The organism is Prauserella sediminis, assembly GCF_014195435.1.
Lineage (GTDB): Bacteria > Actinomycetota > Actinomycetes > Mycobacteriales > Pseudonocardiaceae > Prauserella > Prauserella salsuginis.
This window is the reverse complement of sequence record NZ_JACIBS010000001.1, coordinates 2,151,462-2,264,568: the sequence shown is the minus strand read 5'-3', so window position 1 is coordinate 2,264,568 and position 113,107 is coordinate 2,151,462. Positions and strand designations below refer to the sequence as shown.

Sequence of the window (113,107 nt, the reverse complement as noted above, 5' to 3'; positions counted from 1 at the left end):
GCAGGCCTCGGGGGGCGAAGTGGAGAAGTCCGGCACCAGCGCGCTGGTGACCAAGGACGGCACAACCACCATCGCCGACACCGTGGTGCAGAAGATCGCCGCGCTGGCCACCCGCGAGGTCTCCGGGGTCCACGACGTCGGCGGCGGCGCCGCGCGGGCCTTCAACGCGATCCGCGAGCGCATCCCCGGCGCCTCGGCTTCGAGCGGCCAGGGCGTCACGGTCGAGGTCGGCGAGAAGCAGGCCGCGATCGACCTCCAGATCCTCGTCGAGTACGGCGTCTCGATCGCCGATCTCTCGCGCTCGGTGCGGCGCAATGTCATCACCGCGGTCGAGCAGATGACGGCGTTGGAGGTCGTGGAGGTCAACATCCACGTCGGAGACGTGCACCTGCCCGGCGACGACACCGACGACGACCAGGCCGACAGCAGCCGCGTGCAGTGACCGGCGACGAGCTCCGGGCCGATCGGATCGCCGCGGCGCAATCCGTTCCCCGCGTCCGCCGGATCACACGGTGGCTCCCGGATCGCTCCGCCGATCCGGGTTCACACCACCGCTCCGGATCGGACACCGTCACCGGATTCCACGGCATCAGCGGATCGCACGGTGGCCGGCTCGGCCGGCCACCCGTCCGTCCGGCTGCTGCGCGTGGCGGCCGGCCGGACGGGTGACCCCCGGTCGTCGTGGGCTGCCGTTACCGGGCGGCGGCGCGCGAGGTCGGCGACGATGTGCGGGAGGTGGCCGCGACGTCGCCGGGCCCGGCAACCGGACCGGTCGTCACCGACATTTGCACCGATTCTTACGGCTCGCCTGAAGGGACACTGTCATGAGTATGACCCAGATCGGGTTACTTACCGGGCTCGTGCTGGGCCTCGCCGGAGCCTTCGGCGGGTTCGGCGCCTTCGTGTTCGTTCTCGTGTTCGGAGGGCTGGGACTGCTGGTCGGCCGCTACCTCGACGGCAAGCTCGACCTGTCCCAGTTCTCCGGGCGCGACCGGAACTGAGGCACGCATGATCGCCACGAGCATCGAGGAACGCGGGCAGACCACGATCGCCACGCGCACCGTCGAACGCATAGCCACGGCGGCGCTGACCGAAGTGGACGACGTCGGCGGCAGCGCCCGGCGCGTGTTCAGTATCGCCGTGGGCGGTGCTGATGACGCCCAGGACGCGCAGGTCACCGCCCAGGTCCAGGGAGAAGAGACCACGCTCGGCGTCCGCCTCTCCGTCGTCTATCCGACGCCGGTCTCGGCGGCGACCGAGGCGGCCAGGCAGCACCTGGTCCGCCGGGTGAGCGAGTTGACCGGCCTTGCCGTGTCGCGCGTGGACATCACGGTCACCGCGCTGCACGCACCGACCCGCGAGCGCAGGAGGGTGTTGTGAAGCGCCGTCCCCGCAGGAGCCTGCCGGCCTTGTTGGTGGCACTCGTCGTGCTCGCCGCGGGAGCGCTGGTCGCGATCACCGCGGTGCAGTTGCTGCTCGGTGAACCACCGTGGATCAGCTACGACGCGGTGGCACGAACCCTGCACGGTCTCCGGTGGGCCGACACCGCGGTACTTCTCGTCGGCATCGGCACGGCCCTGGTGGGCCTGTTACTGCTGCTGTGCGCATTCGTGCCCGGCGCGCGGACGGTCCTGCCGTTGGCACCCGGCGACAGCGGCGTGGACTGCGGTGCCGCACAGCGCAGCTACCGCAACGTCCTGCACAGCGCGGCCGCCCGAGTCGACGGCGTCAGCGACGTGAAGGTGAAGGCACGCAGCCGGTCGGTGAAGGCCGTCGTGCGCACCGACCGCACGAACACCGCAGGCCTGACCGAGGCGGTGGAGCGGGCCCTGGCACAGCGGATCGACCAGCTCGCGCCCGAACGCAAGCCGACGGTGAAAAGCAAACTCAAGGCCGCTAGGAGCAAATAATGCCCAGCCTCAACCGTCCCGCGAGGCTCAACCGAAGCGTGCTCGCGCTGTTCGGGTTGGTGCTGATCGCGGCAGGCGGGTTCGCGGTCGCGACCCATTTCGGCTGGCTGACCCTGTTCGGTCCGGACACTCGCCTGGTCCCGGGCACCGCACGACCGCCGACGTGGGCGCTGTACGTCGCTGCGGCCGCCGGTGTCGTCGTCGCACTGCTCGCGCTGGCGTGGCTGCTCGCACAACTGGCCCGCAAGCCCGCGACCACGACGTGGCGGTTCGAGCGGGAACCGGCGGCGGGCACGACCGAGCTGGCCGCGAGCACCGCCGTCGAACCGCTGCTGGCCGAGCTCGAGGCATACGACGGGGTGGCGGCGGCGCGCGGCACTCTCGCCGGGCGACAGGGATCCCCGGTCCTCACGCTCGTCGTCACGGCGGAGGCGGACGCCGATCCGGCCGAGATCCGCCGGCGACTCGAGTCGGAAGGGCTTCCCCGGCTCCGCCAGGCCCTCGAACTCGACACCCTGCCCACGAGAGCCGAGTTCCGTTTCAGCACCTCGACGAGCAGCCGCATCCGCTGATCGGCGGCGAACCGGGCGTCACCCCGCCGACCACTGCTGTCGGAGCGATGACACACGCGGGCTCGGCGCTCCGAACGCGTCCACCGCTGCACCCGAGGCGGCACCCGTCAGACCGGACCGCGCCGCGCCTCGGTCACCTCGGACAGGGCGGCTTCGGCCTCGCTCACACGACGGTCGGCGGCCTCGAACGCCTTACGGGCCGCGATGGTGCGGCGGCGCGCTTCCGCCTCGGCGGCCTCCGCCTCCCGGAGTTCGGTCACGGCGGCCCCGAGCGTCGCCCGCGCCTCGGCGAGTTCGGCGTTGCGCTGGTTGCGCAGTTCCCGCTGCTCCCGGAGCCGCTGTTCTTTGAGCTCCTGTTCCTTGAGCTGCCGTTCCTTGAGCTCCTGTTCCTTGAGCTGCCGTTCCTTGAGCTCCTGTTCCTTGAGTTCCTGCTCCTTGAGTTCCTGGTCCCGCAGCTGCTGGTCGTGCTGCTCCTGCTGTCGCAACCGCTGTTCGGAGCGCCGGCTCTCGGGTGAGTCCCGCTCGGGCGGCTCCTGCGGTTGCATGCCGCGCGGCTGGAGTTCCCCACGGTTCCGCTCGCGGCGTTGCCGTTTCTTGTCGCGGTGCTCCCGGTTCTGTCTCCCGGTCTGCGCCCGCCGCGCGGCCTCGCCCTGCCTCGCGGTCGACCGTGAACCTTCGGAGTCGACACCGGCGTCACCGCCGCCCTGCCCACCGCCGCGCTGTCCACTGCTGCTCCGACCCGCCGACGGCTCCACCGCTGCCGATCCGAGTTCACGACCGTCCACATCGGGCCCGGTCCAGCCGGTTGCGAACACGTCTCCCGGCTGCAGCACCGACACGAGACAGCCGCGGGCGACGGCCTCGCCCGCGTCGGCGTCCGTCACGGCGGCGTCGAACGTGTCGTGCACCTCGCGTGACACTTCCCGGCCCGCCTCCTCGGCCTCCAGTTCGGACAGCTCGCCGACCAGTTCACGCCGACGCTGCGACAGTTCCCGGATGCGGTCGCCGTCGAGCTCGCCGTGCGCGGCGCGCAGCTCGTCGCCGAGTGCGCGAAGTTGCCAGACCCGGCCGGGATTGCTGCGCGCGAACCGGTTCACCCGCGCCGCCGCGACGGTGGGTTTGCGCAGCTTGCGGACCCGAGCCGCCAGTTCGCGATCGCCCACGGAACGCGCACGTGCGTCCCGAGCTCGCGTGAACTCGGCGCGGTCGAGTGCGTACAGCTCATCGGCGACGTCCCGCAGCGCGGCATCCGCCACGACGGACTCCACCCGGGCGGCGTCTCCCCGGGTGGTGTCCTCCCGTGTGGTGTCCTCCCGTACGGGGTGCTCGTTCCCACCCGCGTCGGTGCCGGTTCGCGCGCCGTCGTCCATGCCGTTCAGCGTGCCGCACCATCGCCCGCCCGCGAAGACCTCCGGACCGCCGCCTGCCGGAAGTCCGAGGTCGACATCCCGGTTCCGCAGCAACGACCCGCCCGGCACACGGATCGCACGACCCGCGTGCCGGTGCGCACGTCAGGTGGCAGGAATCGGCTCGTCCGCCTCGAGCAGGGTCTTGAGGTCGGCCACGAGTTCCGGCCAGCCCTGGGAGACCATCTGCCGCATGGTGCTGCCGTCGGGGAACCCGTCGTGGGTGACGGTGAGCCGCACCTTCTCACCGCGGCCGTCGGGGTCACCGCGGCTCTCGATCTCGAACGTCACGGTGGAACGCGATTCGGCGGCCAGCTCGGCGCGCACGTCCTCGCCGATCCCAACCGAGGCCGCCCACTCCGGGGTGGGCGTGTGCCACGTGTAGGACAGTGTGCGATACGGCTCGGCCTCGACGACCTGCTGCGCCGGATCCTCGGTGCGGCTGCCGCCTTCCTGCCACACCATGGGCGAACCGGGCCGCCAGTCGGTCTCGAACTCCACGCCCCAGTAGCGGCGCGTGAACGCCGGGTCGGTCAGCGCCTGCCACAACTTCTCCGGCGTGGTCCTGATGTACGTCGTGTACACGAAAGCGGGCTCGCCCATCGGTGTCTGCTCCAATGCGTGTTTGAGGTCGGCGAGCGCTTCGACCCGCCTGCGGTCGTAGGTGTGGATCCAGCGATCCGAGATCGCGAGGATCGGCTCGGCATTGAGGTAGTGCAGTTTTTCCCTGCCCCGGCGAACCGCGGTCACGAGATTCGCCTCCTCCAGCACGGCCAGGTGTTTGCTCACCGACTGGCGCGTCATCTCCAGCTCCGCGCACAGTTCGCGCAACGCCTGCCCGTTGCGGGCGTTGAGGCTGTCCAACAGCCTGCGCCGACCGGGGTCGGCCAGCGCCTTGAAGACCTCGTCCATCCGCTCCCTGTCCCCAATAGGCAACCGTGCGGCTGCTTTTTCACAATAGGCACCCGGACGGTTGCATGTCAATCTGCGTCACATCCGGCCCTGATCCGCCGCGGCAACGACGTACCGTCGGAGACGTGGCGATTGACGAGATCGAGTTCTACTGGCGCCCCGGCTGCCCGTTCTGCATGATGCTCGAGGCCCAGCTGGACGCGACCGAGCTGCCCGTCCGGAAGATCAACATCTGGGAGGAGCAGGGCGCGGCCGATCGCGTACGCGCGGCAGCCGACGGCAACGAAACGGTGCCGACCGTCTACGTCGGGCAGCATTCGCTGGTGAACCCGAGCATGGCCCAGCTCGAGAACCTCGTCCGCACCGAAGCCCCCGGACTCCTCGGCGAATAACCCCGCTTTCACGGCGACTCTTTCACTGCGGCCTGTGGAACTGCGGCCGGTGGAACGCGGCCTGTGGAACGCGGTTTGACCGCATCCAGTTCGGGTAGCCGGGCGAGTGATGGATGCAGGTTCACCGCCGGACGTCGCAGACCTTCTGCGCTCGGCCGGGTTGCGCGTCACCGGGCCACGCCGGCGCGTACTGCGCTGGCTCGAACACCACCCGCACTCGACCGCGGACGCCGTATGGGCAGGCGTGCGCGGACAGCCGGCGTCGGTGTCACGCCAAGCGATCTACGACGTCCTGCGCGCCTGTGAGGAAGCCGGCCTGGTTCGTTCCATACAGCCGGCCGGCCACGCGGCCCGTTACGAGCGCCGCGTGCACGACAACCATCACCACCTCGTCTGCCAGTCATGCGGGCGGACGGAAGACGTCGACTGCGCCGTCGGCGCGTCGCCGTGCCTCACCCCGAGCGATTACCGCGGATTCGACATTTCCCAGGCCGAGGTCATGTTCTGGGGCCTGTGTCCTGCGTGCCTGCAGCGACGACGGTCCGCATCGGCCCCGGCCGCACAGGCTCCCGCTCCCCACGGCGGCTGACCCCGGCGACGGGCTCCCAGCCCCGCGCGGGAGAAGGCCGCGGAGATTCCCGATACCGACACACCCAGCGTGCAGGCGACGCGACGAGGAGGAACCGAAAGACATGGCCGCACCCACCAACCGCCCCGCCACCACCACCGACGCAGGCATCCCCGTCGAAAGCGATGAACACTCGCTCACCGTCGGCCCGGGCGGGCCGATCCTGCTGCAGGACGCGTACCTCATCGAGCAGATGGCCCAGTTCAACCGCGAACGCATCCCGGAACGGCAGCCGCACGCCAAGGGCAGCGGCGCGTTCGGGCGTTTCGAGGTGACCGGCGACGTCAGCCAGTACACGAAGGCGGCGCTGTTCCAGCCTGGCGCGAAAACGGAGATGGTCGCGCGCTTCTCGACGGTCGCGGGCGAACGCGGCAGCCCCGACACATGGCGCGACCCGCGCGGTTTCGCGCTGAAGTTCTACACCTCGCAGGGCAACTACGACATGGTCGGCAACAACACGCCGGTCTTCTTCATCAAGGACCCGATGAAGTTCCAGCACTTCATCCGGTCGCAGAAGCGCCGCGCGGACAACAACCTGCGCGACCACGACATGCAGTGGGACTTCTGGACGCTCTCGCCGGAGTCGGCGCACCAGGTGACGTGGCTGATGGGTGATCGCGGCATTCCGCGTTCCTGGCGCCACATGAACGGCTACACGTCCCACACCTACATGTGGGTCAACGAGAAGGGCCAGCAGTTCTGGGTCAAGTACCACTTCAAGACCGACCAGGGCATCGAGTGCTTCACCCAGCACGAGGGCGACCAGATGGCCGCGGCCGACACGGATTACCACACGCGTGACCTGTTCGAGCACATCGCGGCCGGCGACTATCCGAGTTGGACACTGTACGTGCAGATCATGCCGTACGAGGACGCGAAGACGTACCGGTTCAACCCGTTCGACCTGACGAAGGTGTGGCCGCACGGTGACTACCCGCTGATCGAGGTCGGCCGGATGACGCTGGACCGCAACCCGACCGACAACCACGCGGAGATCGAGCAGGCCGCGTTCCAGCCGAACAACCTCGTGCCCGGCATCGGGCCCAGCCCGGACCGGATGCTGCTGGGCAGGCTCTTCTCGTACGCCGACGCCCACCGCGCCCGCATCGGCGTCAACTACCAGCAGCTGCCGGTGAACGCCCCGGTCGTGCCGTTGCAGTCGTACTCGAAGGACGGCGTGATGGCGTACCGGAAGGTGACCGATCCGGTCTACGCGCCGAACTCGAAGGGCGGTCCGGCAGCCGACAGTGAGACCCACAGCCCGCCGACCTGGCAGGCCGACGGCGACATCACGCGTGCCGCCTACGTCTCACACGCCGAGGACGACGACTGGACCCAGCCGGGCACGCTCGTGCGGGAGGTCATGGACGAGAGCGCCCGCGACCGGCTGGTCGACAACGTCGTCGGGCATCTGCTGAACGGCGTCACCGAACCCGTGCTGGAGCGGGCGTTCGAGTACTGGAAGAACATCGACCCGACGGTCGGCAAGCGCATCGAGGACGGCGTGCGGTCGAAGCAGGCCGAGAAGGACCCGAAGGCGCACGAGCAGGCCAACCCGGCTCGCAGCAGCATGCAGCAGAAGGCCTGAGCAGGCAGCGACGGTTCGCCGAGCGGCCCGGATCCCGCGTGGGATCCGGGCCGTTTTCGTCGCGCGGATCGTCTCGCGCCGACCGTTTCCCGCAGCGGTGCCTCAGATGGCGGACGGGTGCCGCGTCAGCGCCTTCACCTGGATGTCCATGTACGGGAACAACGGCAGGTTGGACAGGATGTCGTGCAGTTCGTCGCCGGACGGCACGTCGAAGATCGAGACGTTCGAGTACTGGCCGACGACGCGCCACAGGTGCCGCCACGTGCCGGCACGCTGCAGCTCCTGCGCCAGGGCCTTCTCGTCGGCCTTGAGAGCGGCGGCCCTCTCCGGGTCCATGTCAGGCGGCAGGTTCACCTGCATCTCCACGTGGAACAGCATCGGCTTCCCTCCTGCTCGGGCCGGCTGTGATCCGCCGGCGGGGTGGCTCCGCGCAACCGAACTTGACACGTCCGGCAGGCCACCGCACAGTACCGAGTAGTCGAATAGCGAACAACTCATACGCATTGCGTCCAACATTGGGTCCAACATTGCGTGCAGCGCGAGGAGATCGGCCGTGGTGAAACCGCCGGAGGACAAGGACTACGTGCAGTCCCTCGAACGCGGACTCGCGGTCATCCACGCGTTCACCGATCGCGGACCGCGCCTCACGCTGGCGCAGCTCGCCCAGGCCACCGGCTTGTCACGACCGACCGTCCGCCGTGTCGTACTGACCCTGGAACGCCTCGGCTACCTGCGCACCGACGACCGCGAGTTCTCACTCACCCCGCGCGTGCTGACGCTCGGGGAGGCCTACCTGTCGTCGTTGAAGCTGACCGAGGTCGCCCAGCCGCACATGGAGAACGTCACGAAAGTCACCGGGCACACGTGTTCGCTGGCCGTACTCGACGGCGACGACGCCGTGTTCGCCACGCGCGTGCCGGCTCGGCCGGTCATGCGGAACACGTTGACCACGGGAACGCGCTTACCCGCGTACGCCACGTCGATGGGCCGCGTACTCCTCGCCGGACTGCCCGACCACGAACTGGACGCGTTCCTCGCCCGCGCACCGTTCTCCCGGTTGACGGCGAGCACGAAGGTCACCGCCGAGGAGTTGACGGCGGCGCTCGCCGCGACCCGCTCCCGCGGCTGGGCACTCGTCGACCAGGAATTCGAGGAGGGCGTGCGGTCGTTCTCGGCGCCGGTGCGCGACTCCCACGCCTCGACGGTCGCATCGCTGAGCATGTCGGTGCGCGCCGACGAACTGAGCGTGGACGAGATCCGCCACGAACTGCTGCCCGTGGTCATGGAGGCCGCGGCCGAGATCAGCAAACAGCTCGGGGCTGACGCCCCGCACACCCCTCCGCACGCCTGACCTCGCGTGTCCTGCACTCAGCAACGCGTGTCCTGCAGTGTTGCTCCTTCCTGGGCCCGTGTTGCGTTTTCCAGCGGTCGTGTTGCGCCTTCCGGGGACGCGGGTTGCGACTCCGGAGGCGTGGCGGTCGCTCTGCCAACCCGCGGCCGATCAGGCGAGTCCGGCGGTGCGTAGCTGCAACTCCACGGTTCGCGCGAAGTAGACGTCGGCCGGGTCGAGGGTGTTCGCGAACTGGCCGGTGAACTCCAGCGCCACGGTGCCGAACAGCTGCGTCCACGCATCGACGGCCCGGAGGATGACCACCTCGGGCAGGCCGGACAGGTCGAGTGCCGTCGCGATGGTGCGCGCCTGGGTTCGCAACGTGTCGTCCGGTTCGGCTCCGTCGGCGCGGAGGTCGCCCGCGTGCCAGGCGTCGCGCGCGATGCGCAGGAACGCGCCGGGGACCCGGCCCGCGGGCGCGACGGTGTCGTGCGGCGCGCGATAGCCGGGCACGGGGGTCCCGTAGAGCAGGGCGTACTCGTACGGGTGAGCGCGAGCCCAGGTGCGGAGCGCGTCCGCGGCGGCGCGCCACCGGTCGGCGGGGGTGCCATCGGAAGCCGACGCCGTGTCGAGCGTGTCACCGAGCGCGTTGTAAGCGTCGACGATGAGTGCCGTCAGCAGATCGTCGCGACTGGGGAAATAGCGGTACAGCGCAGACGAGACCATGCCGAGCTCACGCGCGACCGCTCGCAGCGAGAGGCCGTTCGCGCCGTTGTCGGCTAGCTGCCTGCGGGCCTCGTCCTTGATCTCGGCTGTCAGTTCGGCGCGGGCGCGTTCCCGTGCGGTGCGATGGGCGGGCATGACGTGATTCTCCCACCTGTGTGATCACTGCACCATACCGAGATCAGTGCTCTTGATTTTTGGAACGAGAGCGAGGATGCTCAAAGAGAGAGCAGTGATCTCACTTTTGACAGGCGATCTCAAGGAGGGGTGATGACCGAGAACGTGCGGTACCTGGAGCCCACACGACCGGCCGTCGTGTTCAACGCCGTCGTGGCGCGCCTGACCCGGCTGGGCGTCAGCCTGTGGGGCAGCAGAGTGCTGTCGGTGCAAGGGCGGAAAACCGGCGAATGGCGGTCGGTGCCGGTGAACGTGCTGACCATCGATGGTGCGCAGCACCTGGTGGCGGCTCGCGGGCACACCCAATGGGTGCGGAACCTGCGCGCGGCAGGCGAGGGCACGCTTCGAGTCGGCAGGCGGGTCGAGTGGTTCGGGGCCGTCGAACTCTCCGACTCCGACAAGCCGCCGATTCTCCGCGCCTACCTCAAGCGGTGGGCGTGGGAGGTCGGCTCGTTCTTCGACGGGATCGATGCGAAGTCGTCGGATGACGACCTGCTCGCGGCCGCACCGGGCGTCCCCGTGTTCCGCCTCTCGCCCGGGCACGACGGCTGACTCATCGACAGGCGACTGCGCCCGTCGGTGACGTCGACCGACGTGGGCCGGGCAACGACACGCGAACACCGTCCAGGCCCCGCCCGCGTGCGCAGGCACGATCCGCGCAAGCGCAACACAGCAGCCCGGGCGAGCACAACACGAGCCCTGGGACCCGCAACACGAACCCCGGAACCCGAAACACGAGCCCCTGGAGGAACAACACACGGGAGGGGCGAGCACAGATGCAGGACACGCGTGGCTGAGTGCAGAACACGCGCCTCCGAGCACAGATGCAGGACACGCGTGGCTGAGTGCAGGACACGCGCACGCGCGCGGGGTGTCAGCCGACCAGCAGGACTTCCAGGGTGCGCGGGCCGTGGACACCTTCGACGCGGTCGAGCTCGATGTCGCTGGTCGCGGACGGCCCGCTGATGAACGTCAGCGGACCCGACGGATCCAGCCGTTCGATCGCCTCGGGCACACTCACCACGATCTGGTCCGCCCTCACGACACACAGGTGGTAGTCGGGTACGAGCGTCAGGACACGCCTGCCCTGGGCGGGACCGGCGTCGAGCACGATGGTGCCGGTCTCGGCGATAGCGAGGGCACATCCGCTCAGCACGCCGTCGACCTCCTCCATATCGGACACCCCGAGCGGAGGGTCGTCGGGTAGCCAGGCCACGCCGGGAACCCGCCATTCCCCCGGCACGTCAGGTGGCACGGCGATGCGGCCACGGCCGTCGAGACGTTCGGCGATCCGGTACGGCAGTTCCCGCACGGCCGCCCGGTACACCGTCGCCCGGTAATCGGAGATGCGTTCGGCGAGCAGCTCGACGGGGTCGTCGGCATGACGGGCCCGTTCGTAGTCGCGCGGCACCGGGGGCGGTGCCGGCCGGTCGACGGCGCGGATCCGGCCGAGGATCTCGTCGCGCGCACTACCCACGGTTGCGCCTCCACCACGAGCGGAACGATTCCTTCGGCACCACCGGAGCGTCGCGGGTGTCCGTCCACTTCGAACCGGGCCACGGCAACGACGACAGGGTTCCGCCGCGCGCCAGGAACCGTGTGAGCGAGCCCGCCTTCTGCGCAGCCTCGTACCGTTTGCGATCGCCGAACACCCATGCGGCCGCCGACATGGCCATGGCCTCGGGCGTCCGCTTTCCCTTCGCCTCCACCACTTCCGCTCGCAGGTGCGTCAACACCTCGGGGATGTTGATCCGCACGGGACACACCTCGTAGCAGGCTCCGCACAGCGATGACGCGTACGGCAGCGACGCGGTCTGTTCGTCGTGCAGATCGCCGGCCAGCTGCGGCGCGAGGATCGCCCCGATCGGCCCGGGATACACGGACCCGTACGCCTGGCCGCCGGTGCGCTCGTAGACCGGGCAGACGTTCAGGCACGCCGAGCACCGGATGCACCGCAGCGCCTGCCGCCCCACCTCGTCGGCCAGCGTCGATGTCCGTCCGTTGTCGAGCAGTACGAGGTGGAACTTCTGCGGACCGTCACCGGGTGTCACGCCCGACCAGATGGACGTGTACGGGTTCATCCGTTCCGCTGTGGACGATCGAGGGAGCAGTTGGAGGAAGACCTCGAGGTCCTGCCACCGTGGCAGGACCTTCTCGACGCCCATCACGGTGATCAGCGTTTCCGGAAGGGTCAGGCACATCCGGCCGTTGCCCTCGGACTCCACCACGACGATCGATCCCGTGTCGGCGACGCCGAAGTTGGCCCCGGAAATCGCCACCTTCGCCGACAGGAACTTGCGGCGCAGGTACTTACGGGCGGCCTCGGCGAGCACGCGAGGGTCGTCGGATGCCGGCGGTTCGGGCATCTGCGCGAAGATCTCCTTGATCTCCGCGCGGTTACGGTGGATCGCGGGGACGAGGATATGCGACGGCCTGTCGTCTCCCAATTGGACGATGACCTCGGCGAGATCGGTCTCGATCGCGTTCACGCCGCCGTCGGCGAGCGCCTCGTTGAGGCCGATCTCGGCGGTCGCCATGGACTTGACCTTGACGACCTCGTCGGTGTCCTCCTCCTGCACCAGGTCCAGCACGATGCGGTTCGCCTCGTCGGCATCGCGTGCCCAGTGCACGACACCGCCACGCTCGGTGACAGCGGCCTCGAGGCGTTCCAGCTGGGTGTCCAGGTCCGCCAGCACTTCGTCCTTAATGGACTCACCGGCCTTGCGGAGTTCCTCCCAGTCGTCGAGTTCGGCCACGACCGATTCGCGCTTTCCCCGGATCGTGGTGGTGGCCTTGCGGAGGTTGCCGCGCAGTTGCGTGTCGCCGAGGGCCCGGCGCGCCGCGTCGGGGAACGTCGGGCTGCCCAGCCACGTCACGGGGTTGCGACCCACGGCTCCTCCTCTGTGCTCGCCAGAATCTCGGCCAGGTGCACCGGGCGCACACCCGTACGCAGCCGGGACAGGCCGCCACCGATCTGCATCAGGCACGAGTTGTCGCCCGCGGTCACGACCTGCGCGCCGGTGTCCTGCACGCACCGCATCTTGTCCGCGAGCATGGCGGTGGAGGTCTCGGCGTTCTTCAGCGCGAACGTCCCGCCGAACCCGCAGCACTGCTCCGCCTGCGGCAGCGGAATAAGCTCCAGTCCGGAGACGGCACGCAGCAGGCTCAGAGGCTTGTCGCCGACACCCAGCATGCGCAACGAGTGGCACGTCGGGTGGTAGGTGACGCGGTGCGGGAAGTGCGCGCCCACGTCGACGACACCGAGCACGTCCACCAGGAACTCGCTCAGCTCGTACGTGCGCCGGGCGGCGGGCGATGTGCCGCACAGGTCCGGATGGATCTCCCGCACCATGCCCGCGCACGAGCCGGACGGCACCACGACGTGGTCGTAGCCGTCGAACACCTCGGCGTAGGCGCGCGCCATCGGACGCGCGTGCTCGGCGTATCCGGTGTTGAAGTGCATCTGCCCGCAGCAGGTCTGGTCCAGCGGGAAGTCGACGTCGCAGCCGAGCCGTTCGAGGAGTCGCACCATGGCCTTGGCGGTCTCGGGGAACGCCGTGTCGGTGAGGCACGTGGGAAACAGTGCGACGCGCGGTCCACTCGTGCGCCGACCGCCAGCGTCCTCAGTGGACGGCGGACCGCTCGCTCCGTCGCCGTTCTGCACACCCCGAGCCTACGACGTGCACGGCGCTTACGCGAGCGTTGCGGACCGCGTGGCTCCTGGGCTAACGTCGAGATCGTGACTGCCGGGTCGGCCATGCGTGGCCACGCACGAGAGAGGTTCCCGGTCATCGCGTGATCGCGCGGTGGCCCCGGAGCTGCTCACGAACGCGGGGCCCGCCACGACGCACTGCTTTTCGACGGTTCGAATCCTCAGGCCCTCTCCGAAAGCAGTGCGTACATGAACGATTTCAACAGACCGATCATCGACGAGTTCCGTGCCGCGGGCGGCCGTGTCGGCGGCATGTTCGCCGACGCCAGACTGTTGCTCCTCACCACCACCGGCGCGAAGAGCGGCCTGCGGCACACCACTCCGCTGGCCTATTTCCCCGACGGCGGGCGCGTACTCGTGATCGCCTCGGCAGCGGGCTCGGATCGGCATCCCGACTGGTTCCGCAACATCGAAGCGGACCCGCGCGTGACCGTCGAGGACGGCGCGTTCACCTACGACGCCCACGCCGAGGTACTCGACGGCGAGGAGCGCGACACCGTGTTCGCCCGTGTCGTCGCGGCCGAGCCCGGCTTCGGGGACTACCAGCGCAAGACCACGCGAACCCTGCCGGTGGTCGCGCTGACACCGGTCGCCGACGGCCCACCGGGCGGTGGTTCGCTCGCGGACATATTGGTGGGCATCCACGACGGATTCCGCCGCGAGCTCGAGCGGATCCGGAAGGAACTGGCCGATTCGGGCCCGACGCTGGGAGTGCAGCTGCGCATCAACTGCGTGACGCTGTGCCAGGGCCTGCACAATCACCACGTCGGCGAGGACATGGGCCTGTTCGCGGCCATCGGCGCCAGGCACCCGGAGCTGACAGACACCCTCACGCGGTTGCGCGGCGAACACGAAACGGTCGCCGACCTCACCGCCGCGATCCAGGCGGCCGTGCGTGACGAGTTGCGGGACACCGCACGTGCCGAGGTCGAACGGCTCGCCGGCGAACTCGAACGACACCTCGATCACGAGGAGGAGCAGCTCCTGCCCGTGCTCAGAGCGATGTGACGCGGGCCGGTGTCACCGCGGGTGGCACCGGGCGTCGCCGGACCTACGGTGAACCGGTCGCGGACCCGGCCGTGGCCACGAGCCGTTCGACGAGACCCGCCTTGAACCGCTCGCGCTCGACGACGTCGAAGCCGTGCCCCGTGAGCAGTTCGAACGGCCGGCGCAGGAAGTGTTCGCCGGCCTGCCGGACGGTGACGGCCTCGAGTAGTCGTTGCAGCACGCGGACAACACGCGAGGTGCCCGCGACGTGGTCGACGAGGATCAACCGCCCACCGGGCCGGAGCACGCGGGCCATTTCACCGAGCGCGGCGTCGTGGTCGGGGATCGCGCACAGCCCGAGCGTGCAGACCACCGTGTCGAACGAGTCGTCCGGCGACGGCAACTCCTCGGCGCCCGCCTGGCGGAGCGTCACGTCGCGGCCGAACTGTTCGGCCCGGCTGCGAGCGCGATCGAGCATGCGCGGGGAGATGTCGATGCCGGTGACGCGGACGTCGTCCGGGTACAGCGGCAGGTTGAGTCCCGTGCCCACGGCTACGTCGAGCACCTCGCCCCGCGCCCGCGACGCTGCCCACTCTCGGGAATCACCGAAGAGCTTGCGTTCCCATCTGGTCATCTGCCGGTCGTAGTCGTCGGCGTGGGAGTCCCAGTACCGCTGCCAACGCGTGCTGTGGGTCGTCACCCGGGTGAGTCTGCCGGACACACCCCGCGGCAGCGACCCACAGAACCCTCGGACACGACGCGGCCCCGGACACCCTCGAGGGGCTGTCCGGGGCCGCGGGTGGGTGTCACTTCGACGAGTCGTCGCTCCCGGTCTGGTAGACGTCCGGCACGCCGTCGGCGTCCTCGTCGCGGTTCTCGATCTCGTGCAGCCGCTTGTACACGCGGTTGCGGGCCCTGAGCACGATGGTGCCCAGCACGGCGGCGAGGATCGAACCGGAGAGGATCGCGATGCGGACGTGGTCGTCCTCCGGCGTGCCCACCCCGAAGGCGAGTTCGCCGATGAGCAGACTCACCGTGAAGCCGATACCGCCGAGCAGGGCGAGACCGACGGCGTCGACCCAATTGAGCCCTTCGGCCATGCGGCCGCGGGTGAGTTTCGTGGCGAGCCACGCGCCGCCGACGATGCCGATGGTCTTACCGAGCACGAGGCCGGTCATGACGCCGAGCGAGACCGGCTCCTGCCAGGCTTCGACCAGGCCGGACAGGCCGCCGATCGGAACGCCTGCCGCCATGAAGGCGAAGATCGGCACCGCCACACCGGCCGACAGCGGGCGGAAACGGTGCTCGAAGTGCTCGGCGAGGCCGGGGCCGGCGTCCGGGCCGCCGGCCCGCTCGCTGCGGATCACCGGCACGACCATGCCGAGCGCGACGCCCGCGATGGTCGCGTGGACACCGGAGGCGTGCACGAGCGCCCAGGTGACGATGGCCAGCGGCAGCAGCAGATACCACGAGCGCACCCGTTTCTGCACCAGGAAGGTGAAGATGCCCAGCGGGACGAGCGCCAGCAGCAGCGGGCCGATCGCCAGGTCGTCGGTGAAGAAGATCGCGATGATCAGGATCGCGATGAGGTCGTCGACGACGGCGAGCGTCAGCAGGAACATGCGCAGCGCGGCGGGCAGGAACGGCCCGGCGACCGCGAGGATCGCCACGGCGAACGCGATGTCGGTGGCCGTCGGGATGGCCCAGCCCTGCGTGGCGCCGCCGATGTTGAAGGCGACGTAGATCAGGGCCGGCGCGACGACACCGCCGATCGCGGCGACGACGGGAACGATCGCCTTACGGATGTCCCGCAGGTCGCCCGCGACGAACTCGCGTTTGAGCTCGAGCCCGACGACGAAGAAGAAGATGGCCAGCAGGCCGTCGGCGGCCCAGTGGGAGATCGTCAGGTCCAGGTGCAGCGATTCGGGGCCGATCTTGTACGACACCATGGACTGATACGCCTCTGACCAGGGCGAGTTCGCCCACAGCAGGGCAACCACGGCACCGATGATCAGCAGCGCGCCGCCGACGGTCTCCTTACGCAGGATGTCACCGATTCGGCGGGTCTCCGACCACGATCCGCGACCAAACGTGTCGTAGTCGTGGGAAGACGATTGCGACATTCACACTCCAGGGGAAGGCAGCGGTCAAGACCATTGCCGACCAGACTTCCCGGCGCACCTGGCCGCCAGGATAGTGGCCGCGCACAGGAACACTAGCCCCTTCGCGCCGTCTCGGCCGAGTACGAACGCAGCCGGGTTGACACGGTGACCAGGCGTTTTCGTGGACACTCCAGCATACTCCGGCGATCCAGTGACACACTGTGACATGTACCTCGAATGCCGCCACCTCGCGGAAACCCGACCCACCGCGACGCCGTCGTCACCCTGCGAACACCTCTCCCGCGGTCAGAGCTGAGACCGAACGAGCCGGCGCCGGGGAAGGGGACGGGGAGAGGCGGGGACAGCGAAGTGAGGGGGCGCCGGCCCTTGCTGGGGGTCCAAGGGCCGGCGCCGGCGCGACCCCCTGGGGGAGGGAGGGTGCGCATGGGGGAAGAGCGGCCTCGCGGCCCTCAATGACGCGCACTCGCCAAACTCACCCATCCGGGTGAGTGTTCGCCTCCAGTCCTCGTGTTGTTCCCGCCCGTCGCCCGACCAGCCTGACCGGCACGCTGGCCGCGCGACCGTGCTTTCGAGCCCGTGTTGCGGGTTCCAGGGGCCGTGTTGCGGGTTCCAGGGGCCGTGTTGCGGGTTCCAGGGGCCGTGTTGCGGGGCCCGTTGCCGCACCCGTCCCCGACCACCGCACCTCACCGACATGCCGACACACTGACGCGTATCCACGGCCGGCGTGACCGGTTCACGACTCGGCGACGAGTTCGACCTCGAAGCCCTCGCTGTTCTCGAGGAACGCGGCGTAGTGATCGGGACCGCCCGCGTACGGGTGCCGATCGGCGAACAACAGCCGCCAGCCGTGGGCGGCTCCTTCGGCGGCGAGCCGGTCCACGTCGCCGCGCCCGCCCGCCCAGAACGCGACGTGATTCATGCCCGCCCGCAGCCGATCGTGCGTTCCGGAACGGTCGGGCCCCGCCTCCAGCACGACGTACCCGGCCGTGTCGTGACGCCAACTCTGTCCGTCGCGCCAGTGGTCGGAGCACACGTATCCGAGTTCGCCGAGCAACCAACCCCACTCGCGTTCGGCCCCGGCGAGGTCATCGACCCACAGTTCCAGGTGGTGCAGGGCCCCCGTTCGGGTCATTCGCCGGTCTCCCCGTCGATGGCCTCGCGCAGCAGGTCGGCATGGCCGTTGTGGCGGGCGTACTCCTCGATCATGTGGAGCAGGATCCACCGCAGGTTCGGCGCGCGGCCGTCCGGCCAGGGCGTCTCGGCGAGCCGCTCGAACCCTCCGTCGGCGATCGCCTCAGCGGCCAGCCTGCGGGAGCTGTCCACAGTGTCCTTCCACAGTCCGAACAGCTCCTCCGGCGTGTCGCGGGCGGCGCTGCACCATTCCCAGTCCGGGTTCCGGCTCCAGTCCACCTCGTCCCACGGCGGCTCGGCGGGCAGTCCGTGCAGCCTGCGCGCGAACCAGTGGTTCTCGACGAAGGCCATGTGCTTGAGTAGTCCGCCGAGGGTCACCGCGGAGGCCGATGTCGTCCGCCGCAGCGCGTCCGCACCCAGCCGCGAACACTTCCATTCGAGCGTCTGCCGTTGGTAGTCGAGAAAGCCGAGGAGCTGATCCTCCTCGCCACCTTCGAGTGGTGGCTCGGTCCTGCCTTGCTCGTCCACGTCTACATCGGACATCGACATCGTCTCCTCACCCGTACTCGGCGGTGACCAGCGACCCTAGTCCGACATCGGCGTGTCCGATACGGTTCGACGCAGTTCACGACGCCGTGCCCACCGGAACCCGGGAGTGCCCGCAGTCATGCTCGAACCGACCGTGGAACCCACGGCCGAAGCCGCCCGAACCGCCGCGCAACAGTTCATCGACCTAGCGTTGTCGGTTCTCGACCCGGCCGTCCCGGTGCCCGCCACTCCACCGTGGACGATCGCCGACGTCTTCGGTCACGTCGCGATGGAGCCGCGGCGCTACCGCGACCTCGCCCGTGGGCAGGGCGCGTGGCCGTCGCGGGCTGCCGACCTGCCCGACTTCAACGAACAGCAGATCGCATCGCTGCCCACCGACGACCTCGGGACACTGGCCGGTCTGCTGCGGGCCGATCTCGACGACTTCCTCACCACGATCGACGAACTCGGCCCGGACGCGCGAATGATGTTCGACGGCGACCAGGAGATCCGCGTCGACCGTTCGCTCGGCACGCTGCTCGGCGAGTTCATCGTCCACGGCCACGACATCGCAACCGCGCTGGGCAGGTCGTGGCCGATCGACCCCGAGCACGTGCCGATGGTGCTGACCGGCATGCACCAGGTCATGCCCGGCTGGATCGACCGCGACGCCGCGGCGGGCCACACGGCGACCTACCACGTGCGGCTGCGCGGCGGCCCCATGCAGATCTACTCCTTCCGGGACGGCGCACTGACCATCGGCGAGAGCGGCCGTCCGCACATACGCATCTCCGCCGACCCGGCCACGTGGCTGCTGTTGGTGTACGGCCGAGGAAACCCGACGCGCGCCGCTCTCACCGGGAAGGTCGTGGCCTACGGCCGCAAGCCGTGGTTGGCCTCCGGCCTCGCGAAGCGGTTCCTGCCGCCGTGAGGGGCCGCCGTCGGCACCTCACCACCTCGCCCAGGCGTCGGGGCGGGTTCCGTCGACGTCGGTGACGCAGTACTCGCGTGCCAGGTCGCCGGCGGTGACCGAACGCTGATTCCAACGTGCGCGATCCGCATCGGCGGCCAGCGCGGCGATGCCGCGCCCGACGAACCGCGGGGTCTCGGACTCCGAGAAGTCCGCGGGCGCGACCGGTCCGTCGGCACGTTCCGGGTTCAGCGCGTCACGCCAGCTGTCCTCGGTGACGCCGAAGTGCTCCAGCATCATCTCCGAGCGCATCCAGCCCGGCGTGACCGCGACGGCGCTGCCCCCGTGCGGTGCGAGTTCGTGCCCCTGGGAGAAGGCCAGCCGGTTCACCGACGCCTTCGCCAGGTCGTAGAACACCGAGATCCGATACGTCGAGGCGTTGATCTCCGTGGTGCCGTCGGTGACCTCCACCAGCAGCCCACCGGGACGCTCGATGAGCAGTGGCAGCAGGAAATGCGACGTCACCAGGTGCGTTTCGACGGCGAGTCGCAGCATGCGCAGCCCGGCCTCGAGGTCGAGACGCCAGATCGGCGTGTCCCACTGCGGCGGGCCGCCCGTCAGTTCCTCGCCGCCCCAGATGTCGTTGACCAGCACGTCGAGGTGCCCGAATTCGCCGCGGACCCGGTCTGCGAGCGCGCGGACGCTGTCGTGTTCGAGGTGATCGACCTGGACGGGCACACCCGTGCCGCCCAGCGAGGTGACCAGCTCGGCGGTCTCCTCGATCGTCTCGGGACGGTCGTAGTCCGACGCCGTGTTACCGGCGCGCGAGCTGCGCCCGGTGCAGATCACGGTCGCCCCCGACTCGCCCAGCGCCGCGGCGATCCCACGGCCCGCACCGCGCGTCGCCCCGGCCACCAGGGCCACCTTGCCGCGCAGGCTCCCGCCCGGATCTCCGTCGCCGCCCAGATCTCTGTCTAGCTCTCCGTCACGGTCCACGTTCCCGTCACCGTCCGGCACGACAGCCCCCTTCCGCTCCACCACCGATGGTCGCCGGTGACGCTACTCGCGACGTCCGACAATTCCGGTGCCGCGAGAATGCCGGGCATGGACGAGGTGACGATCCGTACGGCACGCGACGACGAGCTGCCGTTGCTTGCAGACATGCGCTGGCGCTGGGTGATCGATCGCGGCGACGAACCGGACACGACGCGGGACGCGTTCGTCACGGCATTCGTCACGTGGGCGCGGGCGCACGTCGAGGCGCACCAGCCACTGATCATGCTGCGGGGCGGGACGGTCATCGGCATGGCGTGGCTGGCGCTGCAACCGCGGGTGCCGTCGCCGCGGTCGACCGACCGGGTGACGGGCGATCTGCAATGCGTCTACGTCGCGCCGGAGCACCGATCGGCGGGGCACGGGGACCGGCTCATCGAAGCGGCACTGGCCCGGGCACGCGAACTGGGCCTCGAATCGGTGACGGTGCATTCGAGCGAACGTGCCGTCACGGCGTACGAACGCCGAGGGTTCGCCGTGTCGCCGAGGCTGCTGCAGCTGAGACTCTGATCCGGCCGTAGCCGCCCGGTCCCGTGTCACCCGACCCGGGCGCGACGAGCACCCGCCACGGTGCATCCGCGGCTGCCACTCAACCCACGCCCCGTGCCGCGCGTCCCCCGCACATGACCAACGGCGTTGCGTGCGACAGGAACCTCGCCTGGGACGGCTGCGTGAACGTCCGCGACCTGGGCGGACTCGGCGACATGACACCGGGCGCCGTCATCCGGATGGACGAACCGACGACACTGACCGAGGCCGGGTGGGCGGCCGCATGGGAACACGGCGTTCGCACGATCGTGGATCTGCGGGACCCGTGCGAGCGGACGTCCGACCGGGCACACCGGCCCGACGGCATCGCAACGGTCCCAGTGCCGGTGGAACCGGTCGGCACGCCGTTCCACGACCGTTGGCAACGGATCGACGGCCTCGCCTCCCCACTGCACTACACCGCCATGCTCGACGAACACCCGCACGCGGTCGTCGCTGCGGTTCGTGCGGTCGCCACCGCGGCACCCGGCGGGGTGGCGATCCATTGCGCGGCCGGCAAGGACAGGACCGGGCTCGTGACACTGGTACTGCTGGCGTTCGCCGGTGCGACCGCCGACGAGATCTGTGCCGATTACCTGCTGAGTTACGGGCGACTGCAACCACGGTTCGACGCCGAGAATCCGGGCGAGGGCGTGCGAGATCAGCTCACCGCCGTCACCGGCCTCCTCGCCGACCACGGCACGACGATCGAGGAATCGATCGCGGCCACGGTCGCCCACCTGCGCATGCCCGACTTCCTGCTCGAGGGCGGCCTGCCGAAGTCGGGGCTCGCCGCGCTCCGCAGGCGCCTGACGGGCTGAGCTCAGCCGGTGGAACGCACCATCGTGAGTTGGTGCACCGGCTTGCCGCGGTAGCGAACACCGGGCACCGGTACGGCCTCGCCGTGCGGCGTGAACCCCATCCGCCGGAAGAACCGGACGGCACGGTCGTTCTCCACGACCGTCTGCAGGTAACACCCCGGCACGTCCTGCTCCTTCAGCTGGGAAAGGAAGTGCCGCATCAGGCCTTCCGCGGCACCGCTGCCGCGGGCGGTCTCCGCGACGTTGATGTGCAGGTGAGCGGGCCAGCGCTCGTCGTGCAGTTCGCCCGCCGTGCGGCGACCGCGGAGCTTGGCGACGGCCATGTCGCGCACGCTGCGGGCGAAGAAGCGCCGCGCAGCGGGGTTCCGCAGCAGGCGGTGCTGCCGGATCGCGGACGCCAACCTCGCGTCCTCACCCGGCATCAGGTCGGAGGAAGGGCAACCGACGAGATATCCGACGAGCCGGTCGTCGCGTTCGGCCAGCCACACCGATCCCGGCACGGCGTCCAGGTACGGGTCGAGGTAGACGGCCGCCTCCGACACCGGATCGCCCCACAGCGACTCCGTCGGCGATCCGCGGCCCGCGAATGCGAACAACTCGCGTACCGCGACCCGATCGCCGCTGCGATAGGTACGAACGGTCAGCATCGACATCACCTCGCCTGCGGATCGCTGCGCGAGCGGTCACCGTCCGCTCCCGATGTCGGCCGATTCTCCCTCACACGGCCGAAAACCGCGGCGGAGCGGTGGCGTCGGCTCCCACTGTCCAACCTTGACACACGTTCCGGCGCCGCCGCACCATCAGCCGGCGGTGGCCGACGACGGCGAAGGAGCTTCCCGATGATCGACGCACCTGCGATGCGAGACGTCCGCGGCGGGGACGCACCGAGGACGGTCGGCCACGGGAGCGATTCGCCCGTCGACCCGTTCACCGTCCGCTGACGCCATGGGGAGCTACGACCAGCGCCCGTGGCTGAAGCTGTACCCGGACGGGCAGCCCGGCGGAATCACGGTCGAGTTCGACAACGTCGTGGACATGTTCGCGGCCACGGTCGCGCGCGATCCGGACGGCGACGCGATCCGCTACTTCGACGGCCGGATCAGCGCCCGTGAGCTGGACGCACTGTCGGACGCGTTCGCCGCGGGCCTCGCCGACACCGGGTTCACGGCGGGCGAGCGCGTCGCGATCTACGCGCAGAACGTGCCGCAGTTCGTCATCGCCCAGCTGGGCACCTGGAAGGCCGGCGGCATCGCGGTGTCGGTCAACCCGATGAACCGCGAGCGCGAGCTGGAGCTGATCCTCACCGATTCCGGCGCCAGCGTGCTGGTGTGCCTGGAAGGGCTGTATCGCGACGTGGCGAGCGCGGTGCTGCCGCGCACCGAGGTGCGGACGGTCATCACGACGTCCGAGCTCGAACACCAGACACGCGGGGACGAGCGGGTGCTCGGCGGGATCGAGCGGATCACCTGCGACGGAACCATCGATATGTCGACAATGCTCGCGCGGTTCCGCGGTGCCGCGCCTCCCGCGGTGCGACTGCGCCCCGACGACGTCGCGCTGTTGACCTACACCTCGGGCACGACCGGCCCACCCAAGGGCGCCATGAACACCCACCGCAACGTGGTGTTCAACGCACAGACCTTCCGCGACTGGATCGGCATCGACCACGACGACGTCGTCCTCGGCGTCGCCCCGCTGTTCCACATCACGGGGCTGATCGGCCACGTCGCGCTGTCCCTGCTCACCGGGGCTCCCCTCGTGCTGCTGTACCGGTTCGACCCGGAGGTGACGATCGAAACGGTCCGGGACGAGCAGGTCACGTTCGCCGCCGGGTCGATCACGGTGTTCATCGCGATGATGAACGCACCGAACGCCGAGAAGGCCGCGCTGGCCAGCCTCACGAAGGTGTACTCCGGCGGCGCGCCGATCCCGCCGAGCACTGTCACGGCGTTCCGGGAGACGTTCGGGCACTACATCAACAACGTCTACGGCCTCACCGAGACCACGTCCCCTTCCCACGGCGTGCCGAGGGGAGCCGACGCACCCGTCGACCCGGCGTCGGGGGCGTTGTCCGTGGGCGTCCCGGTGTTCGACACCGTGGTACGCGTCGTCGACGAGGACGGGCGCGACCTGCCGCCCGGCGAGATCGGCGAACTGGTGACATCCGGACCACAGGTGGTGCCCGGCTACTGGAACAAACCCGACGAGACGGCGAAGGCACTGCCCGGCGGCGAACTGCACACCGGCGACGTCGGCTACATGGACGCCGAGGGCTGGTTCTACCTCGTCGACCGCAAGAAGGACCAGATCAACGCCGGCGGCTACAAGGTGTGGCCCCGCGAGGTCGAGGACGTGCTGTACGAACACGACGCCGTGCGCGAGGCCGCGGTCGTGGGCGTGCCGGACGCATACCGCGGCGAGACCGTGAAGGCGTTCGTCAGCCTTCGTCCCGGCCGGTCCGCCGACCCCGACGAACTCGTCGCGTTCTGCAAGCAGCGCATGGCGGCCTACAAGTACCCGCGGCAGGTGGAGATCCGCGACGACCTGCCCAAGACCGTCACCGGCAAGCTCCTGCGAAGGCAGTTGCGCGACTGACACAGGCGCCGTGTTGCGGATCCCGGGGGCCGTGTTGCGGATCCCGGGATCCGTGTTGCGGCGAAAACGGGGAGCGGGTACCGGCGCGGCGTTGTTACGTTGCGCCGGTGACGGAACAGACCACGGACGTGCGCGCCGCCATGCGGACCGCGTTGAGAGATGCCATGAAGGCGAAGGACAAGGGCGCGACATCGGCGTTGCGCTCGGCACTGGGTTCGATCGACAACGCCGAAGCCGTGGAGGTCGAGGCCACTGCCGATACGGCTTCGGAGAACGTGGCGGGAGCCGTGTCAGGGGTCGGCACGGCCGACGTCGCACGTCGGGAGCTGACGGCCGACGACGTGACCGGCATCGTGCGCTCGGCCGTCGACGAGCGCAGGGCCAACGCGGCCGATTACGACCAGCTCGGGCAACACGACGCGGCCGAGGCCGCGCGGTACGAGGCCACCGTCCTGGCCCGGTTCGTGGACGGCTGAATCGACGTCCGAGTCGGCGGGTGGGTCACAGCCGGTCGAACCGGACTATCGACACCCATCCGGGGCAGGGACAGGCGCCCGTGCCCGCAACGCGCGGGCGCAGAACCCCCGGTGCCGAGTGCAGAATACGCGTGGCTGAGCGCAGCACACGTGGTGCTGAGTGCAGGACGCGCGACGGCCCCGGAACCCGCACCACGCTCCCCCGAACCTGCAACACGGGCGCCGGAACCCGCAATACGATCCCGAACCTGCAACACGGGCCCGGAACCTGCAACACGGCGTCGGCGCGGCGGGCGCGGGACACGCGCGAGCACCGGGGCTAGCTACGCGGGCGCAGGCGGACGTTCGGCAGCTCGGGCGCGGGAATCGTCTGCTCCCACTCTGCGGGCATGCGGCCGAACCTGCCCGGCTGCCGCGATGTGCGCTCGTGTTCCCATTCGCGGCGGTACTCGGCGATCTCGTCGTGGGAGCGCCCGACGAAGTTCCACCACATGACGATCTGCTCGCCGAGCGGCTCGCCGCCGAGCAGTAGCAGGCGGGTGTCGGACTCGGCACGCAACGCCAGCGTGTCGGAACCTGCGGGCTGGTGGACGAGCACCCCCGCTGCGGCCGTGACCCCTGCCGTGACGACCGAGCCCCGGTCGACCAGCACACCGTGTTCGAACGCCGGGTCGATGTCCAGCCGCAACTCGCGTCCCGCCGGCAGCGTGATCTCGGCCCCGAGCAGCGGGGTGAACGTATGCACCGGCGACACCTGCCCGGCCAGTGAACCGAGGAAGACCAGCATCTGCGCACCGTCGACGTCGACCACGGGTGGTGCGTAGTGCTCGAACCCCGGCTCGGTGAACCGATGTTTCTCGGGCAGCGCGAGCCACAGCTGCGCGCCGTGCAGGACGTCGGTGCCGGGAGTGGAGAACTCGGAGTGGGCGATGCCCGCGCCCGCGGTCATGAGGTTGAGCTCGCCGGGGCGGACGTACGCGTGCGCGCCGGTCGTGTCGAGGTGTTCGATCTCGCCGCGGAACAGCCACGACACCGTCTGGAGCCCGGTGTGGGGATGGCCCGCGACGCGCATGCCGCCCGTCGCCGCCACCTCGTCGGGGCCGTAGTGGTCGACGAAGCACCACGCACCGATGAACGACTGCGCGCGTTGCGGCAGCGTGCGGCGTACCGACATGGCCCGCGGACCGCCGAGCGGCACGCTGCGCGGTTCGAGCACGCGCCCACGGTCGTTCGGCGCCGACGTGCACGTCAGCTCCTCGGGTGCCGCTTCGAGATTGCTCATGCCCGCCTCCACTGCTCGCCAGGTCGACGCGAGATCCACTGTTCACGATGCCGGACGCGCCGGCAGGGAGCATCGCGAGGGTCGCCTCCCGGCGGATGCAACCGATCACCGGCAGGCGGCGTCGAACCCGGCATGGCCGCCGACGAACCGACCTCGCCCGACGACCCGGACAGCCGGGCCCCGGACGGCCGGGCCCCGGACGCCCACGACGCGGACGCCCACGGCGCGGCTGTCCACGGCGCAGATGCGCAGGGGCCGGGCACGCCGGACATCGACGGGCGGGACCACACGCCGGATGCCGACACGGGAGATTCCGACGTCAGGGAGGACGCCGACGCGTCCGATGCGACAGCGCAAGACCGCCGCGCGGGGTCGTATCTGATCACGTTGCTGGTCACCGTGCAGCTCGCCCTCATGGTGCCCGCCGCTCTGTTCACGACCTGGGTTCTCGGTGGTTTCGACGCCGAGGAGATCCAGGTGTGGGCGCTGCTGGCCACCGGGTTCACGGCCCTGGGCTTGTTCGGGCTGTGGGGCGCGGGCCACGCGGAGTCGCACACGGCGCTGCACTGGTTCGCCGGGCTGGCCGCGTTGTTCGCCGTCGGCACCGCGGCGACGGCCGTCGTCGGGTTGCTGCCCACGGACGAATGGCAGGGGCCCGCGCCGCTGTACGCGCTGCTGGCCGCGCCGCTGTGGGCGGCCGTGGCGGCGGCGACGTGGTGGGAGATGCCGTTGCACGGGCCGCGCGCGACGGGGTGGGCCGCGGGCGGTCTGATCACCGGCAGCTGTGTCGTGATCGTGACGGCGATGGTCTTCGTGCTGGGCGGGTTCGGCCCGGCGCTGTCCGACCGGTACCTGCTGTGGCGGCATTCCGACGTCGAATCGGGGCCCGGCCGGATCGAGACGCCGCAGCCGTCCACCTTCGACGGCTCCGTCCGCTGGACCTTCGAGGTCGGATCGCTCGGGCTGGTGCGCGACGTCGTGCCCACCCGGCACGGCATCGCGGTGGCCTACGAGGATCGCGGCTTTCCGCGCGTCGCGCTCCTGTCGGCACGGGACGGAGAGCCGGTGTGGATGCGGTCGCTCGAGGAAGGCCGCCGCCCACGCATCATCGCCGCCGATGCGACCCACGTCGTGGTGCACTGGAACACGCACGGAACGGACGTGGACGGGACCGTGCTCGACACGCGGACGGGCGCATCGACGTCGGTGTGGAACTACGGCGGGGACGATCACCCGCTCCACGCCGAGGACGACGAGCCGTGGCCGACGGGTGACGACGACGTGCGAGCGCCGTACACGCTGGTGACGCGCGGCGACCGTCCGGACGGCCGGCTCGCCGCGGTGGACATCGACGGTGCCGAGCTGTGGGACCGCCGGGTCGACTGCATCAACGAGCACGTCGAAGCGGCGCACGACGCCGTCGCACTCCTCGGCTGCGACGGCGACACGCTGGCGTTCGACGCCCGGACCGGCAGCCGGCTGTGGGAAGCGTCGGAGGACGACGACACGCTCGAGTCGAACGTCGCCTCCACCGTGACCGGCCGGCTGTACATCACCGCGGGCAGCGAGACCGGCCGGATCACGGCGCGGCGGCTGTCCGACGGGGCCGACGCCTGGTCCACCGGTCCGCCACCGGAGGGAACGCCGTGTGCACAATCCGCGGAAAAAGACTGGGCCACGGAACGAACACTGCGGCTCACCGCCGGTGCGGACACGCTGTACGTGTCAGGCTGCGGTTCGGCGTCCGACTCCGACGTGCTGACGGCGATGCCGTTCGGCGGCTCGCCCGCCTGGCACCACCGGTACGAGCGGCGGACCGTCACCGACGTCCTGCCGCTGTCGGGCGAGCGTGCGCTGGTCGCGTCCGCGGACCGGGACGGCGGCTGCGCCGTGGACCTGGTGAGCGGGTCGGGCAGCACCCGCCTCGCCGATTCGGAGTCGGACTCACGCATCGACTGCAGCTACGGCGGCCGGCTGGTGCGCTCGGGCGGCGCCTACTACCTCTACGACGCCCGCGGCACCGTCACCGCCATCGGCTGACCGGTTCCCTCGTGGGCACCGGCCGGACGGAGCCCGGCACCGCGCCGGAACACCGCGGTTGACCGTAATGGAGCAGTGTTGTCACCGTGACGCGCGAAGTCGCTGCTTTTCGCACCGTTGCCGGACGGTGGTTCGATGACCGAACGGCGCCGGCGAATCCCGAGAGGTTGCGAAGGCCATGCGAACTTCCCGCGTTCCCGCCACGCTCGCGGCCCTGTTCGTCGCGGTGGCGATGTCGCTGCTCACAGCCGCGGCACCTGCCCAGGCACAGGAGGCCCGCCGGGTGGGCGAGGTCAGCGCGGTCACGGTGACCGCGGGACCCTCCCGCACGCCGGAGGCGGCCACCGGCCCGTCGACGCCGATCGGAGCACTCGTCGTGCTCTCCGGACTGGGGCTGCTGACGGGCCTGGCGGTCCGGTACGTCGCCCACAAGCGCGAAGGCTGACCGGTGTTCGCCGTCCGCGTCACGCGGGGGCGCAGCTGGCCGGGTCGGCCTGCACCACGGGTGCGTCCTCAGCGGCGCCGTGGAACTCGGTCTGTCCACGTGGGACGACCGTGTCGCGCGTGACCTCGTAGCTGGTGCGCACGCCGTCGAGTCCGCCGTCGGTCCGTTCGGCCCGCACGGTGGTGAAGGTCGCGCCGTCGTCGTCCGGTTCGTGGCACGCATACGAGGCCAGCGATGTCGCACCGCCGCCGTCGTGGAAGGTCAGTGGCGCGCCGTCGGTTCCGGTCACCCGCACCAGGCCCTGTTCCGGGATGTAGGTGAACGCGGCGAACGTCAATGTGTTGGCGCCGGTCGCGGTGGTGACGAGCAGGTCCGCCGTACCGTCCCTGCCGAGGTCGGCCACCCGCGGATCGAGATTCAACCGCCCCGCCGTGTTGCTGGGGAACGCGGATTCCACATAGGAATGATCGGCGAAGCGTGCCGACACCACACGGTCGTCATCGCGTTCGCGCACGGTGATCAGCTCCGGCCCACCGTCGCCGTTGATATCGGCCTGCACGGACGCCGAATCCGGCAGGTCCCCGCCCGCCTCGCCCGCCGCTGCAACCGGCGTCGCCAGCGCACCGCCCAGCAGTGCGGCCAACGTCAAACCGGCGGTTCTCGACCCGATCCTGACAGGTTTCATCGCAGCCCCCTCGCGATGTCGACCCGCGCCGTTCGCGCGGACTCCCTGTCAGGACGGGACGAACGTGGCCGAAGGTTGCACGCGCCCGCTCACAGTGGACGCACCGTGAGGATCTGCTGCGCGTGCCCCACGTGGCCGTGAGTGTCGTGGAGCGCGGTGCTCGTGATGCCGCGGCCGCCGGGACCGAACGTGACGGTGGTATCGAGACCGGTCCAACCGGGTTCGGGCGCCCGATGCAGGTGAACGGTCAGGTCGACGTTCGGGAACATCCACTCGGTCGGCGGCCTGCGCACGGCGATGCCGTTGGCCGCGTCGACGTGCGTGACGAACGCGGCGAACGGGCCGACGGGCTCGCCGGCGACGAGGTCGGCGTCGGACGAGATCCAGACTGTGCCGCGGCCGGGCTCCGGTGCCGCGACGGGACGGGCGTCCAGCGAGGCGATGTAGCCGCCGGACCACAGGTGCGACATCTGCCACGACTCCAGCTCACCCGGCGGGGTGAGGGGTGGATCCTCCCCGCCCGCGACGGACGCCGTGTCGCCCGGGGCCAGCAGCCACGCCCTGGCGCGTACCGCCGTGCGGCCACCGAGGTCCGCGACGGCTTCGACCAGCTCGATCGTCCGTCCTGGGCGGATCACCTCGACGCGGATGTCGCATTCGTCGAGGGCGAGTTTGCCGAGGATGTCGAAACTGATGCGGGAGATCGCCAGTGCGCTGCCCCGCTCGTCCCGGTCGCTTTCGATGGCGTGCGTGATGAGACCACCGAGGGGACTGAAGTGCTGTTCGTCGGGGTTCCACGCGCCGCTCGTGTGAGGCGTCGGCTTGAATCGCCGATCGTCGATGCGCTCGTAGTAGCTGCGCTCGTGGTCGGTGCTCACCAGGCGGGCTCCCTCTCTGCTCGTCCTCCCGGTGAGAGTAAGCGACCGGGGCGAGTCGAGGGCGCGTACGCGCACTTCGTCACTGTCTCGCGGCCCCTCCCGCGGCACGTGGCCGGCGTGGCGGCGTGGCCGGCATGGCGACGTGCCGTCTCAGGGGTAATTCAGGGAAGGACCGGGTCGTGCCCTGATGTCGGCCGTCGCGTGGCCGCATAGCGTCCACACCGTGAAGACTCGACTTGCCCAGCTGTCGTGGCCGCTGATCATCGCGCTCGGCGTGTTCGCGCTCATCAGACCGCTGTTCAGCATCACAGGGCTCATGGATGAACTCGGAAAACCGGTGACGCCGATCCTGATGACCGTGGGCATCTCGGTCGTGTGGCTGGCCGCCGTGCTCCTTGGGCGTGCTCGCGAACCGGTGCTGACGTTGGTGTGCGTCGGCCTCGTCTACGGTTCGGCGGCGATCGTGCTCAGCGCGATTCTCTCGCCGATGCTGCACGGCCAGCTCGAAGGCCCGCTGGCGACGCCGGGAGGCATCGGCGTCGTGATGACCCTGCTGGTCAACGCGGCATGGGGCGGAGCGGTCGGGTTGCTCGCGGCGGGTATCGGCGCCACCCGACACCGGGCGGGTTGACCGGCTGCGCGAGGCAGTGCCGGGGCGCTGATGCGGGAGCAACTGAGACCCGAAATGAGCACCCGACACGAAATTGGCCCCTGCGAGTGCTTTCGCAGGGGCCAATTTCGCTGGTCAATGTTGTGGCCAGGGCCGGGGTCGAACCGGCGACCTTCCGCTTTTCAGGCGGACGCTCGTACCAACTGAGCTACCTGGCCGTTGGCTGTACACACTAGCGCATGTGCACAACGGCCCGTGCGGCGGGGCCCGTTGCGCAGGGCGGTGTCAGGACTCCGACGTCGGGACCACCCGGCGATGCAGGTCTCCGGAATCGAGGCCGCCACGCGGTGACTCCCGGGGTCCCGACGTCACGACCGGCGCGCGATGACTCCCAGCGAGCCATGACTCACAACCGGGCGGTGACTCACCACGGGCGACACCTCCCGACGACATGAAAAAGCGGATCCGTCTCATGACGAACCCGCTTCCTCGATGCGACCCTGACGGGACTTGAACCCGCGACCTCCGCCGTGACAGGGCGGCGCGCTGACCAACTGCGCCACAGGGCCTTGCTGTGCTCCGGCCTTCAGGTTCCGATGTCGTTACCCGAGCCGGTATTCTGTTGTCGACTGCACTCGTCACGTGCAGCGTACTGCGTACTCCCAACGGGATTCGAACCCGCGTTGCCGCCTTGAAAGGGCGGAGTCCTAGGCCGCTGGACGATGGGAGCCCGGCCGGTTTCGGATAACCGACCCGACCACGCTCTCCAGGTCGTCTCCCCGGGAGCGATGACTACTTTACGGCACCCGGTGATCCGCCGAAACACCGGGGGTCACTTTCACCCTGACCTGCGAAAACCTCCGGATCGGCGCCGAACCTCCGCGACGCCCCTCGACGGGGGGCACACCCGATCCCCCGCGCGCCGACCTTCGGCACCGAGTTCGCGATCCCCGCACGCCGCCACGGCAGGCGTCCCCACGACTCGACCGTCCGATCCCGCCGGCTCGGTCACACCCGGCGACGCCCCGCACCCGGATCCGTCACAGCGACCTCTCCGCAACCACCACCGGGTTAACGGCGGCCGACCGGCACCTGCCGACCCGGTTACAGCCCGGACGCATCAGGTCGCAACCGTTTGCCCGGCGGCACTGCCTGCAATTAGCGTGGCGAAGTGTCGTCCAGGTGCACGACCAGGGGGTGTGCACCTGGACGCACATTTGCCGGACGTCGCACGGCATCGGCCGCGGACCACACGGGTGACGTCCGCCCGCGGCGGCGCATCCACCGCAACCACTCCACCGCGACCACGCGTGCGACGCGAACGACCTGTATCCCGACGGCACCGAGCGAGTCGCCCGGCCGGGCCTCACCGAACGGCGACGGCCGGCCCGAACGACGGCCTCCCCGAAATGACGGCGCAGCCCGAAACAACGGCGAGCCGCCGCGGATCGGCGCGGTCACAGCCGGATCGGCACCGCGGTCACCGCTGAACGGGAACGTTGCCGTCCTCGTCGGGTGTCAGGCCGAGCATGTCCAGCAACTGGGCGCAGTCCTCGGCGTCGACCGCACCCGAGGCGACGGCGATCCTGGCTCTGCGTACCTGGTCGTCGGAAACCCGCGGCGCCTCCGCCTGCCCCGAGCGTTGCCCTGGCAGTCCACCGACTCCGGAAACCTGCTCCCCTCCGTCCTGCCGAAGGAGAAACTGTCGCACTTCCACTGATCCGCTCATTGCTCCTCCAAGGGGCTGCGCCGGATCGCGGACGGATCCCCCGCGTACGGGTTGCCGCCGGATCGAGGGGTGGTCGAGCACCGACCTCGGCGCCGAGGCTAGCCACGCGGCGATCACAACCCCAGCCCCCCGCAGAGTGAACTCCTCGTCACGCGTGCGGACTCCGCACATCGGTGACGGCCGGCCGTGGAACGCATTCCGACGACAGTAGTTGCGCGATCTCCGTTCGGATGCGTCGTCCGCGCAAGATCTCGCGGGTGTAACGCCCGAACGCCGGAAGAATGTCAACCCATTCACCGTCGACTCTGCGGAAGACGGGCCGACGGAGCCCCGCCGAAGGTGGCCCGCAAGCTTTTTTCATCCACAAACCTCGCCACCCGCGGCCGGATCGTGTAACAATCGACGTGCTGACACACCCCCGGTCAGCGCCTGTGGAGATCCCCTCCGGCCCCCGCGTTCCTCCCCCTGGCGCGGGGGCCTCTCCATTTCCGCGATCACTTCGCCGAGCACATCCCGCCGGTGGTCACAGCGGTTTCGGCGGACTTCCGGCGGCTTGACTTCCCGCAGCCGATCGCCGTCTTGCGAAAACTCTTCAGCCCTGCAATCTGCAATCGTCGCGATGTCCGAAATCACGATCCGTACAAGAATCCACAACGCGCTCCGGTTGTGCCCACACAGATGGCCCACCGCCACGTTGAACGCAGAATCACGGACACCTACGGGCCGTTACACGACGTGTCGGAAGCCACGTCGTCCCACGTGGCTGAGACACAACCGTTATCGTGGCCGCCGTGCCTAAACCTTCATTCGGACGGCTGTCCGGCCGCGGCAAATCCGGCTCCAGACGCCGGGACGACGCGGACAACGCCACGCCGCGCACCGCCGCACCGGCAGGCCGCGACGACACCGACGACCACGGTGGGGAGGACCAGGAGCTCTCCAGCTACCTCAAGGCCCTCGCCCCGGACAACGACGTCGAGAGCACCGGCTCCGGCAGGAAGTTCGGCGACGCGCAGGTCTACCAGCTGCGCATGACCCACGCCGCAGGCGAGGAACTGACCGAGCTCGCCGAGGCCCGCGGCACATCCCCGCAGGCGCTCGCTTTGGAGTGGGTGCTCGAACGGCTTGCATGGGAGGCGGGCTCCGTGACGCCCACCGGCACCGACCCGGCCGCCCCGGGACAGGACGCCGCCGCATCCGGGGCGGACCAGCCTGCCGGTCACCAGGACGCCGGCCACCCCGACGCGGGCGGCCGTCACCACGCCGGTCACCAGGACGCGGGGTTTCAGAACGCGGGGTTTCAGGACGCCGGGTTGCCGGGCGACGGGTTCCCGGCGGCGCCGCAGGCGGAACAGGTGGCGCCCGCTCCCGAGGCGCACGCCGCGCGTCCCGGCGAGGACACCGATCCGCACGGCCGCGCCGTTCCCCCGCTCGGTGCGGGTCCGGACCCGCGGCATGCGGCTGGACCCGGCCACATCGAGCCGGAGGCCCGCACCGACGAGCACTTCTTCGATCGCACCGGCTGGGACGCGCCGCGGCGCTGACCGACCCGAAACGCAAGCCGGCCCGAAACGCAAGTGAGCCCCCGGCGACCTGGTCGCCGGGGGCTCACTTGTCAGTCAGTGAAAATCAGCAGGTGACGCACGCCCTCAGACGGCGCGAACCTTCTGAGCCTGCGGGCCCTTCTGGCCCTGGCCCACCTCGAACTCCACTCGCTGGTTCTCCTCGAGGGTGCGGAAGCCGCGTCCCTCGATCTCCGAGTAGTGGACGAACACGTCGCCCTCGCCGCCGTCCTGGGCAATGAAGCCGAAGCCCTTTTCGGCGTTGAACCACTTCACAGTGCCTTGCGCCACCGTTTACTCCTCGTTGCTGTTGAGCTGGGACCCAGCTTAGTGAGTCCCCGGCCGATCCGGACGGTTCCAACGAGGTTCTGCGAAAGAGCGCATGTCCGTCTCACGCCCCGCGTCAGAAGTTCCGCGAGTGTGAAGCCACGAACACGCAAAACAACGGCCACTTCGCAGCCTACCCTGCCGCCGCCGTTTCGACAGCCCCGTACGGGTGTTGGTCCAACCGGGCGGACCGGCCCCGAACGGGTTTCGATCCGGCCCACACCGGCCATGTCACCTGGGTAGCCGCATGGTCACCGCCGGAGTCGACCGGAATGTTCGGACCGGAGTGCCGAATGTGAGTGCCATCACATTCGGCGGATCAGTGGCGAGGACAGGACACGGCCACACATTTCGCGGACCTCAGAGGGGCGGATCCACGTGAAGGGCACTTACACGATCGGGGGCGATCGCAGACCCGGGCCGGTGATCGCATTGACACTGACCGCGATGCTGTGGCTGGCGGCTTGCACCGGTAGCACGCCACAGCAGCGAAACGCGGGTATGCAGGACAGCACCCCCGAACCCGCACCCGCGGCCGAGGTCGACCTGCGGCCCGGCGACGGTGAGGCCGACGTCGAGCCGCGTGACGACGTGTCCGTGACGGTCGAACACGGCACTCTCGATAACGTCACCCTCACCGCCGACGGGGGCGAGCAGGTCGACGGCGAGCTGGCGGAGAACGGCCGCTCGTGGACGGCCACCGAGCGGCTCGGTTACGGCAAGCGCTACCGCTGGACGGGCACCGCGACGAACGCGGAAGGCAAGGAATCCCCGGTCACCGGGTCGTTCGAGACCGTGAAGCCGACCGCGATCCACAGCGCCAGCCTCAACGTCGGTGACGGCGGCACCTATGGCGTGGCCATGCCGATCTCCATCACGTTCGACGAGCCCGTCGAGAACAAGGCTGCGGTCGAACGCGCACTGTCGGTCGAGACGTCAACGGCCACCGAGGGCTCGTGGGCATGGCTCGAACTCGACACCGCCGTGCACTGGCGGCCGAAGGAGTACTGGCAGCCCGGAACCGAGGTGTCGGTCAGCGGCGATCTGTACGGGCTCGAACTCAGTGACGGCGCCTACGCCGAAAGCGACGTGTCCTCGACGTTCACGATCGGCCGAAGGCAGCTCGTGCGCGCCAACACGCAGTCGCACCGGATGAAGGTGTTCGTCGACGGCAAGCAGACCGCCGACTACCCGGCCAGCTTCGGCCTCGACTCCGACCCCGGCCGCGTCACCCGCAGCGGAACACACGTCGTGATGACCAAGCACTCCGAGTACTACATGAACAACCCTGCCTACGACTACGAGGACTTCCGGGTCGAATGGGCCGTGCGGATCTCCAACAACGGCGAGTTCACCCACGCCGCTCCGTGGTCGGTGGGCAGCCAGGGATACGACAACGTCAGCCACGGGTGCATCAACCTCGCGCCCGCGGACGCCCTCGAGTACTACAACCTGGCGCAGACCGGCGACCCGTTCGAGGTGCGGGGCAGCAGCGTTCCCCTCGGCCCCCGGGACGGCGACTACCACGACTGGTCGTACTCATGGTCCGAATGGACGTCGATGTCCGCTCTCCAGGACTGACGGCCGCGGAGATCGTTCGCCCGGACCGAGTCACCACCCGAGCTTCGTCAACGCGGCCTGGGCCGTCTCGGCGGCGACCTCGCGGTAATGCTCACGGCCGCTGTCGACGTCGACCGTGCGCACGCGCAGCTGCACGTACGCCGGACCGACCGTGCAGCGGCGGTGTTCGCCACAGATCGGCGCCGCAGGCGAGGTCACGGCGCCGCGGCCGGATAGCTTGACCCGATGAGCTCACGTACCGAGAACTGGCCGCCCGCCGACGCCGAGCCCGTCAGCCCGCACGCCGACGCACCCGCCCCCGGCACGCAGCTCGCCGAGCACTACGCCGAGTGCTTCGGGTGCGGCCACGAGGTCGAATCGGGCCTGCACCTGAAGTCGGCCGTCGCCAACGACATGTCCGTCGTGTCGACGTTCACCGTGCAGAAGGATCACCAGGGCGCTCCCGGTCTTGCCCACGGCGGGCTGCTGGCGTGCGCGTTCGACGAGGCCCTCGGGTCGGCTGTCGGCAACCTGCTGCGCAGGCCGGCGGTGACCGCCCGCCTGGAGACCGACTTCGTCGCGCCCGTCCCCGTCGGATCGACGCTGCACATCGCCGCCAAGCTCGACGGCGGGTCCGGCCGGAAGACGTACGTCAGCGCCGAGGGCCGTCTCGACGCCGCCGACGGTCCGGTCGCGCTGCGCGCCCGCGCGCTGTTCGTGACGGTCGGCTTCGAGCACTTCACCACGCACGGCGACCCCGACGCGCTCGACAAGTTCCGCGAGTCCGAGGCCACCGAGACCACGGCCGCCGAGGACAGGGGCTGGGACGTCAACCCCTGACGTCCGCCGCGGTGGCGTGGTCGTGCGGCAGCCACGGCGATGCCCCCAAGGGCACCTTCGGGGCATTGATCACGGCCACGCGTCGGCGTGCCCTTGAGGGGCGCTGGTCGGGCCTGCGGGTGAGAGCGCCCCGAATCTTCCCTTGATCACGCGGCATGGCATGCCCGTATGCGCGGTCGGCGCACGACGGCACGGACTTGCCCACCGCCATGCCCCACGAGCCCACGGGCTCGTCCGCGCTCACGTCAAGGTGCGCGGCCGCAACGCATTCGCTTTGTCGACGAGTTCGATGCGCTCGGCGGCCGTCGACGCCAGCCGCGCCAACGACCGGTGGTGCGACTCGAGCCCGAGCCGGATGTCGCGGTCCTCCAGCGCACATCCCAGCACCCGCGTGCCCCCGGACGCGTTGTTCGCACCGACCCATTCCAGCGCGGCCGACAGAACCTCGATCCCGAGTCGCGTCCGCCGCTCGGCGTCAAGGTTCAGCCGCTCGAGGCGTGCGCTCGCGTCGACGAGATCGGCCTCCGTCACGGACTTGCCCGCGATCGGCGTGATCTTCACCTTGATCGCCGCCAACTGTGCGGGCACGTGGTGCGTCGACGTCGCGGGCACCGATTCGAGCACCTCGATCGCGCTGGCCCGCGCTCCCTGTGCCAGGTAGACCCGCGCCAGTCCGAACGCGGCACTCACGTACGACCGGTCGGTCCGCCACACCAGCTCGTACAGCCGCGACGCCGTGAAGTACTCGCCGGTCGCCTCCGCGCTGAAGGCCATCGCCAGCTTGGGCGCCGTCTCACCGGGCAGCTCGTCGTAGACCGTGTCGAACGCGACGTGCGCGACCCGCGCGCGCCCGCCTGCGAGCTCGATCAGGCCGCGGTACCAGTCGATCCGCCAGTCGTGCGGGAAGCCCGCCTTGATCGCCAGGTACTGCGCCGCCTGCAACTGACGATTGGCCTCGGCCAGCTCGCCCAGCTCGATCCGCGCGCGCACGACCCGCAGTCGCACCTCGATCGACTCCCGCGGCGCACCGGCCAGCGCCTCGATCGCCGCCCGTGGATCCGCACCGAGCGTCGCGGCGAGCACACCGGCGCCGACGTCGTCGGTGTCGACCTGCGGCACCGGCAGTCCGGACACGACCTCCACCGGATCGGGCAACGGCACATCCTGTCCGTTGCCCGGAACGACCATGTCGACACCGAACGTGTTCGTCTCCGGACCGAACACAGTGGACTGTCCGGGGCGCTGTTTTCCGGTTCCCAGCGCCATGATCTCGCGCAGTACACCGGTCAGCTGGTCGGCCATCTCCTCTGCGGAGACGAACCGGCGCGCGGGATCGGTGTGCGTCGCGCGGCGCAGGAAACGGTAGTAGGAGCCGAACAGCTGGAACAGTGGAACGTCGTCCTGGCTCGGCAGCGTCGTCTTGAACTTCGTGGTGTAGCCCGTGAATTCGAAGCTCAGCACCGCCAGCGTGCGGCCGACCGTGAACAGGTCGGAGGCCACGGACGCGCCGTCGCTCGCCAGCTCCGGCGCGCTGTAACCGCTCGTGAAGAACAGCGGACTGCTGTAGTCGTCCATCCGCCGCACTGCGCCCAGGTCGATGAGCTTGAGCTGGTCGCCGGTCTGGATCACGTTGTCCGGCTTGAGGTCGCAGTACAGCAGCCCCTGACTGTGCAGGTAGCCCAGCGCGGGCAGGATCTCCAGTCCGTAGGCGATGACCTGCCCGATCGGCAACGGCTCGGCGCGCCCGCTCTTGCGGTGGTGGTCGAGCGCGAGCTGGCGCAGCGACTGCCCGCCGACGTACTCCATCACGATGTAGTCGACAGCCCCGCCCGTGTCAGGGTCGGGATGCTGCACGAAGTTGTAGATCTTGACGATGTGCGGATGCTCGACCTCGGCGAGAAACCGCTTCTCGTTGACGGCGGCCGCCATCGCGGTCGCGTCACCGGTGTTGATCAGTCCTTTGAGGACGACCCAACGGCCGTCGACGTTGAGGTCACGTGCGAGATAGATCCAGCCGAGCCCACCGTAGGCGAGCGCGCCCAGCACCTCGTACTGACCGCCGACGAGATCGCTGGGCTGGAGCTTCGGCACGAACGAGAACGGTGTCCCGCACTTGTCGCAGGTGCCCTGCGGACTGCCCGCCTTGCCGTCCGCCCCCCGGCCGACCTTGGCGTTGCAGCTGCTGCAGAAGCGCTTCGACTCCGACACGACCGGGTCGGACAGGACCGCCTCGGCGGGGTCCCGGTAGGGCACCGGCGGCACCTCGACCATGCCGGCACCCAGCCTGCCGCGGGTCGACGTGCGGGAGGACGACCGCCGCGACGTGCGCGGGAACGCACCTCCGGTGCCTGCCCCCGAACCGGTCCACGGCCCACTTCCGGCTCCGCTGCCGGTCCCGCTCCCGGTGCCACTGCCCGGCCCGCTTCCGGGGCCGCTCCCCGGGCCGCTCCCGGGGCCGCTCGCCGGACCGCTCGCCGGACCGCTCGCAGGACCACTCGCCGGGCCGCTTCCCGGACCGCTCGTGTACCCACTGGGCGGTCCCATACCCTCGCTCGGATCGGCCGATTCGGACGGCGGCGCAGGCGGCATGACGAGTTCGGTGCCCGGAGCGTGGTCGAGCACGCTCGTCGACATCGGCTCGTTGGCCCCGGCCTGCGCCTGCGCGGCTTGCGGGCCCTGCTGCGCGGCCCCGGGTGCCTGCGGCTGCGGTGGTGCCTGCGGCTGCGGCTGCTGCGGCTGAGCGGCGTGCCGGGGCGTGCCGCCGTTCGGCTGCACCGGCGCGACGTACTGTGTGTGCTGCTCGTCGTCTCCGTCCGGCGCCGCGTGGCGAGGACGACGTGGCTCGTCGGTCACAGGTTGCCTCCTCGGTTCGCGGTCACCGGTACTGCGGCTGCGGTGGGGTCAGGTCGCCCAGCACCCGCTGCAGCCCCCAATGCCGGAACCGGTCGCGCCACATGTTCTTCCGGAAGTCCTCGAGCGTCGCATTCACGAAGCGGACCATGTCCTCGTTGCCCTTCGGGACACCGACGCCGTAGAGCTCCTCCGACAACTGCGGGCCGACGACGCGCGTCGCCGGATCCTCCTCCGTCATGCCCGCGAGGATCGTGTCGTCGGTGGACACTCCCGCGACCTGCCCCTGCTGCAACAGCACGAGGCAGTCCGTCCAGTTGTTGGTGACCACGGGCTCGGGCTTCGGTTTCGCTTCGGCGAGCCGGTTCACCGAGGTCGAACTGCCCGCGGCGCACACCTTTTTCCCGCCCAGCTGCGCGATGTTCTCGATCCCGGACTTCTCGGTGACCAGTACGCGCTGCGCCGCTTCGAAGTAGACGGACGAGAACGCGACCTTCTGCAACCGCTCGCACGTCACCGAGTACGTCCGCACGACCACGTCCACGTCGCCGCTGGCGAGCACGGTCTCGCGCTCCGAGGAGTTGATCGCCTTGAAGCGGATCGTGTTCGGGTCGTAACTGCCGAAGATGTCGTGGGCGATCTCCTTCACGACATCGATGTCGAACCCTTCGAGCTCGCCCGTGTGCGGGTTGCGGAAGCCCCACAGGTTGGTGGCCTGATCGACACCGGCGATGAGGTAGCCGCGCTTCTTGATGTTGTCCATTGTGGACCCGGGCGGCATCGAGTCGTCCGGCCGCAGGCTCTGCTGCGGGTTGCAGTTCGGCGCGTCCGAACCGCCCTGCTCGATCTTGCCCGACACATCGGTGCCACCCGGCATCGGCCGCTGCACCGATCCGACCGGGGCCGGATCCACGGGCGTTCCCGCCGACCCGCATCCGGCCACCAACGTCGCCACCAGTGCCCCGGCGAGCCATGTCCAGCGTTTCATCAGCGGTACTCCCGAAGACGTTCACGGATGCCGAGGATCGAACCCAGCATCGCCACCAGCGACAACACCGCGAATCCCGGCGAGAGCAACGTCAGCACGCGCGAACCGTTCGTCGTGTCGTCGAGGAACAACTGCCTGCTGTCGGCGATTCCCCTGGCCAGGTCGCCGTCGAGGCGCGTGAACGCGGCGGTCGCGCCCTCGTCGCCCTCGGTCTGGATGGCGAGCTCCACCGCGTCCTCGTAGCGGCCACCGTTGTCGAGGTTGCGCACCTGGCCGTGGACCTCTCGCCACGCCCCGGCGCTCCGGATCGCGGCGTCGACGTGGTCCGCGGCCGACAGCCCCTCGGTGCCGTCCCTGGCCTCACCGAGGAACCCGCCTTGCCCGTTGCCACCGGAGAGCCGCTGGATGGACGCCTGGTATTCCTCCTCGTACGCCGTGCCGTTGCCGCGGGCCAGCAGCGTCAACGTCTCGTCGGCGCGCGCCTGCAACGCCGCGATGCGCGCCCGCACCATGACGTCGGTCTGCTCGGAACCCGACGACTGGCCGCTGCTGACGAGGACGCTCTGGATCGTGACCGCCACGGCCGACCACAGCACCGCCAGCCCGACCGCGACCGTCGCCACGACCAGGCCGACGTTGAACACGCGGTTCGTCCGGCGTTTGAGGTGCACCTGCGTGACGATCAGCGCCGCCAGCAGCGCCAGTGCCAGCAGTCCCGTCAGCCACGGCACGGACGCCGCGTCGTCCTGCTCATCCGCGAGACGTTCGACCTCGATCTCGTAGAGATTCTTCGCTGCCGGCAGGATCTCCGACCGCATGAGCTGCGACGCCTCGGCGAGATACGCGGCGCCGACGGGGTTGCCCTGACGGCTGTTCGTCCGAGCCGTCTCGACCAGCCCGGTGTAGACCGGCAACTGCCGCGACAGCACGTCGACCTGCGCCACGGCCGCGGGGTTACCGGCCGAGGCGCTGGCCGCCTTCGCGAGCGCTGCGCCCGCGCGGGCGACGTCCAGGTCGTAGCGGTCCCGCAGCGCGATGCCCTCGGAGTCGGCGTTGAGCAGCGTGCCGGCCGCGGTGGCGTCGGCGTCCGAGAGGGAGCGGTAGACCTCCTGTGCGGCCGCCGTCAGCGGTTCGCGGTGGTCGACGAGACCGTCGATCGTCGCCTTGCGCTCGCCGAGTTCGGCGCCCGCCACCGTGCCGACCAGCAGCGCGAGCAGGGCGAGGCCGGCGCTGATGAGCGTCAGTCGTCCCGGTGTGGTCGCGGCCGAGCGCCGCAGCCCGCGAACGGCCGCACTCGGGAGTCGCACCAGCCACGCGAACCCGGAGCGTCCCCCGCGCGGCTCACCCGCGGGTTCCGGCCCGGACTCCGGTTGCTGCACTTCCGGGCCGTGACGCGTCACGGTGCTCGTCATCGTCCCTCCACCCAGTTCGCCTGCCGCGCACGACCGTAGCCGAGGCGCCCCTCACGCAGGTCACGGACCGGTACAACAGACGAAGATCGTGGAGATGTCGTATCACGAGCAGCGGCGGCAGCCGACCCTTCCCACCCGAAACGAGGAGCCGGCCGCGTCGGCCGTGACACCCCGTGACGGGTCGGACGGGTGGAACGACTACTGAGCCAGTCGGGTGAGCCGGGTCGCGCTCGGCCAGCGGACCTTGGTCGCCCAGCCGAGCTTCTCGAAGATCCAGATCAGCCGGGCCGATATGTCCAGCTGGCCGCGCAGCACCCCGTGCCGGGCACAGGTCGGATCGGCGTGGTGGAGGTTGTGCCAGGACTCGCCGAACGAGAAGATCGCGAGCGGCCAGAAGTTCGCAGCCTTGTCCCTGCTGCTGAACGGGCGTTCGCCGATCATGTGGCAGATCGAGTTGACCGACCACGTCACGTGGTGCAGCAGCCCGATGCGGACGAGCCCGGCCCAGAAGAAGGCAGTCACACCGCCCCACACCGACCAGGTGATGAGCCCGCCGAGCAGCGCGGGCAACAGGAAGCTCGCGAGCACCCACACCGGGAAGAGCCGGTCGACCGTGCGAATGTCCCGGTCGCCTGCGAGATCGGGCGCGAACCGTTCGACGTTCGTGACCTCGCGGTCGAACAGCCACCCCATGTGCGCGTGCCAGAAGCCCTTCGCCAGGGCGGCCGGCGACGTGCCGTACCGCCACGGGGAATGCGGATCACCCGCGCGGTCGGAGAACGCGTGGTGCCTGCGGTGGTCCGCCACCCACGTCGTGACCTGCCCTTGCGCCGACATGCTTCCCGCGATCGCCATCGCGATGCGCAGCGGCCTCGCGGCCTTGTAGGAGCCGTGGGTGAACAACCGGTGGTATCCCGCCGTCACGCCGAGCCCGCTGATGACGAAGAACGCCGCACCGATCGCGATGTCGATCCAGCTCAGGCCCCATCCCCAGGCGAAGGGCACGGCCGCGGCGATCGCCACCAGCGGCGCGATGACGAACACCTTCACGGTGACGTGTTCGGGCAGGGACGTGCGACCGGATGTGATCGGCTTCGGCCTGCGCGCACCGGCCGCTTCGTGGGTTTCCGCATCGGTGGAAACGGGGGACATCGACACCTCGTGTTGGTTGTTGCTGTATTGGCAGTGGTGGTCACCCGCGCGGACTCGGTCGCCTGCACGAGCGGAACCTGCGAACGCGCCGGAACCCGACCGAACGTCGGTCCGGTGGCCGGCTCCGCACACGGCTGTGCCCGGAGCCGCGGTTCGCGGCAGAAGATGTACGTAGGACTGGACGGATTCGATGAGCGAGCCGACCCCCACTCGGCTGCGATGACAGGCCCGCGCTCGCGGGCGATGCGCCGGGCTGGGGGCTCCGATCTATCGGGGGCGTGGCTGACGGGTGCCCGGCCGTCTGCCATCCGACGCTACCGGAGGAATCCGCCCGTGACCATGACGGCGAATCCGGATCACGGTGCCACGGCCGGGCGATGCGGCGCCGACGTCCCGGGAGGGCGGCGCCGACCCGGCCACGGGGCCGCCGCCCGCACCGGGGTCGTAGACTACGAGCGGTAGTAACCGTGGGAGGTCCGGTGATCACTGGCTATGCGATCGCGGTGTCCGCCTGCGCGGCGGGCGTCGCGATATGGGCGTTCGTCCTCGTGGTGCTGCACCGCGAACCCGAGAAGCCGCTGCTCATGGGTGTCGGCGCACTCGAAGCGCTGCTCGCTGTCCAGGTCGTGATCTCGGTCGTCATGCTGATCGGCGGCGGCGAACCGGGCAGCCTGCTCACGTTCCTGGCCTACCTGGTCGGTTCGCTGCTCGTGTTGCCGCTGGGCACCGTGTGGGCGCTCGCCGAGCGCACGCGTTCCAGCACCGCGATTCTCGGCGTCCTGTGCCTGACCGTCCCGGTCCTGCTGCTACGCATGGTCGAGGTGTGGGGCGGGGCCAGTGCCTGACCAGCCCGCGACCCCACAGCGCACGCCCGCCGACCGGCCGGCGACAGCCAGCGGGCCCGGCCGTGTCCTGATCGTCGTGTACGCGATCTTCGCCGTGGCCGCGACATCCCGCGCCGGTGTGCAGATCGCCACCCGATTCGACGAGGCCCCGGTGCCGTATTCCCTGTCGGCGTTCGCGGCGGTGGTCTACCTGCTCGCGACGTTCGCGCTCGCCCGCACCGGAACCATGTGGTGGCGCGTGGCCCTCGCCTCGTGCTCGGTCGAGATGACGGGCGTGCTGGTCGTCGGCACGCTGAGCGTGTTCGACAGCGCCGCCTTCCCGGACGCCACGGTGTGGTCGAACTTCGGCATGGGCTACCTGTTCATACCGCTGGTGCTACCAGTGATCGGCCTGCTCTGGTTACGTCGGACCCGCCCGGCCTGACACCGCGTCGCGAAGCCTGCCCGGCTCGCTCCGCGCTCCGGTACCGAGCGAGCCGCGGGCGGGCCGCTGTGGATCAGACCTCGGGGTCGCCGGTCTCGTCGTCCTTGCCGGACTTCCCGGTCGCCGACACCGCGGTGGCCATTCCCATGCCGAGCGCCACCCCGATACCCACGCCCACGCCGACGTTGTCGAACACGGTCAGGCCGAGTGCGATCCCTATCGCCATGCCGACCGGCAACCACGTCCCGACCGACTTGCCGTCGAACGCCTTGTCACTCATGCGGCGACAGCTCCGCTCCGGCGTGGGGACGCGGGTCGGCGCTCGGGCCTGTGGTCACGGGACATACCGGAACCCTAGCGACGCGACCGGTGGCTCACGCCCACATCGCGGCGATCGCGACGTTGAGCAGAGTCGCAGCGGTGAGGCCGTAGAAGACGTTCTTTCCGACGTCGGGGCGGCGCCACGTGATGTGAGCCAGCACGAGCACCACCACGGCGACGCCCAGCTTGACGCCGATCTTCATGTGGTTGGCCTCGCCGCCGACGAGGCCCGCCGACGCGATACCCGCGAGCGCCAGCCCCGTGACGACCTGGGCACTCGCGCCCCACAGCATGATCTTGCCACCCGGTTCGGGGGAGCCGACCCACCGCACGACGATGCCGCTGACGAGATAGGCCATGCCGAGCAGGTGCGTCACGACGAGAAGGTTGTAGACGATGTCCATGCACGGAATCTACTACATGTCGTAGTGAACCGGCCGCGGGTACGGGGGAACAGCGGTGAGCGAGTACGAAGATGCTGGAGTGCGGGCGCGAGGAGTACGAACGGAAGATTCGGGACTTCCCGCCCGCCGGCCCGACCACCGCCCCTCAAGGACACGCTCACGCGTGTTCAGGGGCGCCTTCGAGGCGCTCAACGCCCCGAAGGCGCCCTTGGGGCACTGAACGCGGCCTACAGCGGGACGGCGAACAGCGAAAGCGACGTCACGAGCGCCGCCACGGCGACCGCACACGCCAGCGGCCACGCCAGCGGCAGCCTGCCCTCGTCCGGATTGCGGAGCCTGCGAATGCGGGCCGACACCGGCGCGTCGGCCACGGCGAGCGCACCCGCGGGCGTACCTCCGCCGTTGCCGTTCGCTCGGAACCGCTCCAGCGCGCTCGCCAGGGGCTCGCGACCACGCGAACGCGCCGCACGGTCGTCGGCGCACATCTCGACGAGCAGCTCGATCGTCGAACACACCCTGCTCAGCAACCCGTTCCCTGGCAGCAGCCGGCGCAGCGCCTGGAACGGAGCGACAACAAGGTGATGGCGCTCGCGCGCGTGCGCACGCTCGTGCGCGAGCACCGCGTCGAGTTCGTCATCGGTGAGCAGCCGCCGCGCGCCCGCGCTGACGACGATGTGCGGGGTTCGGCCGGGCAGGCAGTACGCCACGACGACGGGGTGGTCGACGACGAGTGCGTCCCTGCCCTGCTCCTCGGATTCCTGCGTCGCGACGAGCTGCAGCAGCAGCCGGTGCCGCGCCCGCGCGCGAGCCGTGCTGCGCAGGCACAACAACTGGTTGACGATCAGCCAGCCGCCGACGGCGAGGCCGAGCCCGACCGCACCGAGATGCCAGAGGTCGAGCTCCTGGAACCGCCACGGCAGGTCGACGAGCGCGGGCAGCAGTCCCCGCCCGAACGGTTCGAGGCCGAACGAGAGCAGTGCACCGACGACCGAGACGATCAGTGCCAGCGAGCTGAGCTGCCACAGCACCAGCGCGGCCCGTGGGTGCGAGTGGGTCCAGCGTCCGCGCAGCAGCCAGAGCGACACGAGCACGGCCGCTGTGCCCGCTGCGACGTGATGCGCGGCGAGGCTCATGGCGATTCGCCCTGTTCCAGGGCCTTCCGCAGCGCGTCGGCCTCGTCGTTGGTCACCGACTGGGCGAAGCGCACCAGCGCGGAATCACGGTCGCCGGTCATCTCCAGCGCCTCCAGCATCAGTTCCGCGACGTACTCCTCGCGGCTCGCCGCGGGTGCGTACAGCCACGCCCTGCCCGATCGCTTCCTGCGCACGACGCCCTTCGCCGCCAGCCGGGTCAGCACGGTCATGACGGTGGTGTACGCCAGGCCGCGGTCGGCCAGTTCCTCGTGGACGGCACGCACAGTGGCGGGTTCGGCCCGCGCCCAGAGCACCTCCATCACCGCGCGCTCCAGTTCACCCAGCTTCGCCACGTCCACCCTTTCTCCGTGCGTCCACCGGAAATTCAACCACGACCGGCTCAGCTGCGGGGCGGGCTTGTGACCCGTTCGGCGCGGAGACGATCGGTGGGCAGACATGTCGATGCTGGTCACGGGTGGTTCATTCCACGGGAACGGCGAAGGTGACGGGGTCGAGCGGCTGGCCTGCCGGATATTGCTCGTTGAACAGCTCGACACCCTGTTCGGTGAGCCTCGCGGGCACGTCCGACCACATCCGCAGGCCCTCTCCGGTGACGGACTCGGCGGGTTCGAGCGTGGCGAGCGGCATGCGCATCGAGGTGTCGGGCCAGTGCTCGACGTCGACGACCGTGAGCACCGCCCCGGCGGAGGTGAACTCGACCCACGGGTCCTTCAACATCACGAACAGCAGCCCGGCATGGCCGACGAGCCGCACGTCGCCCCGGAACCGGAGTACGTCGTCCCCGGTCGACGCCGCTGCGGCGGAACCGGCGGGCTGCGGAGCCGGCGCGTCCGGCTGCGCTGCGGCAGACCCCACCGACGCACCGCCCGGGGACGCGGGATCACCGACCGCCGCCGCAGCGGGTTCGGCGGGTTCGAAGTGGAAGAAGCTGCCGTCGACGACGGAGCCGCCGTCCTTGGCGCCGCAGCCGCCGTCCCGGAGCCGGGACACGTAGGCCACGAAGCTGCGTTTCAGACCCCAGGTCAACCCCGCCTGCGGAACACCCACGCGACCTCCTCGTCACTCCGGTTCGCGAACCCGGGCCACGCCACCGACGTCACCCGAAGGTGACCGGGGCGGCGCGCTTCCCGGGACGTTCACGAATCGGGCGCGACGGTACGTGATCCCACCGCCGGGTGACCAGCATTCGCCAGCACCTTCCCGCGGTGTGGGCGGCCGGGGTGCGGCAGCGCGCGCTCGTCCGCCCTCCTGACGGCAGCGCCGGCCGGAGGGCACGGCGCCGACGGCGACCCACCGCCGGCGTTGTCCGCGCGGCTCTGGAAACCGCTCACGCGGTGCCGACGGCGTCCTGCAGTTCCGCACCTGCCCCGGTCGCCGTGCGCGCGCAGTGGGCGCAGCAGAAGAACCGGCCGTCGACCGACGCTCCGTGGCCGATCACCCGGCAGCCGCAGTGTTCGCACACGGGCGCGAGGCGGTGGATCGCGCACTCGAACGAGTCGAAGACGTGCACGCCGCCACCCTGGGTTCGGATCTCGAAGGCCAGCTCGTAGTCGTTGCCGCAAACCTCGCAGGCGGCCATGATCGCTCCTTCCGTCGCCGGTCCGTACGGGCACGCATAGGCGTTCCCGCATACGTCGCGCGAAAACCCTTCGCCGCCTCGTCCGGGCGCATCTACGCTCTGCCCGGTGAACGACCGGCGCGTGGGCGGCGAGCCCGAGACGCAGATCGAAACGCTGCTGCGGTACCTGCAGCAGGCACGCGAGACGCTGTTGTGGAAACTCGACGGACTCGGCGAGTACGACGTCCGCCGACCGCTCACCCCGACCGGAACGAACCTGCTCGGCCTGGTCAAACACGCCGCCGGCGTCGAATTCGGCTACTTCGGCGAACCGGTCGGCCGCAGCCCGCAGGGAGCGCCCGCGTGGCTCGACGGGCTGGATGACGACCCGCTCGTCGACATGTGGGCACGGTCCGACGAATCACGCGAGGACGTCGTCGCCCTGTACCGCGCGGCGTGGGCCAACACCGACGCCGTACTCACCGGGTCGGATCTCGGCACCCGGGGACACGTTCCCCACTGGCCCGAGGACCGCAATCCGGTGACGCTGCACGAGCTCGCCGTGCACGTCATCGCCGACACCCAGCGGCACGCCGGCCACGCCGACATCCTCCGGGAGCAGCTCGACGGCGCCGTCGGCTACACCGTGGCGACATCGAACCTGCCGCACACCGACGAGGCCGCCTGGCGCGGACACGTGGCGACGCTCGAAGCGGCAGCGGCGCAGTTCCGCCGGTGACGCGAGCCCACCTGCACGCGGCTGCTCCGCGCGCCGTGAAGGACATCCTCGACGAGTACATGGCGGCGCCGGCCAGCGGCAGCTACCTCGCACTCACCCACATCACGTACCCGCGCCCCGAGAACGACCCGCAGGGCCGCGCGGCCGAATCCGCGACCGCATCCGGTCCCCCGGCATGGACTCCTGCTACCGGCGCAACTACGACCACGTGCTGTCCTATTTCGACGGCCTGGCGATGGCTCCGCCGGGACTGGTCCGAACCGTCGAGTGACGGCCGTTCGGACCGCCGCAGCTGACCGAACTCGACGACGTCACGTTCGGCGGAGTGGCCCGCACGCCGTGACTGCCCGGTCGGCGGACACGGCACCGGGAACGGTGGCGGGCGGGCGGCTTTTCGACCATCCGCACCCGCCGCGCTCCGGCGGCACCCGTGGCTACTCGGCCGGTCCGTCGGCGCCCGTGCGGACGTGCACGAGGAAGTAGGCCGGGCGGTACTCGGGCAACAGCTGCCGGCCGGTGTGATCGACCATCTTCCAGCGCACCTTGCAGGTCGTCTGCTCCTTCGCCGCCGTCGCGGTCACCGGAACCTTCACCCGCTCACCGGGCGGCGTGTCCGCGATACGCACCCGCTGCGGGGCCTGGCAGTGGCCCGGACCCGTTTCGTTGTCCATCCGCTGCAGGTAGCGGCCCTTCCAATGGACCGTGCCCGCGTTCTCCAGTTCGAACGTCCGCGTGAACTTCTGCTGCGGTGCGACCACGGCACCGTCCGGGATGCCGAGGTCGCGGGCCAGTTTGCTGGCGTCGCCCTTGTGCACCGGCTCGGTGAGCGCATCGGACTCGGCCGCACTGCCGGCCTCGCCGCCCGTGGCATGCTGCCCGCCGGCCTGCTGCCCACCAGCCTCGGCCCGACCGTCGTCGCCGCCGAACGTCCACAGTCCGGCCGCGACCGCGGCCACCACGAGCACCACCAACGGCACCGCGAGCCAGCGACGGGAGCGTCCACGTCCCGCCGGTGACCCCGCATCCGCACCGTCGCTCGAAGCCACAGCTCCACCTCGCGAAGCCACAGCTCCGGAGGTCTCGCTCCGGCGTTGCCGGGGCACCGTGCCCACGTCTCGGGTCTCGTCCGCCTGCCCTGCTGTGTCCGCCTGCCCTGCTGTGTCCGCGTGGTCTGCTGTGTCCGCGTGGTCTGCTGTGTCCGCCTGGTCTGCGGCGACCGCATCGGTGCCTTCGGCGTCCGGGGCTGGGCGATCCGGGACCGCACCGAGCGCTGTGGCCCCGGAAGCTGCACCGTCGGGAACTGCGACCTCGGAAACCGCACCGTCCAGAGCTGCGACCTCCGAGGCCGGATCGTCGGACGTCGATGCCCCTGAGGTCGCGGCGCCCGAAATCGCGGCGTCGCTGTCCGCGGGGGCGCTGCCGGTGGGGGCACGGCCGGTGGGGGCGCCGCCCTCCGCGGCCTGACTGTCCACGGCGCGGGAAGGCGCATCCTCCGCCGCAAGGCCGTTGCCGGAACCGCCAGTCTCATCACTGAGGACCGCGCCACCGGGGCCGCGATCGTTGTCAGAACCGCCGGTACCGACTCCGTTGGCTGGTCCGGGAAGCTCACCCGACAGCACGGCCTTGGTACGCCGGTACCGCGCACACCACTCCGCCTCGTCGCCGCCGCAGGCACGCACGAACTCGCGGACCGTCTCCCACGGCTGCAACCGGCGTCCCGTCACGGTCAGGTGGAGCGTCGCGTGCGACACCGCGCCCGACAACTCGGCCATCTTCCGGAAGGACGGATTGCCCGCCTGCTGTCTGAGTCGTCTCAGCTCCGCCATGAACTCTTCGAGTGCAGGCGGCCGCTGCTCACCTTCGGCGTCGGACACGGCCTCGGTCCTCCTTCTCGAGCGTCTGCGACTGTGACGCCGGCTACGCCGCAGCGGTTGCCGATCCGTCAAAAATGCCCGCACGAACTTCACTCCGGCAACAGGAGGCGTCACAGAAGGTGGTGACGGTCCGGCCGTGACCCACCCGCTGTCATACAGCGCTGACCTGCATGTTCAACGTGCATCGACCGGGTGTCGGGACTGTCAACCGGTGTCATACGGCGTCAGAAGGATTGCCCAACACATTCCGGACACCTCGCCCATTCGCCACTGTTCCTGCCAGCAACACACCACGGCTGGAAGAGGAAGCGATGAAAGCGAAGCGCCCCGTGTCGATGGCGGTGACCGGGCTCGCCGCAGCGGCGGTACTGGTGGGCCTGCCGATGTGCGCGGCCGCCGGTAACTCCGCTCCCACAGGTGGGGCCGGAGCCGCGGTCGGAGCCGCGGAGCTGCCGAAGGTGAACATGGCGGCCGTCCTGAAGGCCGCGCAGATCGACCCGCAGCGCCCGGACCAGACCCTCACCGACGGAGCAGCCAAGCACGTCAGAAAGGTCGAACGGGAGCTAGCCGAGCGCGGCGTTCTCGAACAGAAGTACGTCGACGGCCACTACGGCACGGCCACCCTCGAGGCCTACTCCGCGTTCCAGCGTTCACTCGGCTACGACGGGCTCGCCGCCAACGGCATCCCCGGACACCGTTCCCTCACCGCGCTCGGTGACCGCGCCTTCGACGTGACGCACATCGTGCAGCCCGGCAAGCGCGTGACGTACGACGGCGCGACGTTCAACAAGCGCACCAAGGACATGCTGCTCGAATCGCAGCGGCTGACCGGCGTGACGTTCGCCGTCGAGCAGGGTTCGTACAACCCGGGCGGTGACCCGACGTCGGCGGGCACGCACGACGGCGGCGGTGCGGTCGACCTGTACGTCGACGGGATGAGCCCGAAGAAACGCACCGAGGTCGTACGCGCCATGCGCAAGGTCGGGTTCGCCGCCTGGTACCGCTCGCCCGAGCAGGGCGACTGGGGCCCGCACATCCACGCCGTCGCGCTGGCCGACCCCGATCTGTCCGAACCAGCCCGCGCGCAGACCGGTGACTACTACCTCGGCAAGAACGGCCTCGCCAACGACCTGCCCGACGACGGGCCGAAGGTCAAACCGATCCGCACCTGGGAGGGATACCAACGGACGCATTGATCACGCCTGACACCCCGGCGGCAGCCGCGCGGGGAGTGCGCATCGATTTCGATTTCTGACCACGGGAACCGTCGCCGGCCGCAGCGAGGTCTCAGACCCCAGGAGTTCCGCACCTGCTCGCGTGGCGGTCCCGTCGTCTCCGACTCACATCTCGGCAATCTTCGCCTTCGAGGAGAATCATGAAGTTCCGCAAGATCTCGGCGGCCATCGGCGCCGTCGCCGTCGCGGCGAGCGCGGCGCTGGTGTCGGTCGGTGCCGGCCAGGCGGCCGCGGCCCCCGCGTTCAAGATGCCGTTCAAGTGCGGCTACACCGCGACCGCGGCCACTTGGAAGGGCCACAGCCCCGAGAACTCCGTCGACTTCCAGGGCTCCGGCATCTGGAAGACACCGGTCGTCTCGTCCGCGCCCGGCACTGTCTCGCGCGTCGCCAACGAGGGCAACACCAGCTACGGCAAGTGGATCGAGATCGACCACGGCGGCGGCTGGAAGACCCGGTACGCGCACCTGTACTCGCAGGGCGTCAGCGTGGGCCAGAAGGTCAACGCAGGCACCCAGATCGGCCGCGTCGGCAACACGGGCGGTTCGTCCGGTCCACACCTGCACTTCGAGCAGCGCCTCAACGGCGTGGCCAAGCGCGTCGTCATGGACGGCAAGAACGTCCCCTACTTCACCAAGACGAACTTCACCAGCAAGAACTGCGGCGGTGGCGGCGGGGGCAACCCGTACTCGCCCGGCGAAGTGTGCGGCAGTGGCTTCAAGGTGATCAACGAGAAGGGCCTGAGCGGCAACGGTCGCGTCTACCTGATGTACAACTCCGGCTCCGGCAAGAACTGCGTCACGACGATCAAGAACACCAAGATCGGCAAGGCGAGTTCGGCGTCGACGTTCCTCGAGGTCCAGGGCAACAGCCGTAAGACCGACAAGGGCAACTTCAGCTACTACGCGGGCCCGGTGAAGGCGCAGGCCGCGGACAAGTGCGTCAAGTGGGGCGGCTCGGTCGGCGACAAGTCGTTCACCAGCAAGTTCGGCCACTGCGGCTCCTGATCCCCGGATTCGACGCAAAGGACATCTCATGCGCAAGATCGCAGCGACGGCGTTGCTGACGGCCGTGGCCGCAGCGGGACTCGCACCCGCCACGGCCACCGCGAGCGACCCGAGCACCGCGGGCCCGGCGGCGAAGGCCGGTTCGGTCAACATGGAGAAGGTCGTCAAGGCCGCCATGTGGGATCCGTACAAGCCGAACACGTCGATCGTCCCCGGTGCGGGCAAGTCGGTGACGAAGGTCGAGAAGGCGCTGGCCGCGAAGGGAATGCTGGCCGACAAGTACGTCGACGGGCACTTCGGCACGAGCACGGTCTCGGCGTACGCCAAGTACCAGCGTTCGCTCGGCTACTCCGGGCTGGCCGCGAGCGGCCTGCCGGGTAAGGGTTCGCTGACGAAGCTGGGACGCAGCGCCGGATTCGACGTCACGCGGAAGATCGGCGTGGGCGGCAAGGTCCGGCTCGGCTCGGGCGACGTACTGAACCGGCGCACGCTCGACATGTACGAAGAGGCGGAGAAGATCTCCGGCATCGACCTGACCGTCACGCAGGGCTCGTACACCGGGTCGAACCCGGGCTCGGCCGGCACGCACGACGGTGGCGGCGCGGTCGACATCTCGGTGCGCGGCATCAACGCCCACAAGGCCGTCAAGGCGCTGCGTCAGGTCGGGTTCGCCGCCTGGCACCGCACCGCCGACCAGGGCGATTGGGCGCCGCACATCCACGCGATCGCCATCAGTGACACCGATGTGTCACCGGCCGCGCAGAAGCAGGTCGGCGACTACTTCCGCGGCAAGAACGGCCTGGCCTCGGGCGCTCCGGACGACGGCCCGAAGGTCAAGAAGGTCACGTGGGAGGAATACCGGCGCAGTAACTGATCGCCCCCGCGGGCCGACAGATCCCGGTGAGAACCGTTCGGCACGCGGGATCGTTCCTCCGCCGCACGGGCGGGTGGCACGAGCCTCCGGAGCTCCCTCCCGCTCGCGCGGTGGTTCAACCACCGGTCCCACCCGGGCTACTGGGGGTATGCACAGACGACAGACCCGCTCCGCATCGGGCGCCCGTCCGTGCATACATGGCCCGGCCTGGAGGCCGGTTAAAGACCGCCCCGGTTCGTCATCCCCCGAAGGACGAACCGGGGCGGTCCTGTGTGCGGTGGCCGGGCGCCGGACGGGCGCAACACGGCCCCCGGGACACGCAACACGGCGTGGGTGATCAGCCGACGTAGTCCGCGAGGTGCCGCCCCGTCAAGGTCGAGCGTGAGGCGACGAGGTCGGCGGGCGTGCCCTCGTAGACGATGCGCCCACCGTCGTGGCCGGCGCCGGGGCCGAGGTCGATGATCCAGTCGGCGTGGGCCATCACGGCCTGGTGGTGCTCGATGACCACGACCGACTTGCCGGAGTCGACGAGCCGGTCCAGCAACGCGAGCAGCTGGTCGACGTCGGCGAGGTGCAGCCCGGTGGTCGGCTCGTCCAGCACATACACGCCCGCGGACTCGGTCATGCGCGTGGCGAGCTTGAGCCGTTGCCGTTCGCCGCCGGACAGCGTGGTCAGCGGCTGGCCGAGGGTCAGATAGCCGAGGCCGACATCGTCGAGCCGCTTCAGGATCTTGTGGGCCGCGGGGATCCGTGCTTCCGAAGGACCGGACTCGCCGCCGGCGAAGAACTCCTCGGCGTGCGCCACCGACATCGCGAGCACCTCGCTGATGTCCTTGCCGCCGAGCGTGTACTCCAGCACCTCCGCCTGGAATCGCTTGCCCTCGCACACCTCGCACGGCGTCGGCACTCCAGCCATGATCGCCAGGTCGAGGTAGATGACGCCCGCGCCGTTGCAGTTGGGGCACGCGCCGTCGGAGTTCGCGCTGAACAGCCCCGGTTTCACGCCGCCTGCCTTGGCGAACGCCTTGCGGATCGGATCGAGCGCGCCCGTGTACGTCGCCGGGTTCGATCGGCGCGAACCCTTGATCGCGGACTGGTCGACGATCGCGACGTCGTCGCGTCCTGCCAGGGATCCGTGGATCAGTGAGCTCTTGCCGGAGCCCGCGACGCCCGTGACCACGGTCAGCACGCCGAGCGGGATGTCGACGTCGACGCCGGTCAGGTTGTGCAGGTCGGCCCCGCGGATCTCCAGTGCCCCGTCGCCGGTCCGCACCGACGGTTTCAGCGCCGCCCTGTCGTCGAGGTGCTTGCCGGTGAGCGTGTCGCTGCCGCGCAGCCCCTCGAGGGTGCCTTCGAAGCACACCGTGCCGCCGTCGGTGCCCGCGCCGGGGCCGAGGTCGACGACGTGGTCGGCGATCGCGATCGTCTCCGGCTTGTGCTCGACGACCAGCACCGTGTTGCCCTTGTCACGCAGCCGCAGCAGCAGGTTGTTCATGCGCGCGATGTCGTGGGGGTGCAGGCCGATCGTGGGTTCGTCGAAGACGTAGGTGACGTCGGTCAGCGACGAGCCGAGGTGGCGGATGAGTTTGGTGCGCTGCGCTTCGCCACCGGACAGCGTGCCCGAGGGCCGGTCCAGCGACAGATAGCCGAGGCCGATCTCGACGAACGAGTCCAGTGTGGACTGCAACATCTCCAGTAGCGGCCGCACTTGGGGCACACTGATGCCGCGCACCCATTCGGCGAGGTCGCTGATCTGCATCGCGCACGCGTCGGCGATGTTCACGCCGTCGATCTTCGACGAGCGCGCCGTCTCGTTCAGTCGGGTGCCGTCGCATTCGGGACAGGCCGTGAAGGTGATGGCCTTGTCGACGAATGCGCGGATGTGCGGCTGCATCGCCTCGCGGTCCTTCGACAGCATCGACTTCTGCAGCTTCGGGATGATGCCCTCGTAGGTGAGGTTGATCCCGTCGACCTTGATCTTGGTGGGCTCCTTGTACAGCAGATCGTCCAATTCGGACTTGCTGAACTCGCGAAGCGGCTTGTCCGGGTCGAAGAATCCGCAGCCGATGTAGATGCGGCCGTACCACCCTTCGGCGCCCCACCCTGGAATCGTGAACGGTCCCTCACGCAGCGACTTGCTGTCGTCGTACATGGCGGACAGGTCGAAGTCGGTGACGCGCCCGGTGCCCTCGCACTCCGAGCACATGCCGCCGAGCACGCTGAAGCTGCGCCGCTCCTTCACCGTCTTGCCGCCACGTTCCATCGTGACCGCGCCCGCGCCGCTGATCGACGCCACGTTGAACGAGAACGCCTTCGGCGACCCGATGTGCGGCTCGCCCAGCTTGCTGAACAGGATCCGCAACATCGCGCCGGTGTCGGTCGCCGTGCCCACGGTCGACCGCGGGTCTGCGGCCATGCGCTCCTGGTCGACGATGATCGCCGTGGTCAGCCCGTCGAGCACGTCGACGTCGGGCCGCGCCAGTGTCGGCATGAAGCCCTGCACGAAGGTGCTGTAGGTCTCGTTGATGAGGCGCTGCGACTCCGCGGCGATCGTCGCGAACACGAGCGAGCTCTTGCCCGAACCGGACACGCCGGTGAAAACCGTCAGCCGCCGCTTCGGCAGTTCGATGCTGATGTCGGCGAGGTTGTTCTCCCGCGCTCCCTGCACGCGGATCAGATCGTGACTGTCGGCGGCCGGCACCGCCGGCGTGTCCGTGCTCATCGGTTCTCCCATGGCTTCGATTCGTCTCGGGCGATCGGACGCGGTCAGCGGCGCGTGAGCCGCACGACGGGGTACTGCCTGCTGTGCTTGCGCTGGTACTTCGCGATGCGGGGCTGTTCGGCGACGATGCGCTGCCACGCCCGCTCACGCTCGGCACCGTCGAGGGTCTGCGGGGTCACGCCGACGGGGTCCTGCCCGTGCCACTCGGCGGTCGCCCGGTCCGGGCGGGCCATCAGGTTGACGTACCAGTCAGGGTGCCGTTCACCGCCGCCCGAGGCGATGATCAGCCAGGCATCGGAGTCGTCGTCGGCGAACCAGGTCAGCGGGGTCTCCCGCGGCTCGCCACTGCGCTTGCCCACGGTGTGCAGGATCAACAGGTCCATCCCCATCGAGCGGCCGCCCTTGCGGCGAATGCGTTTCGCCGTGGAGGCGTTGGCGCGGTGCTGGATCCACCGCGACAGCGCGTTCGGGCCCGCGGTCTTCGTGGTCATCGCCTGTTCACCCCACCTGCTGGATGCGGATCATGTTGCCCGCCGGATCGCGCAGCGCGCAGTCGCGGATGCCGTACGGCTGGTCGATCGGCTCCTGGACGACCTCCACGTCGCCCTGCTGGACCTTGGCGAACGCGGCGTCGACGTCCGGTGTGGACAGGTTGATCATGGCGTAGGTGCCCTTGGCCATCATCTCCTCGATGAGGGTGCGCTCGGCGTCGGTGAGGTCCGGGGTCGCCTCGGGCGGGTACAGGACGATGGACGTCTCCGGCTGGCCCGGTGGGCCGACGGTGATCCAGTGCATGTCGCCGTACTCGACGTGGTTGCGAACCTCGAAGCCGAGGACGTCGCGGTAGAAGGCGAGTGACGTGTCCGGGTCGGCCAGCGGAAGCATGGCCTGGGCGATGGTGAGATCTGGGCTGGTCATGGCTTCACGTTAGGACCTGCGCGGCGTGGGCGCTTCTCGATTCCTGATCGGTCTCGTGACCTGTTTCGCCACACACGCGGGCATGCCGTCGGTCGCGCCCGCCTCCTCCGCGCGGTACCGGCTCGGCGACATGCCGACGAGCTCGCGGAACCGCGTACTGAACGTGCCGAGCGAGGAGCAGCCGACCTCGAAGCAGGCCTCCGTGACGCTCAGATCCCCGCGGCGCAGCAGGGTCATGGCGCGTTCGATCCGCCGGGTCATCAGGTACGAGTACGGCGATTCGCCGTAGGCCTCGCGGAACCGCCTGCTGAGGTGGCCGGCCGACATGTGCACACCGCGCGCAAGCGCCTCGACGTCGAGCGGCTGCGCGTACTCCCTGTCGATCCGGTCGCGCACCGTGCGCAACAGCGCGAGTTCGCGCAGGCGGGCCGCGTCAGTCGTGCTCACACCCGCAAGCCTGCCATGCCCCGGCGACATTCCGGGAACGCAGCGAATGCCCCCAAGGGCGCCTTCGGGGCATTCCACACAGCCACGCGCCAGCGTGCCGTTGAAAGGTGGTGGCCGGGCCGGCCGGCGGGAGGCTCGAATCTTCCCCGCGCGACTGTCTCCCTTGCGGCCAGTTGGGTGGCGGCACTACCAGCGGTCAGCGCCACGGGACATCGTCGAAGACGGCGGCCCAGTAGTACGGCAGCGCCTCGCCGAGCGTGATCCACGCCGGATCGCCGCGATCGCCACCCTCGCCGCGATCACCACCGTCGCCGTGGTCATCACCGTCGCCGCGATCACCACCGGGTTGCGGTACCGCGACGCGGACGTCGGGCCCGTGCCAGGCGAGCCGCTCCCGGCACACCCCGCAGGGACTGAGGACGACGAACCGGCCCGGCGCCTCCCTGGCCAGGCACACCGACGCGACGATCGTCCTGCCGAGCCGGAACGCCGCCGCGAACGGCTCGGTCTCGTGGCAGATCTCCACGCTGGGAGTGACGACGTCCGGAGCGGTGCCGGTGACGATCACGCCGTCGTCGAGGAGCATGGCGGCCGCCCCGCGTTCGACGTCGCCGGGAAAGCGGGCCTCGATCAGCTCACGGCAGGCCGACACCGTCGCGGCCAGGCCTTCCGGGGTTGCGATGGCCGGAGTCGGGCTCATCCGCCGGACCCTACGTCAGGGCATTCGGCGCCGGGCATCGTGACCGACGCGGGGCGTCGCGACGTCGGTGTCACCCACCTCCACACGGGACCCGACCCGGCGATACCACCGGCAACCTCGCTGACCTGCGGAAAGGCGAGCCCCGCCCGCGGTGCGGCCGAGCGGGCGAAAATTCCAGGAGAAAATTTCCCCGGGCTTGTCGATTTCCGTGAGCGCCCGCTCGACCTAGGTGGGAAGCTCCACCAAGGGAGCTTCACCGGCGAAGGAGCAAACAATGAAGTTCATGCTGATCATGCGGGCAACCGACGAGACCCTCGCGGCCTACGAGAACGTCGATTTCAACGAAGTGATCGAGGTGATGGGCCGCTTCAACGAGGAGATGGTCAACGCCGGGGTCATGGTCGGTGGCGAGGGCCTCGACCCCCAGGACCCGGGCGTGGTCGTCGACTACTCCGGCGAGACCCCGGTCGTCACCGACGGCCCGTACGGCGAGACCAAGGAGCTGTTCAACGGCTTCTGGATGCTCGAGGTCGCCTCCAAGGAAGAGGCCGTCGAATGGGCCAAGCGTGCCCCGCTGCAGGGACCCGGCAGCAAGATGGAGATCCGCCGCGTGACCGAGGTCGACGAGTTCCCGCAGGACAACGAGTGGATCCAGAAGGAGAAGGGCTGGCGGGAACAGCTCGGCACGGCGTGAGCGCAGCAGCCGAGACCGTCGCGGCCCGGCGCAGGGTCGAGGCGTTGTGGCGGATCGAGTCGGCGCGGATCGTCGGTGCGCTCGCGCGCTACACCGGCGATCTCGCGCTGGCCGAGGACGTGGCGCAGGAAGCCCTCGCCGAGGCACTGGTGAACTGGCCTCGCGAGGGCGTCCCGCGTGACCCGGTGGCATGGCTGCTGACGACGGGCAGGCGGCGGGCGATCGACGTGTTCCGCAGACGGTCGGCACTGGACGAACGCCTGCCGCAGCTGGACTCCGGATCCACCCCGGAACGGCCCGACGACACCGACGACGACGTCCTCACGTTGATGTTCACCGCGTGCCATCCCGTGCTCTCACGGGAGGCGCAGGTCGCGCTGACGCTGCGCGTCGTCGGCGGCCTGACGAGCGACGAGATCGCGCGGGCGTTCCTCGTCTCGACGGCCACCGTGCAGGCGCGCATCACCCGCGCGAAGAAGTCCCTCGGCGCGGCCGGCGCGGGGTTCGAAGCGCCGCGGGACGACGAACTCGGAGCACGGCTCGCGTCGGTGCTGAGCGTGGTCTACCTGATCTTCACCGAGGGATCGTCGGCGAGTTCGGGCAATGCGCTGATCCGGTTCGACCTGGCAGGCGAAGCACGGCGGCTGGCAAGGGTGCTGGCCCGGTTGATGCCGGGCGAGAACGAGACCCACGGACTGCTGGCGCTGCTGGAACTCACGTCGGCACGGTTCCCCGCGCGGACCGGCTCCGACGGCGAACCCGTACTGCTCGAGGACCAGGACCGGCGGTTGTGGGACCGCTCGGCGATCCGGAGGGGAAGGGCGGCGTTGCGGTCCGCCGAGCGGATCGGACGCGGGCTCGGCTATTACGGCCTGCAGGCGGCGATCGCCGAATGCCACGCGGTCGCCCGGACGGTGGCGGAAACCGACTGGGAACGGATCGTCGCGCTGTACGAGGGGTTGGGAACGCTGGCGCCCTCACCCGTCGTGGAACTGAACCGCGCGGTGGCGGTGTCGATGGCCAGCGGCCCCGGCGAGGCGCTGCCGCTGGTGGACGCCGTCACCGGTGATCTCCCGGATTCCCACCAGGTGGCGGGTGTGCGCGGTGAACTGTTGCGCCGCCTCGGCCGCACCGCCGAGGCACGCGCCGAGCTGGAACGCGCCGTGTCGCTGTGCGGCAACGACCGCGAACGCACCGTCCTGACCCGCAAGCTCGCCGCCCTCGACTGAACGATGCGCATGTCCTGCGCCCGCCCGTCGCCCGGCCACCACCCCTCATCGACACGCTGCAGCGCGGCTGCACCCTCGCGCGTGTCCTGCACTCAGCCACGCGTGTCCTGCACTCAGCCACCGCGTGTTCTGCACTCAGCCACCGCGTGTTCTGCACTCCGGCGCGCGTGTTGCGGTTTCCGGGACCGTGTTGTGTTTTCCCGTCGCCCGGTCGCCACCCTCGACCGCGCGATGCGGCGCGACGAGCCCTCGCGGGTTCCGCAGGAGTCAGAACGGCGCGTGTTCGACGCGTTCGTTGACGTCGCCGATGTGCTGCGAGCCCACGTACCTGCCCGGAAGGTAGCGCTGCAGTGCCTCGTGGGCCCGTAGCGCCGATTCGGACCGCCCGCCGACCCGCACCTGGTACACGTGACCGTCGCGGGCGAGGCGGTGGGCCTCCGCCAGCCCTGCGGGCGTCGCGTGCGGATCGAGGTGCAGTTCGAGTGCGGTCAGCACGGCACCTTCGCGGCGCCGGCCTCGCCGGGAGTACACGAGCTGGGCCGTACGCAGCTCGGCCGATCGCACGTCGGTCCAGTCCACGCGCAGCCGTTCCCCCTGCCCACCCGAGTACTCCACGCCCGTCGGAGTCAACGCCAGCCTCGCCGGTTTGAGTGCACGCCGCAGCCTGCGCATCGACGGCAAACCACCCAGGAACGTCAGCAGGCCGAGGAGTATCGGGATGAGCCGCAGCATCGTCGAGTCGTCGGTGGGCCACAGTCCGGCACCGACGAAGACACCGCCGAACACGACCGCCGCCAGTGTCCACGCCGTGGCGCGTCGGATCTCCTCACCGGGCGGTCTCGTGTCGATCAGCCAGCCGTCCTGCACCCGATCAGGGTAACGACGGTGACCGTGACATCGGCCGGGCCACATCGCGTGGCTCACCCGTCCGGCGGCCGGCAGTTCCGACGCGATACGGAAACGGGCACGTCGGCACCGTGTCGTCGGGGGCAGAGTGTCGTCGGGGGGGGCGGAGTGCCGGAGGCGCTCCTCCTTCACCCTGCCCTGCTGACGCGGTGAAACCGTCGCGATCAGCACCCGGACGGGAACGGTCCACACGGGACTGATCGCGACGGCCGGCCGATCCGGGGCTTCGCACCACAGCGACCGCCCGGTACCTCATCCGCAGAACACCGGCCGACCGGAGATTTGTCGATAAGCCGGTAGGCTGACAACCTCGGTACGTTTACCGCGGGCGCCGCCGGGGTAGGGCACCGGCCGCGCAAAGATCGGAAAGACTCTCGCCTGAGAATCGCGCGGACTCGGCCCCGTATTACAGCTTTGACCTGCGACTTTTTCCACATTTGTGAGCTGGCGTCGACCGAGCGGAACGTGGCACATTCGTGGGTGCGTTGGGCCACGTCCCCCAGCGCCGAGGGGCTCACCCGGCAACCGATAACTCGCGAGTGCGGCAGCGTTGTGCGCCGACGGATGGGCCTCCTCGCCAAATGGGACGGCGAGCGCGGTACAGAAAGGAGGTGTCAAAGGATGCGAGTGATCTACACCGCGATTCGTCGCTACGTCGCCGAGCTGAACCGGATGCAGGACGTCGGCCGTGGCCTCTCCACGTACAGGGGAGAGAGGGCCGGCCGCTGACCATCACCGGTAGTCCCAGTTGGTTGTTTCCGGTCCGGCGTTCACACGCCGCGGTCGAACACCGGACCGTCCTAGTCTTTTCGGGTTGAAAGATCGGCATGCCCACAGGGGCATGCCGATCTTCTCGTTTCGGAACTCTTCCCACCGCGTGTGCGGCACCGCGGACGCAAGCGACGACCCCGGCCCGCCCACGCGAGCCGAGGCCACGCGCGACGTCAGTGGACGGCCTCTCGTTTCGTACGCAGCTGGGTGGTGACGGCGAGCGTGGTCATCACGGCGATCACGGCGAGCCCGACGGCGATCGGCGGAACGGAATGTCCGAGGACCAGCCCGAGAATGCCGACCACGACGAGGACCGTCGCAGCCAGATACCGCTCCCGGGCCACCGCTCCGGTGCGCGAACGCAGGAACAGGATGTTGCCCGCCAGATAGATGAGCGGCCCGCCGACCGTGGTCAGCACCAGCGCCGGGTCGGTGTGTTCGTGCGTGATCCGCAGTTCGATGGACACCGCGACGACGATGGCACCCGCGACCATCAGCGCGTGGGCGTATGCGAAGGCCGACCGCAACGCGCTGGTGCTCGCGTCGCCCTGGCTGGCCTGCGTGTCGTGGCCCGCGAGCGCGAAGTACGCCCACCACATGACGAACAGCCCGATGAACCCGAACAGCGACGCCAGCACGGCACGCGTCGTGATCGGGTCCATGCCGTACAGCGTGTTGCCCATGATCAGGATCGACTCGCCGAGCGCGATGATGAACACGAGCCGATTGCGTTCGGCCAGATGCGCGGCGTCGGTCGGCCAGGTGTGCATGGGTGCCGAACCGAGGCCGGGGAAACGGAACTCGAACCGCGGCCCCGAGACGTCGATCAGCAGCGCGACGGCCCAGACGATCAGCCTCGGCACCGGGTCGAGGAACGCGCCCACGAGGAACAGCACCCCGGCAGACGCGCTCCACGCGAGCAGGTTCGTGTAGTTCTTCGCGAGGATGTGACCCCGCATCGCCACGGCCATGAATGTAGGCCTGATGACCTGCGCGGCGACATAACATCCCGCGAACAGCAGACCGTCCTCGGCGAACGCATGTGGGAGGGCCAGCGCCATGCCGAGCGCGGCGAGCATCAACACCCCGTTGAGCACACGCACGAGACCGCTGCGCGGGTCGAGCCAGTTCATCGCCCATGCGGAGTAGTTCCACGCCCACCACACGGCGCCGAACAGCACTGCGACCTCGGCGAATCCGAACCACGTGAGGTGGTCGAGCAGCGTGTGTGAGACCTGGATGATCGTGAACACGTACACCAGGTCGAAGAACAACTCGATCGGAGCGACCTCCGACCGTTCCCGCCCTTCCGGCCGCAACAGCTTCGGCGGTGTCGCCTGCGACGTCACGGGGAACCCTCCAGATGGCCGACTCTGATCACGGACGCTCGGATTGTAGGCGTCGTTACTCCACTAGGCCGTTCGGATGGTCCTCGCGTCCCTGAAGCTCGTGAGCCGAACGACCGGGTGGCAGCGACTCGCCTCGGAATGTGGTCGGACCCCGACTCGGTGCACAGGCACGTGTGGGAGCCGATGTGACATGCCGAGGTGGTTCGAGTGGAAGTGCTGTTCGGATTCTTCATAATGGCGTCGTTCGTGGTCGCGATCATGGCCCTGTTCCGGCGCAGCCCGGTCCGCCGGTGGTACGCCTCTCGACAGCATCCGGGCCGGGCCGTGGTCGTGACACTCGTGATGTGGCTGATCGCGGTCGTGGCCCTGGTACCGAAAGGACCAGCCGTGGACACGGCCACGACGGCCGACGCGCCGTCGACCTCGGCCACTCCCTCCCCGCGTCCGCCGGCCAGCACCCCGGGCACGACTCCGGCCGAGTCCCCACCCACGACCACACCGAGCGCCGACACGACCGCGCCCACGACGCGGCAAGCCTCCACTCCGGACGGCGTGCCACGCGATGCGCAACGGGTTCGAGTGGAACGCGTCGTCGACGGCGACACTCTCGAAGCCGCCGCCGTCTCGTCGGGCACGGTACTGTCCGGCACGGCTCAGGTCGACGTTCGCCTGCTGGAGATCGACGCCCCCGAGACGAAGCACCCTTCCGAACCCGAGCAGTGTTATGGGCGCGAAGCCACCGAGAAGCTGCTCGAGCTCGCGCCTCCGGACAGCACGGTCTGGGTACAGCGCGATGAGGAGCTCCGCGACCGGCACGGCCGGTACCTGCTGTACGTCTGGAACGACACCGGCGTCTTCGTCAACCGGGCGATGGTGACCGAGGGCTTCGCACAGCCGGACCTGTACAAACCCAACGACAAGCACTGGGAAACGATCAGCGCCGCAGGCGGCCAGGCACGATCGGTGGCAGCCGGATTGTGGTCGGCGTGCGAGTCGTTCGGCGCACCGGAGAGCACGCCGCCGGCGTCGACGTCAGTGCCGACTCAGGAGCCGGCACCGGAGCCGTGGACCGAGCCGCAACCGCCGCAGGAACCCGAGCAACCCGGTACCGGCCCCGCCTCGGAACCGGCACCTGAACCGGACGGCGTCGTCAGCTACCCGTACCCGCCCGACAAGGACTGCGGCGAGATCGAGGAGAGCAACTTCCAGGTCCAGGAGGGTGATCCGCACAGGTTCGACGACGACGGCGACGGCATCGGCTGCGAAGGCTGACGACCGCCGGCGGCGACCGGCCGAGCCGCCGTCACCCGGCAGCGCACGTCACCCGGCAGCGCACGTCACCCGGCAGCGCACGTCAACGGACTCGGCGAGTGAGCGCGACCGCCGCGGCACGAGTAAGGGCGATGGACGGGCACAGCCGTGCGCCGGCGCGGTGTCGGAGGTGCGGGTCCGAACGCAGGACACGCGGTGCCGAACGCAGAACACGCGGGTCTGGGTGCAGGACACGCGGTGCCGAGCGCAGAACACGCGGGTCAGGGGTGCAGGTGCCGCCTCGCCGTTCGGTGGGCTTCCACCACACCTGCGCCCGCGTCGAGGTCGGCGGGGGAGGGTGTGAGGGTCGTGCCGTCGTCGTGGGCGCGCCAGCTCGGCGGTTCGGCCCCGCCCCGCAGCGCCCACGCAGCCTGCCGCGCCGCGCCGACGGCGACGTGCTCCATCTCCGGCGGGACGACGACCCCCACACCGAACACCCCGGGCGCGATCGCCCGCACGGCTGCCGACCGCGACGCGCCACCCGTGAGCAGCACTCGCCGCACCGTCACGCCGTGTTCGCGTAGCGCGTCGAGGCCTGCGGCGAGTCCGCACAGCATCCCTTCGACGGCGGCGCGCGCCACGTTGGCCGGCGTCATATTGGCCCGCCGCAGGCCGACGAGCGAGCCCGTCGCGTCGGGCAGGTTGGGCGTCCGCTCCCCGTCCAGGTAGGGCAGCAGCGTCAGCCCGTCGGCGCCGGGCGAGGCCGACAGGGCCAGCTTGTCGAGGCCTTCGAGGTCGGTGCCGAGCATCGCCGCGGTGGAAGTGAGTACGCGCGCGGCGTTGAGCGTGCAGGCCAGCGGCAGGTACCGGCCGGTGGCGTCGGCGAACCCGGCGACCACGCCGGAACCGTCGGCGACCGGTTTCTCGGACACACCGAACACCGTTCCGCTCGTGCCGAGTGACACGGCCACGTCCCCGTCGGCGAGTTCGAGTGCAAGGCCCGCGGCCATGTTGTCGCCCGTACCCGCGGCGACGAGCACACCGTCGGCGGTGCGTCCGGCCGCCTCGGCCGGTCCCAGCACCGCCGGCAGCCCTACCTCCCTGCCGAACGCCTTGACCAGCAGGTCCTTGCGGTACGCGCCGTCGACCGCAGAGTAGTAACCGGTGCCGGAAGCGTCCCCGCGGTCGGTCGTCGGCTCGCCGCGCCGGTCGAGCAGCCGCCAGGTCAGCCAGTCGTGCGGCAGCAGCACCCGCGCGACGCGCTTCGCCGCGGCCGGCTCGTGCTCGGCCAGCCACCGCATCTTGGTCACCGTGAAGCTGGCCAGCGGCACGGAGCCGACGGCGTCCGCCCACGCTTGGCCACCGCCGAGTTCCGCCACGAGGTCGTCGGCGGCGCCCGCGGAGCGGACGTCGTTCCACAGCAGCGCGTCACGCACCACGTCGCCGTCGTCGTCGACGGTCACCATGCCGTGCTGCTGGCCCGCGACCGCGATCGCCGCGACGTCGTCGAGCAGACCGTCACCCGCGGTGCGCAGTGCCGACCACCATTCGGCGGGGTCGACCTCCGTGGCGTCCGGGTGCGCGGCCTGCCCGGTCCGCACCACCCGTCCACTCGCTGCCTCGCACACGACGACCTTGGTGGACTGTGTCGACGAATCCACCCCGGCTACAAGCTCGTTCACTGTGTCAGGCGCCCCTTTGCTCCTGCTCCCGGCGCGGCCCGCCGGACGGTCCGATCCGTGACCCGGCGGCCGTCACCGCCCGGAGCCGTTCATTCCGCGCCGATGCGCAGACCGGACTCCGGGTCGAAGACGTGTACCTCACCAGTGTCCCGCAACGCCACCCGCACCGCCTCACCGAGCCTCGGCGGGGTGCGGCCGTCCGCGCGGACGACGACCTTGTCGGCACGGCCGGCGAGGGTGCCGTGCACGTAGGCGTCGGCGCCGAGCTCCTCGACCAGCTCCACCCGGAGGTCGAAACCGTCCTCGGCCTCGCCGACGAGGGACAGCGATTCCGGCCGGATCCCGACCGTGACCTCGCCCGGCTCGACGCGCACCGGCAGCTGCACCTTCAACTCGCCGAGCTTCACCCCGTCGCCGTCGACCGGCAACGTCAACTGGTTCATGGCAGGCGAGCCGATGAACCCGGCGACGAACACGTTCCGCGGCGTGTCGTACAGCTCGCGAGGGGACGCGCACTGTTGCAGCACACCGTCGCGCAGCACCGCCACCCGGTCGCCCATCGTCATGGCCTCGACCTGGTCATGGGTCACGTAGATCGTCGTGGTGCCGAGCCGTCGCTGCAGGGCGGCGATGTTGGCGCGCGTCTCCACGCGGAGTTTGGCGTCCAGATTGGACAGCGGTTCGTCCATCAGGAACACGCTCGGCTCCCGGACGATGGCCCTGCCCATCGCCACCCGTTGCCGCTGGCCGCCGGAAAGGGCCTTCGGTTTGCGATCGAGATACTTCGTCAGGTCGAGCAACTCGGCGGCCTCCTCGACCTTCGCATTGACCTCCGACTTGGCCATACCGCGCAGTTTCAGCGAGAACGCCATGTTCTCCCGCACGCTCATGTGCGGGTACAGCGCATACGACTGGAACACCATCGCGATGTCGCGGTCCTTCGGCGGAAGGTGCGTGACGTCGCGGTCGCCGATCGAGATCGACCCCTCGTCGACGTCCTCCAGCCCGGCGGCCATGCGCAGCGCCGTCGACTTGCCGGAACCGGAAGGGCCGACGAGCACGAGGAACTCGCCGTCGCCGATGCACAGATCCAGACCGTCGACGGCCCGCACGGAGTGCGCACCCGGGTAGACGCGGGATGCACCGGCATATGCCACTTGCGCCATCGATGACTCCTTTACTTGACCGCGCCCATGGAGAGGCCGCGTACCAGGTGGTTCTGTGCGATCCAGCCGACGATCATCACCGGCAGCGAGGCGAGCAGCGCCGCGGCGGACAACTGCGCCCAGAACAGGCCCTCGCTGGTGATGAACCCGACCAGGAACACCGGCACCGTGCCGGCCTGAGCGGCCGTCAGGTTGACCGCGTAGAAGAACTCGGTCCACGAGAAGATCACGCAGATCAGCGCCGTCGCCGCGATTCCCGGCGCCACGACGGGAAGAATCACCCGGTACAGCACCGTGGGCAGCTTCGCGCCGTCCACCCTGGCCGCCTCGATCATCTCCGTCGGCACCTCGAGGAAGAACGAGCGCATCATCCACACCGCGAGCGGCAGGTTCATACCCGCGTACAGCACGATCAGCGCCCACACGTTGTCGAGCAGTCCGAGGTTCTGCGAGATGATGTACAGCGGGATGATCGCCGCGACGATCGGCAGCATCTTCGTCGACAGGAAGAAACCGAGCGCGTTCGACGTCTGTTTGACCGGCGCGAGCGACAGCGCGTACGCCGCGGGAACGCCGAGCAGCAGCACGAGCGCGGTGGACAGCACCGTCACGAACGCCGAGTTCGCCAGGTAGGGCAGGAATCCCCGGTCGAGGATCGTCGTGAACTGTTCGAGTGTCGGCGTGAACGCGAACGTCGGCGGATCGGTGGCGGCGTCGACCTCGTGTTTGAACGAGGTGACGACCATCCAGATCACGGGGAACACGAACAACAGCGCGACGAGCCAGGTGAACCCGGTCAACGCGCCCCGGCCGAGCCGGTTCGTTCTCGCAGTCATGTCACTTCACCCCACGCGAGACGTCGAAGGCCCGGAACATGAGCCGCAGCGCGAAGGTCGCCACGATCAGCGTCATCGCCACGACGACCACGCCCATGGCCGAGGACTGGCCGACGTCGAATCCCTCGAACGCCCGCTGGTAGATGTAGTACGGCAGGTTGGTGCTGGCCGTGCCGGGGCCGCCCTGGGTCATCAGGTAGATCGCGTCGAAGCTGTTGACGATGTAGATCGCGCCCAGCAGCACCGCGAGCTGCAGGTACCGCGACAGCTGGGGCAGCGTGATGGACACGAACGTCCGCCAGCGGCCCGCGCCGTCGACCTGCGCAGCCTCCAGCACCTCGCGCGACTGCGCCTGCAGGCCCGCCAGGATCAGCAGCATCATGAACGGCGTCCACTGCCACACGATCTGCGCCATCACCGCGGCCAGCGGATAGTCCGACAGCCATTCCACCTCGATGCCGAAGGCCCAGTTGAGCAGGCCGTAGCTCGGGTCGAACATCGTCGTCTTCCACAGCAGCGCACCGGCCGCGGGCAGGATGAGGAACGGCGTGATCAGCAGTGTCCGCACGATGCCGCGGCCGAGGAACTTGCGGTCCAGCAGCAGCGCCAGCCCCAGGCCGAGCAGCATCGCCACGAACACGCACACGACGGTCAGCGTCACCGTGTTGCCGAGTGCCTGCAGGAACACCGAGTCGGTGAACACGTCGACGTAGTTGTCGAACCCGACGAAGTGCTGCGATCCGGGGCGGACCATGTTCCACGACTGGAACGAGTAGAACACCGTGACCAGGAAGGGAACCTGCGTCACCGCGATCGTGAACAGCAGCGCGGGCAGCAGCGGAGCGCGGCGTTTCCACGCGGCGGACCGCTCGCGGGTCCTGGTTCGCGTGGCAGGCGGCTCCGACGACTGGGGCGCCTCGACGAGGGTGGTCATCGCTCACCTCCCGCCACGGTGTGTTTCGGTGTCATTCTCCGCTCTCCTGATACGACTTGCCGACCGTCACCGCGTACTCGTGTGCCTGCTGAAGGGCTTCCTCCGGGGTCTTCTGCCCTGCGATCGCGGCCGATAGCTGCTGCGACACCCGCGTGCCGAGGTCCTGGAACTCGGGGATGCTCAGGAACTGGATCCCCTCGTACGGCACGGGTTTCGTCATCGTGTGCTGCTGGTCGGCCACGCTGATGGCGTCCAACGTGGGCTGTGCGTAGGCTTCCGCGGCCTTCCGGTACTGCGGGATGTCGTACGTGGAGTTCCGGGATCCGGTGGGCACGCGGTTCCACCCGAACTCGTCGCCGACGGCCTGCACGAACTCCTTGCCGGTCATCCAGCGGAGGAACTCCCACGCCGTGTCCTTGTTCTCCGTGACCTTCGGAATGGCGAGCGACCACGTGTACAGCCAGCCACCCGCCTCGGTTTGCTGCCGCGGCGCGGGCGCGTATCCCGACTCGCCGACGACCTCGCTGCTCTGCGGGTCCTCGTTGGTGCCGGCCATGACGGTCGCGTCGTACCACATGGCGGCCTGGCCACGGCCGTATCGGTTGCCGCACTCCTGGAACCCCGCCGAGGAGGCGCCGACCTCGCCGTGGTTGCGCACCAGGTCGATGTAGAAGTTCCATGCCTCGCGGAACTCCGGCGAGTCGAGCTTCGCGTTCCAGTTCTCGTCGTACCAGCGGCCGCCGAAGGTGTTGACGACCGTGTTGAACGGCGCGAGGCTCTCGCCCCACCCGGGCTTGCCGCGCAGGCAGATGCCCGCGATGCCGTGCTCCGGGTCGTGCAGGCGCTTCGCGAAACCGCGGATCTGCTCCCATGTCGGGTTGGCGGGCATCTCCAGCCCCGCCTTCGCGAACAGATCCTCGCGATAGGCGACGAAGGACGATTCGCCGTAGAACGGGACGGCGTACATGTCGCCCTGATGCGAGAGTGCTTCCCGGATGCTCGGGATGAAGTCGCCGGCGTCGTAGCTCGGGTCGGCGTCGATGCGCGGCTGCAGGTTCTCCAGCCAGCCGTTCTCGGCCCACTGCGGCGTCTCGTAGTTGCTGATCATCACGGCGTCGAACTCGCCGCCCTCGTTGGCGACCGACGCGGTGATCTTCGCGCGTGCCTGGTTCTCCGGCAGCTGCACGAACTTCAGCTGCACACCGGGGTGCTCAGCCTCGAAGCGGTGCGAGAGCGCGACGGCGTCCTCCATCTGCGGGTTCGACACGATCGCGATGACCAACGTCTCGCCGCCTGCGCCGAGTGCGCCCGCGCCCGCGCACCCTGCTGCGGGCAGCACGGCGGTCAGCAGAATCCCCAACCGTGCGAGGAATCCGCGTCGCCGTGGCCTCGGCCTACGCATCGGCCGCCCCCGGCAGCACCTGTGTCTTCAGCCCCTGACCGCTGCGCATGAGCTGCAGCGCGTCGCCGAACTGCTCCAGCGGCAGGCTCTCGGTGAGTAGCGAGGACGTGTCGATCGCCCCGGTGGCCACGAGGTTCAGCGCCGCGCCGTAGCTGTGCAGCACCGCCATCGAGCCCACGATGGTGATCTCGTCGTTGTAGATGCGGAACGGCGACAGCGACACGCGCGCCTCCTCGGGTGCGACCCCGAACACGAGGAGACGGCCGCCGCGGCGCAGCGAGTCGAACGCGGCCTCGATCGCGGGGACGGCACCGGTGCAGTCCACCGCGGCGTCGAACTTCTCGTCGCCGAGTTCGGAGACGTCCGCGACCGCGACCTCGGCACCGAGTTCGCGCGGCCTGCCGAGCCGTTCGGTGTTGCGGTCGACCATCGTGACGGCCGCACCCGCTCGTTGCAGCAGCTGCTGCATGATCAGGCCCATCGTGCCAGCCCCCAGCACGAGGAACCGTTCACCTGCCTCGACGCCGATGCGCCGCACGCCGTGGACCGCACACGACACCGGTTCGACGAGCGCGCCCTCCTGGTACGTCATCCCCTCGGGCATGCGGTAGCACGTGGCGGCGGGCACGGCGACGTACTCGGCGAAGGCGCCGTCGACGGTGTCGCCGGTGGCGCCCCAGTTGGCGCACAGGTTGCCGTGGCCCGCGCGACACGGACCGCAGTGGCCGCAGAACAGCGACGGGTCGACGGCCACGCGGTCGCCGACGGAGAACCCGCCGGGCGCGTTGGCTCCGACCTCGACGATCCGGCCTGCGAATTCGTGACCGGGGACGATGGGGTACGGCGTCGGCGGGAAGTGCCCGTCGGCAATGTGCAGGTCGGTACCGCAGATGCCGCACGCGCCCACGGCCACGACGACGTCGTGGTCGGCCGGCTTGGGGTCTGGGACGTCGCCGACGCGTACCGAGCCCGGCGTATCGATGATCGCGGCCCGCATGAGGCGCCACCCTCCTGATGCTCACTCGGGCAGTGCCGGCCCGGTTCCTCCGGCCTCCACGACCTGTCCGATGTCACCTCGGTGGCATCCGCTGCGACGTCGGAGCGGCCGATCAGGGTCAACCCGAGCCGAGTTGGCGCTCACTTGAGCGCCGCTGCTCACTACCTGAACATTGACTGACAGCTGCATTGAATGCTTCGGCTCGATGTGAAGTCAACGTTTCCAGGCAAAGTTCGTGCTAAGTTGCTCATATGAGCAGGACGGGGCGCCGTGAGGGACCTGGACCGGCCGAATTGTTGCTCGCCACGTCGATCGGCAGGCGGTTCTACGTCCAGGGCGCATCGAAGCTGGAAATCGCCGAGGAGTTCGGCATCAGCCGGTTCAAGGTGGCGAGAATCCTGGACCAGGCACGCGACAGCGGGCTGATCAGGGTCGAGTTCGACGTGCCTGCGCCGCTCGAGCCGACGTTGTCCGACGAGGTGGCGGCCGCGTACGGGCTGCGGCGTGCCCTGGTGCTCGAACGAGCGCAGCGCACCGAGATCGAGTTGCGCAAGCACCTCGGTGCGATGGCCGCCGACCTGCTGACCGAGCTGATCACGGAGGACGACGTGCTGGGCGTCGTCTGGGCCCGGACCGTCAACGCGATGACCGACTCCCTGCGCGGACTCGCACGCTGTCCCGTGGTGCAGCTGTGCGGCGTCTCGTCACGGATCGACACCCGGGAGCACTCGGCGGACCGCTCCGTCGAAACGGTCCGCCGGATCGCGGCGGTGTCCGGCGGCGAGGCATTCCCCATCTTCGGCCCACTGGTGCTGCCCGATCACCGCACCGCGCAGACACTGCGGCAACAGCCCGGCATCGCCGAGGCGTTCGAGCGGTTCGCCAGGATCACCACGGCGGTCGTCAGCATCGGCGCGTGGCGGAGCGGGCAATCCACCGTCTACAGCGTGCTCGGGCAACAACAGCGCGAGGAGCTGGCCCGCAAGGGCGCCGTCGCCGAGGTCGCCGCACGGCTCTTCGACGCCGACGGCAACGAACTCGCCGGTCACCCCGGCCACCACGTGCTGGCGGTCGGCGTCCCCGAACTGAAACGCGTCCCCGAGGTCATCGCCCTCGGCGGCGGCGCAGGCAAGGCCGACGCCATCGCCGCGGTGCTGCGGTCGGGCATGGTCAACACCCTCGTCACCGACGCGGGCGCCGCACAGCGGCTCCTCGCGCAGGCATGAGGCCGCCGGCCCGGCCCCTCGCCCGGCCCCGACCAGGCCGCGGCGCGCCGGACGCGGGCCTCAGAAGTCGATCGCGTCGGCGACGTCGGCTTCGTGGAGGTGTTCGATGTCGTTGCGCGGGCCCGGGTCGGTGAACTTCGACGAGCCCGATTCGTACAGCACGTAGAGCCGGCCGCCGTGGTCGGTCACGCCTTCGGACATGCTCGGAGCGCGGTAGCACTTCGCGGACGGGTCGATGTCGGTGGCGCCCTCGTCGACGGTGTAGATGTTGCTGCGGTTCGTCCGGCCGTAGGAGGTGCTGTAGATGAACGTGCCATCGGCCACCGTCATGCCCTGCGTCTTCTTCGGCACCTCGTACTTGGTGCCCTGCGTCAGGGTGCCGTCCGCGGCGACCGAGTAGTCGTGCATGTAGCCGCGGCCGGTCTCGTTGAACTTGCCGGAGTACAGCGTGTCGCCGCCGGAGCCGAGGAACGACGCCGCGGGCACCTCCTGCGACGTGCCGGTCTGCGCCAGATTCGGAATGCCCGCCTCGGTCATCGCAGTCCGCAGCTCTCCCAGGTCGTACTTGCGGATGCGGTCGGACCCGTTCCCCGGAACGAACGCCCAGCCGCCCACCACCGCGATGCCGCCGACGTGCGCCTCGGCGATGTCGACCGACCCGATGTGGTCACCGCTACCGGCCTCGATGCCGTAGATACGCGAGTGCTCACCGCTCTTGTACGCCGTGACCAGCAGCAGGTCTCCACCACTGCCGTCCCAGTCCTCCCAGTAACCGAGCCCCTGTGGCGTGAAGCCCTCGTCGAGGTACGGCACCGCCGCCCCGCGGCTGTAGCGATCGTCGTAGATCTGCGACGCCGATTCGCCGGGATAGAACGGGTCGGTGCCCATGGCCGTCTCGCATTCGATCGCGGCGGCACCGAGGTCGGAGCGGACGACTTCCGCGGGCCCGCCGGCGTCGTTGGCGGGCACGGGTGGTGCGGCCAGCGCGGACGCCGGGGCCATCACCAGTCCGGTGACGAGTGCTGCCCCAGACAGCGCCGACAGTGTCCGGTTCCGCGAGGTGCTGTTCCGCGAGCTCGTCATCGTCCCTCCAAGCGGGATTCGGCCCCCTGCCGACGTTAACGCCTTCGCGGCGGTTCACCGACGGATTCGATACTTACGGAGGACCCGCACCCGACCCCGGCGACGCTGCGTACACGGGCGCCGCATGGTGGTCCGTGCCGTGACATCCGGCGGTAAATTGTGATAATCAATACCCGTGTCTGCGTCGGCGTCGACGGCGGAGGCGCGACAGGGAGGGATGGTGGTCGCAGTGCACGGTGACGAGACGGACCGTGGAGGTCGCGACGGCGCAGCACCGCCGCCGGTGGGGACCCGCGACATCGAGGACCTCCGCGGTGCCCGGCTGACCGCCGACGCCCGCGCCGAACTGCTCGGCACGCAGACCGAGTGCACCTTCGTGTTCACCGCCGACGACGGCGCACCCGCCGCCGTCGTACTCAGCTTCGCCTATGACGACGGGCGCTTCTGGTTCACGAGCGTCGACGGCCGCGCCCAGGTGCGGGGCGTCGACCGTGACCCACGCGCGTGTGTGGTCGTGTCGAACGCGGGCACGGATCTGCCGGGGCGGCGGATGCTGTCGGTGCGGGGCGAGGTCACTGTGCACCGCGATCCCGCCGCGGTCGCCGAGCTGCTGCCGACACTCGCCCGCCGACTCGCTCCCACGGGCACCGACCGGTTCCTGCAGTTGTTGTCCAGCCCGCAGCGGGTCGTCCTGGAACTGACGCCTGCCGACGTCGTCGCCAGCCACGATTCGCGCCACATGGCGGGCGACGGCCGCGGCGGCGCCGCACAGGGGTGATCTGCCCGGCCGGCATGGCGGCTTTGGCGCGGCGGCTTCGGTATGGCGGCTCGACGCGCTCGGCGCAACTGACTCGGCACAGCGGACTCAGCGCGGCGGTCCGCCTCCGTAATCCCCACCGCCGACGTCCTGCGATGGCCCCTCCTGCGGCCACCCGCGTCGCGGGGCCCGATGGAGGTGTCGGACCGGTCTTCGAGTGCAGCACGTGGAGCATGCCCGCGCCGCAGGCGCTCCTCGGTGTCGGCTCCGTGGCGCTGCCGTATGCGGCCGTGCGCCGATACTCCGGACCCGTCGCCGATCTCGTCGCGGACGCGCACTCGCGCACACCCCAGATCGCCGCACCGATGTTCCGCTTCAACAACCCTGACGCACTGCTGATGTCCCTGTTCGACGGCGCGCACTTCCTGGGTGCGCGACGTCGAGAAAGGACAGTCATGGTCGCTTCGGCTCGCCGGTTCCGCGATCAGGCTCCGGATTTCTCGACGGAGATGCTGCAGGCGTTCTTCGTGTCGCCCGCGTTCGCGCCGATGAATCTGGTCAGCGCTCCGGTGTCGCTGCCGAAACGGTTGCTGCAACTGCTCGGGCGCAGGTGTCCGTGACCGTGCCTCCGGGGCAACTTGTCCACAGCTCCGCCCGTTATCCACAACCTTGGGGACAACACGGCCCAGAAATCTGCAACAGGAGTGCAGAGCACGCGAGAGCGCCGCCGCGTGTCAGTGCGCCATTGGGGGGCGGTCGCGGGCGACGGGCGGGCACAGGACACGCATGGCTGAGCGCCGGAACGCGGACTTGAGTGCAGGACATGCGGTGCTGAGTGCAGGACACGCGGTGCTGAGTGCAGGACATGCGCATGGGAGAGCCCCGCGGACCGGCCGGTCCGCGGGGCTCTTCCTCGTCTTCAGGGCTGCCCCCACCCGTAGAGTTTCCCTGGTGGGACTGTGCCCGGTTCGGGCGGTGCCCGGTGGGGCTGTGCCCGGTTCGGGCGGTGCCCGGTTCGGCTCAGGCGACCGCGATCGTCACCTGGTGCAGGCCGGGGCCCGCGGCGTCGACAGTGGCCTCGCCGTTGCCGCTGCGGTGCAGCGCGCGCACCTTCCACTCGCCCGGCGCGGCGTAGAACCGGAAGTCGCCCTCGGGGGAGGCCTGCACCTCACCCGCGAACTCGCCGTCGGCGTTGAGCAGCCGCACGTACGCGCCGCCGAGCGCACCCTCGCCGCCGGTCACCTTGCCCGCGACAACGACCTGGTCGCCGGTGTCCTCACCGGTGACGACCGCCGTCTGCTCGGGAGCTCCGCATCCGTCCGTCATGTCACTTTCCTCCGTTCGAACCGGTCTCGACCGGCACACCGACCAGCGAGCCGTACTCGGTCCACGAACCGTCGTAGTTCTTGACGTCCTTCAGGCCCATCAGCTCGTGCAGCGCGAACCACGTGTGGCTGGAGCGCTCGCCGATGCGGCAGTAGGCGATCGTCGCCTTGGAGGTGTCCAGGCCCGCCTCCTCGTAGAGCTCCTTGAGCTCATCGGCGGTCTTGAAGGTGCCGTCCTCGTTTGCAGTCTGCGCCCACGGCACGTTCAGCGCCGACGGGATGTGCCCCGCACGCTGCGCCGACTCCTGCGGCAGGTGCGCCGGGGCGAGCAGCTTGCCGGAGAACTCGTCGGGCGAACGCACGTCGACGAGGTTCTTGGTGCTGATCGCGTCGACGACCTCGTCGCGGAAGGCGCGCAGCGACAGGTCCTGGTCGGACGCCTTGTAGTCCGTGGCGGGCCGGTCCGGAACCTCCTTGACCAGGTCGCGGCCGTCGAGCTCCCACTTCTTGCGGCCGCCGTCGAGCAGCTTGACCTTGTCGTGGCCGTAGAGCTTGAAGTACCAGTAGGCGTACGCGGCGAACCAGTTGTTGTTGCCGCCGTACAGGATCACGAGGTCGTCGTTGCTGATTCCCTTGGCCGACAGCAGCTTCTCGAAGCCCGCCTTGTCGACGAAGTCGCGGCGCACCTGGTCCTGCAGTTCGGTCTTCCAGTCGATCCGGACGGCGCCCGGGATGTGACCGCCTTCGTACGCGGTCGTGTCTTCATCGACCTCGGCGAACACGACACCCGGGGTGTTCAGGTTCTCCTCGGCCCACTGCGTAGTGACCAGGACGTCTTCACGGCTCATGGAGCGGAACTCACTTTCTGTTACTCGTGTTCGGATGCGAATGCGACTGTCGGTGTTGCTGATGTCGGTGTTGCTGCCCGCGGTGTGGCGGACCGGGCGGTGCGGCGGGCACCTGTCACGAGGCACTCCCCGCACGCGGCGAGAGGCGCTGCAGCAGCAGGTACATCTCGCAACCGAGGCAGAAGCCGAACGCAGCGTTGAGGAATGCCGCGAACAGGGCCAGCGCCGTGGCGACGATGCCGACCGCGGTCACGCCAAAGGCATACCCGATGGTTCCCACCAGCGCGAACGCGAACCCCACCGCCTGGGCGAACCGCAGCGGCGCCGCGTCCTCACGCTCGCCGGTCGGCTGCAGTCGCGGCGCGACCAGCAGCCGGTACAGCACCGAGTACGGCGCAGGCCTGAGCCCGACGAACGCGCCGATCGCGAAGACCACCGTCTGCGCAGCCAGCAGTGGCCACCAGTCGGTTGCGAGCACCACCACCAGCACGACCGTGGTGACGATCGCGGCGAACCGGGGACCACGCGGGTCGACCGCTGGCTGGGTGGACATGACACCTCCTGGACTGGCTGCCTCCTGCGGCGGAGTCAGCGACTCGAGCTGCGCGCGCACTGCCGACTCGGTGCGTGAGCCGACGTACACAGGCTGCTACGCACGCGGCAGAAGTCAACCGCGCGCCGCTGGGTGAGTTCGACACCCAGCGCGAGGAGGTGAGAATCCGGCCTGTCCACGGCGGCAAGCCTACTCAGGCTTCCCAGGAGCGGGAACCGTGTTCATTCTGTGGGACGGCCGCCTTCGGGGCGCTCCGCGATGGGCCGTCGGGCACCCGACAGTCGCGGTTCCAGTGCAGCGAGCAGTTCCTCCTGCTTCGGCACACCGGACACACGCAGTAATTCCACACCCGATCGGGCGTAGGCGATCGTGGTCGGCGTGCGCAGCACGCCCAGGTCGCGGGCGATGCCGGGCTTGTCGGTGACGTCGAGGTCGACGTGGCGCAGGCCGTCGGTGCGTTCCGCGACGTGCGTGAGCAGTGCCCGCGCCTGCCTGCACGGGGCGCAGAAGGTCGTCGAGAGCTGCACCAGCGTCACGTCCGCGGGCTCGCCGGTGAGCGCGTCCCGCACATCGGCGGGCAGCCCGGCCAGCGTGGCTCCGTCGGCCGACACTCCGTCCGGCGCGACTCCGTCCTGCGCGCGCCCGCCCGGGGCGGCGGACGTCACGGCCCCGCCGTCGCCGGAGGTGCGGATCCGCCCATTGCGGGAACGCACGACCAGGCCGACGACGACCGCGGCGACGATCGTCACGCCGGCGACGATCAATCCCGTCATCCGTTCCTCCCGTCGTACCCGCTACCGGCCGCAGCGCCGCCGGAGCGACCCGTCAGCGGGAAGCGTCCCCGCCGGTGAACCTGACATCCTTCGCCTCGCCGCGCACGGTGATGCCGTCCGGCGATGCCGCCACGGCGGTGGGCGTCACGGTGAACGGCAGGTCGCCGGTGTTGATGTCGGCCTCGAAGCTCGGCAGCAACTGCTGCTGCACCGCCTGGGGAACAACGGTCGTTTCCTGGTCATTCCCGAACTGCAACCGGTGCGGCGTGATCTTCACGTTGGAGCCGTCGAGCTCGATGATCGCGAACGCGAAGATCTCCTGCTCGACACCCGCGACCCGCACCTTGCCCGACAGGCGGATCCCCGCGGAGCTGTCGTCGTTGTCGTCACCGTTCTGCCCGTTCGCGGCGTCACCGTCGGAGCCTTCCCCTTCGCCGGACCCGTCGGCGGGAGCGTTGTCGGCGTCGCCACCGGTGTTCGCGCTGTCGTCGGGGTCGGTGGCCTGCTCACCGGAACCCTCGCCGTTGCGCACGTAGGACTCGCTGGACGCGGCGATCTGCAGGTCCTCGATGTTGTCCAGCGGGCTGACCCGGTTGATGTCGCTGGCCTTGAGCGTGACCTCGCCCTCGACCCGGTCGATCGTGACGTTGTCGACGTTGCCCTGCGTCAGGTCCGACAGCGGGGCGTCGACGTCGTACAGCTCGGCCTTGATGTCCACGTCGCGCAGCACGTCCTGGACCGGCACCGACTTCGCCTCGACGGTGATGTGGCCGTACTCGCCGGAGATCGCCTGCGTGAGGAACGGGAACCCGCCGATGCCCACCTCGGGATCGCTGTCGAGGCCCAGCTGCTGGCGAGCCTTCTGCGACACCGTGTGCTCGGCGAAGGCCGCACCGGCGAAATCGACACCGACCAGCACGGCCACCACCACGAGCACGACCGTCACGATCCTGCGCACGCGGCGCCCCGAACGTGGCGAGGACGGCTTCGATGGGGTGGACACGGTGTCACTCACAAGCGGCTCTCAATCGGCGTCTGGCTGGTTGTGTCGGACACTGGAAACGGCAGCGGCCGACACCTCCGGCATACACAATGTGATCGGGGCGGACAGCGAAATCGTAAGCACGACACTGTGTGATGACTGTTCCACGTGGTGATGACCGTCCCACGTGCTGCTCGTTCCACGATTTGTGATGCCCGTTTCACGATTGCAGACACCCGCGGGGCGTCGGCGCTATTGTCACTGACAACCAGCCCGAGCCCGACCCGAGGCGCTCAAAACACTGTGAGGCGGTGGCCATGAGCCTGGACCTGCTGGTATTGACTGCGGAATCCGACGCCACCTCGGTGCTGCCCGCCCTCGACCTGCTTCCGCACACCGTACGCGTGCGCGCACCCGAGGTCACCGCATTGCTGGACGCAGGCCACCGCGACGTGATCCTGCTGGACGCACGCTCGGACCTCGCATCGGCCAAGAGCCTGAGCCGCCTGCTCAAGGGCGCAGGCGACGAGGAGGCGACGACACCGGTCATCGCGGTCGTCGGCGAGGGCGGCCTCGTCGCCGTCAACTCGGAGTGGCGCACCGACGACATTCTGCTGCCGACCGCGGGTCCCGCCGAGGTCGACGCCCGCCTGCGCCTGGCCACGACGCGCGACGGTGGTGCCCCTCAGGTCGACGCCGAACTGCGCGTGGGCGACCTGGTGATCGACGAGGCCACCTACACCGCCCGGCTGCGCAAGCGCACCCTCGAACTCACCTACAAGGAGTTCGAGCTGCTCAAGTACCTCGCCCAGCACGCGGGCCGCGTGTTCACGCGTGCCCAGCTGCTGCAGGAGGTGTGGGGGTACGACTTCTTCGGCGGTACCCGCACCGTGGACGTCCACGTGCGGCGACTGCGCGCGAAGCTCGGCCCCGAGCACGAGCAGATGATCGGCACCGTGCGCAACGTCGGCTACAAGTTCGAGCGTCCCGCCAAGTCAACGGGTCCGGTAAAAGGGGGTAACCCCGGCGGGGGGCACTCCACAGGGCCCGTGGCAGGACCCGCCCCCGCCGAGTACTCCGGACGCTGACGGCCCCGGCTTCCACGATCCCGGCTTCCACGGCCCGGCGAGCGACGCGGCAGGCTCCGGCGACGCGCCGCGGTCCCACGGGCCGGACGATCGGGGCACGGGCAGCGCCCGCCCGGCTAGCCTGTCGGACATGCTGGAGCTGCACTGGGCCGAGAACCTGGACGACGAACGCACCGCCGCGGTGCGCACGCTGCTGACGGCGGCGCGCGGCGTCGACGGCAAACCCGAGGTCGACCCGGACGGTCCGCTGCCCGGCGAATTCTCCGGCGGCCGATATCTACTGGGCACCGTGGCCGGTGACCTCGTCGGCGTCGCCCACGTCGACGTGTCGGGCGACGCCTTCGGCAGACAGGTCGCCGAGCTCGTCGTACACCCCGAGCACCGCCGCCGCGGCCACGGCGCCGCACTGACCGAGGCGCTGCTGGCGGAGTACCCGCGGAACCTCCGGGTGTGGGCGCACGGCGACCAGCCCGGCGCCGCCAGGCTCGCCCAACACCACGGCCTGCTGCGCAGCCGCGAACTGCTGATCATGCACGTCGACACGGCGGGCGCCGACTGGCCCGAACCGACCCCTCCGGAGGGAGTCACCCTCCGCACGTTCCGGCCGGGCTCCGACGAGCAGGCCGTCATCGACGTCAACGCCCGCGCGTTCGACTGGCACCCGGAGCAGGGCGCGCTGACGGTCGACGACCTGGCCGCGACCGAGCGTGAGGACTGGTTCGACGCCGACGGGTTCTTCCTCGCCGAACGGGCGGGCACCGTGATCGGCTTCCACTGGACGAAGGTCCACCCGCCGAACCCGGCGAAGTTCGGCGGCAAGGCGGCCGGCGAGGTGTACGTCGTCGGCGTCGACCCGGACACGCAGGGCGGCGGTCTCGGCCGCGCACTGACCGTCGCGGGCCTGCACCACCTGGCCGAACGTGGTCTGAGCCAGGTGATCCTCTACGTCGAGGGCGACAACGCGCCCGCGGTGGCGGTCTACCGCAGGCTGGGGTTCACACCGTACGAAGTGGACGTTCAGTACGCGACTGCCGACCCGGGGTGAGGGTGCGCACGTGACGGCCTGCCCCGCGCCACCCGGTGGTAGCGTCGCGAGAGGCCAGCCGCACTCACGGGTGACGTGAGTCAGGGAATCCGGTGCGACTCCGGAGCTGACGCGCAGCGGTGAGGGTGACGGCCGGAACACACGCCACTGCAGCCTGGCACGCGCCTCAACGGCCCGTGCGGGCGGCGGGAAGGCGTTCCGGCCGGACGACCCCGAGTCCGAAGACCTGCTGGCCCCGGCTCCGGCGAGCCGGTAACCGGTCCGACTGCGGGCTCCGCGCATGGGCCCTCGACATCAAGGGAACGCTGTGCCGATCTTCCCGCGACGATCACGCCCCGCCCGCACCTCCGCGGCGCTGCTGCTGTCGACCTGCCTCACCGTGGGTCTCGCAGCCTGCGGCGGACCCGCGGGCGGGCGAGAGCAGGCCGCGCCCGGCTTCCCGCGCACGATCGACAACTGCGGACGCACCACCGAGGTGCACGAACCGCCGCAGCGCGTCGTATCCCTCAACCAGGCGAGCACCGAGATCCTGCTCTCCCTCGGCCTCGAGGACCGCATCGTCGGCACCTCGATGTGGACCGATCCGGTACTGCCCGAGTTGAAACAGGCCGCCGACGGCATTCCCCGGCTGGCCGACAACATGCCGTCGTTCGAATCGGTGCTCGACGCCGAGCCCGACTTCGTCAGCGGATCGTTCGCCGCGACGCTCGGCAAGGGCGGCGTCGCCACGCGCGACCAGTTCGAAGAGCTGGGAGTGCCGACGTACCTCTCGCCGACCGACTGCGCCGCGAAGGACAACAGCGGCTCCGGCGACGGCAGCCGGTCGAAACCGCTCACCATGGACGTGCTGTACGGCGAGATCCGCGACCTGGCGCGGATCTTCGACGTCGAGCAGCGCGGGCAGCAGCTGATCGACGGGCTGCAGCGACGGCTCGACGGCCTCGACGTCGACGCGTCCGGAACGTCGGTGCTGTACTGGTTCGCCAACTCCGACTCGCCGTACCTCGCCGGATGCTGCGGTGCACCGGGCATCATGACCCGTGCAGTCGGCGCCGACAACGCGTTCGACGACACCCACGCCGAGTGGCCGCAGTCGGGCTGGGAGAACGTCGCCGAACGCGACCCCGACGTCATCGTGCTCGGCGATCTGACCCGGCGCGAGCAGACCGCGGAATCGGCCGAGTCCAAAATCGACTTCCTCGAATCCCACCCGGTCACGCAGGACATGACCGCGGTCAAGCGGAAACGCTACGTGCGGCTCCCCGGCCAGGCGCTGAACCCGACGATCCGCACCGTCGACGGCGCCGCGAAACTCGCGACCAAGCTCCGTGAGTTCGGACTGGCACGGTGATCACCGTGACGACGGGTCGCGTGACCTCCGCTCCGGCGGCGAAAGCCCCGCCGACGGAGCGGTCGCGACTGCCGCTGCTGCTTCTCGGCGGCTGCCTCGTGCTGTTCGCCTCGATCGGAGTGGCCGTCACGATCGGACCGGCCGACATCGGCGTCAGCGACGTCTGGGCGACACTGCTGTCCCGCGTCGGACTCGCCGAGCCGACCCTGTCGGTGCTGCGCGACGGCATCATCTGGGACCTGCGCCTGCCGCGCACGTTGCTGGCCGCCGTGTGCGGCGCCGGCCTCGCGGTGTGCGGTGTCGTGATGCAGTCGCTGCTGCGCAACCCGCTCGCCGACCCGTTCGTGCTCGGGGTGTCGTCGGGCGCATCGACGGGTGCGGTGCTCGTCGTCGTGCTCGGCGTGAGCGGTGGCGTGCTGTCCATGTCCGGCGGGGCGTTCCTCGGCGCGGTGGCCTCGTTCGCGCTGGTGTTGACCCTCAGCCACACCCTCGGCGGCACGACGGACCGCGTCGTGCTCTCCGGCGTGGCGGTGATGCAGCTGCTGTCGGCACTGACGTCGTTCATCGTGCTGACCTCCGCCGACGCCGAGACCACCCGCGGCGTGCTGTTCTGGCTCCTCGGGTCGCTGGCGAACGCGGGCTGGTCCGAGGTGCTGACCTGCGCCGTGGTGCTCGCGGGAACGCTCCTGGTGTGCGGCGGGTACGCGCGGTCGCTGGACGCGTTCGCGTTCGGTGAGGACGCGGCGTCCACGCTGGGCGTCGCGGTCGGGCGCACCCGCGTGGTGCTGATGTCGGTGACGGCGTTGCTCACGGCCGTGCTCGTCAGCTCCGTCGGGGCGATCGGGTTCGTCGGCCTCGTGCTGCCCCATGCCGCGCGGCTGGTCACCGGCCCCGGGCACGCACGGCTGCTGCCGGTGAGCGCGCTGGCGGGGGCGGTGCTGCTGGTGTGGGTCGATACCGTCGCGAGGACCGTGCTGGAACCGCAGGAGGTGCCGGTCGGGGTCGTCACGGCGCTGATCGGCGTACCGGCGTTCGTGCTGATCCTCTACCGCTCGCGAGGTGCGCAATGACGGACCGGCGATACGCGGCGACGACTCGGGCCGCGACGGGTTCCCGGGGAGCGCGATGACGGATCACCCTGTCGACGTGGGCCTCGCCGCGGAGCGGGTGTCGCGGTCACTCGGCGGCGGGCTCGTGCTCGACGGCGTGAGCGTCGCCCCGGCCGACGGTTCGACGGTGGGCATCCTCGGGCCGAACGGGTCGGGCAAATCGACGTTGCTGCGGGTGCTGGCCGGAGTGCTGAAACCGTCGGCTGGTCTGGTCACTGTGGACGGTCGCGAGTTGACCGACGTGCCCAGAAGGACGCTGGCGCAACGGGTCGCCGTCGTCGAACAGCATTCCGACACGCAGATCCCGCTCACGGTGCGCGACGTCGTCGGACTCGGGCGGGTGCCACATCGGCGCGCGTGGCTCGCGGCGTCGTCCGACGACGATGCGGCCGTCCACGAGGCGCTGGAACAGACCGGCATGACGGCGAAGGCCGCGCAACGGTGGCAGACCCTCTCCGGCGGCGAACGCCAGCGGGTGCAGATCGCCCGCGCACTCGCCCAGCGCCCGCGGGAACTGCTCCTCGACGAGCCGACCAACCACCTCGACGTGCAGCACCAGTTCGAACTCCTCGACCTGCTCGCCTCGCTGCCCGTGACGTCCGTGATCGCCCTGCACGACCTGAACCTCGCCGCGATGTACTGCGACGAGATCGTCCTACTCGATCACGGCGTCGTCGTCGCGACGGGCAACCCCGCGGACGTGCTGACCGAGGAACTGATCCTGCAGGTCTACAACGTCAAGGCCGAGGTCACGAGCAGCCCCGAAGGCCACCCCCACGTACGTTTCCTCCGCACCTGACGCAGGCGGCACCCGCCGTGTTGCGTTCCCCAGGGCCCGTGTTGCGTTCGTGCGCGCATCTGCACGCCGGACTCCCTGTCAATCACCCTGCCTGCTCAACGCCTCCCACTTCGCGAACTCGGCAGTCCTCGCGCGGAACATGTCCATCGACATGTCGTAGGCCGCACCTCCGAGGATGATGCGCCGCGGCGGCTCGTCGAGGTCGACGATCTTCAGCAGCACCTCGGCCGCCCGCGCCGGATCGAAATCCTCGGCCTCGCCGAACATCGCGTCGAGGCGTTCACGCAGCGGCGCGTACGCCGGATTCGTGGCGGTCGTCGTCAGCCCGCGGCCGAACAGGTCGGTGTCGTATCCGCCGGGATGCACGGTCGTGACGGAGATCCCGAACGGTTCGACCTCCATGGCGAGCGCGCCGCTGATCGTCTCGAGCGCAGCCTTACCCGCGCCGTAGAGACCCGTCGACGCGAACCCGCCGCCGGCCCCCGGCATCGTCGCGATCTGCAGGATGTGACCGGAGCCCTGCTCCCGCAACAGTGGGACGACCGCTTGGCACACCCACAACGCCCCGAACAGGTTCGTGTCGAAATGCTCCCGCACCTGCTGCTCGGTGACCTCCTCGACCATTCCGAGCAGCGCGCCGCCCGCGTTGTTGACGACCACGTCGATGCCGTCGAACTCGTCGAAGGCTTTGCGCACACCGGTCAGGACCGCCGCCCGGTCGGACACGTCGAGTGAGAACGTCGCCAATGCACCGTCAGCTCGGGCGACGAGCTCGGCCAACGGAGTGACGTCGCGAGCCACGCCCACCACTCGATCTCCCGCCGCCAACGCCGCCTCCGCGAACGCCCGGCCGAGTCCGCGGGACGCACCGGTGATGAACCAATTTCGGGACATGCCTACCTCCGATGACGAGACAAGACGAGACGGTCCGTCTCGTTATGGCAACCAGAGTCCACCCTCCGGCCATTCGCTGTCAAGACGGACCGTCTCGTTTCGCCGTACGATGTCGCCATGGCACCGGAGTCGGGACCCCGTCGCAGTGAACGTTCTCGTCAGGCGATCCTCGCCGCGACCAGGGAACTCATCGCCGAAGTCGGGTACGGAAAGTTGTCGATCGAGGGGATCGCGGCGCGAGCGGGAGTCGGCAAGCAAACGATCTACCGCTGGTGGCCGTCGAAGGGGGCGGTGGTGTTCGACTCACTGCTCGCCCTGAGTCAGGACAGCGCCGGCGACATCGAACTGCCCGACACCGGCGACATCCGAACGGACCTCAAATCGCTCCTACGGGCGACGGTCGAGGAGTTCGCCGACGACGACTTCCAAGCGCCCATTCGCGCACTGCACACCGAGATCATGAACGATCCGCAGCTCGCGACGGCCTACCGGGAGCAGATGGACGCACCCGTTCGCGCGGCGAAACTGCGGCGACTGCGGAGCGCGCAGCAGGCAGGCCAGCTCGCCGGGGACGCCGACCTCGACCTGCTGCTCGACATGCTCTACGCACCGCTCACTCAACGTTGGCTGCTCCGGTCCGGTGGTCTCGACGCCACCTTCGCCGACGCGCTCGTCGACGCGACGCTCCGAGCTTTCGCCCCTGCCTAACAGCGCCCGGCACCGCAGCCCGGCCCCATGGACACAGCTGCGCGCAACTCGTCGATGAGGGGTGCGACCGGACGACGGTGGGCGCAACACACGAGCCCCGGGACCCGCGACACGACCCCTGGAAGATGCGACACGGTCCCTCGAACCCGCAACACGGCGTCCTGAGTACAGGACATGCACCGAGGCGCGGTCTCGCAGAAGTGCGTGCTCGACTGTTTACGGCGGGCGGCGGGAAGCCGGGCAGCCGGGGCGGCGGCTCAGCCGAAGCGACCCGAGATGTAGTCCTCGGTGGCCTTCTGCGACGGCGTCGAGAAGATCCTCGTCGTCTCGTCGATCTCCACGAGCTCACCGGGCTTGCCGACGCCCTGCAGGTTGAAGAACCCGGTGGTGTCGGACACGCGCGCGGCCTGCTGCATGTTGTGCGTGACGATGACGATCGTGTAGTTCGCCTTGAGCTCCAGCATCAGGTCCTCGATGGCCTGCGTGGAGATGGGGTCGAGCGCCGAGCACGGCTCGTCCATCAACAGCACCTCGGGCTGCACGGCGATGGCTCGCGCGATGCACAGCCGCTGCTGCTGCCCACCCGACAGCCCGGAACCCGGCTTGTGCAGGCGGTCCTTGACCTCTTCCCACAGGTTGGCCGACTTCAGCGACCGCTCCACGAGATCGTCCATGTCGGACTTCTTCAGCCGCTTGTTGTTCAGCTTGAGGCCCGCAGCCACGTTGTCGTAGATGGACATCGTGGGGAACGGATTCGCGCGCTGGAACACCATGCCGATCTGCCGACGCACGTTCACCGGGTCGACGTTGGGCCCGTACAGGTCGTCGTCGTCCATGACGACCGAGCCCTCGACGCGCGCGTTCGGCACGAGCTCGTGCATCCGGTTGAGCGTGCGCAGGAACGTCGACTTGCCGCAGCCCGACGGCCCGATCAGCGCCGTGACCGACCGCGGCTGGATCGTCATCGACACGCCCTGCACCGCGAGGAACTTGTCGTAGTAGATGTCGAGGTCCTTGACCTCGATGCGCTTAGCCACAGTTACTTCCTACTCTTTCCGGGCCGTCAGCGGGTCTTCGGGGCGAACAGCTTGGAGATGACTCGGGCGACGAGGTTCAGCAGCATCACGATGATCATCAGCACCAGCGCCGCACCCCACGCACGGTCGAACGACGCCTCCGCGAACAGACCGGGGCTCTGATACTCGTAGTACGAGAACACCGACAGGGTCGTCATACGTCCGTCGGTCGGATCGAAGTTGTCGCCGTCGGTGAGGCCCGCGGTCACCAGCAGTGGCGCGGTTTCACCGATCACGCGGGCGATCGCGAGCGTGACGCCCGTGGCGATACCAGCCAGTGCCGTCGGCAGCACGACCTTCAGGATCGTCCGCCACTTGGGCACCGCCAACGCGTACGAGGCCTCGCGCAGCTCGTTCGGTACGAGCTTGAGCATCTCCTCGGTGGAACGCACGACGGTCGGGATCATCAGCACGCTGAGCGCGACGGCACCCGCCAAGCCCATCCGCACGCCGGGTCCGAACATCATCACGAACAGCGCGTAGGCGAACAGACCGGCGACGATCGACGGGATACCGGTCATGACGTCGACGAAGAACGTGATGGCCTTGGCGAGCTTGCCGCGGCCGTACTCGACGAGGTAGATCGCGGTGAGCATGCCGATCGGCACCGAGATCAGCGTGGCGAGCCCCGTGATGATCAGCGTGCCCATCATCGCGTGGTAGATGCCGCCGCCTTCGCCGGTGACGCCGAGCATCGAGTTCGTGAAGAACTCGGCGTCGAACCGCGCCGCACCCCGCGACACCACGGTGACGATCACCGAGACGAGTGGCAGCAACGCCAGCAGGAACGCGCCGGAGACGAGCGCCGTGACGAACCGGTCGGTGGCCTTGCGCGGCCCTTCGACAGCGCGCGACCAGGTGTAGACGATCACCACGTAGGAGGCCGCGGCGAGCAGTGCGCACGGCACGACGGCCCAGCCGGCCAGCAGCCACAGCAGCAGGCCCGCCACCGCGGCCGCGACGAGCGTGCCCGGCGCGGCGCCACGCGGCAGCTGACCGGCCGTGAGCGACACCCCGCCGAGCGGCGTGTGCAGATCCGGGTCCCGTTCGGGAGTCGTGAGCGAGGTGGACATCAGTTGGCTCCGTCGAAGTCTTTGCGCCGGTTGATCACCGCGCGGGCGATCATGTTCACGACCAGCGTGATGGCGAACAGCACGAGACCGGACGCGATCAGCGTGTGCATCCCGACGCCGGTCGCCTCGGGGAACTGCAGCGCGATGTTCGCGGCGATGGTCGGCGGGTTCTCACTGCTGATCAGGTTGAACGTGATGCCACCCGCGGACGCCGACAGCACCATCGCGACGGCCATCGTCTCGCCGAGGGCACGGCCGAGGCCGAGCATCGAGGCGCCGATGATGCTGGAGCGGCCGAACGGCAGCGCGGCCATGCGGATCATCTCCCACCGGGTGGCGCCGATGGCGAGCGCCGCCTCCTGGTGCAGCTGCGGGGTCTGCGTGAACGCCTCGCGCACGACGGCGGTGATGATCGGCAGGACCATCACGGCGAGCACGATGATCGCCACCAGCATGGTGCGTCCCGTCGATGACGGCGGACCCGCGAAGAACGGAATCCAGCCGAGATGCTGGGACAGCCACGACGCCGGGTCGACCGTGACGGGCGCGAGCACGTTCATGCCCCAGAGGCCGAAGATGATGCTCGGCACCGCGGCGAGCAGGTCGATGATGTAGCCGAGGGCCTTCGCGATGCTGCGCGGTGCGTAATACGTGATGAACAGGGCGATCGCCACCGCGAGCGGAACGGCGATGACCAGCGCGAGCACCGCCGAGATCAGCGTGCCGAACAGCAGCGGCCAGATGTAGACGACGAGTCCCTGGCCACCGGGGATGTCCTCGGCGGGCGCCGTGAGCGCCGGCCAGGCCTCCGTCACCAGGAAGACCGCGACACCCGCGAGCGCCACGAGGATCAGCACACCGGACCCGGTCGAAACACCGGCGAAGATGCGATCGCCCGGGCGTCGCGGCACCCGGTTCTTCCGGGGCGGGGCCTCGGTACTGGAAGCCACGTTCTATTCCTTCCGTTCTTGCGTTCGGCCGCCGCGGTGGGCCACAAACCGGCTCACGAACAAGTCTCCTGACACGCGTGTGTCCGGGTGGTCACCTCATCGTCGAGGAGACCACCCGGACCGTGCGGGGACACCACTCGGGGTCGCCCGTTGTCGCGTTCGCGACTATTGCCGACGGGTGTCAGCTGCCGGAGTTCGCCGAGCCGATGGACTCGACGGCCGGCTGCACCTTCGAGCGCAGGTCGTCGGAGATCGGCGCGGAACCCGCCTGCTCCTCGGCTGCCTTCTGGCCCTCGGCGCTGATCATGTAGTTCAGGTAGTCCTTGACCATGGTGGCCTTGTCAGCATTGTCGTAGTTGCCGCAGGCCAGGACGTAGGAGACCAGCACGATCGGGTAAGTGCCCGACTCCTTGGTGTCGCGGGCCAGGTCGAAGGCAAAGCTGTTCTCGCCGCGGCCCTCGACCCGCTCGGAGACGTCGAGCACGGCGGCCGCGGCCTCCGGCGAGTACTTGACGAACTCGTCACCGACACCGACCTCGACGGTCGTCAGGTCGCCGGCCTGGCTGGCGTCGGCGTAACCGATGGTGCCGTTGCCGTTCTTGACGGCCTGGACGACACCGGAGGTGCCCTGCGCGGCCTCGCCACCCGACACCGGCCACTCGTCGCTGACCTCGTGCGGCCACTGCTCGGGCGCTGCTTCCTTGAGGTACTCGACGAAGTTCTCGGTGGTGCCGGAGCCGTCGGCACGGTTCACCGGGACGATCCTGGTGTCCGGCAGGTCGACACCCTCGTTGGAGGCCGCGATCTCCGGGTCGTTCCACTTGGTGATCTTCTGGTTGAAGATCTTGGCGATCGTTTCCGGCTTCAGCTTGATGCTGTCGACACCCTCGATGTTGGTGATCAGCGCGACCGGGGAGACGTAGGCGGGAACCTCGACGAAGCCACCCTCACCGCAACGCTCCTGCGCGGCCTTGACCTCCTTGTCGTCGAGGTAGGCGTCGGAGCCTGCGAAGTCCACACCGCCGTTGGTGAACTGCTCCCGACCACCGCTCGAGCCGACCGGGTCGTAGTTGATCATTCCGTCGTTGCTCTCCAGGAAGCCGGTACGCCACGCGCTCTGCGCCGCCTCCTGGGAACTGGCACCCGCACCGTTGATGGTGGGGCCGCTCGCCGCCCCTTCCTCGTTGGCGGAGCCGCAGGCGACCAGACCGAACGCGAGCGCGGCCGTCGTCGGCAGAACAAAGGCGCGGCCCAGGGTGGAACGCTTCACAGTTGACCTCTTCCGGGGTTCTGGTGCGGCAGAGCTCCTGCCGCCGCTCGGGGTTTGTGCCGCGTCGAACGCTATGGGCGGGACATGACACCGCTTCATGAAGCGAATGAACGAAAGGTGAACGAGGCGTGTTGTCCCGACGACGTCACAGCGACATCACCAAGGGGTGACTGACTGTTGTCGGCAATACATGCGCAGGTCATACGGCACGTGTCCAACGTGTAGCCCGAGCGGATTAGGGCCAGTCGATCAGACGTCGCTGGCACTGTGATTTGGCATACGCCCCGTGACGACGAACAGCATCCGGCGCGCCACGGAGACCGCGTGGTCGGCGTAACGCTCGTAGAACCGGCTCAGCAGCGTGAGATCCACAGCGGGGGACACACCGTGCTGCCAGTCCCGGTCCATGATCACGGTGAAGAGGTTGCGGTGAATCTCGTCCACCTCGTCGTCGTCGTCCTCTAGGCTCTTGGCGGCCTCCGCGTCGTCGCCCCGCACGACCCGCTCGAGCTTGCGGGCCAGGCGGACGTCCACGTCGCCGAGCCGCTCGAACGCGGGCCGCACGTCGGGCGGCAGCACCGGTTCCGGGTGCCTGCGCCTGGCGGCCTTCGCGACGTGCAGCGCCAGGTCACCCATCCGCTCAATGCTCTCCGCCGCGTGCAGCGACGCGACGACGATGCGCAGGTCCGTCGCGACCGGGGCCTGCAGCGCGAGCAGGCCGTAGGCCTTCTCCTCGGCCGCCGACCGGGCGTCGTCCACCTTCACGTCGTCGCTGATGACCTGCTCGGCGGTTTCGAGGTCCTGGTGCAGCAGCGATCGCGTCGCGAGCTCCATCGCTTCGGCCACCAGCTGGACCATGTCACCCAGTTGAGCACGGAGATTGTCGAGTTCGAGGTTGTAGGCGTCCCGCATACGGCTGACTCTACGGCCCGCGATGGCCTAACGCCGAATCCAGATCTGAACCGTCGGTGAACGTGGACCGACGGCTCGGTGAGAACTCCCGGGCGGCTCGATGCCGCCCGCGCACCGCCGCGCCGGCGGGTCAGGGGGCCGAGGCGCTGGCCGGTTGCTCCGCGGCCTGCTGCTCGTCGGGCTCGGGCTGGCCACCCGACGAACCGTCACCCGAGCGCGGCCCATCGGCCGACGCCTCGTCGCCCGGCAGCGGCGTGTTGTCGATGATGGCGTCGAACAGCGCCTGCGAGTCCCCTTCGAGCAGCACTTCGTTGCCGCGTTCGTTGGCCTCGCCGACAGTGGGCACGGTCAGGAACTCGACCTTGCCCGCGTCGAAGCCGCGCATCGACTGCGCCAGCGTCAGCATCTGATCGACGCCGATGCCCTCGCCGAACGTCGACCGCGTGAACGCGTCGATGAACCTGCTCAGCTTGCCGGTGTTGAACAGCACGTCGCTCGAGAGCGTGGTGTCGAGCAGCGACGAGAGGAACTTCTGCTGCCGCTCCATGCGGCCGTAGTCCGAGAACGTCGGATCGCTGTACACCTTCCGCGCGCGGACGTAGTTGAGCGCCTGGTCGCCCTTGAGCTTCACGTTCCCGGTCTCCGTGACGACCTTGCCGAGCGTCTCGTCGACGATCGGCTTGTCGATCTGCACGTTGACACCGCCGACGGCGTCGACCATGCCTTTGAAGCCGTGGAAGTCGATGCCGACGAAGTGGTTGATCTTCATCCCGGTGAGTTCCTGGACCACCTTCGTCACGCACTTCGGCCCGCCGACCGAGAACGCCGTGTTGATCTTGACCTGATCGGCGGCGGGCATCACCTCGCCGTACCGTCCGGAGTCCGAGTCCCACCGCTCGCATGCAGGCCGGGAGATCTCCAGGTCACGGGGGAATGACACGACGACAGCACGACTGCGGTCCTCCGGCACGTGCGCCACCATCAGCGTGTCCGACCGAGCTCCGCCGACGTCGGCGGCCGTGCCGACGTCCTCCTCGGCCTCCGCACCCTCACGGGTGTCCGAGCCGAGGACGATGAAGTTCTCGTCACCGATCTGACCGGGCATGATGTGCGCCGAGTTCTCGTCGAGCGCGGCGATCTGGTTGAACTTCGAGTCGAACCACGTCTTCGCGCCCCACGCCGCACCCGTGGCGAGGAAGACCAGCGCCGCGGCGACGATCGCCAGCGTTTTGCTCGCCAGCCGCGCACGGTCGTTCTTGCGCTTCTTCTTCTCCTGCAGCCGGGTGCGCGAGGGCGTGTCCTCGTCGCCGTGTCCGGCTTCGGCGTGTCCGGTGTCGGATTGCTCGGTGTCGGATTGCTCGGGGTCGGATTGCTCGGGGTCGGCCCCGTCCAGCTCGGCGCGGTCGGCACCCGCTCCGGCCTCGCCGCCTGACTCGCGGTCTCGGGACACCGCGGATCCGCGTCCGCCGATCTTCGAGGTGACGACCGCCTGGAGCTTCGTGCGCGTGTGCTCGATCCGCGCCGCGAGTCGTTCCTTGCGCGCGCGGCGCTCGCTCTCCTCGGCCTCGAGCTCGTCGTGCGCTGCGGAGAACCGGGCGAGCGTGTTGTCGATCTTGCGTTTGTACTGCGTCTGCTCGTCGACCGGCTCCATCTGGTCGGTCATCGAGAGCCGGTCTTCCTCGCCTTCCCTGCGGGGCGCGAGCGGCCTGCGCGGACGCGGCGGGGCGGGAGCGGCCCGGCCGGGCTCGTCGGCGGGTCCGGCGGGCTCCGGCTCGCCGGGCTCCGGATCACCGGGTGCGGGTCCGGTGAGCGGCGGTGCGGCGGGCGGCGGTGCGGCGGGCGGCGGGGTCGCCGGCTTGCGCGGACGCGGCGGATCCGGCCGATCACCTCTACGAAGCCCACGGCCTGGGCCGGGCCGAGGAACAGCTCCGACGCCGTCGGACGCCCCGGTGCTGTGCGCTGCGGCGGTGCCGTGCGCTGCGGCTGCGCTGTGCGGTGTGGCTGCGCTGTGAGACGTGGCGGAGCGGGAGGCCGTGGCAGCACGGGAGGCTGCGGGCTCACTGCGCTCGCCGTCGTCGCGCTTCCCACCTCCGATATCGGCGCTCAGACCGCCGTCGAGCACGGACGCGACGGCCCCGAACACGGTCGGCGGTTCGGGCTCCGGAGCCGGACGCCGCTGTGCCTGTGCCTGTGCCTCCGAACGAGGTGTCTCCGGACGGCGTGACGACTCGGGCCGCGGTGCCTCCGGACGCGGTGCCTCCGGACGGAGCGACTCGGGCCGTGGCGGCTCAGGGCGGGGATCGGGGCGGCGCACGCCCGCACCGCCGGCAGGCATGCCTTGAGGAGGGCCGGTGGGACGCGGTCCGCCATCGGGGTGCGGTTCGGTGTGGTGACGAGGCCGCGCGGGCGGCGGCCCCGGCCTGCGCTGCGGCCCATGGGCCGGCTCGTCGATCTCCCTGCGCCCGGGCGCAGGACCGGCCGCCTCCGGCGGCACGGGAGCTCCGGGCGTTCCAGGCGCTCCAGACACTCCGGGTGTTCCGGGCGCCCGGGGCCCATCGGGACCCCGGGCATCTCTAGGACTCCGGGACTCACCAAGACTCCGGGGCTCGCCGGAGCCGCCGGGCAAGGCCGAGACGCCAGGCTTGCCGGGAACACCCGGTGAGGCCGGGGCGGGCGGCGCGACGGCCGGCCGGCTCCGGTCCAGGGGCTGGTCCGGGGGCCGGTGCTGCGTGCCGGACCTGTCGGGTACGTCGTGCGGCGCCGGAGCGTCGGCGGGCACGGGAGCGGGCCGCCCCGGCGCGGCGGGCGGGTGAGCGGGCGGGACCGGCCGCGGGTTCGGGCCGGAGTGTTGGGGTGTGCGCTGCCCGGACGGGTTCGGGGGACGCTGACCTGCCGGAGGGGGACCGTCCGGGGCCACCGGGCCGGGAGCCGCGACTCCGTCCTCACGGGGAGCGCGCGGGTCACGGGGCCGTTCCAGCGGCGACTGCGGCTCGGCGGACTCGCCCCGCGGCCGCCGCGTCTCGGGTGCCGGACGGGGCGCGCGTGGTCGCGGTTCGTCCGGCTCCGGCGGACGAACCGGCTCCGGAGGAGGCATCGACGAACCGGGTGCGGACGGCCCGGGGGTGGAAGCCCCGGGCGGGGCAGGTGCGGGTGCCGACGGCCCGGGCGGAGCAGGCGACGACGGGGGCGACTGCGGGCGCCGTGGCGGCGAGTCGGCGAGTGAGGAGCGCCCCGGCGCGGGCCGCGGCCGTTCGGACGATTCCGGCGGACCGGGATGTGCCGCCTGGCCGGGCTGTTCCGGCGGCCTCGTGTCCCGCCGCGGCGGTGCGGGCGGAAGCGGGGCCTCGGCGGCCCGCTCGGGCCGGGAGTCCGGGCGCGGGTCGGGTGCACCGCGATCGTCGGGGGCGCCGCGGCCGACCGGCGCACCGTGACCGTCCTGCGCGCCGCGTCTGTCCGGCGCACCGCGCCTGTCCTGAGCACCGTGCCCACCCTGAACACCGTGCCCGTTGCGAGGCGGCGAGAACCGCTCACCCGGTTCGGCGGACGCGAAGGGTTCGAAGGGTTCGGCAGGCGACCCTGGACGCGAAGGTCCGCGCTGACCTCCAGGAGGAGCCGCCGACGCCGCGGGCGGCCCCGGCATACGGTCGTGTTCAGGACCCTCCGGGTCGTCCGTGGCGTGCGAGAGCCTGCCTGCCTGGGGGTTGTAACCGGTCTTGGCCAGCAGTTCGGACACGCTCGTGCCGCCGTCCCCTTCGAGGGAACGCCGGCGCCTGCGTTCGGAGTCGGCGCGGTTCCGTTCTGCGCGGCGGCGCCATTCGGCGATCTGGTCCGCGGCGGCCTGGGCGTGGCGCGAGGCAGGCGAGCCGTGCTCGTCGGACACGCGCCCACTCCTTCCCCAGAAACACCTGGTCACATGCCGCTTTCGCGACATGTCCGCGACCGTGGCGTGATCGGCTCTCCGGCAGTGTGCGCTATCGTACGGACGTCCCTCTTTCGTGACGACACCAAGGCCCGAACTTTTTACACAGAGTTGCGGTGCATGACGTCTCCGATCCCGCAACCGGGAAGTAGCTGGAGCGGCTTCACGAATGCGGTCGAGCGGAATGCGTACTGAGGGTACGTGTCACGCGGGACGCATCACCGCGGTCCAACGCCACCGAGTTGCGACCCTCTCGTTTCGCCTGGTAGAGCAGCTCGTCCGCAATGCGTAGGCGGGTCTCGGCGTCGCCGTCGGCGGGTGAGACGCCCGCACTGATCGTGACCGTCAGCTCCGGCCTGACCGTGCGCCACGGGAACTGTTCGACCCGCATCCGCGCGCGCTCGACGATCGCCGCGACGGTTGGCTGCGACGTCACGGGCACCACCAACACGAACTCCTCACCGCCGTAGCGCGCACAGAATCCACCGGGAGGCAGCGACCGCCGGAGGATCCGCGCCACCTGCCGAAGCACCCGATCGCCCACCTCGTGCCCGAACCGGTCGTTGACACCCTTGAACTCGTCGAGGTCGACCAGCGCCACGGCGACGGGTTCGAGCCACGGCAGGGTGCGGTCGAGATAGCGGCGGTTGTACACGCCGGTGAGCGCGTCGGTCAGGCTCTCGTGGCGCAACTGCTCGACCTCGCGGCGGTACTGCTCGGGGATACGCGCCGCGACGGGCAGGTTCCGGGCGTGGCCGAGCGCCGCACGCAGGTGCTCGTACGCGCTGCGCCAGTCGCCCTGCTCGGCGAAGGCGTCGGCGAGCGATTCGTGGGCGTCGACCAGCGCGGCGGCGTCGTGGACGGGTTCGGCGGGTGTCACCGCGTCACCTCCAACAGCGTCGAACCCCATACAGGGATGTCGACAGGAGAGAGGCGCCGCTTGAGCCACCGGGACTCGCCGAACGCGAAAATCGCTCGACAGGACGAGCGGCGTCACTCGCCGCCACGGACGGAACCCGCCGCCGACCACGGAACGGACGAAACGGGCGCGATCAGATGCGGAACGACCGGGTGAACGCGGCCAGCAGCTCCTTCGGCCCGGTGATCGCCACGCTGCCGTCGGCGACCGCGTCGTCCGGCGCGAGCTCACCGGCGAGCAGTGCGCGGAACGCAGGGCCGGTTTCGATGACCAGGTCGGCACCGTCGGCCTCGCCGGTCCCCGCGACGAGTTCACCGCCGTCGACGCGGGCGTGCACGACGACGTCACCGAGACGGATCTCGTAGGTCGCGTCGGCCTCCTCCGCCGCCGCCTCGGGCAGGAACGCCGTCCGCAGCGCGATGACCAGCGAGTCCGACGTGATGATCTCGTCGGGGCCGGGTTCGCCGAGCGCACGTGCGCCCCACCGGCCGAACGCGAGCACGGCGTCTTCGAGGTCGGCGCCGTACTCGGTGAGGGCGTACTCGACGGAACCGTCGGGGCGCGGCCGCAGCCGGCGCTCGACGATGCCGGCGGTCTCGAGTTCCTTCAGCCGCGCCGAGAGAACGTTCGTCGGGATGCGCGGCAGGCCGCGTTTCAGGTCCGTGTAGCGCTTCGGCGCGACGAGCAGATCGCGCACGATCAGCAGCGCCCACCGTTCCCCGACCAGCTCAACGGCGCGAACGAGCCCGCAGAACTGTCCGTACTGCCGCTTTCCCATCCTGCGGAGTCTACCGCCTCATGCACTGACTGAACTCCACTTGTTTTTCCGCAGCGATTCAGCTGTCCCACGCGGCTCAGCGCCCCCGAGGGCACCTTCGGGGCATCGAACACAGCCACGCGCCAGCGTGCCCGTGCGGGTTGGTGGTCAGGCTGACGGGAGGGAGCGAGCCCGGAATCTTCCTCTCACGAGCGGACCCGACATCCCTGCGACCCCGATGGGGCGACGGCCCCACCTCCTGGGTTGAGGACTCCGACACCCCGGCGCCTCGACACTCCGGCGCCTCGACACTCCGGCATCCCGGGAGGTCGGCATCCCGAGAGGTCGACATCCCGGCATACTGGCAGGTCTACGGACCGACTCCGGGAGCCGTACCTCGCGGTGCTGTCGGCGCGCTGTCAGTCCGGCGCACTGCCAGTCGGAGCAGCACCCTCAGTCGGAGCGCTGTCGTCAGCCGCCGGAATGCATCATGTCGGCGCCCTCGGGCACGCACGGGTCGTCGGGGTCGTCGAGCCAGCCGTGCGGCAACGTGACCTTGCCGGGCGACCCCTGCCGCCCGCGCGGGCCGAGTGCGTCGGCGGGGAACGGCGCGTCGTGGTCCAGCTTGCCGATCAGATCGTCGAGCTGCTCCAGCGACGACACCGTGGCGAACGAACGCCGCAGCTCCGATCCGACCGGGAACCCCATGAAGTACCAGGCCATGTGCTTGCGGATGTCGCGCATGGCCTTGTCGTGGCCGTCGTGCTCGATCAGCAGCTCGGTGTGCCTGCGCAGGACACGCGCAACCTCGCCGAGGTTCGGCGGCTCCGGCGCCGGCCTGCCCTGGAACGCCGCCTCCAGCTCGCCGAACAGCCACGGCCTGCCGAGACATCCCCTGCCGACAACGACGCCGTCGCAGCCGGTCTCGTCGACCATGCGCATGGCGTCGCCCGCGGTGAAGATGTCGCCGTTGCCGAGGACCGGGATGCTGGTCACGGCTTCCTTGAGCCGCGCGATGTGCGACCAGTCGGCCTTGCCCGAGTAGCGCTGCGCGGCGGTGCGCGCGTGCAGCGACACCGCGACGGCTCCCTCGGCCTCGGCGATGCGGCCCGCGTCGAGGTAGGTGTGGTGGTCGTCGTCGATGCCGACGCGGAACTTCACCGTCACCGGCACACCGGCGGGCTCGGCGGCCTCCACCGAGGCGCGCACGATGTTGCCGAACAGCTTCCGCTTGTACGGCAGCGCCGAACCGCCGCCCTTCCGCGTCACCTTGGCCACGGGGCAGCCGTAGTTCTGATCGATGTGGTCCGCGAGACCTTCGCCGACGATGATCTTGACGGCTTCGCGCATCGTCTCCGGGTCCACGCCGTAGAGCTGCATCGACCGCGGGTACTCGCGCTCGCCGAAGGTCATCATGTGCATCGTGCCGGGGTGACGCTCGACGACGGCGCGAGCGGTGATCATCTCGCACACGTACAGTCCCGCACCGTACTCCTGGCACAGTTTCCGGAACGCGACGTTGGTGATGCCCGCCATCGGAGCGAGCACGACGGGAGGGTCGACCCGGTACGGGCCGACCTGCAACGCAGGCGTCGTCAAGGTGGCGGTCATGCCTCCAGGTTAGCCGTCACCACCTGCCACCCCGGCCGGCCGGTCGACGCTCGGGTCGGCCATCGCTCCAGGTCGGCCGTCGCCGCCTGCGACGAGGGCAGCGGCGACCTCGGCCGATGTAGCCGACGCCACGCGTAACCGCCCGACCTGCAACGGGCGGGCACGGTCCGCAGCAGCGTCGAGCACGCGTGCCCGACCAACGAGGTACTCGACCACGTCGCGGGCAAATGGAGCGTCGGCGTGCTCGTCGCGGCGGCACAGGGACCGGTGCGGTTCACCGAACCTCGAACGTGACGGCCTGCTCGTGCGGACCGTCTATCCGACGGTGCCGCCGAAGGTCGAGTACACGCTCACCGATATGGCGCGCGAGCTGCACCACACACTCGCCGACCTGACGTCATGGGCACAGCGTCACGCCGGCGCGATCGCCGCCGCCCGCGCCACCTACGACGAGCGTGAGGAGACGCCGTGAGCGCCGACCGTGCCGCCGCCGTGTCCTGAGCGCAGCACTCGCGGTACTGAGCGCAGGACACGGCGTCACGAGTGCAGAACACGCGCGAGAGCGCAACACGGCGGGTGGGCGGGTGGTGCCGGCGCGAGCGTCAGAGGTCGACGTTGATGCAGGCCAGCCGCGCCCCCGCGTCGCCGGACTCGCCGGGTTCGGTCGACGTGTGGTGCTCATGGATCACCACGGATGCCGGCCTGCGGTCGCCGTACGACCAGTCCACATGCGACGACGCGAATCCCGTGCCGTGCGAATTGGTCGTGAAGTCGAGCCAGACCTCGTTGTCCGGGTTGGCGTACTCGGGGTCGGTCGACGGCTGGTTCGGGTCCTGCACGTACTGGAAGTGCGGGCCCGCGTCGTCGCCACTCGGGCCGCAGGGGTTGTCGTGAACGTGCGCGCCGTAGTGCCGGTCCGGCTGCAGCCCGGAGACTGCGAGTTTCGTGGTGGTGCCGACACCGCCGTTCGACAGCGAGAACACCGACGCGCGAGCACCCGACGGCACGCTGTCGAGGTCGTACGTCGCGGCCGTGGCACCGTCGACGTACGGGGCGAACGTGCCGTGCGCGAACGCCACCGCGGAGCGGGACTGCGCAGGCTCGGCGGCAGCCGGGGCAGCGGCAGCGGTGCCGGCACCCGCCAGAGCGACGGCCGATGCCAGGGCAAGGGTAACGGGGAGTCGTTTCATGGCTCGTCCTTAACCTCATCGCGCTATCGACCACAAGTCGATTGACACGGTCGGGCGATCTCACTGCGTGACACGGACACGTTTGTTATCGGCGTCCGGCCGTAATCTGGCACGCGTGACTACGGCGGACGTATCGACCTCAGGCACAGCCGGTCCGGCGGGCCGCCCCACGGACCGGACGTGGCTCGTGGCGGTGGCGGCGGCACTGTGGGGCACCGACGGGCTCCTCCGGCTACCGCTCGCGGCGGACCTGCCGTCCGGCACGGTCGTGTTCTGGGAGCACCTGATCATCGTCGCGGTGCTGTCGCCGTTCGTGCCGCGTGCGGTGCGAGCGCTGGCACGCTGCGGTCCGCGGGTGTGGCTGGCGGTACTGATCATCGGCGGCGGATCCTCCGCACTGGCCACGGCACTGTTCACCGCGGCGTTCCAGACGGGCGATGCGATCACGCCGCTGGTGCTGCAGAAGCTGCAACCGGTGTTCGCGGTGCTGGCCGCGTGGGCCGTGCTGGGCGAACGACTGCGCAGCGGCTACGCGCTGTTCGCGGTTCCCGCGATCGCGGGCGCGTGGCTGTTGGCTTTCGCCGACCCGCTGGACATCGAGTTCAGCGCGTTGCGTGCGGCGCTGCTCGCGCTCGGCGCAGCGGCGCTGTGGGCCGCGGGCACGGTGCTGGGACGGCTGGTGTCGACAAGCCTGCCGTCACGGGACGTCACGACCCTGCGGTTCACCGTGGGACTGCCGGTCGCCGCGATTATCGTCGCCGCACAGGGGAACCCGTACACGGTGGATTGGGACAACGCCGTGGGGCTCGGACTGCTCGCGCTGATTCCGGGCCTGTTCGCGCTGAGCCTGTACTACACGGGTCTGCGCGCGACACCGGCCGCGCGTGCGACGCTGGCCGAACTCGCCTATCCGGCGACGGCCGTCGTCATCGGCGTGTCCTTTTTGGACGAGACCATGACCGCGACGCAGTGGGCCGGCCTCGTCGTGGTGGTCGCCGCAGTGACGGCGCTGGGCTGGCACGAACGGGCCGCCAAGCGGCGCCCGGTGGTCGTCCCGCCCGAACCCGTATCGACAGGCGGCCGGGAGTAGGGGGCTCGGAGTGAACGGCCCGGGAGCGGACGCGCGCGGCGGCGGATCCGGCGCCGGGCACGACCCCGGTGTGGAACACGGCCCCGCTGCCCAGCAGAACCCGGGCGCGCAGGTGAAACCCGGCGCGCAGCACCACACCACCGCACAGCACGACACCACCGCACAACACCACACCACCGCACAGCCTCCCGCCGCCCAGCACGAGGTCACGGCGACGCAGCACCCCGGCGCGCAGCACGGCCCCGATGCCCAGCACAGGTCGGATCCGCAGCACAGGTCCGATGCGCAGCATGACGCCGGTGCGGAGCCGCACCACCAGCGGCTGACGCGGAACGTGAACGAGCTGCTCGGCGAGCTTCGGGTGGCTCAGGCCGGGGTGCAGATCCTGTTCGGCTTCCTGCTCGCGGTGGCGTTCACGGCGCAGTTCCGTGAGGCCAGTGGATTCGAGAAGATCCTGCACCTGGTCACGGTGCTGTTCGCGGCCGCGGCGACGGCCATGCTGACCGCGCCCGCGGCCTGGCACCGCATGCTGTTCCGCGCCGGACGCAGGCAGGCGATCCTGCGCGTCGGGAATCGCCTGGTCATCGCGGGGCTGGTGTGCCTGGCCATCGCGGTGACGCTCACCGTCGGGCTGATCGCCAAGGTGGTGTACGGGCCGGTATTGATGGGCGTGGCCCTCGTCGTGGTCGGCGGCCTGTTCTCGACCCTGTGGTTCTTCATCCCGACGAAGCTGTGACCGCGGCGAGCCGGTGCCCCCAGGGGCACTTTGGTGGCATTGAGTGCGACCAAAGTGCCCCTGGGGGCGCGAACGGCGCGCTCAGTCCTCGTCGGTGAGGTACGGGTGGAGGCCGGCGGTGTCGTTGTACCGCGGGTCGGGGCGGAACCAGGTGATGACGTCGGAGTCGAAGGCGTCGAGGTCGGAGACGTCGTAGAGCTCCTCGTGGGCACCGTCGGCGAACGCGTGGTCGTCGAAGTGGGCGAAGATCTCCGCGGCGCGCTCCTCCGGCATGGCGTCGGCGAGGTCGAGTTCCAGCTCGGCCCGCGACTTGACGACGTGCAGCGCGAGCGCCTCGGCCAGGCACAGCGGGGCCGTCCATTCCTCCTGGGTGAGGCGGTAGCCGAGGATCGCGGTCGTCACGAGCAGCTGCTTGGCGAACAGCGCGGTGTACTGGTCGGCGTACTGCTGGGGCAGTTCGTCCATCACCCAGAGCGCCTCGACGTCGACGGCGGTGCCGTCCTCGTCCTCGAGCAGCTGGATGTCGCCGAACAGTTCGTCGGTGACCATCTCGACGCCGTGCATCACCGCGCCCGCGACGTAGCGGGCCTCCTGCTCGGTGACGTCACCGCCGTCGGTGAAACCGAACGCGTCGAGGCCGAACGCGCGCAGGTACTCGGACGCGTCGAGGAGCCGCTGCCTGCGCTCGGCGAGTTCGAGCTGGTCGGCCGGGTCGATCTCGATGACGCCGTCGTCGCCGGTTTCGGCCGACGCGGCGAGCGCGCTTTCGAGCTGGTCATCCGTGGCCGTGACGGCACAGTGCTTGACCTGCCAGCCACGGAGCAGTTCGGTCTCTTCCAGGAGCTGCTCCAGCACGGCACGCGTGGCGTCCTCGGCGAACACGAGCGCGGGCGCGTCGAGCAGCCAGCTGACGTTCGCCCCGCCGAGGTGCGCGTGCACGGCGTGTTCGACGGGCGTGATCTCGACACCGTCCGGCCCTTCGATCCCGGCCAGGCGGGACAGCCGCGTGTCGAGCAGCGCCACCACGCCGACCTGCTGGAGCGGGTCCAGGTCAGGGCCGTCTTCCGGGGCGGTGAGCTCTGCCGACAGTTGGTACTCCACGGCGTGCAGTGTGGCACGACGAGTGGCGGCTCAAGCCATCAGCTCCAGTTTCGCGAGCTCACCCCTGCCGGAGACGCCGAGCTTCGGATACGCCTTGTACAGGTGGTAACCGACGGTGCGCGGGCTCAGGTACAGACGGTTGCCGATGTCGCGGTTGCTGAGGCCGTCGGCGGCCAGTTGGACGATGCGCAGTTCTTGCGGGGTGAGGCCGTCGGTGTCGACGGTGGTCTCACGGCCAGGGCGGCTGTCGCGGCCCTCACCCGCGGCGCGCAGTTCGGTGCGGGCACGGTCGGCCCAGGGCTGTGCATGGAGCCGTTCGAACGCTGTCAGCGCCGCTCGCAGGTGAGGACGGGCCTTGGCGGGGTTGCGGTCGCGGCGGAGCCATTCGCCGTGGGCCAGTTCGGTGCGAGCCTGTTGCCAGGCGTCCGCGTGATCGGCCAGACCGAGTGCGGTGGACAGCAGGCCGGGGTCGCCCAGCAGGCCTCGACTGCGGAGGGCAACGGCGCGCACCGAGGGCCTGTCCACGACGTTCGCCCAGGTCACGAAGTCGGCAAGCGCTTGCGAAGCGAAGTCGTCGTCGGACGGGCGATCGGTGCGGGACGCCGCTTCGACGAGGTCCGGCACGGCCGCCAGGCCGGCCAGTCCCGGCCGGTGCGCCGCGGCCAGCCGGTCGACCGCCGCCTCGGCCCGGCCCTCGCCGAGGTCCAGCAGCGCCAGCGCGCGCGCCGCGGAGGCCGGATCCGCGTCAGCGGCGTACGAGGCCGTGGCGTCCGCATCGCCCCGCACGGCGGCGACGAGCGCGGGCACTCCCGACAGCGTCGCGACGCCGCGCCGCTGGCCGATGCACGTAGCGACCTCGAGTCCTTCGCCCGCCGTCTTCGCCGCGGCGTCGAGTTCACCGAGCTGCAGCTCCGCCTGTGCGAGCACGCCCAGCGCAGCGGGCAGCACCCCGGTGGCGGCCTGCCTCCTGGCCTCGCGCACGGTGTCCGTCGCCCTGGCGTAGGCGCGGTCGGGGTCGCCGAGCAGCAGCGACCACCACGACCGCTGCACCTCCGAACGCAGCGTCAACGCGATGTCGGTGCAGGCCGTCAGCTCCGTGCAGTCCGCGGCGACGAGCTCGCGCAACGCCGCGACCGCTTCCGCGACGTCTGCGCTCGCGGCGGTCGCCAGCGCCCGCACCCGGGTGGCGCCGGGAAGCGCCAGCTCGTCGGCGACCGCCGCGGCTTCGACCCCGCGGGCCGGGTCGTCACCCCGCCACGCCGCACCGACCGCGAGGAAGAGCAGCTTGCCCGCCGGTTCCGGGGCCTCGCCCGCGATCCGCCGGGCGGTCGTGACGAGCAGGTGATGCGCCTCGGCGACGCGGCCGTCGTCCTCGGCGAGGGTCGCCCTGACGATCGCGGCCCAGGTCGCGTCCACCGGCTCCGGAAGCAGCGTCGCCGCTTGTTCCGCCAGGTCACGGGCGCGTTCGGGCTGCCCCGCGTCGGCGGCCGCGCGGGCGGCGGACGTCAGCCGTAGCCCCTCGTCCCTCGGCTGCGGGCTCAGGTGGGCGGCGCGTTCGTAGTCGTCGGCGACCGCGGCCATGCCGCCGCGGACGCGCGCACGGTCGATACCGGCCTCGAGGGCCGCAGCGACCGACTCGTCGGCCGTGGTGGTGGCGGCGGCGAGGTGACGGGCGCGCCGGTCGGCGTCGGCGTCCTCACCGAGCACCTCGGCCAGTGCCCGATGGGCTTCGAGCCGCCGGGCCAATGTGGCCGCCCGGTACACGGAGGTGCCCACGAGCGGATGCCGGAACCCGAAGCAGCCCTCGGTGAACATCACCAGCTCGGCGTCCTCGGCGACGCGAAGGTCTTCGATCGACGCCCCGAGACCGTTCGCCGCGGCGAGAATCGTGCCGATGTCACACGTGCCGTCCGCCGCCGCGACCAGCAGCACGGTTCGCGTGGCGGGCGGCAACTCCGCGATCATGTCGGCGAACGGATCACCCCGACTGTCTCGTTCGGACGACCCGAGTTCCAGCAATGCCAACGGGTTTCCTGCCGCCTCAGCGATGACCCGAGCCCGACGGTGACGAGGGAGTTCGGTCGTGGCAAGAATCCGGCGCGCCGACTCGTCGTCCACACCGGGCAGTCGAAGTTCGGGCAGGCCGGGCGTGGGCATCGCGGGCGCGTGCGGCTCGCGGACCGCCAACAGCACTCCTACCCGCTTGCCCGAGAGCCTGCGCGCGGCGAACGACAGGGCGTCGGCGGACGCCGCGTCGAGCCAGTGCGCGTCGTCGGCGAGCACCAGGACCGGCCTGTCCTGCGCCAACATCCCCAGTAGTTCCAGCACTGCCACGCCCGCGGCGAACCGGTCGACGGACCCGTCACCCGCGAGCACCCGGCGCAACGTTCCGGCGTGCGGTTCGGCGAGCCCGTCGACGTAGCCGGCCACCGGGTGCAGCAGCAGGTGCAGACCCGCGAACGGGATCGCCGACTCCGCCGCAACGCCGGCCCCGCGCAGCACGAACAGGCCGCACTGCGCGGAGCCGGTGGCCGGGTGGACCGGACCAGGTGTGCCCGCCTCGTCGGCCGCGACGCGAGTGTCGGCGGCGAACTCGAGCAACGTCGACTTCCCGATCCCCGCCTCGCCGCGCAGCACCAGCGTCTGACCCGCCCCGGCGCGCACCTCGTCGACGAGCGTGCCGATGCGGGCGAGTTCGTCGTCACGGCCGTGGATCCCTGCAGAACTCATGGTCACAAGCCTGCAACTTCGAGTATGGTCGAAGTCAACGGATTTCCGCGGAAGATCGTCATCCCACTGCTGGAACCGGTGGTTCGACCACGACCCGCACGCAGTGCTTCACCGTGGCCGCCGCCCGGCCCTCGCGGGCGGCGGCCACGGTGATCAGTTGCTGCCGTACGGGCGCACCGCGCGGGCCTCGTGCAACGCCCTGCCCCACCACGACAGCTGGTCGAGCATGCCCTTGGCCGCCTGGCTCGCGGACTCCGCGTCGTGCGGGATGCCGTCGTCGCCGAAGCGGTCCGGGTAGTTGTAGAAGCTGACGGTGTCGCGAACGGTGACGGCGTGCAGTTCCGCAAAGACGCCGCGCAGGTGCTCGACGGCGCGTAGGCCACCGCTCATGCCGCCGTAGGTGACGAAGCCGACGGGCTTGGCGAGCCACTCCGCGTGGAAGTAGTCGATGGCGGCCTTGAGCGGCGCTGGGTAGCTGTGGTTGTACTCGGGCGTGACGACGACGAACGCGTCGGCGGCGGCCAAGCGCTCGCCGAGCGCGTCGGTGTCGGCGGATCCGTCGAGCGAATCCGGCACGTCCAGTCCCGCCAGGTCGACGACGTCGACGTCGAACCCGTGATGCTTGCGCACCTCGTCGGCGAACCAGGCGGCCGGTACCGGCGCGAACCGGCCGGTGCGGGTACTGCCGATGATCACCGCGAGCCGCAGCGGCCCTCCGGTGCCCTGGGCGTCGCCGTGGGTCGTGGTCGTTGCGTTGGCGCTGGTCATGATGGTTCCTCTCGCGTCGATCGGTGCGTTGTCGATTGCCGTCGACGCTACGAACGCAGGCCCCGGTGCGGCATCAGTCGACCGACCGGTATGACGACTGTCAGCACGCGCCGTGTTGCGCCTTCCGGGCCGCGTGTTCTGCGTCCAGCACCCCGTGTCCCGCACCCAGCACCCCGTGTTCTGCGTCCAGCACCCCATGTTCTGCGTCCGGCACCGGACTCCCACGCCTGCGGTGCCGTGTCGCGGATTCCGGAGACCGTGTCGCGCGGCTGCCGTCGCGCCCCATCCGGTGCGGTTCCGTACGGTGCTCTGCCATGACGGTCCTACGTTCGGTGCTGTTGTTCGGGTTGGCCGCGCTCGCGGAGATCGGCGGGGCGTGGCTGGTGTGGCAGGGCGTGCGGGAACACCGTGGACTGCTGTGGATCGCGGCGGGCGTGATCGCACTGGGCGCGTACGGGTTCGTGGCGACGCTGCAACCGGACCCGCACTTCGGTCGGATCCTGGCCGCCTACGGCGGTGTCTTCGTGGCGGGTTCGCTGGCGTGGGGCATGATCGTCGACAAGTTCCAGCCCGACCGATGGGACTACATCGGCGCCGCGCTGTGTGTACTGGGCGTGGCCGTGATCATGTACGCCCCACGTCCGGCGTGAGGCCGGCGACGCGGCGGAGCGCGGCGAACCCGTCGTCGCTGCCCGGCCAGTGGCGACGCGCGACATCGATCCCGGCGCGACGTACGACGGACCGCAGCACGGCGGTGACGACGATCGCGTCGTCGGCGTAGCCCAGCACGGGAACGAAGTCCGGCACGAGGTCGATCGGCAAGGCGAGGTAGACCAGCAACAGCCACAGCCGCACGCGCACGCCGCGAGGCAGGTCGCGGTCGGCGGCGAGCCTGCGGACGAGCCGCAGCACGTCCGGCAACAGGCGCAGCGCCTCACGCAGCAACCCGCCGCGCGGCCGCACGATCACCAGCACCACGATCAGCGCCACCCAGGCGACCGCGAGGGCGGCGCCGACGCCGATCAGAGCTTCCCAGTACCAGGCCACGCACCCACCCTAGGCGCGCGCAGGACCGCTTCCAGGGCCGCCGGGCGCGGCCGCTAAGCTGGCCCTCGGCAGGGCCGTTAGCTCAATTGGCAGAGCAGTGGACTTTTAATCCTCGGGTTCCGGGTTCGAGCCCCGGGCGGCCCACCAAAATCCCAGTTCAGCTGGGTTGTCGGCTCGTCACGACGGCCATGGTGCCGTTGTACCGCCGCGGGTCGACGGCCCGCACGGCCTGCCTCCGGACGCCGACCCGCGGGATCCGTGCGGATGCCGGCCGAAGCCAAGAGCTCGTCGTCCCACGGGCGACGACCGGCGGTCCACCCGTGCCGTCGGCGGTCGCTCATGCCGCCAACAGGATCGGGACGAACATCGTCGCGGTGTAGAAACACATGAACTGCACGCCCGCGTTCATACCGAAGGCCCGGTTGCACAGACCGCCCAGCAACCCGACGGTCAGCGACGTGAACAGTCCCAGCGCTCCGCCTTCGTACCAGGACACGACGACGATCAACCCGGCGAACGCGGCGATGAGCGCTTCGTGGCTGACGCGCGTGATCACCCATGCGCTGGCCACACGCGCATACTTCATCGCGACGGGATAGACGACCACGGCCGCGACGAGCACCCCCAGCAACCCGAAGAGCAGGAACTGCCACGACGACAGCATCGAGTGCAGATTCTGTCCCGATTCCACCGAGTAGACCGGCGGGGCGTTGAACAACGCGGCGGCGGGGCCGGCGGCGACGGGACTCAACGGCAGGCCGAACGCCACCAGCGGAATGATCGTCTCAGCCAGATAGGTCGACTCCGTCGTGCCGTTCTTGACCGCCATCAGCGAGCTCAGCCGTTGGTAGGGATGTTTCAGCCGCGCACCCACCGCTTCACCCACGATGACGGTCGTCGCCACCGGACTGAACACGAATGTGGACGAGGTGACGACGGCCGAGCCCGCGGTGTAGCCGATCTGCTGTCGGGTGAGCACGCGAAACGGGTTGGGGAAGGGGCCCCTGCCGTCCGACAGGTCCGGCGCGAGATGAAACTCCCGGACACCGCTGCGCTCCATACCCGCACGCCCGGTGCGGGACGTCGCCCCCACCAGGTCCGCCAACAGTGGGCCGATCGCGATACCGAGGAAGAACGAGATGCTCAGCGAGTCCCCGAGGTGTTGCTCGGTGAATCCGTGCAACGCGGCGATGGCCAGGGTGAACGGAATGATTCCCACGATGCTGGCCCAGCGGCCCGGCGAGAAATAGCCCACGAAGATCGCGGCGGCCGCGAACAGCCACGGTGCGACAGCCTCCACGGTTTCGGACAAGGGCGCCAACGCGGTTGCGATTCCCACCGCGACCGGTACGGCGATGACAGCCGACAGCAGCGCGCCCGCGAGCGCCTTGCGTAACGCGACGTGCGGTGCGCCGAGCCGCCGCATTCCGTCCGCATCCTCCATGAGCGGCACCGCCATGGTGTCACCCGGAATTCCGAGCAGCGTGGTCGGAATCGCGTGTGTCATGTGCTTGGACACCGCCGCGGCGATGAAGAACGTGAACACCCCGACGGGCGGAACTCCGGCAAGCACGACGATCAACGTCAACGGCCCGAGCGTCGCGGTCTCGTCGGTACCCGAAACGAGGCCGATGGCGCCGAACACCACAGCGCCCGTCAGGCCCATCCCGAGAGCCCAGAGCAGATCCACGATCATTGTTGAACTCCCTTTCTCGCCGTGTCACCGGCAGGCGAGGTTCCGGGTTCGTACAGTCCGATCTCCCGCATTTCCTCGATGTACTCGTCGGGCAGCCCGGAGACGGCTTCGGGCGTGGAGAATTCGGGAGGAAGGCCGGAGCGGATGCCATCGGACCGGCTTTCGGCGAACACCCGTTTCGGGGTGAACAACTTCGCGCAGAGCGCGCCCGTAGCGACGCACGCGGCGAGCCCGACGAGGAGTGCGTATCCGTCGACGACCTGCTCGTTTCCCGCTCCGGACAGAACCTGCTGTGCCAGCAGAAATGCGGCCAGCGCGACCGGCACGGCCAGCAGCAAGGACCGGCCCAGCTCCTTCGGCGCCACCGCGTCGCCCCACAACACGAGATAGGGCCGAGAATCGTCGTCGTGTTCGGGGAACTGCTCGTTCGCCGGGTCGGGAACGGGTTCCCCGGAAACCGTACGTTCGTTGCCACTCATTGCTCACTCCCGCGTCGTACCTGGTGGGCGGTTCCGGTGTTGCGGCTCGTCGCATGCGGGGCGCGACGCCGATCTCCGACGGGAATCGGCGCCGACGACGCGGGCGTTCCTGCCGGGCACGACCCCGGCGCGGGTGGCGCCCGGCGGCCGGTTCGTCACGGCCGGCCTGCTCTGAGTTCGGCAAGCACCCGCTCGGCGTGGTCGGCACGGACGGCCCGGTCGGCGACGAGGCGCGACACGACCTGCGGAAGTTCGGTGGCGGTGGCTCCCGCGGACACCGCCACATTGCGCGCGTGCAACGACATGTGGCCGCGTTGGATGCCCTCCGTCGCCAGCGCGCGCAACGCCGCGAGGTTCTGCGCGAGTCCGACGGCTGTGATCACCTCGGCCAGCTGCTGGGCCGTGGCGACGCCGAGCAGCCGGACGGCCGACTGCGCCGCGGGATGCACCTTCGTGGCCCCGCCGACCAGCCCGACCGGCATCGGCAGCTCCAGCGTTCCTGTCAGGTTGCCGTCGGCGTCGGTTTCGAAGCGCGAGAGAGCGGTGTAGCGGCCGTCCGCACCGACGGCGTGTGAGTGCGCACCGGATTCGACGGCGCGAGTGTCGTTGCCGGTCGCGAGCACCACGGCCGTGATGCCGTTCAGGATTCCCTTGTTGTGCGTCGCCGCGCGGTACGGGTCGGCTTCGGCCAGCGCGCCGGCGTGCACGATGTCCCGCACGACGTCCGCACCGCCGAGGGTCGCGGCGTCGAACACGGCATTCGCACGCGCCAGTCGCGTATCGGCCTTGTTGGTCAGGATCCGCAGCAGCACCCGCCCGCGAGCGATCTCCCCGACCCGCGTCGCGACGGCCTCGGCCATCGAGTTGACGGCGTTCGCCCCCATCGCGTCGCGGACGTCGACCATCAGGTGCAGCACGACGTACCTGCCGGGCCTGGCCTCGACCACTCGCACCGACAGTTCCCTGGCCCCGCCGCCGAGTTCGACCAGTTGCGGATCCTGTTCGTCGGCCATCCGCAACAGCTCGGCACGCGCGTCGAGCAGGCGCAGCCGGGCACCCTCCGGATCTTCGACGTCTACGACCTGGATCTGCGCTTGCATGACGGGCCGGGAACTCGACGTGTGGAAGCCGCCGGCGACCCTGGCGATTCGGGCGGCATTGCTGGCGGCCGCGACCACGGAAGGCTCCTCGGTCGCCATGGGGACGAGGACGTCGTCACCGTTGATCGTGAAGTTGGTGGCGACACCGAGTGGTACGCCGAGCACGCCCACGACGTTCTCGATCATGTGGTCGGCCTGCTCGACGGTGAGCCCTTCGGAGGGATCCAGCGCGCTGAGTTCGTCCGGGGCGCGGCCGGTGTGCTCGGCGAGCTGCGCTCGCCGAGCGGCCGGCGGCACGTCCCGGAACCCGGACAACCTGCTGTACACGGACACGCGGACCTCCCACGCCGTACTGCGTCACCGGGCACCGGCGACGACGACAGTTCACACCCGGCAGGCAGGCGGCACGACGAGGGTCGGCCGCACTGCCGTTCCGGTTGACCAGGAACGTTAGGCCGTCACGGACCGCGTCCATACGGGCGAAGAACCCACATTCGGACCGGTGGCCACGTGTAGTTCACCCACAACCCCGGCCCGGCACGGCGTCACTGGAGAGCGCGACGCCCCACCCGGTGGCCGCGCGCGTCCAGTCCCGCAGCGGACACGATCACCGCGTGTCGGCAGGTCCGTCCATGGCGTGCCGGCGGATCAGCGAGCGCATGCGCGTCGCCAGCGAGATCCGGAACAACGGCTCGGGTTCCCGCCAGCCCTCTCCCAGCAGCGCCGTGATCCGTTCGAGTCGCTGGGTGACGGTGTTGATGTGCACATGCAGTGCCCGCGCCGTGCGGGTCGGACTGGCCTGTGACTCGGCGAACGCCGACAGGGTCGCGAACAGGTCGGTACCGCGCTCCTCGTCCCACCGCAGAACCGGCCCGATGACCGAGTCGATGAACCGGGACAGGTCACGCGGGCGCGAGCCGAACACCGCCAGATACGGCTCGTAGGCCTGCGCGTCCACGGCGCCGTCCGGCGCCTGCCAGCTCTGTAACAGCTGCGCACAGCGGCGCGCCGCCTCGAAGGATTCCCCCAGCGCGGCAGCCGCCGGTGCCGGCGGCCCCGCGACCGCCAGCACCGGGGTTTCCGCTGCCCGGCGGGCGGTTGCCCACACCTCGTGCGCGACGTCGTTCGGTTCCGGTCGCGGCGAAAGCACCGTGAGGACCCCGTCGCGCTCGCCCACCAGCGCCCCCGAACCGGCCCGCCGCAGGGCCACCGACACGGTTCGACGGGCCTCGGCCGGCACGGCCACGACGACGACCGACCGCAGCTCGTCGAGCCGCACGTCCCGAGCTCGCGCGCGGCGGACCAGGTCGGGCCGTTGCAGCACATCGCCCCGCAGAATGTCGGAGACGAGTTCTCCCCTGACCCGGTCCTCGGCTTCGGCCACCGCGTCCTGCTGCACGGCGACCAGGGCCGCGATCTGGGCCGTACGCTCGATGGTGCGCTGCTCCACGGCCCCGAGCTCCAGCTCACCGTGTCCGACGAGGACGGCTCCCAGAAAGACGTCGCCGGCCACCACGGCGACCACCACCTCGGGTTCCGGGGCACCGCCGTCGACGAACACGCACCGCCCCGACGGCCGGCTCTCGGCGATCGCCTCCCGCACCCGGCCGGACAGTCCGTCCGCCGCGGCGAGACCGCGAGCCCCGGCCCGCGCATCCGCGATCGGCTCCCAGTCCCGGTCGAGGATCGTCACGGGCCGGTTCAGGGCTCCGCTCAGTGTGTCCGCCACACCCTCGGCGCTCCCGCCTTTCAGCACCACCGCCGTCAGGTCCTCGTGCACCGCGCTCGCCCGCTCCATCGCCGTCACGTTGTCGGCCAGCACGGCTCGGGCACGGTCGGCCTCGTGGGCCGCCAACCGCGCCTGCTCCAGCAACGACGTCGTCTGCAGCACCACAGCGGCATGATTCGCGAACGCGCTCAGCAGCGCCACTTCGTCCGGCGTGAACGTGTGGCCACTGCGGTTCGCGGCGAACAGGACGCCGAGCACGCGGTCGCCCGCGATCAGCGGCACCCCCAGCAACGAGACCAGACCCTCGGCCGCCACGGCCGCGTCGATCCCGGGTTCGTGCGGGATGTCGTCGTTCTGCTGATACGTGGAAGTCCACTGTGGAAGTCGGGTGTGCACGACCTTGCTGGCCAGCCCCATGCCCGGTGGGACCCGCAACCGGCGAAACGACGAGTCGATCGCCCCCGACGTCGACCGGACCCGAAGTTCGTCCCTGCCCTCGTGGAACTCGGACAGGTAGGTCACGTCGGTACCCAGTAGGTCATGGGCCCGCTCGACCAGGCGGTCCAGCAAGGTGTCGGTGTCGCGCAGCTCGGCGAGTTCGTGAGCGCTCGAGAACAGGGCCGACAGCTCTTGTCCGCGGCGACGCCACCGCGCCATCGAGGCACGCACGTTGCGGATGCGTCCCTCCAGCGCAGCAGCGTCGTCGGCGGGCAGGGCCGTACCGACGGTCGTGGCGGGTTCCGACGTGTCGGATTCCGCCACGACCGCATCCAGCAGTTCCAGGACTTCGGACACGGAGAGCATCGAGTCCTGCCGATCGTTCCGCACGGCCATGAGCCGAGCATCCCCCAGGCTGCCCGCCGCGTCGACAGCCGCCCGCGGCGGCGCCTCGGACTGCCCGCCGACCGGCGCGGTCGTCGCGGCCGCCGCCGGCTGCGCCGGAGCGTGCACACGCAACCGCCGGACGTAGCTCGCCACCTTCCGGCGTACGCCGGAACGCGTAGCCGGCGAGGGCGCTGCGACGGACGCGCCGTCGGGTCACACCGCCCTAGCGTTCCCGGGGTCAGTTCCCTTCCGTCCGATACGGAGTCACGCCATGTCGGTTCACCGACTCG

Annotated in this window: 111 protein-coding genes, 4 tRNA genes, 2 pseudogenes and 1 riboswitch (2 of these 118 only partly in view); of the genes and pseudogenes, 46 read left to right on the top strand and 71 right to left on the bottom strand. The window is 70.0% G+C overall.

Annotated elements, in window-relative coordinates; genetic code table 11:
- From FB384_RS10385 to FB384_RS10365, 5 genes are all read left to right on the top strand, one after another.
- Window positions 1-442, top strand: partial view of an Asp23/Gls24 family envelope stress response protein gene (locus FB384_RS10385; protein ID WP_183782053.1) — the 3' portion only. The gene continues 53 nt to the left of window position 1, outside the view; the window shows 442 of its 495 coding nt (coding positions 54-495); its start codon lies beyond the left edge, outside the window; the stop codon is at window positions 440-442.
- Between the two features lie 382 nt (window positions 443-824).
- A complete protein-coding gene (locus FB384_RS10380; RefSeq protein WP_183782051.1) occupies window positions 825-1,001 on the top strand; it encodes a hypothetical protein in 177 nt (58 codons plus the stop codon).
- A 7-nt stretch (window positions 1,002-1,008) separates the two neighbouring features.
- The gene (locus FB384_RS10375) at window positions 1,009-1,380 is read left to right on the top strand and encodes an Asp23/Gls24 family envelope stress response protein (RefSeq protein WP_183782047.1); all 372 of its coding nucleotides are present in this window, start codon (window positions 1,009-1,011) and stop codon (window positions 1,378-1,380) included.
- Window positions 1,377-1,910 (top strand): DUF6286 domain-containing protein, encoded by a 534-nt coding sequence (locus FB384_RS10370; protein WP_183782044.1) that lies wholly within the window; start codon window positions 1,377-1,379, stop codon window positions 1,908-1,910. The genes FB384_RS10375 and FB384_RS10370 overlap by 4 nt, the downstream gene beginning before the upstream one ends.
- A complete protein-coding gene (locus tag FB384_RS10365) occupies window positions 1,910-2,482 on the top strand; it encodes an alkaline shock response membrane anchor protein AmaP (protein WP_183782041.1) in 573 nt (190 codons plus the stop codon). The genes FB384_RS10370 and FB384_RS10365 overlap by 1 nt, the downstream gene beginning before the upstream one ends.
- 107 nt (window positions 2,483-2,589) lie before the next feature.
- Here the strand turns inward: FB384_RS10365 and FB384_RS10360 are convergent, their stop codons facing one another.
- Together FB384_RS10360 and FB384_RS10355 are read right to left on the bottom strand one after the other, a co-directional pair.
- On the bottom strand, window positions 2,590-3,852 hold the full coding sequence (locus FB384_RS10360; protein ID WP_183782038.1) for a hypothetical protein: 1,263 nt from the start codon (window positions 3,850-3,852) through the stop codon (window positions 2,590-2,592).
- A gap of 141 nt (window positions 3,853-3,993) precedes the next feature.
- Window positions 3,994-4,800 carry an ArsR/SmtB family transcription factor gene (locus FB384_RS10355; protein WP_183782035.1) on the bottom strand — a complete coding sequence of 269 codons (807 nt, stop codon included), beginning with the start codon at window positions 4,798-4,800 and terminating at the stop codon, window positions 3,994-3,996.
- 125 nt (window positions 4,801-4,925) lie between these two features.
- Here FB384_RS10355 and FB384_RS10350 point away from each other — a divergent pair, with 125 nt between their 5' ends.
- The 3 genes from FB384_RS10350 to FB384_RS10340 all read left to right on the top strand — a co-directional run bounded on the left by FB384_RS10350 (window position 4,926) and on the right by FB384_RS10340 (window position 7,408).
- Complete coding sequence (locus FB384_RS10350) at window positions 4,926-5,192, top strand: glutaredoxin domain-containing protein (RefSeq protein WP_183782032.1); 267 nt, start codon at window positions 4,926-4,928, stop codon at window positions 5,190-5,192.
- 109 nt (window positions 5,193-5,301) lie between these two features.
- The gene (locus tag FB384_RS10345) at window positions 5,302-5,781 is read left to right on the top strand and encodes a Fur family transcriptional regulator (protein ID WP_183782030.1); all 480 of its coding nucleotides are present in this window, start codon (window positions 5,302-5,304) and stop codon (window positions 5,779-5,781) included.
- Window positions 5,782-5,884: 103 nt separating this feature from the next.
- Entirely contained in the window at window positions 5,885-7,408 is a 1,524-nt protein-coding gene (locus tag FB384_RS10340; protein ID WP_183782028.1) for a catalase, read from the top strand.
- A gap of 102 nt (window positions 7,409-7,510) precedes the next feature.
- Here FB384_RS10340 and catC read toward each other — a convergent pair whose 3' ends face one another.
- Window positions 7,511-7,786: a muconolactone Delta-isomerase gene (gene catC / locus FB384_RS10335; protein ID WP_183782025.1), complete on the bottom strand. Its 276-nt coding sequence runs from the start codon at window positions 7,784-7,786 to the stop codon at window positions 7,511-7,513.
- A 175-nt stretch (window positions 7,787-7,961) separates the two neighbouring features.
- On the opposite strand from catC, the gene FB384_RS10330 reads away from it, so the two are divergent.
- Window positions 7,962-8,759: an IclR family transcriptional regulator domain-containing protein gene (locus FB384_RS10330; RefSeq protein ID WP_258937003.1), complete on the top strand. Its 798-nt coding sequence runs from the start codon at window positions 7,962-7,964 to the stop codon at window positions 8,757-8,759.
- A gap of 150 nt (window positions 8,760-8,909) precedes the next feature.
- On the opposite strand, the gene FB384_RS10325 is transcribed toward FB384_RS10330, so the two are convergent.
- Complete coding sequence (locus FB384_RS10325; RefSeq protein WP_183782022.1) at window positions 8,910-9,599, bottom strand: TetR/AcrR family transcriptional regulator; 690 nt, start codon at window positions 9,597-9,599, stop codon at window positions 8,910-8,912.
- Between the two features lie 132 nt (window positions 9,600-9,731).
- Between FB384_RS10325 and FB384_RS10320 the strand changes: the two genes are divergently transcribed.
- Window positions 9,732-10,190, top strand: coding sequence for a nitroreductase family deazaflavin-dependent oxidoreductase (locus FB384_RS10320; protein WP_183782020.1), 459 nt, complete (start codon window positions 9,732-9,734; stop codon window positions 10,188-10,190).
- A gap of 322 nt (window positions 10,191-10,512) precedes the next feature.
- Here FB384_RS10320 and FB384_RS10315 read toward each other — a convergent pair whose 3' ends face one another.
- From FB384_RS10315 to FB384_RS10305, 3 genes are read right to left on the bottom strand one after another with little or no spacing between them, the layout of a single operon-like run.
- Entirely contained in the window at window positions 10,513-11,115 is a 603-nt protein-coding gene (locus FB384_RS10315) for a LutC/YkgG family protein (RefSeq protein WP_183782018.1), read from the bottom strand.
- Complete coding sequence (locus tag FB384_RS10310; protein WP_183782016.1) at window positions 11,108-12,529, bottom strand: LutB/LldF family L-lactate oxidation iron-sulfur protein; 1,422 nt, start codon at window positions 12,527-12,529, stop codon at window positions 11,108-11,110. Before FB384_RS10310 ends, FB384_RS10315 begins: the two co-directional genes overlap by 8 nt.
- The gene (locus FB384_RS10305) at window positions 12,511-13,221 is read right to left on the bottom strand and encodes a (Fe-S)-binding protein (protein ID WP_221213166.1); all 711 of its coding nucleotides are present in this window, start codon (window positions 13,219-13,221) and stop codon (window positions 12,511-12,513) included. The genes FB384_RS10310 and FB384_RS10305 overlap by 19 nt, the downstream gene beginning before the upstream one ends.
- A 318-nt stretch (window positions 13,222-13,539) precedes the next feature.
- On the opposite strand from FB384_RS10305, the gene FB384_RS10300 reads away from it, so the two are divergent.
- Window positions 13,540-14,358, top strand: a complete 819-nt coding sequence (locus FB384_RS10300; RefSeq protein ID WP_183782012.1) for a nitroreductase/quinone reductase family protein — start codon at window positions 13,540-13,542, stop codon at window positions 14,356-14,358.
- 43 nt (window positions 14,359-14,401) lie between these two features.
- On the opposite strand, the gene FB384_RS10295 is transcribed toward FB384_RS10300, so the two are convergent.
- The 4 genes from FB384_RS10295 to FB384_RS10280 form a co-directional block, all read right to left on the bottom strand.
- A complete protein-coding gene (locus tag FB384_RS10295; protein WP_407676075.1) occupies window positions 14,402-15,037 on the bottom strand; it encodes a class I SAM-dependent methyltransferase in 636 nt (211 codons plus the stop codon).
- Window positions 15,038-15,143: 106 nt separating this feature from the next.
- The gene (gene nhaA / locus FB384_RS10290) at window positions 15,144-16,460 is read right to left on the bottom strand and encodes a Na+/H+ antiporter NhaA (protein ID WP_183782009.1); all 1,317 of its coding nucleotides are present in this window, start codon (window positions 16,458-16,460) and stop codon (window positions 15,144-15,146) included.
- A 733-nt stretch (window positions 16,461-17,193) separates the two neighbouring features.
- The gene (locus tag FB384_RS10285) at window positions 17,194-17,592 is read right to left on the bottom strand and encodes a VOC family protein (protein WP_183782006.1); all 399 of its coding nucleotides are present in this window, start codon (window positions 17,590-17,592) and stop codon (window positions 17,194-17,196) included.
- Window positions 17,589-18,134: a DinB family protein gene (locus FB384_RS10280; protein WP_221212689.1), complete on the bottom strand. Its 546-nt coding sequence runs from the start codon at window positions 18,132-18,134 to the stop codon at window positions 17,589-17,591. The genes FB384_RS10285 and FB384_RS10280 overlap by 4 nt, the downstream gene beginning before the upstream one ends.
- Window positions 18,135-18,258: 124 nt before the next feature.
- On the opposite strand from FB384_RS10280, the gene FB384_RS10275 reads away from it, so the two are divergent.
- The gene (locus FB384_RS10275; protein ID WP_183782000.1) at window positions 18,259-19,050 is read left to right on the top strand and encodes a maleylpyruvate isomerase family mycothiol-dependent enzyme; all 792 of its coding nucleotides are present in this window, start codon (window positions 18,259-18,261) and stop codon (window positions 19,048-19,050) included.
- 18 nt (window positions 19,051-19,068) lie between these two features.
- On the opposite strand, the gene FB384_RS10270 is transcribed toward FB384_RS10275, so the two are convergent.
- Window positions 19,069-20,025 carry an SDR family oxidoreductase gene (locus FB384_RS10270; protein WP_407676074.1) on the bottom strand — a complete coding sequence of 319 codons (957 nt, stop codon included), beginning with the start codon at window positions 20,023-20,025 and terminating at the stop codon, window positions 19,069-19,071.
- A gap of 108 nt (window positions 20,026-20,133) precedes the next feature.
- Between FB384_RS10270 and FB384_RS10265 the strand changes: the two genes are divergently transcribed.
- A complete protein-coding gene (locus FB384_RS10265) occupies window positions 20,134-20,592 on the top strand; it encodes a GNAT family N-acetyltransferase (RefSeq protein ID WP_183781997.1) in 459 nt (152 codons plus the stop codon).
- Between the two features lie 113 nt (window positions 20,593-20,705).
- Window positions 20,706-21,431 carry a tyrosine-protein phosphatase gene (locus FB384_RS10260; RefSeq protein WP_183781994.1) on the top strand — a complete coding sequence of 242 codons (726 nt, stop codon included), beginning with the start codon at window positions 20,706-20,708 and terminating at the stop codon, window positions 21,429-21,431.
- Window positions 21,432-21,433: 2 nt separating this feature from the next.
- Here the strand turns inward: FB384_RS10260 and FB384_RS10255 are convergent, their stop codons facing one another.
- Window positions 21,434-22,078, bottom strand: coding sequence for a GNAT family N-acetyltransferase (locus FB384_RS10255; RefSeq protein WP_221212688.1), 645 nt, complete (start codon window positions 22,076-22,078; stop codon window positions 21,434-21,436).
- A gap of 298 nt (window positions 22,079-22,376) precedes the next feature.
- Between FB384_RS10255 and FB384_RS10250 the strand changes: the two genes are divergently transcribed.
- Window positions 22,377-24,026 carry a class I adenylate-forming enzyme family protein gene (locus tag FB384_RS10250; RefSeq protein ID WP_183781988.1) on the top strand — a complete coding sequence of 550 codons (1,650 nt, stop codon included), beginning with the start codon at window positions 22,377-22,379 and terminating at the stop codon, window positions 24,024-24,026.
- 107 nt (window positions 24,027-24,133) lie between these two features.
- Window positions 24,134-24,502, top strand: coding sequence for a GatB/YqeY domain-containing protein (locus tag FB384_RS10245; protein ID WP_323985185.1), 369 nt, complete (start codon window positions 24,134-24,136; stop codon window positions 24,500-24,502).
- A gap of 319 nt (window positions 24,503-24,821) precedes the next feature.
- Here FB384_RS10245 and FB384_RS10240 read toward each other — a convergent pair whose 3' ends face one another.
- The gene (locus tag FB384_RS10240; RefSeq protein ID WP_183781985.1) at window positions 24,822-25,784 is read right to left on the bottom strand and encodes a pirin family protein; all 963 of its coding nucleotides are present in this window, start codon (window positions 25,782-25,784) and stop codon (window positions 24,822-24,824) included.
- 132 nt (window positions 25,785-25,916) lie between these two features.
- On the opposite strand from FB384_RS10240, the gene FB384_RS10235 reads away from it, so the two are divergent.
- The gene (locus tag FB384_RS10235) at window positions 25,917-27,824 is read left to right on the top strand and encodes an outer membrane protein assembly factor BamB family protein (RefSeq protein ID WP_183781982.1); all 1,908 of its coding nucleotides are present in this window, start codon (window positions 25,917-25,919) and stop codon (window positions 27,822-27,824) included.
- A gap of 178 nt (window positions 27,825-28,002) precedes the next feature.
- Window positions 28,003-28,269, top strand: a complete 267-nt coding sequence (locus tag FB384_RS10230) for a hypothetical protein (protein WP_183781979.1) — start codon at window positions 28,003-28,005, stop codon at window positions 28,267-28,269.
- A 19-nt stretch (window positions 28,270-28,288) separates the two neighbouring features.
- Here the strand turns inward: FB384_RS10230 and FB384_RS10225 are convergent, their stop codons facing one another.
- Together FB384_RS10225 and FB384_RS10220 are read right to left on the bottom strand one after the other, a co-directional pair.
- Complete coding sequence (locus tag FB384_RS10225) at window positions 28,289-28,918, bottom strand: hypothetical protein (RefSeq protein ID WP_221212687.1); 630 nt, start codon at window positions 28,916-28,918, stop codon at window positions 28,289-28,291.
- A 125-nt stretch (window positions 28,919-29,043) separates the two neighbouring features.
- Window positions 29,044-29,832, bottom strand: a complete 789-nt coding sequence (locus FB384_RS10220) for a thioesterase family protein (protein WP_183781973.1) — start codon at window positions 29,830-29,832, stop codon at window positions 29,044-29,046.
- Window positions 29,833-30,055: 223 nt separating this feature from the next.
- Between FB384_RS10220 and FB384_RS10215 the strand changes: the two genes are divergently transcribed.
- Window positions 30,056-30,463: a hypothetical protein gene (locus tag FB384_RS10215; protein ID WP_323985184.1), complete on the top strand. Its 408-nt coding sequence runs from the start codon at window positions 30,056-30,058 to the stop codon at window positions 30,461-30,463.
- 123 nt (window positions 30,464-30,586) lie between these two features.
- On the opposite strand, the gene FB384_RS10210 is transcribed toward FB384_RS10215, so the two are convergent.
- The 4 genes from FB384_RS10210 to FB384_RS10195 all read right to left on the bottom strand — a co-directional run bounded on the left by FB384_RS10210 (window position 30,587) and on the right by FB384_RS10195 (window position 32,171).
- A tRNA-Phe gene (locus tag FB384_RS10210) sits at window positions 30,587-30,660 on the bottom strand.
- Window positions 30,661-30,937: 277 nt separating this feature from the next.
- A tRNA-Asp gene (locus tag FB384_RS10205) sits at window positions 30,938-31,011 on the bottom strand.
- 88 nt (window positions 31,012-31,099) lie between these two features.
- Window positions 31,100-31,172 (bottom strand) — tRNA-Glu (locus FB384_RS10200).
- Window positions 31,173-31,922: 750 nt separating this feature from the next.
- Window positions 31,923-32,171 carry a hypothetical protein gene (locus FB384_RS10195; protein ID WP_183781966.1) on the bottom strand — a complete coding sequence of 83 codons (249 nt, stop codon included), beginning with the start codon at window positions 32,169-32,171 and terminating at the stop codon, window positions 31,923-31,925.
- A gap of 791 nt (window positions 32,172-32,962) precedes the next feature.
- On the opposite strand from FB384_RS10195, the gene FB384_RS27465 reads away from it, so the two are divergent.
- A complete protein-coding gene (locus tag FB384_RS27465) occupies window positions 32,963-33,715 on the top strand; it encodes a hypothetical protein (protein ID WP_407676073.1) in 753 nt (250 codons plus the stop codon).
- Window positions 33,716-33,820: 105 nt separating this feature from the next.
- Here the strand turns inward: FB384_RS27465 and FB384_RS10185 are convergent, their stop codons facing one another.
- Window positions 33,821-34,024, bottom strand: a complete 204-nt coding sequence (locus tag FB384_RS10185) for a cold-shock protein (RefSeq protein ID WP_183781963.1) — start codon at window positions 34,022-34,024, stop codon at window positions 33,821-33,823.
- A gap of 459 nt (window positions 34,025-34,483) precedes the next feature.
- On the opposite strand from FB384_RS10185, the gene FB384_RS10180 reads away from it, so the two are divergent.
- Window positions 34,484-35,641 (top strand): L,D-transpeptidase, encoded by a 1,158-nt coding sequence (locus tag FB384_RS10180; protein ID WP_323985183.1) that lies wholly within the window; start codon window positions 34,484-34,486, stop codon window positions 35,639-35,641.
- Between the two features lie 30 nt (window positions 35,642-35,671).
- Here FB384_RS10180 and FB384_RS10175 read toward each other — a convergent pair whose 3' ends face one another.
- Entirely contained in the window at window positions 35,672-35,839 is a 168-nt protein-coding gene (locus tag FB384_RS10175) for a hypothetical protein (protein WP_183781961.1), read from the bottom strand.
- Window positions 35,840-35,866: 27 nt separating this feature from the next.
- Here FB384_RS10175 and FB384_RS10170 point away from each other — a divergent pair, with 27 nt between their 5' ends.
- Window positions 35,867-36,460 (top strand): PaaI family thioesterase, encoded by a 594-nt coding sequence (locus FB384_RS10170; RefSeq protein ID WP_183781959.1) that lies wholly within the window; start codon window positions 35,867-35,869, stop codon window positions 36,458-36,460.
- A 240-nt stretch (window positions 36,461-36,700) separates the two neighbouring features.
- On the opposite strand, the gene FB384_RS10165 is transcribed toward FB384_RS10170, so the two are convergent.
- The 4 genes from FB384_RS10165 to FB384_RS10150 all read right to left on the bottom strand — a co-directional run bounded on the left by FB384_RS10165 (window position 36,701) and on the right by FB384_RS10150 (window position 42,862).
- Window positions 36,701-39,313, bottom strand: a complete 2,613-nt coding sequence (locus FB384_RS10165; protein ID WP_183781956.1) for a serine/threonine-protein kinase — start codon at window positions 39,311-39,313, stop codon at window positions 36,701-36,703.
- A 22-nt stretch (window positions 39,314-39,335) separates the two neighbouring features.
- Entirely contained in the window at window positions 39,336-40,298 is a 963-nt protein-coding gene (locus FB384_RS10160) for a glutamate ABC transporter substrate-binding protein (RefSeq protein WP_183781954.1), read from the bottom strand.
- Window positions 40,298-41,710 carry a hypothetical protein gene (locus tag FB384_RS10155; RefSeq protein WP_183781952.1) on the bottom strand — a complete coding sequence of 471 codons (1,413 nt, stop codon included), beginning with the start codon at window positions 41,708-41,710 and terminating at the stop codon, window positions 40,298-40,300. The genes FB384_RS10160 and FB384_RS10155 overlap by 1 nt, the downstream gene beginning before the upstream one ends.
- 198 nt (window positions 41,711-41,908) lie before the next feature.
- A complete protein-coding gene (locus FB384_RS10150) occupies window positions 41,909-42,862 on the bottom strand; it encodes an acyl-CoA desaturase (protein ID WP_183781950.1) in 954 nt (317 codons plus the stop codon).
- Between the two features lie 479 nt (window positions 42,863-43,341).
- Between FB384_RS10150 and FB384_RS10145 the strand changes: the two genes are divergently transcribed.
- Complete coding sequence (locus FB384_RS10145) at window positions 43,342-43,707, top strand: hypothetical protein (protein WP_183781948.1); 366 nt, start codon at window positions 43,342-43,344, stop codon at window positions 43,705-43,707.
- A complete protein-coding gene (locus tag FB384_RS10140) occupies window positions 43,700-44,131 on the top strand; it encodes a hypothetical protein (protein ID WP_183781946.1) in 432 nt (143 codons plus the stop codon). Before FB384_RS10145 ends, FB384_RS10140 begins: the two co-directional genes overlap by 8 nt.
- 73 nt (window positions 44,132-44,204) lie before the next feature.
- Here the strand turns inward: FB384_RS10140 and FB384_RS10135 are convergent, their stop codons facing one another.
- The 6 genes from FB384_RS10135 to FB384_RS10110 form a co-directional block, all read right to left on the bottom strand.
- Entirely contained in the window at window positions 44,205-44,411 is a 207-nt protein-coding gene (locus FB384_RS10135; protein ID WP_183781944.1) for a hypothetical protein, read from the bottom strand.
- Window positions 44,412-44,505: 94 nt separating this feature from the next.
- The gene (locus tag FB384_RS10130) at window positions 44,506-44,856 is read right to left on the bottom strand and encodes a hypothetical protein (RefSeq protein ID WP_183781942.1); all 351 of its coding nucleotides are present in this window, start codon (window positions 44,854-44,856) and stop codon (window positions 44,506-44,508) included.
- Between the two features lie 227 nt (window positions 44,857-45,083).
- A complete protein-coding gene (locus tag FB384_RS10125) occupies window positions 45,084-45,989 on the bottom strand; it encodes a M56 family metallopeptidase (protein ID WP_183781939.1) in 906 nt (301 codons plus the stop codon).
- Entirely contained in the window at window positions 45,986-46,348 is a 363-nt protein-coding gene (locus FB384_RS10120) for a BlaI/MecI/CopY family transcriptional regulator (RefSeq protein WP_258936983.1), read from the bottom strand. Before FB384_RS10120 ends, FB384_RS10125 begins: the two co-directional genes overlap by 4 nt.
- Before the next feature lie 121 nt (window positions 46,349-46,469).
- Entirely contained in the window at window positions 46,470-47,057 is a 588-nt protein-coding gene (locus FB384_RS10115; protein WP_183781937.1) for an HtaA domain-containing protein, read from the bottom strand.
- A 280-nt stretch (window positions 47,058-47,337) separates the two neighbouring features.
- A complete protein-coding gene (locus FB384_RS10110) occupies window positions 47,338-47,589 on the bottom strand; it encodes a Prokaryotic metallothionein (RefSeq protein WP_183781934.1) in 252 nt (83 codons plus the stop codon).
- 106 nt (window positions 47,590-47,695) lie between these two features.
- Here FB384_RS10110 and FB384_RS10105 point away from each other — a divergent pair, with 106 nt between their 5' ends.
- A complete protein-coding gene (locus FB384_RS10105) occupies window positions 47,696-48,307 on the top strand; it encodes a DinB family protein (RefSeq protein ID WP_323985182.1) in 612 nt (203 codons plus the stop codon).
- Between the two features lie 434 nt (window positions 48,308-48,741).
- Here the strand turns inward: FB384_RS10105 and FB384_RS10100 are convergent, their stop codons facing one another.
- A complete protein-coding gene (locus FB384_RS10100; RefSeq protein WP_183781931.1) occupies window positions 48,742-50,181 on the bottom strand; it encodes an NBR1-Ig-like domain-containing protein in 1,440 nt (479 codons plus the stop codon).
- 311 nt (window positions 50,182-50,492) lie between these two features.
- Here FB384_RS10100 and FB384_RS10095 point away from each other — a divergent pair, with 311 nt between their 5' ends.
- The 3 genes from FB384_RS10095 (at window position 50,493) to FB384_RS10085 (ending at window position 53,294) form a co-directional block, all read left to right on the top strand.
- Window positions 50,493-51,377 carry a peptidoglycan-binding domain-containing protein gene (locus FB384_RS10095; RefSeq protein WP_228726001.1) on the top strand — a complete coding sequence of 295 codons (885 nt, stop codon included), beginning with the start codon at window positions 50,493-50,495 and terminating at the stop codon, window positions 51,375-51,377.
- A 179-nt stretch (window positions 51,378-51,556) separates the two neighbouring features.
- Window positions 51,557-52,420 carry a M23 family metallopeptidase gene (locus FB384_RS10090; RefSeq protein WP_183781928.1) on the top strand — a complete coding sequence of 288 codons (864 nt, stop codon included), beginning with the start codon at window positions 51,557-51,559 and terminating at the stop codon, window positions 52,418-52,420.
- A gap of 28 nt (window positions 52,421-52,448) precedes the next feature.
- On the top strand, window positions 52,449-53,294 hold the full coding sequence (locus tag FB384_RS10085) for a peptidoglycan-binding domain-containing protein (RefSeq protein ID WP_183781925.1): 846 nt from the start codon (window positions 52,449-52,451) through the stop codon (window positions 53,292-53,294).
- Window positions 53,295-53,631: 337 nt separating this feature from the next.
- On the opposite strand, the gene FB384_RS10080 is transcribed toward FB384_RS10085, so the two are convergent.
- From FB384_RS10080 to FB384_RS10060, 5 genes are all read right to left on the bottom strand, one after another.
- A complete protein-coding gene (locus tag FB384_RS10080) occupies window positions 53,632-56,016 on the bottom strand; it encodes an ATP-binding cassette domain-containing protein (RefSeq protein WP_228726000.1) in 2,385 nt (794 codons plus the stop codon).
- A 44-nt stretch (window positions 56,017-56,060) separates the two neighbouring features.
- Window positions 56,061-56,507: a nitroreductase family deazaflavin-dependent oxidoreductase gene (locus FB384_RS10075; protein WP_183781918.1), complete on the bottom strand. Its 447-nt coding sequence runs from the start codon at window positions 56,505-56,507 to the stop codon at window positions 56,061-56,063.
- Window positions 56,508-56,514: 7 nt separating this feature from the next.
- Window positions 56,515-56,934, bottom strand: coding sequence for a VOC family protein (locus FB384_RS10070; RefSeq protein ID WP_183781915.1), 420 nt, complete (start codon window positions 56,932-56,934; stop codon window positions 56,515-56,517).
- Between the two features lie 9 nt (window positions 56,935-56,943).
- Window positions 56,944-57,381 (bottom strand): helix-turn-helix transcriptional regulator, encoded by a 438-nt coding sequence (locus FB384_RS10065; protein ID WP_258936975.1) that lies wholly within the window; start codon window positions 57,379-57,381, stop codon window positions 56,944-56,946.
- Window positions 57,382-57,577: 196 nt separating this feature from the next.
- Window positions 57,578-58,081, bottom strand: coding sequence for a cytidine/deoxycytidylate deaminase family protein (locus FB384_RS10060; protein WP_183781909.1), 504 nt, complete (start codon window positions 58,079-58,081; stop codon window positions 57,578-57,580).
- Window positions 58,082-58,355: 274 nt separating this feature from the next.
- Between FB384_RS10060 and FB384_RS10055 the strand changes: the two genes are divergently transcribed.
- Both FB384_RS10055 and FB384_RS10050 read left to right on the top strand, forming a co-directional pair.
- Window positions 58,356-58,775 carry a YciI family protein gene (locus tag FB384_RS10055; protein WP_183781906.1) on the top strand — a complete coding sequence of 140 codons (420 nt, stop codon included), beginning with the start codon at window positions 58,356-58,358 and terminating at the stop codon, window positions 58,773-58,775.
- The gene (locus FB384_RS10050) at window positions 58,772-60,004 is read left to right on the top strand and encodes an RNA polymerase sigma factor (RefSeq protein ID WP_183781903.1); all 1,233 of its coding nucleotides are present in this window, start codon (window positions 58,772-58,774) and stop codon (window positions 60,002-60,004) included. Before FB384_RS10055 ends, FB384_RS10050 begins: the two co-directional genes overlap by 4 nt.
- Window positions 60,005-60,271: 267 nt before the next feature.
- Here FB384_RS10050 and FB384_RS10045 read toward each other — a convergent pair whose 3' ends face one another.
- On the bottom strand, window positions 60,272-60,871 hold the full coding sequence (locus FB384_RS10045) for a hypothetical protein (RefSeq protein WP_183781900.1): 600 nt from the start codon (window positions 60,869-60,871) through the stop codon (window positions 60,272-60,274).
- Window positions 60,872-61,854: 983 nt separating this feature from the next.
- Window positions 61,855-63,030 (bottom strand): low temperature requirement protein A, encoded by a 1,176-nt coding sequence (locus FB384_RS10040; RefSeq protein WP_183781897.1) that lies wholly within the window; start codon window positions 63,028-63,030, stop codon window positions 61,855-61,857.
- A 207-nt stretch (window positions 63,031-63,237) separates the two neighbouring features.
- Between FB384_RS10040 and FB384_RS10035 the strand changes: the two genes are divergently transcribed.
- A complete protein-coding gene (locus tag FB384_RS10035; RefSeq protein WP_183781894.1) occupies window positions 63,238-64,302 on the top strand; it encodes a thermonuclease family protein in 1,065 nt (354 codons plus the stop codon).
- Window positions 64,303-64,562: 260 nt separating this feature from the next.
- Here the strand turns inward: FB384_RS10035 and xylB are convergent, their stop codons facing one another.
- The 6 genes from xylB to FB384_RS10005 form a co-directional block, all read right to left on the bottom strand.
- Window positions 64,563-65,963, bottom strand: a complete 1,401-nt coding sequence (gene xylB / locus FB384_RS10030) for a xylulokinase (protein ID WP_183781891.1) — start codon at window positions 65,961-65,963, stop codon at window positions 64,563-64,565.
- A gap of 89 nt (window positions 65,964-66,052) precedes the next feature.
- Window positions 66,053-67,129, bottom strand: coding sequence for an ABC transporter ATP-binding protein (locus FB384_RS10025; protein WP_183781888.1), 1,077 nt, complete (start codon window positions 67,127-67,129; stop codon window positions 66,053-66,055).
- Between the two features lie 11 nt (window positions 67,130-67,140).
- The gene (locus FB384_RS10020) at window positions 67,141-67,965 is read right to left on the bottom strand and encodes a carbohydrate ABC transporter permease (protein ID WP_183781885.1); all 825 of its coding nucleotides are present in this window, start codon (window positions 67,963-67,965) and stop codon (window positions 67,141-67,143) included.
- Between the two features lies 1 nt (window position 67,966).
- Complete coding sequence (locus tag FB384_RS10015; protein WP_183781882.1) at window positions 67,967-68,899, bottom strand: carbohydrate ABC transporter permease; 933 nt, start codon at window positions 68,897-68,899, stop codon at window positions 67,967-67,969.
- A 31-nt stretch (window positions 68,900-68,930) separates the two neighbouring features.
- Window positions 68,931-70,301, bottom strand: a complete 1,371-nt coding sequence (locus tag FB384_RS10010; RefSeq protein WP_183781879.1) for an ABC transporter substrate-binding protein — start codon at window positions 70,299-70,301, stop codon at window positions 68,931-68,933.
- Window positions 70,294-71,298, bottom strand: coding sequence for a zinc-dependent alcohol dehydrogenase family protein (locus FB384_RS10005; protein ID WP_183781877.1), 1,005 nt, complete (start codon window positions 71,296-71,298; stop codon window positions 70,294-70,296). Before FB384_RS10005 ends, FB384_RS10010 begins: the two co-directional genes overlap by 8 nt.
- 251 nt (window positions 71,299-71,549) lie before the next feature.
- On the opposite strand from FB384_RS10005, the gene FB384_RS10000 reads away from it, so the two are divergent.
- Window positions 71,550-72,524, top strand: coding sequence for a sugar-binding transcriptional regulator (locus tag FB384_RS10000; protein WP_183781873.1), 975 nt, complete (start codon window positions 71,550-71,552; stop codon window positions 72,522-72,524).
- A 60-nt stretch (window positions 72,525-72,584) separates the two neighbouring features.
- Here the strand turns inward: FB384_RS10000 and FB384_RS09995 are convergent, their stop codons facing one another.
- On the bottom strand, window positions 72,585-73,607 hold the full coding sequence (locus FB384_RS09995; protein WP_183781870.1) for a hypothetical protein: 1,023 nt from the start codon (window positions 73,605-73,607) through the stop codon (window positions 72,585-72,587).
- A gap of 217 nt (window positions 73,608-73,824) precedes the next feature.
- On the opposite strand from FB384_RS09995, the gene FB384_RS09990 reads away from it, so the two are divergent.
- Together FB384_RS09990 and FB384_RS09985 are read left to right on the top strand one after the other, a co-directional pair.
- Window positions 73,825-74,385: a pyridoxamine 5'-phosphate oxidase family protein gene (locus tag FB384_RS09990; RefSeq protein ID WP_183781867.1), complete on the top strand. Its 561-nt coding sequence runs from the start codon at window positions 73,825-73,827 to the stop codon at window positions 74,383-74,385.
- A gap of 212 nt (window positions 74,386-74,597) precedes the next feature.
- On the top strand, window positions 74,598-74,984 hold the full coding sequence (locus FB384_RS09985) for a hypothetical protein (RefSeq protein WP_183781864.1): 387 nt from the start codon (window positions 74,598-74,600) through the stop codon (window positions 74,982-74,984).
- A gap of 400 nt (window positions 74,985-75,384) precedes the next feature.
- Here FB384_RS09985 and FB384_RS09980 read toward each other — a convergent pair whose 3' ends face one another.
- From FB384_RS09980 to FB384_RS09960, 5 genes are all read right to left on the bottom strand, one after another.
- Complete coding sequence (locus FB384_RS09980; RefSeq protein ID WP_183781861.1) at window positions 75,385-75,690, bottom strand: DUF1416 domain-containing protein; 306 nt, start codon at window positions 75,688-75,690, stop codon at window positions 75,385-75,387.
- A gap of 1 nt (window position 75,691) precedes the next feature.
- Window positions 75,692-76,537 carry a sulfurtransferase gene (locus FB384_RS09975; RefSeq protein ID WP_183781858.1) on the bottom strand — a complete coding sequence of 282 codons (846 nt, stop codon included), beginning with the start codon at window positions 76,535-76,537 and terminating at the stop codon, window positions 75,692-75,694.
- 115 nt (window positions 76,538-76,652) lie between these two features.
- Window positions 76,653-77,090, bottom strand: coding sequence for a DUF4395 domain-containing protein (locus tag FB384_RS09970; RefSeq protein WP_183781855.1), 438 nt, complete (start codon window positions 77,088-77,090; stop codon window positions 76,653-76,655).
- A 221-nt stretch (window positions 77,091-77,311) separates the two neighbouring features.
- On the bottom strand, window positions 77,312-77,863 hold the full coding sequence (locus tag FB384_RS09965; RefSeq protein WP_183781853.1) for a thioredoxin family protein: 552 nt from the start codon (window positions 77,861-77,863) through the stop codon (window positions 77,312-77,314).
- 52 nt (window positions 77,864-77,915) lie between these two features.
- A complete protein-coding gene (locus FB384_RS09960) occupies window positions 77,916-78,821 on the bottom strand; it encodes an LmeA family phospholipid-binding protein (protein ID WP_183781850.1) in 906 nt (301 codons plus the stop codon).
- Between the two features lie 341 nt (window positions 78,822-79,162).
- Here FB384_RS09960 and FB384_RS09955 point away from each other — a divergent pair, with 341 nt between their 5' ends.
- From FB384_RS09955 to FB384_RS09935, 5 genes are all read left to right on the top strand, one after another.
- Window positions 79,163-79,933, top strand: coding sequence for a winged helix-turn-helix transcriptional regulator (locus FB384_RS09955; RefSeq protein ID WP_228725999.1), 771 nt, complete (start codon window positions 79,163-79,165; stop codon window positions 79,931-79,933).
- 130 nt (window positions 79,934-80,063) lie between these two features.
- Window positions 80,064-80,978 (top strand): mycothiol synthase, encoded by a 915-nt coding sequence (mshD, locus tag FB384_RS09950; protein WP_183781847.1) that lies wholly within the window; start codon window positions 80,064-80,066, stop codon window positions 80,976-80,978.
- Between the two features lie 60 nt (window positions 80,979-81,038).
- Window positions 81,039-81,208, top strand: a riboswitch (cobalamin riboswitch).
- 77 nt (window positions 81,209-81,285) lie between these two features.
- On the top strand, window positions 81,286-82,329 hold the full coding sequence (locus FB384_RS09945; RefSeq protein WP_258936961.1) for an ABC transporter substrate-binding protein: 1,044 nt from the start codon (window positions 81,286-81,288) through the stop codon (window positions 82,327-82,329).
- 74 nt (window positions 82,330-82,403) lie between these two features.
- The gene (locus FB384_RS09940) at window positions 82,404-83,399 is read left to right on the top strand and encodes a FecCD family ABC transporter permease (protein WP_221213156.1); all 996 of its coding nucleotides are present in this window, start codon (window positions 82,404-82,406) and stop codon (window positions 83,397-83,399) included.
- 55 nt (window positions 83,400-83,454) lie between these two features.
- Entirely contained in the window at window positions 83,455-84,237 is a 783-nt protein-coding gene (locus tag FB384_RS09935) for an ABC transporter ATP-binding protein (protein WP_183781838.1), read from the top strand.
- Between the two features lie 78 nt (window positions 84,238-84,315).
- Here the strand turns inward: FB384_RS09935 and FB384_RS09930 are convergent, their stop codons facing one another.
- Window positions 84,316-85,131, bottom strand: a complete 816-nt coding sequence (locus FB384_RS09930; protein ID WP_183781835.1) for an SDR family NAD(P)-dependent oxidoreductase — start codon at window positions 85,129-85,131, stop codon at window positions 84,316-84,318.
- A 117-nt stretch (window positions 85,132-85,248) separates the two neighbouring features.
- On the opposite strand from FB384_RS09930, the gene FB384_RS09925 reads away from it, so the two are divergent.
- The gene (locus tag FB384_RS09925) at window positions 85,249-85,839 is read left to right on the top strand and encodes a TetR/AcrR family transcriptional regulator (protein WP_183781832.1); all 591 of its coding nucleotides are present in this window, start codon (window positions 85,249-85,251) and stop codon (window positions 85,837-85,839) included.
- Between the two features lie 257 nt (window positions 85,840-86,096).
- Here the strand turns inward: FB384_RS09925 and pstB are convergent, their stop codons facing one another.
- The 9 genes from pstB to dusB all read right to left on the bottom strand — a co-directional run bounded on the left by pstB (window position 86,097) and on the right by dusB (window position 98,326).
- Window positions 86,097-86,876: a phosphate ABC transporter ATP-binding protein PstB gene (gene pstB, locus FB384_RS09920; RefSeq protein WP_183781829.1), complete on the bottom strand. Its 780-nt coding sequence runs from the start codon at window positions 86,874-86,876 to the stop codon at window positions 86,097-86,099.
- Between the two features lie 26 nt (window positions 86,877-86,902).
- Window positions 86,903-87,988 carry a phosphate ABC transporter permease PstA gene (gene pstA, locus FB384_RS09915; RefSeq protein ID WP_183781826.1) on the bottom strand — a complete coding sequence of 362 codons (1,086 nt, stop codon included), beginning with the start codon at window positions 87,986-87,988 and terminating at the stop codon, window positions 86,903-86,905.
- On the bottom strand, window positions 87,988-88,938 hold the full coding sequence (gene pstC, locus FB384_RS09910; protein ID WP_258936959.1) for a phosphate ABC transporter permease subunit PstC: 951 nt from the start codon (window positions 88,936-88,938) through the stop codon (window positions 87,988-87,990). Before pstC ends, pstA begins: the two co-directional genes overlap by 1 nt.
- A 181-nt stretch (window positions 88,939-89,119) precedes the next feature.
- Window positions 89,120-90,208: a phosphate ABC transporter substrate-binding protein PstS gene (pstS, locus tag FB384_RS09905; RefSeq protein ID WP_183781822.1), complete on the bottom strand. Its 1,089-nt coding sequence runs from the start codon at window positions 90,206-90,208 to the stop codon at window positions 89,120-89,122.
- A gap of 249 nt (window positions 90,209-90,457) precedes the next feature.
- Window positions 90,458-91,120 (bottom strand): phosphate signaling complex protein PhoU, encoded by a 663-nt coding sequence (phoU, locus tag FB384_RS09900; RefSeq protein ID WP_183781819.1) that lies wholly within the window; start codon window positions 91,118-91,120, stop codon window positions 90,458-90,460.
- Window positions 91,121-91,250: 130 nt separating this feature from the next.
- Entirely contained in the window at window positions 91,251-92,783 is a 1,533-nt protein-coding gene (locus FB384_RS09895) for an LCP family protein (RefSeq protein ID WP_183781816.1), read from the bottom strand.
- 2,419 nt (window positions 92,784-95,202) lie between these two features.
- Window positions 95,203-95,919 (bottom strand): GGDEF domain-containing protein, encoded by a 717-nt coding sequence (locus FB384_RS09890; protein WP_258936956.1) that lies wholly within the window; start codon window positions 95,917-95,919, stop codon window positions 95,203-95,205.
- Between the two features lie 172 nt (window positions 95,920-96,091).
- Complete coding sequence (locus FB384_RS09885) at window positions 96,092-96,736, bottom strand: winged helix-turn-helix transcriptional regulator (RefSeq protein WP_183781810.1); 645 nt, start codon at window positions 96,734-96,736, stop codon at window positions 96,092-96,094.
- Window positions 96,737-97,186: 450 nt separating this feature from the next.
- On the bottom strand, window positions 97,187-98,326 hold the full coding sequence (dusB, locus tag FB384_RS09880) for a tRNA dihydrouridine synthase DusB (RefSeq protein WP_183781806.1): 1,140 nt from the start codon (window positions 98,324-98,326) through the stop codon (window positions 97,187-97,189).
- Between the two features lie 147 nt (window positions 98,327-98,473).
- Here dusB and FB384_RS09875 point away from each other — a divergent pair.
- A pseudogene (locus FB384_RS09875) lies at window positions 98,474-98,798 on the top strand (winged helix-turn-helix transcriptional regulator).
- A 130-nt stretch (window positions 98,799-98,928) separates the two neighbouring features.
- Here the strand turns inward: FB384_RS09875 and FB384_RS09870 are convergent.
- Window positions 98,929-99,516, bottom strand: coding sequence for a superoxide dismutase family protein (locus FB384_RS09870; protein WP_183781804.1), 588 nt, complete (start codon window positions 99,514-99,516; stop codon window positions 98,929-98,931).
- Window positions 99,517-99,703: 187 nt separating this feature from the next.
- Between FB384_RS09870 and FB384_RS09865 the strand changes: the two genes are divergently transcribed.
- Window positions 99,704-100,606 (top strand): DMT family transporter, encoded by a 903-nt coding sequence (locus tag FB384_RS09865; RefSeq protein ID WP_183785273.1) that lies wholly within the window; start codon window positions 99,704-99,706, stop codon window positions 100,604-100,606.
- Window positions 100,607-100,910: 304 nt separating this feature from the next.
- Window positions 100,911-101,342 (top strand): annotated as a pseudogene (locus FB384_RS09860) (DUF6328 family protein); the annotation flags it as partial.
- Between the two features lie 81 nt (window positions 101,343-101,423).
- On the opposite strand, the gene FB384_RS09855 reads toward FB384_RS09860, so the two are convergent.
- The 3 genes from FB384_RS09855 to FB384_RS09845 all read right to left on the bottom strand — a co-directional run bounded on the left by FB384_RS09855 (window position 101,424) and on the right by FB384_RS09845 (window position 105,941).
- Window positions 101,424-102,443, bottom strand: coding sequence for a hypothetical protein (locus FB384_RS09855; protein ID WP_183781801.1), 1,020 nt, complete (start codon window positions 102,441-102,443; stop codon window positions 101,424-101,426).
- A 30-nt stretch (window positions 102,444-102,473) separates the two neighbouring features.
- Window positions 102,474-105,173: a helix-turn-helix transcriptional regulator gene (locus tag FB384_RS09850; RefSeq protein WP_183781798.1), complete on the bottom strand. Its 2,700-nt coding sequence runs from the start codon at window positions 105,171-105,173 to the stop codon at window positions 102,474-102,476.
- A gap of 153 nt (window positions 105,174-105,326) precedes the next feature.
- Complete coding sequence (locus tag FB384_RS09845; protein WP_183781795.1) at window positions 105,327-105,941, bottom strand: NADPH-dependent FMN reductase; 615 nt, start codon at window positions 105,939-105,941, stop codon at window positions 105,327-105,329.
- Window positions 105,942-106,255: 314 nt separating this feature from the next.
- On the opposite strand from FB384_RS09845, the gene FB384_RS09840 reads away from it, so the two are divergent.
- Window positions 106,256-106,591 carry a YnfA family protein gene (locus tag FB384_RS09840; RefSeq protein WP_183781792.1) on the top strand — a complete coding sequence of 112 codons (336 nt, stop codon included), beginning with the start codon at window positions 106,256-106,258 and terminating at the stop codon, window positions 106,589-106,591.
- Here the strand turns inward: FB384_RS09840 and FB384_RS09835 are convergent.
- A complete protein-coding gene (locus FB384_RS09835; protein WP_183781789.1) occupies window positions 106,566-106,988 on the bottom strand; it encodes a YkvA family protein in 423 nt (140 codons plus the stop codon). The two genes, FB384_RS09840 and FB384_RS09835, sit on opposite strands and share 26 nt — an antisense overlap.
- A gap of 71 nt (window positions 106,989-107,059) precedes the next feature.
- Here FB384_RS09835 and FB384_RS09830 point away from each other — a divergent pair.
- Window positions 107,060-107,135 (top strand) — tRNA-Lys (locus FB384_RS09830).
- Between the two features lie 190 nt (window positions 107,136-107,325).
- On the opposite strand, the gene FB384_RS09825 is transcribed toward FB384_RS09830, so the two are convergent.
- The 4 genes from FB384_RS09825 to FB384_RS09810 form a co-directional block, all read right to left on the bottom strand.
- Window positions 107,326-108,684, bottom strand: coding sequence for a tripartite tricarboxylate transporter permease (locus FB384_RS09825; RefSeq protein ID WP_183781786.1), 1,359 nt, complete (start codon window positions 108,682-108,684; stop codon window positions 107,326-107,328).
- Window positions 108,681-109,163: a hypothetical protein gene (locus FB384_RS09820; protein WP_183781783.1), complete on the bottom strand. Its 483-nt coding sequence runs from the start codon at window positions 109,161-109,163 to the stop codon at window positions 108,681-108,683. The genes FB384_RS09825 and FB384_RS09820 overlap by 4 nt, the downstream gene beginning before the upstream one ends.
- A 155-nt stretch (window positions 109,164-109,318) precedes the next feature.
- Window positions 109,319-110,596: a hydroxymethylglutaryl-CoA reductase, degradative gene (locus FB384_RS09815; RefSeq protein ID WP_183781780.1), complete on the bottom strand. Its 1,278-nt coding sequence runs from the start codon at window positions 110,594-110,596 to the stop codon at window positions 109,319-109,321.
- Window positions 110,597-110,870: 274 nt separating this feature from the next.
- The gene (locus FB384_RS09810) at window positions 110,871-112,826 is read right to left on the bottom strand and encodes a helix-turn-helix domain-containing protein (RefSeq protein ID WP_183781777.1); all 1,956 of its coding nucleotides are present in this window, start codon (window positions 112,824-112,826) and stop codon (window positions 110,871-110,873) included.
- A gap of 262 nt (window positions 112,827-113,088) precedes the next feature.
- On the opposite strand from FB384_RS09810, the gene FB384_RS09805 reads away from it, so the two are divergent.
- Window positions 113,089-113,107, top strand: partial view of a DUF1772 domain-containing protein gene (locus FB384_RS09805; RefSeq protein WP_183781774.1) — the 5' portion only. Its footprint extends 494 nt past the window's final position; 19 of the gene's 513 nt are visible here — the first part of the coding sequence; its start codon is at window positions 113,089-113,091; the stop codon falls past the right edge of the window.

Excerpts from the sequence above, each read along its gene's own strand:
- FB384_RS10380 (WP_183782051.1), top strand. The coding sequence starts at position 825 with ATGAGTATGACCCAGATCGGGTTACTTACCGGGCTCGTGCTGGGCCTC.
- FB384_RS10375 (WP_183782047.1), top strand. The coding sequence starts at position 1,009 with ATGATCGCCACGAGCATCGAGGAACGCGGGCAGACCACGATCGCCACG.
- FB384_RS10365 (WP_183782041.1), top strand. The coding sequence starts at position 1,910 with ATGCCCAGCCTCAACCGTCCCGCGAGGCTCAACCGAAGCGTGCTCGCG.
- FB384_RS10360 (WP_183782038.1), bottom strand. The coding sequence starts at position 3,852 with ATGGACGACGGCGCGCGAACCGGCACCGACGCGGGTGGGAACGAGCAC.
- FB384_RS10355 (WP_183782035.1), bottom strand. The coding sequence starts at position 4,800 with ATGGACGAGGTCTTCAAGGCGCTGGCCGACCCCGGTCGGCGCAGGCTG.
- FB384_RS10345 (WP_183782030.1), top strand. The coding sequence starts at position 5,302 with ATGGATGCAGGTTCACCGCCGGACGTCGCAGACCTTCTGCGCTCGGCC.
- FB384_RS10340 (WP_183782028.1), top strand. The coding sequence starts at position 5,885 with ATGGCCGCACCCACCAACCGCCCCGCCACCACCACCGACGCAGGCATC.
- catC (WP_183782025.1), bottom strand. The coding sequence starts at position 7,786 with ATGCTGTTCCACGTGGAGATGCAGGTGAACCTGCCGCCTGACATGGAC.
- FB384_RS10325 (WP_183782022.1), bottom strand. The coding sequence starts at position 9,599 with ATGCCCGCCCATCGCACCGCACGGGAACGCGCCCGCGCCGAACTGACA.
- FB384_RS10320 (WP_183782020.1), top strand. The coding sequence starts at position 9,732 with ATGACCGAGAACGTGCGGTACCTGGAGCCCACACGACCGGCCGTCGTG.
- FB384_RS10300 (WP_183782012.1), top strand. The coding sequence starts at position 13,540 with ATGAACGATTTCAACAGACCGATCATCGACGAGTTCCGTGCCGCGGGC.
- nhaA (WP_183782009.1), bottom strand. The coding sequence starts at position 16,460 with ATGTCGCAATCGTCTTCCCACGACTACGACACGTTTGGTCGCGGATCG.
- FB384_RS10285 (WP_183782006.1), bottom strand. The coding sequence starts at position 17,592 with ATGACCCGAACGGGGGCCCTGCACCACCTGGAACTGTGGGTCGATGAC.
- FB384_RS10280 (WP_221212689.1), bottom strand. The coding sequence starts at position 18,134 with ATGTCCGATGTAGACGTGGACGAGCAAGGCAGGACCGAGCCACCACTC.
- FB384_RS10275 (WP_183782000.1), top strand. The coding sequence starts at position 18,259 with ATGCTCGAACCGACCGTGGAACCCACGGCCGAAGCCGCCCGAACCGCC.
- FB384_RS10265 (WP_183781997.1), top strand. The coding sequence starts at position 20,134 with ATGGACGAGGTGACGATCCGTACGGCACGCGACGACGAGCTGCCGTTG.
- FB384_RS10260 (WP_183781994.1), top strand. The coding sequence starts at position 20,706 with ATGACCAACGGCGTTGCGTGCGACAGGAACCTCGCCTGGGACGGCTGC.
- FB384_RS10255 (WP_221212688.1), bottom strand. The coding sequence starts at position 22,078 with ATGCTGACCGTTCGTACCTATCGCAGCGGCGATCGGGTCGCGGTACGC.
- FB384_RS10250 (WP_183781988.1), top strand. The coding sequence starts at position 22,377 with ATGGGGAGCTACGACCAGCGCCCGTGGCTGAAGCTGTACCCGGACGGG.
- FB384_RS10240 (WP_183781985.1), bottom strand. The coding sequence starts at position 25,784 with ATGAGCAATCTCGAAGCGGCACCCGAGGAGCTGACGTGCACGTCGGCG.
- FB384_RS10235 (WP_183781982.1), top strand. The coding sequence starts at position 25,917 with ATGGCCGCCGACGAACCGACCTCGCCCGACGACCCGGACAGCCGGGCC.
- FB384_RS10230 (WP_183781979.1), top strand. The coding sequence starts at position 28,003 with ATGCGAACTTCCCGCGTTCCCGCCACGCTCGCGGCCCTGTTCGTCGCG.
- FB384_RS10195 (WP_183781966.1), bottom strand. The coding sequence starts at position 32,171 with ATGAGCGGATCAGTGGAAGTGCGACAGTTTCTCCTTCGGCAGGACGGA.
- FB384_RS10170 (WP_183781959.1), top strand. The coding sequence starts at position 35,867 with ATGAGCTCACGTACCGAGAACTGGCCGCCCGCCGACGCCGAGCCCGTC.
- FB384_RS10160 (WP_183781954.1), bottom strand. The coding sequence starts at position 40,298 with ATGAAACGCTGGACATGGCTCGCCGGGGCACTGGTGGCGACGTTGGTG.
- FB384_RS10155 (WP_183781952.1), bottom strand. The coding sequence starts at position 41,710 with ATGACGAGCACCGTGACGCGTCACGGCCCGGAAGTGCAGCAACCGGAG.
- FB384_RS10150 (WP_183781950.1), bottom strand. The coding sequence starts at position 42,862 with ATGTCCCCCGTTTCCACCGATGCGGAAACCCACGAAGCGGCCGGTGCG.
- FB384_RS10135 (WP_183781944.1), bottom strand. The coding sequence starts at position 44,411 with ATGAGTGACAAGGCGTTCGACGGCAAGTCGGTCGGGACGTGGTTGCCG.
- FB384_RS10130 (WP_183781942.1), bottom strand. The coding sequence starts at position 44,856 with ATGGACATCGTCTACAACCTTCTCGTCGTGACGCACCTGCTCGGCATG.
- FB384_RS10125 (WP_183781939.1), bottom strand. The coding sequence starts at position 45,989 with ATGAGCCTCGCCGCGCATCACGTCGCAGCGGGCACAGCGGCCGTGCTC.
- FB384_RS10110 (WP_183781934.1), bottom strand. The coding sequence starts at position 47,589 with ATGGCCGCCTGCGAGGTTTGCGGCAACGACTACGAGCTGGCCTTCGAG.
- FB384_RS10095 (WP_228726001.1), top strand. The coding sequence starts at position 50,493 with ATGAAAGCGAAGCGCCCCGTGTCGATGGCGGTGACCGGGCTCGCCGCA.
- FB384_RS10090 (WP_183781928.1), top strand. The coding sequence starts at position 51,557 with ATGAAGTTCCGCAAGATCTCGGCGGCCATCGGCGCCGTCGCCGTCGCG.
- FB384_RS10085 (WP_183781925.1), top strand. The coding sequence starts at position 52,449 with ATGCGCAAGATCGCAGCGACGGCGTTGCTGACGGCCGTGGCCGCAGCG.
- FB384_RS10080 (WP_228726000.1), bottom strand. The coding sequence starts at position 56,016 with ATGAGCACGGACACGCCGGCGGTGCCGGCCGCCGACAGTCACGATCTG.
- FB384_RS10075 (WP_183781918.1), bottom strand. The coding sequence starts at position 56,507 with ATGACCACGAAGACCGCGGGCCCGAACGCGCTGTCGCGGTGGATCCAG.
- FB384_RS10070 (WP_183781915.1), bottom strand. The coding sequence starts at position 56,934 with ATGACCAGCCCAGATCTCACCATCGCCCAGGCCATGCTTCCGCTGGCC.
- FB384_RS10060 (WP_183781909.1), bottom strand. The coding sequence starts at position 58,081 with ATGAGCCCGACTCCGGCCATCGCAACCCCGGAAGGCCTGGCCGCGACG.
- FB384_RS10055 (WP_183781906.1), top strand. The coding sequence starts at position 58,356 with ATGAAGTTCATGCTGATCATGCGGGCAACCGACGAGACCCTCGCGGCC.
- FB384_RS10025 (WP_183781888.1), bottom strand. The coding sequence starts at position 67,129 with ATGGCGCAAGTGGCATATGCCGGTGCATCCCGCGTCTACCCGGGTGCG.
- FB384_RS10020 (WP_183781885.1), bottom strand. The coding sequence starts at position 67,965 with ATGACTGCGAGAACGAACCGGCTCGGCCGGGGCGCGTTGACCGGGTTC.
- FB384_RS10015 (WP_183781882.1), bottom strand. The coding sequence starts at position 68,899 with ATGACCACCCTCGTCGAGGCGCCCCAGTCGTCGGAGCCGCCTGCCACG.
- FB384_RS10010 (WP_183781879.1), bottom strand. The coding sequence starts at position 70,301 with ATGCGTAGGCCGAGGCCACGGCGACGCGGATTCCTCGCACGGTTGGGG.
- FB384_RS10005 (WP_183781877.1), bottom strand. The coding sequence starts at position 71,298 with ATGCGGGCCGCGATCATCGATACGCCGGGCTCGGTACGCGTCGGCGAC.
- FB384_RS10000 (WP_183781873.1), top strand. The coding sequence starts at position 71,550 with ATGAGCAGGACGGGGCGCCGTGAGGGACCTGGACCGGCCGAATTGTTG.
- FB384_RS09995 (WP_183781870.1), bottom strand. The coding sequence starts at position 73,607 with ATGACGAGCTCGCGGAACAGCACCTCGCGGAACCGGACACTGTCGGCG.
- FB384_RS09990 (WP_183781867.1), top strand. The coding sequence starts at position 73,825 with ATGGTGGTCGCAGTGCACGGTGACGAGACGGACCGTGGAGGTCGCGAC.
- FB384_RS09985 (WP_183781864.1), top strand. The coding sequence starts at position 74,598 with ATGCCCGCGCCGCAGGCGCTCCTCGGTGTCGGCTCCGTGGCGCTGCCG.
- FB384_RS09980 (WP_183781861.1), bottom strand. The coding sequence starts at position 75,690 with ATGACGGACGGATGCGGAGCTCCCGAGCAGACGGCGGTCGTCACCGGT.
- FB384_RS09975 (WP_183781858.1), bottom strand. The coding sequence starts at position 76,537 with ATGAGCCGTGAAGACGTCCTGGTCACTACGCAGTGGGCCGAGGAGAAC.
- FB384_RS09970 (WP_183781855.1), bottom strand. The coding sequence starts at position 77,090 with ATGTCCACCCAGCCAGCGGTCGACCCGCGTGGTCCCCGGTTCGCCGCG.
- FB384_RS09965 (WP_183781853.1), bottom strand. The coding sequence starts at position 77,863 with ATGACGGGATTGATCGTCGCCGGCGTGACGATCGTCGCCGCGGTCGTC.
- FB384_RS09955 (WP_228725999.1), top strand. The coding sequence starts at position 79,163 with ATGAGCCTGGACCTGCTGGTATTGACTGCGGAATCCGACGCCACCTCG.
- mshD (WP_183781847.1), top strand. The coding sequence starts at position 80,064 with ATGCTGGAGCTGCACTGGGCCGAGAACCTGGACGACGAACGCACCGCC.
- FB384_RS09935 (WP_183781838.1), top strand. The coding sequence starts at position 83,455 with ATGACGGATCACCCTGTCGACGTGGGCCTCGCCGCGGAGCGGGTGTCG.
- FB384_RS09930 (WP_183781835.1), bottom strand. The coding sequence starts at position 85,131 with ATGTCCCGAAATTGGTTCATCACCGGTGCGTCCCGCGGACTCGGCCGG.
- FB384_RS09925 (WP_183781832.1), top strand. The coding sequence starts at position 85,249 with ATGGCACCGGAGTCGGGACCCCGTCGCAGTGAACGTTCTCGTCAGGCG.
- pstA (WP_183781826.1), bottom strand. The coding sequence starts at position 87,988 with ATGTCCACCTCGCTCACGACTCCCGAACGGGACCCGGATCTGCACACG.
- phoU (WP_183781819.1), bottom strand. The coding sequence starts at position 91,120 with ATGCGGGACGCCTACAACCTCGAACTCGACAATCTCCGTGCTCAACTG.
- FB384_RS09895 (WP_183781816.1), bottom strand. The coding sequence starts at position 92,783 with ATGACCGACCAGATGGAGCCGGTCGACGAGCAGACGCAGTACAAACGC.
- FB384_RS09885 (WP_183781810.1), bottom strand. The coding sequence starts at position 96,736 with ATGGGAAAGCGGCAGTACGGACAGTTCTGCGGGCTCGTTCGCGCCGTT.
- dusB (WP_183781806.1), bottom strand. The coding sequence starts at position 98,326 with ATGACCGCCACCTTGACGACGCCTGCGTTGCAGGTCGGCCCGTACCGG.
- FB384_RS09870 (WP_183781804.1), bottom strand. The coding sequence starts at position 99,516 with ATGAAACGACTCCCCGTTACCCTTGCCCTGGCATCGGCCGTCGCTCTG.
- FB384_RS09850 (WP_183781798.1), bottom strand. The coding sequence starts at position 105,173 with ATGAGTTCTGCAGGGATCCACGGCCGTGACGACGAACTCGCCCGCATC.
- FB384_RS09845 (WP_183781795.1), bottom strand. The coding sequence starts at position 105,941 with ATGACCAGCGCCAACGCAACGACCACGACCCACGGCGACGCCCAGGGC.
- FB384_RS09840 (WP_183781792.1), top strand. The coding sequence starts at position 106,256 with ATGACGGTCCTACGTTCGGTGCTGTTGTTCGGGTTGGCCGCGCTCGCG.
- FB384_RS09825 (WP_183781786.1), bottom strand. The coding sequence starts at position 108,684 with ATGATCGTGGATCTGCTCTGGGCTCTCGGGATGGGCCTGACGGGCGCT.
- FB384_RS09820 (WP_183781783.1), bottom strand. The coding sequence starts at position 109,163 with ATGAGTGGCAACGAACGTACGGTTTCCGGGGAACCCGTTCCCGACCCG.
- FB384_RS09810 (WP_183781777.1), bottom strand. The coding sequence starts at position 112,826 with ATGGCCGTGCGGAACGATCGGCAGGACTCGATGCTCTCCGTGTCCGAA.